Below are 115,343 nucleotides of genomic sequence, written 5' to 3'. Positions count from 1 at the left end.
ACCGGCGTGGCCGTTAACCCGGAAGATCCGCGTTATAAAGATCTGATTGGCAAATTCGTGGTGTTGCCGCTGGTGAACCGCCGCATTCCGATCGTCGGTGATGAACACGCCGACATGGAAAAAGGCACCGGCTGCGTGAAAATCACCCCGGCGCACGACTTTAACGACTACGAAGTCGGTCGTCGTCATGCCCTGCCAATGATCAACATCTTCACCTTTGATGGCGATATCCGCGAAACGGCGGAAGTGTACGACACCAAAGGCAATGAGTCCGACGTCTACTCCAACGAAATTCCGGCGGAATTCCAGAAACTGGAGCGCTTCGCCGCACGTAAAGCGGTGGTTGCGGCGATCGACGCGCTGGGCCTGCTGGAAGAAATTAAACCGCACGACCTGACCGTCCCGTACGGCGACCGTGGCGGCGTGGTCATCGAACCGATGCTGACCGACCAGTGGTACGTCCGTGCCGATGTACTGGCAAAACCGGCGGTAGAAGCCGTTGAGAACGGCGATATTCAGTTCGTGCCGAAGCAGTACGAAAACATGTATTTCTCCTGGATGCGCGATATTCAGGACTGGTGTATTTCCCGTCAGCTGTGGTGGGGTCACCGTATTCCTGCATGGTACGACAACGACGGTAACGTCTATGTGGGTCGCAACGAAGACGAAGTGCGTAAGGAAAACAACCTGAGCGCAGACGTTGCCCTGCGTCAGGACGACGACGTGCTGGATACCTGGTTCTCCTCCGCGCTGTGGACCTTCTCCACCCTCGGCTGGCCGGAAAACACCGATGCGCTGCGTCAGTTCCACCCAACCAGCGTGATGGTTTCCGGCTTCGACATCATCTTCTTCTGGATTGCCCGCATGATCATGATGACCATGCACTTCATCAAAGATGAAAATGGCAAGCCGCAGGTTCCGTTCAAAACCGTCTACATGACCGGTCTGATCCGCGACGACGAGGGCCAGAAGATGTCCAAGTCCAAGGGTAACGTAATTGACCCGCTGGATATGGTCGACGGTATTTCGTTACCGGAACTGCTGGAAAAACGTACCGGCAACATGATGCAGCCACAACTGGCTGAAAAAATTGCCAAACGTACCGAAAAACAGTTCCCGGACGGCATTGAACCGCACGGCACCGATGCCCTGCGTTTCACCCTGGCCGCGCTGGCTTCGACCGGTCGCGACATCAACTGGGACATGAAGCGCCTGGAAGGTTACCGTAACTTCTGTAACAAGCTGTGGAACGCCAGCCGTTTTGTGCTGATGAACACCGAAGAACAGGATTGCGGATTCAACGGCGGCGAGATGACCCTGTCGCTGGCGGACCGCTGGATCCTCGCGGAATTCAACCAGACCACCAAAGCGTACCGTGAAGCACTGGATAACTTCCGCTTCGATATCGCCGCGGGCATTTTGTATGAGTTTACCTGGAACCAGTTCTGTGACTGGTACCTGGAGCTGACCAAACCGGTCATGACCGGCGGAACGGAAGCTGAACTGCGTGGCACCCGCCATACGCTGGTGACCGTGCTGGAAGGTCTGCTGCGCCTGGCGCACCCGATCATCCCGTTTATCACTGAAACCATCTGGCAGCGTGTGAAAGTGATTGCCGGCATTACCGCTGACACCATCATGCTGCAGCCGTTCCCGGAATATAACGCCGCACAGGTTGATGAAGCCGCACTCGCGGACACCGAATGGCTGAAGCAGGCGATCGTTGCCGTACGTAACATCCGTGCGGAAATGAACATTGCGCCGGGCAAACCGCTTGAGCTGCTGCTGCGGGGTTGCAGCGATGACGCGATGCGTCGCGTAAACGACAACCGCAGCTTCCTGCTGAACCTGGCGCGTCTGGAAAGCATCACCGTACTGCCTGCTGATGACAAGGGTCCGGTCTCCGTGACTAAAATCATCGACGGCGCCGAACTGCTGATCCCGATGGCGGGTCTCATCAATAAAGACGATGAACTGGCGCGTCTGGCGAAAGAAGTGGCGAAAATCGAAGGCGAAATTAGCCGTATCGAAAACAAACTCGCTAACGAAGGCTTTGTGGCGCGTGCGCCGGAAGCGGTGATCGCCAAAGAGCGTGAGAAGCTGGAAGGTTATGCCGAGGCGAAAGCGAAACTGATTGAGCAGCAGGCGGTTATCGCCGCGCTGTAATCGCGGAAAGCGATAATGTATAAAGGCCGGAGCTTGCTCCGGCCTTTTTTATCACTACATAAAATTGAGCGTCGGCATCACGCCGCGTGAGAGTCGCGATACCAGACCGTTATCCACGCGCTCATCGCTGTCAGCAAGTGGTAACGTATCGAGATCGCCCACCACGTACGTATTTTTCGCCAGCCAGGTAATCAGCCACATGCGCAGCAGTGGATACGCCAGCCCACCAGTGATAGCAGAAATCACATATAACCCCCCCAGGCGATAAACCATGCCATGGAAAGTCAGCGTGGAACGAAAACGAATGTGTCCGTCGGCGAGTTGCAGGTTATTCAGAAAGTGATTACGAAACGCCACAATCAAATAACTCATTGAAATGGCAATGCCCAGATAATAGATAATCTGGCTTATCACAATCTGTCGTTGATATTCGATGAGGATTAACGCTTCAATTTCCTCTTCCGCCATCCCCGTCACATCGAGTTCGTATATCGATTTAAACAGCGCGATCGCGATAAAACCGACCACGGCGAGAAAAGGCAGCAGCGCTGCCATGGCCAGAATCGCGGATTTAATACAATGCCAGACATTTATCTGCACAGAGAATGCGTGGACACCAAAGCGGCCGCCATCCCCCACCATCCTCATCAACCGACTGTACGTCACCCCGCTGACCACTCCCACGCCGGCAAGGCCCGTCAGCCCCAGCACGATTACCGTGAAAATCACTTCTCCCGGGCTTTCTGTTGGACACACCTGTAGCAGGCAAAATATCACCACCCCCAGCGCCATAAGCAACAGCATGGGCAGACACAGAATATTCCAGAATGCCTTAAGCGCAGAGAAACGAAAACCAAAACGGATACTATTTAACGAGGTCTTCACTGCCTGATATTGCAGATTTTTCATCACCAGGACAGGTATTGCTAAGATCAGTGCTGCCAGTAAGGCCGCGCCAATGAAAAAATATTCCATGCTTATCAATGTCATGCCTGCAATATAAATCACCAGCAGCATAAACCAGCTCAGGAACACATCGCCACCTGTCACCTTCCAGCTAAACGGCTGTCCATTTAAGGTCATATTGGAATAAATATAGCGACGGCATTTCATTAATGCCCACGGCAGGTAAATTCCTAATGTCACCAGTACCAGCAACGAATTGACCAGACAAATAAGAAAATAACTTCCGCCATCGCCACGAAATTCAAAAGCGTGTGATGGTGCATCTTCTTTTATAAGATATTCCTGCATAATAAATCCCTGTCGTTAATCATCCTTAAAAATACACATTATTAGCAGGCAATAGAAATACCAGCCAATAGAGATATTACCTTATTATCTGCATAAATAACATCCACCCGCTATGTTATAAGGTGCTTGCATCACCTGGCCGGGGATGCTATTAGTTCAAATTATTAGTATTGTTTAACCGGGTAGTAAAATGAATGTTTTTGACGCGCTCACGTTACGTCGCCTGACGGCCAGGGATAACCAGGTCATCGCTGCCGTTATCCGTCAGGTTTCCGCCGAATATGGCCTTACCGCTGATAAAGGCTATACCGTTGCCGATCCAAATCTTGATGAGCTGTATCAGCTCTACTCGCAACCAGGACATGCATATTGGGTGGTGGAGCGTAATGGCGAAGTGGTGGGGGGCGGCGGAATTGCGCCGTTAACCTGTAGCGAACCCGATATTTGCGAACTGCAAAAAATGTACTTTTTGCCCGTGGCGCGAGGACAAGGCATGGCGAAAAAGCTGGCGCTGATGGCGATGGATCACGCCCGCGCGCTGGGATTTAAACATTGCTATCTGGAAACGACCGCCTTTTTACGCGAGGCGATTGGTCTGTACGAACATTTAGGGTTTGAGCATATCAGCGAACCGCTTGGCTGCACCGGGCACGTCGATTGCGAAGTGCGGATGCTCAAACCCCTGTAATACCGACTATTGCATCTCAGGCGATACCGAAAGTCGAATCACGCCAGCGGCCTGCGCGGCTGGCAATTTCAGCACTTCCGTCCACATATCCTGCACCAGATTGCAGACGACCTTTTCTTTCCCGATCCCCTTCTCCGGCTCAGCCATAAGCTGAACATCCTGCCCGTAGCGCTGCACCAGTACTGGTACGACGCTTTGCAGATCCTGCATGGCCTGCTGCTTCTCGGTGTCGGTTACCGTGTGTTTATTAGAACCGTATGCCGCTCGCATCATCGCCGCATCGCCTTCCATACGCCGTTTCAGAATATCCGGTGAGATCAGACGCGTCGGGTTAATGCCGCCTTTGACCTGCGGGAAGAGAAAGCGGAAACACTCATCGTCGCCTTTTTTCTGCACCGCCGCAGTCTGTTCGAGATTGATCTTCATATAGTCAATGACATTACTGTCCGGCGCCTGCTGTAAACGCGACATCTGAATTTGCAGCACCTGCGGTTGAATGGTATCGATTATTTGTTGTTCGGTTTTGCCTTCATTTTTCAGCTGCAGCGCCTGGGTGCGAAGATGGACCCAAAATGCCGGCTCCTGTTCCTTCAGTACCTGAAACGTCGGCATTTGCAGTAGCGCGGCATCAAACTGTTGCTCTTCCGTCTGACCGGACGCCGCTTTTTCTCGCGGGATCAGGTAGTGCACGTCAAACAGGTTCCACGCGACGATCGCCACAATCATCAGCACCGCGCCAGAAGCCTTCCCTACCCAGCCTTTTTTACGCATGAGCCCTATCACCGCGGCGATGACCGCGCCGACGTAGCCTGCGAGAAGTACATGTGTCCAGTTCATCGGTATTGGTATTCCTTGCCCTGAAAAAGAGACATTTTTCACTGCCCACGTCGGGATGTCACCTTGCGGCGGGCAGAACTACCGAAATTAAGAGGCGACGGGGACACCGCTGTGAAAGCGAAACTCGTTGTCCGGCGAGACGATCAGCGCCGCTTCCACGTCGCCAAAATAGCGGACGCGGGGAGAAATATCTTCCTGCGAAACCTGTTGCGCCAGCGCCAGATAGTCCTGATAGTGGCGCGCTTCGGATCGCAGCAGCGACAGATAGAACTTTTGCAGATCGTCATCGAGAAACGGAGCCAGCGCGGCGAAGCGTTCACAGGAGCGCGCTTCGATGTAAGCACCGCAAATCAGCTTATCAATCAGCGTCAGCGGCTCGTGCGTGCGTACCGCTTTCAGCATCCCTTTCGCGTAGCAACTGGCGGTGATCTTCACGTAAGGAATGTTGCGGGCCTGCATCGCTTCGCGCACCTGCCAGAAATGGTGCAATTCTTCCTTTATCAACAACACCATGCTGTCGATAAGCTGGCGGCCCCACGGATCGTCCGTTTCCGGCATTACGCTTTTACCAATCTGTTTATGGAGCGCAACAAAGTCCGGTTCCGGCCCTTCCCGGAAGGCAAAGGCTTCATACGGCTGTAGCCAGGCGAGCAGCGCATCCGCACCCGGTTTATCCGCTACATACTTACGCACCAATAGCATCGCCGTTTGTGCCGCCTTGAGTTCGCATATCAGATGATCGGTGAGCAGCAGAGGGAGGTTTTGCGGATCGCGCGCCTGGTCAATCCATGCCTGCGGGGTCGGACAGTGCAGAAAGTTAAGCACCGGAGAAAGTATTTGCGGGTAGTTCATGAGTAACCTGTTGGAAGAGTACGACAGCAGGCGCTGCCGTACTTTTTAACGCCTGGTAATCTTAGTGACGCACGCCGTCGTCATCTTCGTCGACGTAGTCTTCGTCGTCGCCCTCTTCACCGTCTTCACCGTTCGGATCTTCAAAGTAGGTGCCCCAGCCATCGTATTCGACGTCATATTTCTCGGCCAGGTTCATCAACTGTTCAACCTGCGCGTCGATAAGGTCAGCTTTCAGCGCACATTCACTGAGGATATCGCAGCAAATCACAGTGTCGCCTTCTTCGACTTCCAGCTCTTCTGGCTCAGTGACTTCGTAGCCGAGTTTAAACGCTTCTACCGCCGCTTTTTCCAGGGTTTCGAAATCGTCTGCGGAAAGGTGGTGTTCGATGGTGTACAGCGCGTCCGGGTCGCTACCATCATCCAGTAATTCTTCAATAATCAGGCGCGTTTCTTCACGCTGCTCTTCCAGTAGTTCCGGGTTTGCCATGGCTCGTTCCTCATAATGTCCTGCCGATACTCTTATTGTCACATACCGCCGCCATTGCCTCCACCTTTCCAGAAAAGATTTGTGAAACGGGGTTGCAAATGCATAATCATCCATATAAATTGAATTTTAATTCAATAGATGGCATTCGCCATAGGAGGGAACTATGTCAGGTTTTTATCAGAAGCATTTTTTAAAGTTACTCGATTTCACCCCTGCTGAACTCACCGCACTCGTCCAACTTGCCGCAAAACTAAAAGCTGATAAGAAAAATGGCAAAGAAGAACAAAAGCTTACTGGCAAAAACATCGCGCTCATCTTCGAAAAAGACTCGACCCGTACACGATGCTCTTTCGAAGTTGCCGCTTACGACCAGGGGGCTCGCGTCACTTATCTCGGTTCCAGCGGCAGCCAGATTGGACATAAAGAGTCAATTAAAGACACCGCTCGCGTGCTGGGCCGGATGTATGACGGCATTCAGTATCGCGGTTACGGTCAGGAAGTAGTCGAAACGCTGGCCGAATATGCCGGTGTACCGGTATGGAATGGGTTGACCAACGAGTTCCATCCTACGCAATTACTGGCTGACCTGCTGACGATGCAGGAACATCTACCAGGTAAAGCGTTTAACGAGATGACGCTGGTTTACGCGGGCGATGCGCGCAATAACATGGGTAACTCAATGCTGGAAGCCGCCGCGCTCACCGGGCTGGACCTGCGTCTGGTGGCCCCCAAAAGCTGCTGGCCGGAAGCGTCGCTGGTCGCAGAATGCAGCGCAATGGCGAAGAAAAATGGCGGTAACATTACGCTTACCGAAGATATCGCGGCGGGCGTGAAAGGGGCGGACTTTATCTACACCGATGTCTGGGTGTCGATGGGCGAACCGAAAGAGATGTGGGCGGAACGTATCGCCATGCTGCGCGACTATCAGGTCAACAACCAGATGATGGCGCTTTCCGGGAATCCGCAGGTGAAGTTTCTGCACTGTCTGCCCGCATTTCATGACGATCAGACCACGCTCGGTAAAAAAATGGCGGAGGAATTTGGTCTGCACGGCGGAATGGAAGTCACCGATGAGGTGTTTGAATCCCCGGCCAGTATTGTGTTTGACCAGGCTGAAAACCGGATGCACACCATTAAAGCAGTGATGGTGGCGACGCTGGCGCAGTAATATTGTTCGCAAAGAAAAACCCCACATAACACTGTGGGGTTCATCACCAGTCTGAGGCGAAAATCACCATTTTCGCCCAGTATTACAACCGTGAATTATGCGCCCATTGGCGGCGTAAACGCGGTAAGTTCCAGCTCCGGTCCGGTGTATTTCTCCGCCATCACCAGCGCAGTGTTGCCCGCGCAGCCATTCGCCAGACGCGAGGTCGGGATGTCTTTGGTAAGCACGTTAGCTCCACCGTTTTTACAGATCCCGGTACCTGCGTAATCCAGATCCGGCCATGCGCCTTCATGGATACATACCACACCTTGCTTGATGCCATCAGTAACCTTCGCGCCGGTTAACACCTGGCCACGCGTGTTCCAGACACGCACCAAATCGCCGTCGGCAATGCCACGTTTTTTCGCATCTTCTGGATGGATGTATAACGGCTCGCGGTTGGCCACCGCATACTGTTTGCGTAGCGACGCATAGTTAAGCTGACTGTGTAAACGGTGCGCCGGGTGCGCGGTCAGCAGCTGCAGTTCACCCTCTTTAGCGTTGCCAGCCCATTCGTCTGGTTCCAGCCAGGTCGGATGCGCAGGGCAATCTTTATAGTTGAAGCCTTCGATGGTTTTCGAGTAAATCTCGATTTTACCGCTCGGCGTACCCAGCGGGTTCATCACCGGGTCCTTGCGGAAATCGGCATAGCGCACGAAAACTTCTTCTTTCGGGTTCTTACGCATTTCGATCAGCTTGTTCGCTTCCCAGAAGGCGGTGAACTGCGGCATATTGACGCGCTGCTGACGCGCGCCTTTCTGTGCCACGTCGTAGAACTCGCGCAGCCAGTCCATTTCGCTCTTGCCTTCGGTATAAACGGCTTTACCGCCTGGTTTCAGCAGCTCAGCCATATCCGCGAACACGTCAAAATCATTGCGTGCTTCGAACTGTGGCGGGATGGCTTGTTTCATCGGCACCAGATGCTGGTTGCTGTAGTCGCCGGTCATGGTCAGATCGTTACGTTCAAACGATGTGGTGATTGGCAGAACAATATCCGCGTGCTTGGCGGCAGCCGTCCAGTAGCACTCGGAGATCACCACCAGTTCCGGTTTTTGCCAGGCTTTTACCAGGCGGTTGGTATCCTGATGATGAGTGAAGTTGCCACCGCCTGCCCACCAGATCATGCGCAGATCGGGAAAGGTTTGCTCCTTACCGTTATGTTGATATTTTCCGCCGGGGTTTTCCAGGGCTTCAACAATACGCGCAACCGGGAACGCTTCAACCGCATCGGAGGTTGCCCAGTCGTTGCCAGCAGACGAGCCGCCTGCGATTGTCGCTGAAATGGCCGACAGCACTCCGCCACTGCGAGTTGGGTTGCCGCCGTTAGAGTAATGGTAAGAGAAACCAAAACCGCCGCCCTCGGTACCAATCTGGCCGAGCATCGCCGCCAGGGTAACCAGCATCCAGTGGCGCTGTTCACCATACTGCTGACGCTGAATGCCCCAGCCTGCCATCAGCATGGTTTTATTCTTGGCAAAGATTTCCGCCAGAATTTCCATTTGCTTCGCCGGAACGCCGCAAATTTTCTCGGCCCAGGCCGGATTTTTCGGCGTGTTGTCGTTTTTACCCGTCAGATACGCTTCGAATTCGCCATAGCCAGTGGTGTATTTATCGAGGAAGGCTTTGTCATGCAGTCCTTTTTCTACCAGCGCGGACGCAATACCTAACATCAGCGCCACGTCGGTACCCATATTCGGCGCAATCCACTGTGCTTTATCACCGAAGAAATCGATAGTTTCTGAGCGTTGCGGATCGATGGCGATCACAGTTTTGCCGGACGCTTTCAGTTTATTGAAGTACTCGAGGCCTTGCTCATCCGTACTGGTCCAGGCAATTTTCAGGGTGTTCAGTGGGTTAAGACCCCACAGGACTACCACCTGACTATGTTCGAGGATCAGCGGCCATGCCGTTTGCTGTTCGTAAACTTCTACCGAGCCGACGACGTGCGGCATGATCACCTGCGCCGCGCCAGTGGAGTAGTCGCCGGTATGTCCGGTATAGCCGCCCGCCATGCTCATGTAACGCTGCAGCAGCGTCTGCGCTTTATGCAGCACACCACTGGAGCGCCAGCCATAAGATCCCGCAAAAATGGAAGATGGGCCATGCTCGGCACGGATACGGGCGTGCTGCTCGTGGATGAGCTTCAGAGCGTCTTCCCATGACACTTTGACGAATTCGTCTTTACCACGATTGCCATCCGGTTTGCCCGGCGCATTGAGGAAGCCTTTACGCACCATCGGAGATTGAATACGGCACGGGGTATGCGCCTGATCGGGTGCGGTAGTTTGCAGATCGTTGGGAATCGTTTTCGCCAGCGCACCGCGCGACGACACAATTTTGCCGTCTTTAACGTCGATGTACATCGCCCCCCAACGTCCTGCGGTCAGGATGGCATTACCCGGCGCGTCTGCTGCCCACGCTGGCATCGGGATTGCCGAGGTAATCATCATCGCGCCAGCGGAACCGCCAGCATACTTAATAAAGTTACGTCGTGTAAGGTTCATAGGTTTTCCTTTAATCGTAATTGTTAGTTATTCCTTAGAGGTAAAATCTTTGGCGTGATACTGGAACCAGCGAGTCAGGATGTCTAAATCCTCGGCGCTAATATCCGTTCTCGCGCCCATCCCTTTTGCTACGGAAGGCCAGGCATTTAAGGTGTAATGTTCGGAGGAAATCGGCGCATGACATCCGGAACAATACGTTTTGTCGAGAGTTTTGGCGTAATCCCAGATCACGTCGGGTTTACTCAGTGCGGGTTCAGCCAGAGGTGCGCGTAGAGACACATTGCGCCATGCGTTTCCGTAGGGATCCTTTTCCCAGTCGCTGGAGATTTTGAGCGCTTTTTGACCTTCGTCGGTAAGTGTGGCAAGGACCAAACGCTGACCCGCCGCGAAGTAAATCACCTGTTCAGCGCCTTGCATTTGGCTACCGATAATCTCCACTTCCCGCGCATCGCCGGAATGTCCCACCACGTTCAGTTTGGTGGCCGGATAAACTGTGCCCAGGTTACCCAGTGCGGCAGGCGCGACGGGGTACACTTCTTTCGCATCAACCGGCGTCTGGCGTGCGTTTTCCATCAGCGCATCATGCGCTTTGGTGTCAATGGTGATTTCAGGCGGGAAGTGCGCGATACCTTTATGGCAATCAATACAGGTTTGTTTTTCTTTAATACCCAGCGCATGCATTTTCTGTGCATCGGCACTCTGCTTTTGAAGATCCATGGCGTCAAACTGATGGCACGAGCGGCAGGTCGCCGAATCGTTAGCTTTCATCTGCTCCCAGACGGTCTCCGCCATCTCAAGGCGATGCGCCTCATATTTTTCCGGTGTATCAATTTTGCCGGTGACAAACTCATGCCAGATATCCTTACTGGCCCGAACTTTGGTGATCAGGTAATCCATACCCGATTGCGGAATGTGGCAATCACGGCACTCCGCACGGATACCTTTTTGGTTCATAAAGTGCGCAGATCCCTGGTACTCTTCATAGGGTGCTTGCATTGTGTGGCAGGAGAGACAAAACGAGGTGTCTGACGTTTTATGCATCATCCACATAGATGACAGCACGAGTGCTCCCCCCAGCAGAATGCCCACGAATACAAGACCCGCTATCCACTTCCATTTTTTATTCATACCTGTCAACGCAAAGCAGAAGTGTCACCATCGGTGCGAAACAGAGATGTCATGCTTTGGTTCAGAGAATGCGTTTGACCGCCTCGCTATATACTTCCGAGCGTTCTCTTTTCCCAACAGAAATCACGAAAACGACAACTTTCTCGTCTATAACCTGGTATACAAGGCGATAGCCTGAAGACCGGAGCTTAATCTTGTAACAATCAGGCATACCACGGAGCTTGTTTGCTTCAATCCGGGGTGACTCAAGTACTTCAACCAGCTTCTTTTTCAACTGTTCACGTACCGTCGAGCCCAGCTTTCGCCATTCCTTTAGTGCCCGCTCGTCAAAATCCAGAAAATACGCCATCAGAGTTCATCCAGCGTCACACGTACTGGCTTAGGATTACGAAGTCGTTCTTTCACTATCTCCACAAGTTCAGCATCTTCATCACTCAGGAGTGTCTGTTTGAACGGCAAGCGTTCATTGTCAGCGATATACTCGAGCATGAGACGAAGCGCTTCAGAAGGAGTTACGCCCATTTTTTCAAGCGCGGCGTAAGAACGCGCTTTAAGTTCATCGTCAATACGTAGGTTAATGCTACCCATGTCTTACACCCCTTGTAATTACAAATGTCATTACAAGTATCGCACTACAACATGCTTAGGGCAAGTCACGAAGTAAGTCAGAAAGTAGTCGTAAGAACGGTGATCACTGTCCGCTTTGTGCCAGAAGCGGACTTTTTAAAAATATTGCGTGCCCAACAATTGGGCGCAGGTCACATCAAGTACCCTCAGAATTATAGAGAATACCTGAAATTTTTGTAGAGCGAGGTTTGTTACCCTGCCCGACCAGCGACATGTGGTTAGTTTAGTGATCAGAAATGTCGAGCGTTTGGTCGTTCATTGACGCGGGATCTTCCAACGGTTCCACATGAGTGGTGATATGGATAAAAGGCAGTGCGGTGCGGATATCATTCTCTATACGCTCGGCCCAGTCGTGCCCATATTGAACAGTCCATCGCCCAGGAACTAGGATGTGCATTGTCATAAACGCCCGCCCGCCAGCCTGGCGTGTACGTAGTGCATGGAAATCAAGCCCCTGTTCACGATATCCTGCCAGCAGTGACTCGATTTTTTTGAGTTCTTCCGTGGGTAGCGATACGTCCATCAGACCTGCAGCTGAACGACTCATAAGCTGATAACCAGTCCAAACGATGTTGGCTGCGACCAGCAATGCAACGATCGGATCGACCCAAAACCAGCCGGTCAGATAAACCAGTCCGACACCAAAAATGACACCGACCGACGTCCAGACATCGGTCAGCAGGTGATGAGCATCTGCCTCAAGAGTGATAGAGTTGTGCTGCCTGCCAGCCCTTAACAAAATGCGAGCCGTCACAAAATTAAGGATTGATGCGACTGTTGAAACCAGTAATCCGAGACCAATCTCCTCAAGCGGCTGTGGAGTTAACATCCGCTCAACTGCGGTATAGGCGATACTGGCTGCCGCCAATAGGATCAGAAATCCTTCGAAAGCACTCGAGAAATATTCGGCTTTGCCGTGCCCATATGCATGGTTCTCATCGGCCGGAAGCGCAGCCAAGGTCAGCATCCAGAGCGCCATTAGGGCTCCTGCGAGGTTAACTACGGATTCGATGGCATCAGATAGCAGACCGACCGAACCGGTCATTTTCCACGCCACACCTTTGAGTCCGATAGTGGCAATAGCCGTGGCAATGGAAAGCCAAGCGTAGTGCGTCAGCGGACGAGGTAACCCTTTTGTTTTAGTCATTATTAACTTCCTAAAATAGGACGACTAACTCACATTTCTATCCATGATAGATAATTAAACAATCATTTCGCCATGAATATTTTTTCGTTTTTATTAAATTTAATTAAAAAGTCTCTGCAAGTGCTGTTTCATCTTCTAGTAAACTAAATTTTATTTTTAGGGTTTTCTTCAACTTGAAGTAATATTATCTCACAACAGATTAGTCACTTAGGTTAACTGAGCGGCTTTTATATTTTTCAATTAAAATATGCAAAACTCCCATTGCACCATGTGCATAAAAATAGACCTCAATGAAAGTAGTAAAGAACTTATGCCAGTGGATTACTGTTTCAGCCAGATTTGACTGCATGGTATTCAACAAGAACCATAGGCCACCTGAAAGTGCTACAATTAGCAATGCTAGAACTCCAAATCCTTGGATTGTACTGGCAATACCTCCCGAATGTGCATCGGGCAGTCGGAAACTAGTCAACGTTTTTATATCTTGCTTAATACCACTAAAGTCAAGCCCTACCCATGAAAAATAATAAGTAAAACCTCTTTGAGTAAGCATCCAACTTAACATAATAAAACCACAAATAATCAGTCCTAACCCTGAAATAATGTGCATCCAGGTTATAACTCCTTCAAGACTATGTTCACCAATTGCTTCGGTCTCTGTCAGATTAGAGTTAATAATTTGTGATAATATTAGAAATGCCACAATGATGTGAAGAATACGAAAAAAAGGAGCGTAATCATGGGGTAATAGATTCCAGAGTCGCAATTTCATTAATGAGTCCTTAGTAAATTTATCGATGATCTTAATCATACAAAAGAATTATTAGGATAACCTTAATTCTTAAAATTGCAGCAGGCATTAGTTCACCTCTGATATGGCCACTTGCGAAATGGGAATGGTAACTGTTATTACTATGTGTTTACTTGCTGTTCTTGTTACGCAGCCCCTTAAACACATTACTTTCAAATATGATTTCCTGCTGGGTTTAAATATGTGTCTTTCTATAGTGCGGCAACCTATTTTTACACCAACTCATGAATTAAATAAGAATCATAAATTAAATGAGAGGTTTAATTCTCTTGCTTAACGCGATGATATTAAATGGAAATTTTAATTTTTGTAATTTATTAAACAGTTAGAATGAGACATGGTAAATACGATCTTCCTTTAGATAATTCTGATAGCACTTTTTCTACTGGGCAGTCTGCAATGTCCGCTTCTCGCTCTTAGCGGACATTAGCATAGGCTATTTACCATAACGCCGCATTACGCGTACCGCTCAGACGGCCTGAGCGCGTTTCTGACGTGTCCCCGTTAAAAACAGTAACAAACCACCCGAAAATGCACGCCAGAAACGCTACGTAAGAATCTATCCTATGACTGGATATGCACTCAACTGAATAACGCCTGGTTTCAGTCCATTTTATCGGGATCAGCCTTCTTTCTGGGTAATTTAGGGGGCTTCACTTGCTGATTACTTTGCGTGCGGCGCGTGAGCCAAGGATGGTCAGCTTTAGGTTTTACGTAGAATTTTGAGCGTAAATCAAAACGGGCATTATCCACACGTTCATGGACACTTTTTTCATCATCCAGTGGTATAGGCTCCGGGCCATCAACATATTTTTCCCATCCCAACGCTTTCCCATCATACAGAACCTTAATTTCACCGTTAAAGCTTTCGCATACCGTGACAACCGAATGCCGAAGTCGATATCCCCGGCCTTCACTGCGAATCTGAAACGCACTGCTTTTGTACTGGAAAGTGAGATTTTTGGAGAGAACGCGCTTCGCCTGGAGGCTGAAGATATAACCCAGTTCCTCTTCAGAATGGTGTACATCAAGATGGGCGTTATCAGCAATACGAGGCGGCGTAGCAAACCGGTTGTTATAGGCTTCAATAAAGGTCGGCAACCATGCGTTTGCTGTTTCAATATCACTGATACCCTGAAGCCGCATTTCTTTGACCAGCCTGTCCTGCAGTGTCTGATTGGCACGCTCTACCCGCCCTTTTGCCTGCGGGCTGTTGGCATGGATTGGCTCGATGCCCAGTGTCTTTATCGCACGTGTGAACTGAGTCAACTCTCCTTCCCGCTCCGGGTTATTTACTCTGAATATACTGTGTCTGTCAGAATAGAGAGCCAGTGGTACGCCATGATCATTAAGGTAACCCCGGAGGGTTTCCATGTAAGCCCGGGTTGTTTCTGCAGGAGCGAATCGTAGCGCCATCAGAGCGCTGGTAGCATCATCGATAAAGACTATCAGTGTGCATTTGGGGCCCCGACCTTCAAACCAGTCATGAGGCGAGCCATCAATCTGGATGAGTTCACCGTAGGATGGGCGCCGCATCCGGCGCTGATAAATTCGGGCAAACTTACGACGACGTTCGCGCCATATGCCCTCCTCTACCATCCACTTCCTGAGAGTTTCAATGGATAAACACAAGCCGTGTATCTCGCGCAATTTTTCGCACGCAAGCGTAGGTCCAAAATCAGCGTAGCGGCCTTTGAGGAGTGAAATTACTGTTGCTCTGAATTCGGTAGAAAAGGAATTATTGGGACGCTTTCCACGTCGGCGGGAAACTAGACCAGAAGGCCCTTCATTTCTATACCGTTGCACCAGACGTTTAACCTGCCGAATAGAAATGCCAATGCGTGCCGCAGCTTGTTCCTGAGTAATATGGCGATTAAGTGACTCCTGAATAATGTGAAGTCGGTCGAGTTCCTTATGACTCATCGTAACAGTCTCTTTGATCATGAAAAATCCCCCAGAGAATTGTCTGGGGACATTTTAGAATGGTTCAAAGGAAGTGCGGACAAATTCCTGGACCTTCAGGAGTTAATTTATGCATTCATACGAGGACCGGATTCGGGCCGTCGAACTCTATTACCGGTACGGAAAGAAAGCCTCCGTTGTCGTCATGGAGCTGGGATATCCTTCCACAAAACAGCTGGGCCGTTGGGTTCGGATTTATGAAGAGAAGGGCGATTTACCCAGGGAATTAAAACCAAGAGAACGCTATTCACGTACACAGAAAATTGCTGCTGTTGAGCATTATCTTACTCACGGTGGTTGCCTGTCGTACACTCGCCGAGCCATCGGCTACCCCAGTAACGAAATTCTAAAGCGCTGGATTGAAGAGTTTTACCCAAATGCGCGTCCCCTGGTCATTCGCTCAGGCACAAGCAAATGCTTCAGCCCGCAAGAGAGGTCTCAGGCCGTCCGGGAGCTCTGTAACCGACGTGGAACCGCGCGTAAAGTTGCACAAAGCATAGGCGTCAGCGTCCCGGTCCTGTACAAATGGAAGAAAGACCTTATCAGTGACGAGGCTTATCAATCCATGCGCAAACGAAAGGCAGCCCCTCAGGATAAAAATCAGGATGCTTTACTCGGTGAAATCCAGCATCTCAGGAAGCAGGTTCATCAGCTGCAGCTCGAACGTGACATACTGACAAAGGCGAATGAACTGATAAAAAAAGATCTGGGCATCAGCTTTCTGAAACTGAAAAACAGGGAGAAAACCCTGATAGTTGATGCCCTTAAGAAAAAGTACCCCGTTGCTGAGTTGCTAAGCGTTCTGCAACTTGCCCGCAGCTGTTATTTTTACCACAAAGCCAGCAAACGTCTGTACGATAAGTATGCGGAAATACGCGTGATCATGGCCGATATCTTTGAGGAGAATTACCGCTGTTACGGCTACCGGCGCCTTCACGCGATGCTTCGCAGTAACAACAGGGTTATTTCTGAAAAGGTTGTCCGCAGACTGATGGCAGAAGAGCAGCTCGTTGTTAAGCGCACCAGGCGACGACGATATAACTCTTACTGTGGCGAAATCGGTCCGGCACCGGAAAATTTACTCGCCCGGGATTTTAGTTCCTGCAGGCCAAATGAGAAGTGGCTGACCGATATTACGGAGTTCCAGCTTCCGGCTGGAAAAGTCTATCTGTCGCCGGTTATCGACTGCTTTGATGGCCAGGTTGTAAGCTGGTCGATAGGAACACGCCCGGACGCGACGCTGGTGAATACGATGCTCGATGACGCACTCGATACGCTCAACGAACATGATAAACCGGTGATACACAGCGATCGTGGTGGCCATTACCGGTGGCCGGGCTGGCTCGAGCGTATCAACACCTCCGGACTTATAAGGTCCATGTCGCGCAAAGGATGCTCGTCGGATAATGCTGCGTGTGAAGGCTTCTTCGGGCGTATCAAAAACGAAATGTTCTATGGCAGAGACTGGGCGGGTATCACGCTGGAAAAATTTATCTGCTTCCTGGACAGGTACATACGCTGGTATAACGAGAAACGTATCAAGCTATCATTAGGTGCAATGAGTCCTGTGAAGTACCGGCAGCATCTTGGGATCACAACATAACAGTCCAGGAAAACATCCGCAGCCCCAAAGGGGACATTACAGCTTGGTGTTAACATTTTTTATTCATACCTTGCCCTGAAATTAATTCAAAAGTTAATATTTAATTTTGTGTAATGTATTTTGCTGGATGATTTTTCAACAAGAATTGATGTAACACAAAAGTGTTATTAACCAGAAAGAGTTAAACGTGCTTTTGATCGAGTTTTTGAAAGTTAACAGGAAAGGTTACAGCTAACGGTATGTTGTGACTGAAGTTATGGCGATAGCGATATGAAATTAAATATATAACGACTAACTAAAATCAAGCCACCGTTATATATTTAAATATATAAGTAAATAATGTGATCGCGGTGCACTATTAATGCCTGAAATAAACCGTTTTTACCGTTCGGTTAACATCTGAATGAAGATAAATGCAGTTTATTATTTTTACCGCATGCGCAGACGCAAGGATCGTTACGGACGAATGCAGGATAAATCATAAAAAGGACAGCCGCTCCGATTCACGGAGCGGCTGAGCAATGCCTGCCTTTCTGTTTAAGCCACCAGCAGTTTAACCACCGCTTTACGCACCGGCGCAGGCGTGCCGACGGCGCACAGCGGTTTGTGCACTTCTTGCGGATAAAAGACGACAAAGTCACCTTCATTCAGGATCAATGTTTTCTCCTGCTCCCCTTCCGCTAAAAAGGCGATGTCTTTATCAGCCAGCCAGTCGGTATCCGGTTTACCGGCAGGCAGTACGCTGAAGGTCATTCCTTCCTGCCCTTTCAGCACGATCTGAATATCCAGATAGCGCGCGTGATACTCCGCACGACGCTTCTCGAACGGTTCGGTCATATCTTCAGAAATCAGGTAGAACAGACGGCTACCGTCAATCTCATGTTTCCCCTTCTCCGTCGCCTCGGTGACGTTTGCCTTAATGTACTCAATCGCCTGGCGGAGTTCTTCAGGAAGCCAGGATTGCAGATGGTGAATATTACCAACGATCATCTCATACCCCTCATTCAAAACAGCGTTTCAATTTTAGTTGTTATACGGAAAAAAACCCGAGCGTGCCATCGCTATCATGCAAAGTTTTGCGTCAGCGCATGTTTATCGCTGAAGTTGTTGACTGTCTGTTAACGCTAAACAGCGATCTATGCATCTTTAATGCATAAAATGTAAACACACCCAATAGACAATGCTATCAAGCTATTGTTATATAATGGTTTACAAGAAAAACCATTAGTCGATCACAATTCATTTCCACTGCTTAATCAATGACAATCGCCATATTTATTGCTCAATTTACTTTATAGCGAAAATAATATAATTCACAATACGCATATCTATGCAGTAAATTATTATTAGTCTATAAAAATCATGATGTTACATTGACATCATTCTTTGCTTTAGCCAACAAACAATTAACACAAAAGAATAATCTGACGTATAAATGCGTAGTAATTCAGGTAAAGACTTTTTATTTTTGTTATTTCTCAGACCTCCGTCATATATTAATTAAGAAAAAACAAATAACCGAATGGATGTGAAATTCATCACATTCCTGACTTCTAAATAATTCAATGATGCCTCTCGAAAAATATCGGAACAGTTATGACTGCGAGCATTTTCATTATTCGCAGCCACCCCCTTTTTATTCCTTAAATAGAGTGAAAGGTATCGTAATGGAAAAACATTATGTCGGTTCTGAAATCGGCCAACTACGCAGTGTGATGTTGCATCGCCCTAATCTCAGCCTGAAACGCCTCACGCCGTCTAACTGCCAGGAGCTGCTGTTTGATGACGTACTGTCCGTCGAACGTGCAGGTGAAGAGCATGATATTTTCGCCAACACGTTACGCGAGCAGGGTATCGAAGTTCTGTTACTGACTGATTTACTGACACAAACTCTGGATATCGCGGATGCCAAAAGCTGGCTACTGGAAACGCAAATCTCGGATTACCGACTTGGCCCGACTTTCGCCACCGACATCCGCGCCTGGCTGGCCGATATGCCGCACCGGGAACTGGCCCGTCATTTAAGCGGCGGACTCACCTACGGTGAAATTCCCGCCTCAATTAAAAATATGGTGGTGGATACCCACGATATTAATGACTTTATTATGAAGCCATTGCCAAACCATTTATTTACCCGCGATACCTCCTGCTGGATATATAACGGCGTATCCATTAACCCAATGGCCAAACCGGCTCGCCAGCGTGAAACGAATAATCTGCGGGCCATCTATCGCTGGCATCCGCAATTTGCTGACGGCGATTTTATTAAATATTTCGGCGACGAGAATATCAATTACGACCATGCCACCTTAGAAGGCGGCGATGTGCTGGTCATCGGGCGCGGTGCGGTGCTAATCGGCATGTCTGAACGCACGACGCCGCAGGGAATTGAGTTCCTTGCCCAGTCGCTTTTTAACCATCGTCAGGCCGAACGGGTGATTGCCGTTGAGCTTCCCAAACACCGCTCCTGTATGCACCTCGACACCGTCATGACCCACATCGATATCGACACCTTCTCCGTCTACCCGGAAGTGGTGCGCCAGGACGTGCAGTGCTGGACCTTAACGCCAGACGGGCGCGGTGGCCTGAAACGTACCGAAGAACGCACGTTGATTAACGCCATTGAGAAAGCGCTCGACATCGATCAGGTGCGTCTGATTACCACCGGCGGCGACGCCTTTGAAGCCGAGCGTGAGCAGTGGAACGACGCCAACAACGTCCTCACGCTGCGCCCCGGCGTCGTCGTGGGCTACGAGCGCAACATCTGGACCAACGAGAAATATGACAAAGCCGGCATCACCGTGCTGCCAATCCCTGGCGATGAACTGGGGCGCGGACGCGGCGGCGCACGCTGCATGAGTTGCCCACTGGAACGCGATGGCATTTAAGGAACCCACCATGCAAAACAAACCGACTCTGGTTGTTGCCCTCGGCGGCAATGCGTTGCTCAAGCGCGGCGAACCGCTGGAAGCCAACATCCAGCGCAAGAACATCGTCCTGGCGGCGAAAACCATCGCCCAACTCACACAGCAATGGCGGGTGGTGCTGGTTCACGGCAACGGGCCGCAGGTGGGCCTGCTGGCATTGCAAAACAGCGCCTACGACCGCGTCACCCCCTACCCGCTGGACATTCTCGGGGCAGAAAGCCAGGGAATGATCGGCTACATGCTGCAACAGGCGCTGAAGAACCAACTGCCGCAGCGCGAAATCAGTGTCCTGCTCACGCAGGTGGAAGTGGACCCTGACGATCCGGCCTTTCATAACCCGACCAAGTATATCGGTCCGGTTTATGACCCTGCCCAGGCCGACGCGTTGCAGGCTGAAAAAGGTTGGGTCTTCAAAGCGGATGGCAAAGCGTTCCGCCGTGTGGTGCCTTCACCACAGCCAAAACGCATCGTAGAGAGCGACGCCATCCAGGCGCTGATCGCCCGCGATCATCTGGTCATCTGTAACGGTGGCGGCGGTGTGCCGGTCGTCGAGAAAGCAGACGGTTACCACGGCCTGGAAGCGGTGATCGACAAAGACCTTTCCGCCGCGCTGCTCGCCAGCCAGATCCACGCTGACGCGCTGCTGATCCTGACCGACGCCGACGCGGTGTACCTCGACTGGGGCAAACCGACCCAACGTCCGCTGGCACAGGTGACGCCGGAACGCTTAAGCGAAATGCAATTTGACGCCGGTTCGATGGGGCCAAAAGTCAGCGCCTGCGCCGACTTTGTCAGCCGCTGCCACGGCATTGCGGGCATCGGTTCGCTGGCCGATGGCCCGGCCATTCTCGCCGGCGATAAAGGCACCCTGATTCGGCGCGAAACCGCCGATGTTGACGCTTAAGGCTTTTTTGCCGGATGGCGGCCTCGCCTTATCCGGCCTACACCGATTCACGTCCGTAGGCCTGGTAAGCGCAGCGTCATCAGGCAGTTCATTTTGACAAGGATACATTGATGGCTATTTCACTGAAAAATAGAAACTTTTTGAAAATTCTCGACTTTACGCCAGCGGAGATCCAGTTCCTTATCGATCTGGCGATTGAACTGAAAGCGGCGAAAAAAGCCGGGCGCGAACAGCAAACGCTGATCGGGAAAAACATTGCGCTGATATTCGAAAAAACCTCCACCCGCACCCGCTGTGCCTTTGAAGTTGGGGCATTCGACCAGGGCGCGCAGGTCACTTACCTCGGCCCAAGCGGCTCGCAGATCGGTCATAAAGAGTCGATGAAAGATACCGCTCGTGTACTGGGCCGGATGTACGACGGCATCGAATACCGCGGGTTCGGTCAGCAGATCGTTGAGGAACTGGGGCAATACGCCGGAGTGCCGGTGTGGAACGGTCTGACCGACGAATTCCATCCCACGCAGATCCTCGCGGATCTGATGACCATGCTGGAGCACGCGCCGGGGAAAACGCTGCCCGAACTGAGCTTCGCCTACCTTGGCGATGCGCGCAACAACATGGGCAATTCCCTGATGGTCGGCGCCGCGAAGATGGGCATGGATATTCGCCTCGTCGCGCCAAAATCCTTCTGGCCAGATGAAGCGCTGGTTGCGCAATGCCGCAGCATCGCCAGCACCACCGGGGCACGCATCACGCTGACGGACGATGTGGAAGAAGGCGTCTATGACGTTGATTTTCTGTACACCGACGTCTGGGTCTCCATGGGTGAACCGAAAGAGGCCTGGGCTGAGCGCGTCAGCCTGATGACGCCGTACCAGATCAACCAGAAGGTCATCGACGCCACCGGCAACCCCAACGTGAAGTTCATGCACTGCCTGCCCGCCTTCCATAACGAACACACCAAAGTGGGTCGTGAAATTGAAGCCGCCTACGGCCTGAAAGGGCTAGAAGTGACGGAAGACGTTTTCGAATCCGCACACTCCATCGTGTTCGACGAAGCGGAAAACCGCATGCACACCATCAAAGCGGTGATGGTGGCGACGCTCGGCGACTCACTCACACGATAGCGACTGGACCGAATGCACCGGGTGCGGGTGCCTTCCTGACCCGCGCCCACGTTAGGAGACCCATTATGCGAAATCAGGACTTTCCCTGCCTCTTCGTTAATCTTTCGGTCATTCGTGACAACACCCGGACACTGATTGCGCTATGTCGCCAGCACGGGGTAGAGCCTGTCGGCGTCAATAAGCTGAGCTGCGAAGCGGCAAATGTCGCCAGAGCCATGATTGATGCAGGAATCAGCACGATTGCAGATTCCCGCATCCAGAATCTCAAAAAAATCGCCGATCTGCCCGTCGACAAACTGCTGCTGCGTCTGCCGCAGATAAGCCTTGCGCACGACATCGTGGCCTATGCGGATATCTCGCTGAACTCCGAAGAACATACGTTGCAGGCGCTCTCTGCGGCAGCCATAGCGCAGAACAAAACGCACCGGGTCATTCTGATGCATGACCTGGGCGATCTGCGCGAAGGCTGCGTGGATCCGCTGGAGACACGACGCCTTGCGCGTCTGGTACACAAAGAACTGCCGGGGCTGACGCTGGAAGGACTGGGCGCCAATCTTGCCTGCTACGGCGGAGTGGAACCCACCACCGAAAACCAACAGGCGCTGGTCGATCTCGCCCATCAGATCGAAGACGAGTTGGGTATTGCACTGCGCACGATTTCCGGCGCCAGCTCCGCCGCCCTGTTCCTGCTGATCAACGGTGGGCTGCCGACGGGCGTCAACCAGTTGCGGCTTGGCGCGTCGCTGATCATGGGGTTCGGCCTGAATGACGAGCCGATCCCCGACACCCGCCAGGACGCTATCAAGCTCGGCGTGGAGATCATCGAGCTGAAAGACAAGCCCTCCGTTCCGCAACACTCCACGGCGCTGGATGCCATGGGGAGAAAGCCGGTATTCGAAGATCTTGGCGTACATCACCGGGCGCTGGCCGCGCTCGGCGAACAGGACGTCTCCTTCTCCCAGCTCCGGCCATTTGATCCCGGCGTCAAAGTGCTCGGCGCCAGTTCCGATCACCTGATCCTCGACGTCACCCACGCCGCATCGGGATATCAGGTGGGCGACATCGTCTATTTCTCCCTGGGATACAGCGGCGTCTTGCAGTGCATGACCTCCGAATACGTCGGCAAACAATACAGCTACTTCTAAAAAATCACTTTCTGTCAGATTGAGGACTCTCTTCATGACTACTCTTGATACCAGCAAACCGGCTGCGGACGCTTCGACCTCCCAGTCCGAAGGTAAGCTCAAACTTCCGGCGCTAACGGCGCTTGTGGTCAGCGCGCTGATCGCCGCCGGGGTATTCTCTCTGCCGCAGAACATGGCGGCCAAAGCAGGCGCTGGCGCGATCCTGATCGGCTGGGGAATTACCTTTATCGGCATGTTAACCCTCGCCTTTGTCTTCCAGACCCTGGCGCACCGTAAAAGCGAAGTGGAAGGCGGCGTGTATGGTTATGCCCGCGCGGGTTTTGGCGAGTACATCGGTTTTAACTCCGCCTGGGGTTACTGGATCTCGGCGTGGATCGGCAACGTTTCATACTATGTGGTGATCTGTTCCGCACTCGGCTCCTTCAGCGCGCTCGGTTTCTTTGGCGACGGCACCACCCTTTCTGCGCTGATTGTGGGATCAATTCTGCTCTGGAGTCTGCATTTCCTGATCTGTCGCGGCGTACAGGGTGCCGCCCTGCTCAATCTGATCGGCACGGTCGCGAAAGTGGTTCCTCTGATCATGTTTGTTGTGCTGGTCAGCGTCGCCTTTCAGGTTCGCACCTTTAAGATTGAATTCTGGGGCAATGAACAGCTTGGCTCTGTTATGGACCAGGTGAAAAACATCATGCTGGTCACCACCTGGGTTTTCATCGGTATTGAAGGCGCCGCCATGTACTCGGGCCGGGCGATGAAAAAATCAGACGTGGGTAAAGCCACCATGATTGGATTTTTCATCTCAATCCTGCTGTTTGTCGCCGTCTCGGTGCTGTCGCTCGGCGTTCTGTCTCAGCCAGAACTCGCACAGTTGAAGAACCCTTCTACTGCAGGCGTACTGGCAGCGGCGGTCGGGCCGTGGGGCGCAGCCCTGATGAATATCGGTCTTATCGTTTCCGTCGGCGCCGCGCTGCTGGCCTGGACGTTATTGTCTGCGGAAACGGCGTATATGGCCGGTAAAGACGGCACCATGCCCAAATTCCTGGGCAAAGAAAACGCCAACAAAGCGCCGGTCAATGCGCTGCTGCTGACCAATGGGCTGACCCAACTGTTCCTGATCATCGCCCATTTCCAACAGGCGGGGTATCTTGCGCTGCTGCTGCTGGCCACCTCAATGATCCTGATCCCCTATTTTCTCAGCGGTTTGTATGCCCTGAAAGTGGCGTGGCAGAAGGACGGTTATAACCGTGATGAACAGCATTCCATCACCCGCGACATCATCATCGGCGCGCTGGCAACACTCTATGGTGCCTGGCTGGTCTATGCCGCCGGGATGGAATATCTGCTGCTGTCGATGATCCTCTACGCCCTCGGTATCGTTTTTTATGTCTGGGCGCGGAAGGAGAAAAATGGAAGACTTTTCAATCCAATAGAGATCGTTCTGGCTATTATGGTGGTGGTCGCAGGGATCTACGCGGTCTATCTGTTGGCGACCGGCGTGCTCACGCTCAGTTGATGCACGTCAACACAGGGAAGACGAAGCGGCAAAACTCCGCCTTCCCTTAGACGACTAAGTGGAATATTTTTTCATGCAGATGCCATCCGTCAGGATGCTGAAGCGCGCTCCAGTCAAATTTCAATAAGCCGATCAAACACATCCCGGTTGAAATGGAGAACATTTGCTTAGTGCGTCATCAAATAAAAATAGAAACATTGGGCAGATCTACAGGTTGTTATCTTCGGCTGATTACACTGGACTAACTGATGATGAAACTTTACCAACCCGCTTCAGAAAAAGAAGAACTACAACTCTCTGTTTGTCAGCGCCTGATTGGCGAAAAAAGCTATCTCTCACAGGAGGAGATCCGCCGCGATCTGCAAAACTACGGCTTTGAAACCATCAGCCAGTCAACGGTTTCCCGCCTGCTGAAAATTCTTGGCGTCATAAAAATTAGAAATACGAAAGGACAAAAAATTTATTCCGTCAATCCGCAATTGCGTCCAGCCCCCGATGCCGCCCGTTCCATTTCTGAAATGGTGGTGAGCGTGGAGCATAACAGCGAATTTATCCTTATCCATACGGCGGCAGGCTATGGCCGCGCCGTCGCCCGGATCCTCGATTATCATGCCCTGCCGGAAATCCTGGGTGTGGTAGCGGGTAGCAGTATTGTCTGGGTTGCGCCACGGGTGGTGCAGCGCACTGGCCTTGTCCACAAACAGATTAACTACTTACTAAAAATGAATTAATATTCATTAAAACCGTTTGCGTTGAATAAAAACGGCATTTTTTGCTTGATCCACAAACGGAGCTGAGTATAATCGCGGACAATTTGCCGGGAGGAAGTATGGTCCAGTGTGTACGACATTCTGTCTTACCGCGTCTGAAAACAGACGCTGGCCTGCCGTTTTTCTTTCCGTTGCTCACCTATTCCCAGCCCCTCAAATGAGGGGCTTTTTTTTTGCCCTGGCGTCAGGAGATAAACATGGCTAACCCGCTATATCAAAAACACATCATTTCCATAAACGACCTCAGTCGCGACGACCTCAATCTGGTGCTGGCGACGGCGGCGAAATTAAAAGCGAACCCTCAACCGGAGCTGCTCAAACACAAGGTCATCGCCAGTTGCTTCTTTGAAGCCTCGACCCGTACCCGCCTGTCGTTTGAAACCTCCATGCACCGCCTGGGCGCCAGCGTGGTCGGCTTTTCCGACAGCGCCAACACGTCGCTGGGTAAGAAAGGTGAGACGCTGGCAGATACCATCTCTGTGATCAGCACTTATGTTGACGCGATCGTGATGCGTCACCCACAGGAAGGCGCGGCGCGTCTGGCGACCGAATTCTCCGGTAAGGTGCCGGTACTGAACGCGGGTGACGGTTCAAATCAACATCCGACCCAAACGCTGCTGGATCTGTTCACCATTCAGGAAACGCAGGGGCGTCTGAACAACCTGCATGTGGCGATGGTCGGCGACCTGAAATATGGCCGTACCGTGCATTCCCTGACGCAGGCGCTGGCGAAGTTTGACGGCAACCGCTTCTACTTCATCGCCCCGGATGCGCTGGCAATGCCGCAGTACATTCTTGATATGCTGGACGAAAAAGGCATTGCCTGGAGCCTGCACGCCTCTATCGAAGAGGTGATGGCGGAGGTGGATATTCTGTATATGACCCGCGTACAGAAAGAGCGTCTGGACCCTTCAGAATACGCCAACGTGAAGGCCCAGTTTGTCCTGCGCGCCAGCGACCTGGTGGGAGCGCGGGAAAACATGAAGGTACTGCATCCGCTGCCGCGTATAGATGAAATCGCCACGGACGTGGATAAAACGCCTCACGCCTGGTATTTCCAGCAGGCAGGCAACGGGATTTTCGCGCGCCAGGCGTTACTGGCACTGGTTCTGACTAGCGATTTGGCACTGTAAGGGGAGATAACGAGATGACACACGATAATAAACTGCAGGTTGAAGCGATCAAATGCGGCACCGTAATCGACCATATTCCCGCGCAAATCGGCTTTAAATTGCTGACTCTGTTCAAGCTGACCGAAACCGACCAGCGCATCACTATCGGCCTTAATCTGCCTTCCGGTGAAATGGGACGTAAAGACCTGATTAAGATCGAGAACACCTTCCTGACCGCCGAACAGGTTAATCAACTGTCACTGTATGCGCCACAGGCTACTGTCAACCGTATCGACAACTACGACGTGGTGGGTAAATCACGTCCAAGCCTGCCGGACCACATCGACAGCGTGCTGGTCTGCCCGAACAGTAACTGCATCAGCCACGCTGAACCGGTTTCTTCCAGTTTTTCAGTGAAAAAACGCGCGGATGACATCGCACTTAAATGCAAATACTGCGAAAAAGAGTTTTCTCATTATGTGGTGCTGGCCAACTAATTGCAGTTGGTTAAAAATTCGTGGCTCCCTATAATGCCAGAGAAATTTCATTAACCGCTGTACTTCAGGAGAAATCATGAGCAAAACTATCGCGACGGAAAATGCACCCGCAGCAATCGGTCCATATGTTCAGGGCGTAGATCTGGGCAGCATGATCATCACTTCCGGTCAGATCCCGGTTGACCCGAAAACCGGCAGCGTGTCGGACGACGTCTCCGCGCAGGCGCGTCAGTCGCTGGAAAACGTGAAAGCTATCGTTGAAGCCGCTGGCCTGAAAGTAGGCGACATCGTGAAAACAACCGTATTTGTCAAAGATCTGAACGATTTCGCGACCGTCAACGCCACTTACGAAGCGTTCTTCACCGAACACAACGCTACCTTCCCGGCACGTTCCTGCGTGGAAGTCGCGCGTCTGCCAAAAGACGTGAAGATCGAGATCGAAGCGATCGCCGTTCGTCGTTAAATTCGATAAGAAGAGAACTCTGCCCTTGCGGGGTTCTCTTTATTAAAGAGATTATTTGCAATCTGCAACTGACAATGTCAACTGTCTTGTATTCTTCAATAAAGTAACCGTTTTATTGGCGAATTTTTCAACCGTCCAGTTGTAAATTTCCATTTTGTCTTTAGAACGAGATTCTATCTTTCTGGAGTAACAACGCCAACCAACAATCCAGTTAACTCGTGAGTTATAAACGCTAGCCAGGAGAACGTCGTTATCTTCACTATGGACTTTCTCTAAGGTAACAATTACTCGTCCATAAACGTTATAGCTGACCAGATGATTATATCGATTGGTAGAATCGGTGACAAAAATGCAGATAATTGAAAAGAACAACAGTAATAATAAATTTAATTTATTCTGCCATAAAAAATAACTCATTTATCATGCTCCCCATGAAAAAACATAACCAGATGAGCCAATAATAGCCTGATTCCCTTGCAGACAGACAATACTCCCCCACTTTGTTAGTGCCAAACGAATGTTATCTGCATGAGCAATTTGCGTGTAGATATATCTGTAGGGTTGAAATGGCCTATTCAGGGGGGTATTCATCTCTCTTACCATCACTTTACCGGAGGCTCTTTCCAGATACACATATATTCCATGTCGGGATATACTATCCGCATAGTAAACATCAGAATCATCATTACGGCACCATTGCACAGTCAACAGTTGATGGCTTTCATGCAGAGATGGCCAACACGCTGAAATTACAAAAATTGTATAACAAAATGCGCCAAATGTAGTGATAAGGACTATTTTTCTGAGATACACAAGGAACCGGCTCTCAGTCATGCCAATTTTCCTCGGTTTCAATGACACCAGATATATTATATTCCCTGGCCAGGCACTCCTGATGAAATCGCCCCATAAAATGATCACTTACAGGAACGGCATTACCTAATCTCACCCCAAATTTTTTGTTTCCCACATTCCAGTTGTATCTATCAAAAAACACAAACTGAAACTGCATAAAGTAATCACATAGCCTGTCGCTATTTGTTAATACACTACTATACGTATTCTCCTGAATATTTACTTTCCCTTTTCCCCAGTATTGATATCCACCTATTGCATAAAATAAATCAGAGTTATCGGTAATAAAATCATTCCTACTAACATGTGAAGAAGTAAAAAAATGTTCTCCAGGAGGTAAGGTCTGACAGAATAGCTTTGCAGCTTTTAATTCCTTAATGTAATTATTCTTTAACTGCGCGGATTTTTTCATCATATCGGATAAGTTAACATGTAAATCTTCTCCCGTATTTTTAAGGTAGTGTCTTAAATTACTTTGTGCGAAGGGATACTTATATTTCAAAAATAAATTCCCATCAATCACCTTTTCGATATAATATTTATAATAGTACAATTTATTTGAAAAATGTCCCACTCTGCACCATGACCCACTACCAATATCAGCAGTAGGCTTCGGTTCTTCACGGCCTAATATATAATTTGACATCATCATCTCTAACAAAAAGACACTTTTAAAGTGTAACATTTGCAGCGTTCTCAATTTTGTCAGATGACACCGGTAATTCTTTCTTTCGGAAAAAATTTAGTCGTTATGGACCACACAAGATAAAAAAATCCGGGCATACCAGCCCGGATTTTCGTCACTGCATCACTATCACATCACGCCAAAGAATTTCGGCAGGAACAGCGAAATCGCCGGGATATAAGTCACCAGCAAGAGAACAAGGAACAGTACCGCGTAGAACGGTAGCATCGCCTTCACCACCTGCTCGATCTTCTGTTTACTCACCGCACTGGCAACAAACAGCACAGACCCTACCGGCGGTGTGATCAGGCCAATTCCCAGGTTCACCAGCATAATCATCCCGAAATGTACCGGATCAATGCCGAGGGCGTTGGTGACCGGCAGCAGCACAGGGGTCAGGATCAGAATCAACGGCGCCATGTCCATCAGCGTACCAATCAGCAACAGCATGATGTTAATACACATCAGAATGACATACTTGTTATCCGAGATACTGGTAAACGCTTCGGTAATGCGCATCGGCAGTTGCATATAGGTCATGATGGCGCCAAACGCTGCCGCGAAACCGATCAGGATCATCACGATAGTCACGGTCTTCACAGTGCGATACATCAGTTTCGGCAGTTCAGACCACTTATAGTCGCGGTAGATAAACATGGTGACGAAAAACGCCCACAGGCAGGCGATCGCCGCCGATTCCGTCGCGGTAAAAATACCGGAAAGGATCCCGCCCATAATGATGACGACCGTCATCAGCCCCCACAGCGTATCGAGAAAGATCTTCAATGCCTGTCGGAACGGCACGCGCTCCCCTTTCGGGTAGCCGCGCTTATGCGCAAAGCCCACGCACATTACCATCAGGGTAAAACTCAGCAATAGCCCAGGCAGGATCCCGGCAATAAACAGCGCGGCAATCGACACCGTACCGCCCGTCGCCAGCGAGTAGATCACCGAGTTATGGCTGGGCGGCGTCAGGATTGCCTGCACGGAACCGCTGGCGGTGACCGCTGCGGCAAAGTCTCGCGGATAACCTTTCTTATCCATTTCAGGGATCATCACTGAACCGATCGATGCGGTATCCGCCACCGACGATCCTGAGATCGCGCCAAAAAAGGTTGATGCGACAATGTTCACCAGCGACAGACCACCGCGAATGAAGCCAACAAAGATATAAGCAAAGTTCACTAACCGACGCGCAATGCCTCCTTCCGCCATAATGGCCCCGGCCAGAATAAAGAACGGGATCGCCAACAGTGAGAATTTGTTCACGCCGTTGGTCAACTGGATCATCACCGCTTCCAGCGGGATATCGATATACCACGCCCCGACGATCGCGCTGATCCCCACCGCGTACGCCACCGGCACCCCAATCGCCAGCATGATGCCGAGCGTAAAAACGAGAATAAATGCATCCATTTGCTTTCCCCTATGAAGTCGGTTCGGTCATCAACTGGTTGAACCCAGCATGACCACAGGACGTTGATACTGAGCGCCACGGCAGATCTTCTCGATGATGAAAAGCAGCATGATCGCCGAACCGATAGGGAGCGGAAGATAGTTTTCCCCGGCAGTCAAAATTGGGAATTCTGCCACGGGTTGTTGCCACAACTCATAACAGAGCGTCGAACCGTACCAAAGAATAAAAATACTGATCGCCAGCAACATCAGATCGGCACCGATAAAACAGATCCGACGCCCCATTTCACCAAGACGATCGGTTACCATGCTGACCGCAATATGCGAACCCGCACGATAGCTGACCGCCGCACCAATAAAAGTGAACGTCACCATGCACAATATGGCGATCGGCTCGGGCCAGGACAGCGCGCTGTTCATCACGTAGCGCGCGAATATCCCCACGGGAATAACCGCCACCATCACCAATAAAGCCAGCCCGGCAATCCACATTGAAATTCGATACAGCACATCCATTACCGATGAATAACCTTCACCCATAATCATCACCTCGAACGAATAACCGATTCAGGCAGATGACCTCCGTCATCCGCCTGATGAATTACTTCACATCCTGAATTCGCTTGATCAAATCCTGGTGGTCTTTACCGTATTGATCCCGGACGGGCTGTGTGGCTTTATAAAAATAATCCGTATCGATGTCATGGAAATTCACCCCATTTGCTTTCATGGTTTCCAGTGATTTCGCATTATAGGCTTCCCAGAGTTGGCGTTGTTCTATTTGCGCTTCTTTTGCCAGTTTAATAATTAATTCCTGATCTTCTTTTTTCAGCTTGTCCCACTTGGCTTTTGAAAACAGGAACAGTTCAGGAATAATGAAATGCTTACTCCAGGTGTAATTTTTGGCGACCGGCAGATAGTTATGCGCGACAAAGGTCGGCGGGTTATTTTCTGTGCCATCAATAACCCCGGTCTGCATCCCGCTGAACACCTCACTGGTTCCCATGGCGATCGCATTCGCGCCCATCGCTTTTAAGGTATCGAGCGAGACCGGGCTGGTCTGAACACGGATTTTCATCCCTTTCAGGTCTTCCGGTTTCACCACCGGAGCCTTGGTGATCAGGTTACGCGTTCCGGCATCCATCCAGCCGAGAAACACCAGTCGGGACTGGCTGTTGGCGGTCAGCCGGTCACCAATTTCCTGACCAATTGCCCCATCCAGAACCTTATGCAGGTGATCTTCATCGCGGAAGATATAGGGCAGCGTAAAGACGTTAATCTCAGGCAATATGGCAGCAACCGGAGACATCGACACGCGAATAATATCAATCGCACCCAGTTGCGCCTGTTCAATCATCTGCTTTTCATCCCCCAGTACGCCGCCCGGGAAGGTTTTAATATCCAGACGTCCGTCGGTAGCGGCGCTGAGTTTTTCGCCCATATGCTTCACAGCAACTACGTTCGGATAATCCGCCGGATGGACATCTGCCGCACGCAGCGTTTGCGCAGACGCCGCCTGCGCTGCCAATACTAAAGCAGTCCCCACGCACAGGTTTAACAAGGTTTTGGTCAGTTTCATTTTTCCATCTCCAGAGGTTTATAATTTTCATTAATACAAACGACTTGCAGGATAGAGGGCCGCCTTAATTAAAAGGGACAGTAAGGAATGACATTGCCCAGGCAGACTCGTCGGTGTAACAAAGTATTACGATGATTATGTTCATAAAATGACGATGGATGGAATTTTTTTTAGCACGCTGTTTCATTTTTGCAATGAAGGTCTTTTTCCTGGAAAAAAGATGTCATGAAGCGGGCTTAAATTGTGATCGACCACACCTCTTTGGTTTTTCAAAAAAAATAAAACACGACGAAGGGAAAGAATATATTCTTGCGCGATAAAAAAGAGAATGGCTGCCGAAGCAGCCATTATTTTGTTTACTGCCAGCCGTAGCGGCGGCTATAGAAGCCTTTAACCCATTGCGTTAACGTCATATATCCCACCAGAATCGCCACTAACCAGGGGAAATAACTCAGCGGTAACGCCTGCAATTGCAGATAACCTGCCAGCGGTGAGAACGGTAGCGCAATTCCCACAATCATTACCACCAGCGTCATCAGCATCAGCGGCCAGGCAGCGCGACTCTGAATGAACGGCACGCGGCGCGTACGAATCATATGCACAATCAGCGTTTGCGACAGCAGCCCCACCACAAACCAGCCAGACTGGAACAGCGTTTGCGCTTCCGGCACATTGGCGTGGAATACCCACCACATCAGGCAGAATGTCAGAATGTCGAAGATGGAGCTGATCGGGCCAAAAAAGAGCATAAAACGGCCCAGATCCGCCGGATTCCAGCGCTGCGGTTTCTGGATCTGCTCATCATCAACGTTATCAAACGGGATCGCCACCTGAGATACATCGTACAACAGGTTCTGAATCAGCAAGTGCAGCGGCAACATGGGCAGGAACGGTAAAAAGGCGCTCGCCACCAGCACGCTAAAGACGTTACCAAAGTTAGAACTGGCGGTCATTTTGATATACTTCAGCATATTGGAGAACGTACGACGCCCTTCAATTACGCCTTCTTCCAGCACCATCAGGTTCTTTTCCAGCAGAATAATATCGGCCGCTTCACGGGCGATATCGACCGCGCCATCCACCGAAATACCAATATCCGCCGCACGTAGCGCTGGCGCGTCGTTAATTCCGTCGCCCATAAAGCCCACCACGTGCCCTTCACGTCTGAGGAGGCGGACGATCCGCTCTTTATGCATCGGCGTCAGGCGTGCGAACAGCGTAGTATGCTGAGCCAACGCGGCCAGCGCGTCGTCGCTCATGTCTTCGATATCATTTCCGACAATCACCTCTCCGGCATCCAGACCTACCTCATGGCATACCTTCGCGGCGACCAGTTCGCTGTCGCCGGTCAGGATCTTCACGGTAATGCCACTGGCTTTCAGCGCTTTCAGCGCCGGTGCGGTCGTTTCCTTCGGCGGATCGAGGAAGGCGATGTAACCTTCAAGGATCAGATCGGATTCATCAATACGCTGGTAATCCCCTTCCCGCGCTGGCAGGTATTTGGTCGCCACGGCGACCACGCGCAGCCCCTGACGGTTCAGCGTATCAGTCACGCGCTTCACTCGACGCAGCATGTTGTCATCCAGCGGCACAATTTCGCCGTTATGACGTACTTGCGTACAGACGCTGACGATCTCCTGCAACGCGCCTTTGCACACCAGTTGATGCACATCCGTCTCTTCTGACACCACCACCGACATCCGGCGGCGCTCAAAATCAAACGGAATCTCATCAATTTTCTGCCAGCGGGTAGACAACGTGCGCGCAGCGCCTTCATCCACACCTTCCAGCACGGCGGTATCCAGCAGATTTTTCAGTCCGGTCTGGTAATGGCTGTTCAGCCATGCCGCGTGCAGAACGCGTTCACTGGGCTTACCGGAGATATCCGTATGATTCTCCAGCACGATTTTATCCTGGGTCAGCGTGCCGGTTTTATCGGTGCACAGAACGTCCATCGCGCCGAAGTTCTGAATGGCATCCAGATGTTTGACGATCACTTTTTGCTTGGACAGTTTCACCGCGCCGCGTGCCAGCGTCGAAGTGACAATCATCGGCAGCATTTCCGGCGTCAGGCCTACGGCGACGGAGAGCGCAAACAGCGCCGCTTCCCACCAGTCACCTTTGGTATAACCGTTAATGAGCAGCACCACTGGCGCCATCACCAGCATAAAGCGAATCAACAGCATACTGACGCGACTGATCCCCTTCTGGAACGCGTTTTGCTCGCTTTCCTGTTCGCTGACGCGCCCCGCCAGTTGACCAAACCAGGTATGGGCGCCGGTGGCGATAACCATCGCCTGCGCCGTGCCGCTCACCACGTTAGTGCCCATAAAGCACAGGGTATCGCGCTCAAGCGGGTTGCTTTGGCTGGCGTCGCGGGTGTGCGCCACTTTCTCCACTGGCAGCGATTCGCCGGTTAATGACGCCTGAGCAACAAACAGGTCTCGCGCCTGAATCACCCGCAGATCGGCCGGGATCATGTCCCCCGCCGACAGCTTGATGATGTCGCCGGGCACCAGTTGATCGCCAGGCAGCTCCACCCAGCCGTTTTCCCCTTTCTCATTGATGACCCGCAGCACCGTCGCGGTGTTGCTGACCATCGCTTTCAGCGCGTCTACCGCTTTGGTGGAGCGCGCTTCCTGGACAAAGTTAAGCAGCGTGGAAATCACCACCATCAGAGCGATCACCCCGGCGGCGAACAGATCTTCCGTGGCATACGAGATCGCGCCCAGAAGAGTCAGCAACATATTGAACGGGTTGCGATAACAGGTCCACAGATGCTTCCACCACGGTGACGGTTTCTGGGTCGGCAGAAGGTTTTCACCGTGTTGTTCGCGGGCGGCGTTCACCTCTGCCACATTGAGTCCTTCCGGATGCGCATGAAACGTTTTCCATAGCGTCTTTTCATCCATCACGGCCACTTTCAGGCAGTGTTCACTCAGTGAAGAAGGTATCGGGGTGCTGGCAATCGACTGTGCATTAGGTAATGGATCGCGGTGCACCAGGCGATCGGGCAAATGGCGGCCAAGCCGGGCAAACAGCTGGCGAGTGATATTTTTAAACATAGGAAGCCCCTCCGCGCCAATAAGACAGGCGCAGAAATATCCTTCAGGCGTGGCAAAACCTTACCTGACAGGTAACATCATTTTTAAACAGGGACGTTAATGCGTCACTGTCTTACATCACCGGTAAGACAGCGAAAGGCAGGCTTACCGGAAAGCGCGTGTTCTCCAGGTCGGGAGAGGGGTGGGATCGGGATCCATAAAGCCTCCGGTAATTGAATGAGTTAGCTCACAGATAATAAGTTGTAGATCATAATATTTGTGGCATTTATGGCGTTATAATAACCCCCGGCAATTAAACAAAACATATACACAAAAACATTCGGTTCGCATCCCGGCAGAAAATGAACTACGCCAACGCAAAAGCAGCGTGAAGGATGACGTGTATAAACCAGACTTTGCCCATTGTGGTTTCTATAAGTAAAGTTACCCTCTTATCATCTTTTGTTGCGTACCACGGGAAAACAGGATGCAAAATCGGCTGACTATCAAAGACATCGCCCGCTTAAGCGGCGTGGGGAAATCCACCGTTTCCCGTGTGCTGAACAACGAAAGCGGCGTCAGTGAACGGACTCGCGAGCGTGTCGAAGCCGTGATGAATCAGCACGGATTTTCTCCTTCCCGTTCAGCCCGCGCCATGCGGGGCCAGAGCGATAAAGTCGTCGCCATCATTGTGACCCGTCTCGACTCCCTGTCGGAAAACCTTGCCGTACAGACGATGCTGCCGGTGTTTTATGAGCAGGGTTACGATCCGATCATGATGGAAAGTCAGTTTTCCCCGGAAAAAGTGGAAGAACACTTAGGTATGCTGAAACGCCGCAATATCGACGGCGTGGTGCTGTTCGGTTTTACCGGCATCACGGACACGATGATCGCCCCGTGGCAGGCATCGCTGGTGCTGCTGGCTCGTGATGCGAAAGGCTTTGCCTCCGTCTGCTACGACGACGACGGGGCGATTAAAATCCTGATGCAACGCCTGTACGATCAGGGGCATCGCCACATCAGCTTTCTCGGTGTGCCGCACAGCGACGTCACCACCGGGAAGCGCCGCCATGACGCCTATCTCGCGTTTTGCAAACAACATAAGTTACATCCCGTCGCGGCCCTGCCGGGTCTGGCGATGAAGCAAGGCTATGAGCATGCCGCGAGCGTCATTACACCAGACACTACCGCGCTGGTCTGCGCCACGGATACTCTCGCGCTCGGTGCCAGTAAATATTTGCAAGAACAGCGGGTCGATAATCTGCAACTGGCGAGCGTCGGTAATACGCCGCTGATGAAATTCCTGCATCCGGAGATCGTCACGGTCGATCCCGGTTATGCCGAAGCCGGACGCCAGGCGGCTTCCCAGTTGATCGAGCAGATCAACGGACGCAGCGAGCTGCGCCAGATCGTCATTCCTTCCACCCTTTCCTGAAGCATTGCTGATCGCTTTCTGAACGATAATTTGTGATCTTCGCTGCGTTTCGGGAACGTTCCCATTTTTAATTTTTTATCCCGGATATACTCTGTGGCCATCGCATAACCCCCCTTTTCACAGTCATCGCCACGAGGCTTCATGATGAGCAAAGTTAAACAAGCGGATATTGACCGGCTGATAGAGCTGGTAGGCGGGCGAGAGAATATCGCCACCGTGAGTCACTGTATTACGCGCCTGCGCTTTGTGCTGAATCAGCCAGCAAACGCCAGACCGAAAGAAATTGAAGCCTTACCGATGGTCAAAGGCTGCTTTACCAACGCCGGTCAGTTCCAGGTGGTGATTGGCACCGAGGTTGGCGATTATTACAAGGCGCTGCTGGCCACCTCCGGGCAGGCGCACGCCGATAAAGAGCAGGCGAAAAAAGCGGCTCGTCAGAACATGAAATGGCATGAGCAACTCATCTCCCATTTCGCTGAAATCTTCTTCCCGCTACTGCCGGCGCTGATTAGCGGAGGCTTGATCTTAGGTTTCCGCAACGTCATTGGCGACCTGCCAATGAGCAACGGCCAGACGCTGGCGCAGATGTATCCGGCGCTGAAAACGATTTATGACTTCCTGTGGCTGATTGGCGAAGCCATCTTCTTCTATCTGCCGGTGGGCATCTGCTGGTCGGCGGTGAAAAAAATGGGCGGTACGCCGATCCTTGGCATCGTGCTTGGCGTTACGCTGGTATCGCCACAGTTGATGAACGCGTATCTGCTGGGGCAACAGGTACCGGAAGTATGGAACTTCGGGCTGTTCACCATCGCGAAAGTAGGCTATCAGGCGCAGGTCATTCCGGCGCTGCTGGCTGGCCTGGCGCTGGGCGTGATTGAAACGCGCCTGAAACGCATCGTGCCGGATTATCTGTATCTCGTGGTGGTGCCGGTGTGTTCATTGATCCTCGCGGTCTTCCTCGCTCATGCGCTGATCGGTCCGTTTGGCCGCTTGATTGGCGACGGTGTGGCCTTTGCGGTTCGCCATCTGATGACCGGCAGCTTCGCGCCGATTGGTGCCGCGCTGTTTGGCTTCCTGTACGCCCCACTGGTGATTACAGGCGTGCACCAGACCACGCTCGCCATCGACATGCAGATGATCCAGAGCATGGGAGGAACGCCGGTATGGCCGCTGATTGCCCTTTCCAACATCGCGCAGGCGTCTGCGGTGGTCGGCATTATTATCGCCAGCCGTAAACAGAACGAACGCGAGATCTCCGTTCCTGCCGCGATCTCCGCCTATCTCGGGGTCACTGAACCAGCAATGTACGGTATCAACCTGAAATACCGCTTCCCGATGCTCTGCGCAATGATCGGCTCCGGTCTCGCCGGTCTGCTCTGCGGCCTGTACGGGGTGATGGCGAACGGTATTGGCGTTGGCGGCCTGCCGGGCATCCTTTCTATCCAACCGACTTACTGGCAGGTCTACGCCGTCGCGATAGCCATCGCCATTGTCATCCCGATCGTGCTGACTTCTATGGTTTACCAGCGCAAATTCCGTCAGGGCACGTTACAGATTGTCTGATTTTATTCGGGGCGCACTTGCGCCCCTCGCATAACCAGGAATTGACTATGAATACCCTTCCCCACTGGTGGCAAAACGGCGTCATCTACCAGATCTATCCCAAAAGCTTTCAGGATACGACCGGCAGCGGCACCGGCGATTTACGCGGCGTGACGCAGCGCCTCGATTACCTGCATAAACTGGGCGTAGATGCCCTCTGGCTGACCCCGTTCTATATCTCACCGCAGGTGGATAATGGCTACGATGTCGCTAACTATACCGCTATCGATCCCGCTTACGGTACGCTGGATGACTTCGATGAACTGGTCGCCCAGGCGAAAGCACGCGGCATCCGCATTATTCTCGACATGGTGTTTAACCACACCTCCACGCAGCACGCCTGGTTTCGTGAAGCGCTCGACAAAGACAGCCCGTATCGCGAGTTTTACATCTGGCGCGACGGCACGCCTGATGCGCTGCCCAATAACTGGCACTCCAAGTTTGGCGGCAACGCCTGGCAATGGCATGCCCAGAGCGAACAGTATTATCTGCACCTCTTCGCCCCGGAACAGGCGGACCTGAACTGGGAAAACCCTGCCGTCCGCGCCGAGCTGAAAAAAGTCTGCGAATTCTGGGCCGATCGCGGCGTGGATGGCCTGCGCCTGGACGTCGTCAACCTGATCTCCAAAGATCAGCGCTTCCCCAATGACCTGGACGGCGACGGTCGCCGTTTTTATACCGATGGGCCGCGAGCGCATGAATTTTTGCATGAGATGAACCGCGACGTCTTTACGCCGCGCAAGCTGATGACGGTCGGTGAAATGTCCTCCACCACGCTGGAACATTGCCAGCGCTACGCCGCGCTCGACGGTAGCGAACTGTCGATGACCTTCAATTTTCATCACCTGAAGGTCGATTATCCCAATGGAGAGAAATGGACGCTGGCGAAGCCCGATTTTGTCGCACTGAAGACCCTGTTCCGCCACTGGCAGCAAGGAATGCACAACGTCGCGTGGAATGCGCTGTTCTGGTGTAACCACGATCAGCCGCGCATTGTGTCGCGCTTTGGTGACGAAGGCGTATATCGGGTGCCGGCCGCGAAAATGCTGGCGATGGTGCTGCACGGTATGCAGGGCACACCGTACATCTATCAAGGGGAAGAGATCGGCATGACCAATCCTCACTTCACCCGGATCACCGACTACCGCGATGTGGAAAGCCATAACATGTTTGCCGGGCTGCGGGCGGAGGGTCGCGATGCCAATGAACTGCTGGCAATCCTGGCCAGTAAATCCCGTGACAACAGCCGTACGCCAATGCAGTGGAATAACCGCAAGAACGCCGGTTTCAGCCAGGGTGAACCGTGGATCTCCCTGTGCGATAACTACGCGGACATCAACGTGGAGAACGCGCTCGGCGATAATTCGTCGGTGTTTTATACCTATCAACGGCTGATTGCGCTGCGTAAATCCGAACCTGTGTTGACCTGGGGTGACTATCAGGATCTGTTACCAGACAGCCCACACGTATGGTGTTATCAGCGCGAGTGGCAAGGACAGCGGCTGCTGGTCATTGCCAATCTGAGCGGTGAATGTCAGGCCTGGTTCCCGGAATCGTACCGGGGTAACTGGCAGGTGTTGATGCACAACTATGATGAAGTTTCACCACTGCCAACGGCGATGACGCTGCGTCCTTTCGAAGCGATCTGGTGGTTGCAGAAGTCATAAACTGAACACATTTTGCCCGGCAAACTCTCGATGCCGGGCAAAAAGGTCGCCCCGCGTTAGCTTACTGTTTTTGTTGAATAAATAATCAGATTTTTCTATATCACAATTTACAATCGCTATAACGCCCGCCAACTGTACGCTCTGCTTTTTACCTTGCGCTATATCAAAAAAATCGCAAACACTTTTGATGCAAATCACTATATATAGAACTTAAAATGCAATCCGCCCCAACATGTTGTATTAATCAACTACATTTACAACAACAATGATGTCCACAGTCAAGGTGACTTTGTGGATAACATGGGACTGGATTGCGGGAAGTGATTGGATAGAGAGATGAATAACCATATCAACGCCTCCCGAGCCTCTGTGGATAACCTGTTCTTATACATTATGGAGTGATCATGACACCGCATGTGATGAAACGAGATGGCTGTAAAGTGCCGTTTAAATCAGAGCGCATCAAAGAAGCCATTCTGCGTGCAGCTAAAGCAGCGGGAGTCGATGACGCAGATTACTGCGCCACCGTCGCAGAAGTCGTTAGCAGCCAGATGGACGCGCGTAGCCAGGTCGATATTAATGAGATCCAGACGGCGGTTGAAAACCAACTGATGTCAGGCCCTTACAAGCAGCTGGCGCGCGCCTACATTGAATATCGCCATGACCGTGATATTCAGCGAGAGAAACGCGGTCGTCTGAACCAGGAAATTCGCGGCCTGGTAGAACAGACCAATTCCGCGTTGCTCAATGAAAACGCCAATAAAGACAGTAAAGTCATCCCGACCCAGCGCGACCTGCTGGCCGGTATCGTCGCCAAACACTACGCCCGTCAGCATCTGCTGCCGCGTGATGTGGTACAGGCGCACGAGCGCGGTGATATTCACTACCATGATCTCGACTATTCCCCGTTCTTCCCGATGTTCAACTGCATGCTTATCGATCTCAAAGGGATGCTGACGCAGGGCTTTAAGATGGGTAACGCAGAAATCGAGCCGCCAAAATCCATCTCTACCGCCACCGCCGTGACCGCGCAAATCATCGCGCAGGTCGCCAGCCATATTTACGGCGGCACCACCATTAACCGTATTGATGAAGTACTGGCGCCATTCGTGACTGCCAGCTTTAACAAGCACCGTAAGACGGCGGAAGAGTGGCAAATTCCGGATGCCGACGGCTACGCGCATTCCCGTACCGAGAAAGAGTGCTACGACGCCTTCCAGTCTCTGGAGTATGAGGTCAATACGCTGCATACCGCCAACGGCCAGACGCCATTTGTGACCTTTGGTTTCGGCCTGGGCACCAGTTGGGAATCGCGCCTGATTCAGCAGTCCATTTTGCGTAACCGTATCGCCGGTCTGGGCAAAAATCGCAAAACCGCCGTGTTCCCGAAACTGGTGTTTGCGATTCGTGACGGCCTGAACCACAAATTTGGCGATCCGAACTACGACATCAAACAACTGGCGCTGGAGTGTGCCAGCAAGCGCATGTATCCGGACATCCTGAACTACGATCAGGTCGTGAAAGTCACCGGTTCGTTCAAAACCCCGATGGGCTGCCGCAGCTTCCTCGGCGTGTGGGAAAACGAGAAAGGCGAACAGGTTCACGATGGGCGTAACAACCTCGGCGTGATAAGCCTTAACCTGCCGCGTATCGCGCTGGAAGCAGGTGGTGATGAGCCGACGTTCTGGAAACTGCTGGACGATCGTCTGACGCTGGCGCGTAAAGCGCTGATGACTCGTATTGCCCGTCTGGAAGGCGTTAAAGCTCGCGTCGCGCCGATCCTCTATATGGAAGGCGCCTGCGGCGTACGTCTGAAAGCCGATGATGATATCGCGGAAATCTTCAAAAACGGTCGTGCATCGATTTCACTGGGCTACATTGGTATCCACGAAACCATCAACGCCCTGTTTGGTGATACGCATGTCTACGACAGCGAAGCGCTGCGCGCGAAAGCGGTTGCCATTGTTGAGCATCTGCGTCAGGCCGTCGATAAATGGAAAGAAGAGACCGGCTACGGCTTTAGCCTGTACAGCACGCCGAGTGAAAACCTGTGTGACCGCTTCTGCCGTCTGGATACCGCCGAGTTTGGCGTCGTGCCGGGCGTCACCGATAAAGGATACTACACCAACAGTTTCCACCTTGATGTGGAGAAGAAGGTGAACCCGTACGACAAAATCGATTTTGAAGCGCCTTACCCGCCGTTGGCGAGCGGTGGCTTCATTTGCTATGGCGAATACCCGAACATCCAGCACAACCTGAAAGCGCTGGAAGATGTCTGGGACTACAGCTATCAGCATGTGCCGTATTACGGCACCAATACGCCAATCGATGAATGCTACGAGTGCGGCTTTACCGGTGAATTCGAATGCACCAGCAAAGGCTTCACCTGTCCGAAATGCGGTAATCACGACGCGGCACGCGTGTCGGTAACCCGCCGCGTCTGCGGTTATTTAGGCAGCCCGGACGCACGTCCGTTTAACGCCGGTAAACAAGAAGAAGTGAAGCGTCGCGTTAAACATTTAGGGAATGGGCAGATCGGTTAATTTCCGTTTGCAAAGGCCGTAGGCCTGATAAGACGCCATCGCGTCGCCATCAGGCATCACAATGTTGCCGGATGGCGGTGCAAGCACCTTATCCGGCCTACTACCGCTAACTACAGTTCCAATGTCGTGGTTTTCCTCTAAGCAGTTGGTGTTGTAGCAAGGCGGCAAACGAACGAATCCCGGGGAGCTTACATCAGTAAGTGACCCGGGTGAGTGAGAGCGGCCAACACAGCTACAGCGCCAAATGCAACGAGGAAAAATGAATTATCACCAGTATTATCCCGTCGATATCGTTAACGGCCCCGGTACCCGCTGCACCCTGTTTGTTTCAGGGTGCGTGCACGAATGCCCTGGCTGCTACAACAAAAGCACCTGGCGGCTGAATTCCGGTCAGCCATTCACAAAAGCAATGGAAGACCAGATCATTAGCGATCTAAACGATACGCGGATCCACCGCCAGGGGATCTCCCTTTCCGGCGGCGATCCGCTTCATCCGCAGAACGTACCGGATATCCTGAAGCTGGTGCAGCGCATTCGTGCTGAATGTGCAGGTAAAGATATCTGGGTGTGGACCGGCTATAAGCTGGATGAACTCAACGCCGCGCAAATGCAGGTTGTGGACCTCATTAACGTGCTGGTGGACGGCAAATTTGTGCAGGATCTGAAAGACCCGGCGCTGATCTGGCGCGGCAGCAGCAACCAGGTTGTCCATCATTTACGGTAAACACTATGGCGGACAGCATCTGCTTTCCGTCTTTCCTGCCCCTCCCATCAAAAACGACTCACACACTCCATTGCCACCGCTTTAAACTCGGCGAAGTTTTGGCTGCCGCACAGTCGCGTCATAGCGCGTTCACGCAGGAAAGTGACAAAGATATCGTAGATGGCCATTGCCTCTTCGTACTCGCTTTTACTGATAGCGAGTAAAAAGATCACATGTGCGGTTTCGTCCCCCCAGGCGATACCCTGCGGGGCGAGCACCGTGTAGACCACCGTTTTTTTCGCCAGCAGTCCGAGGGCGTGCGGCAGCGCAATGCTGTCACCGAGCATCGTGCTGACAATCGCCTCACGTTCCACCACCGAATCGAGGAATTCCGCGTCGACAAACCCTTCACGCTGCAACTGATCGCACAAGGTTTTAAACAGCGTCTGCTGGTCCATCTCGCCTTCGATAATACGAAAATGCGCGGCATCGAAGTATTTGTTCAGCATCCACGGACGGGTTCTGTCTACCAGCACTAACTTACCGATCTGCTCCAGTTGATAGTCGGTAGGAAACGGGGCGATCTGCACGACCGGCTTGTCTTTCTCACCGATCCGCGCCGTGGCGATCACAAAGTCCTCCGCGATACTCTCGCGCTGTTCGTAATCACGCAGCGTCAGCGTGTTTACAATCTCGATCTGCGGATATTTGCGCGCCAGTACCGCTTCAATCATCCGCACCATCGCATTTCCCGTGTCGCAGACCAGCAGAACTTTTGGCTGCCGCTGGTAACCGATGTTGTAACTACGTTCAAGCCCAACGCCGATGTGTAACACCAGAAAGCCGATCTCGTTTTCGCTGATGGCGTAAGGGGTGTATTTACCCCAACTGGAGACTGCCGCCAGGGTCATATCCCATGCCATGGGATAGTGTTGCTTGATGTTCTCCAACAGCGGGTTCGGGATCATGATCTGATAGCGCACCCGGGTGATCATCGTTTTGATGTGAGTGAGTAAATCCGCATGAAGCTGGTTATCATTCAACAGGTTATAGTTGTACTGGCTGTTGATAAACCGCAGGATGTAATTGACCAGCGCTTCCTCGTCGTCGGCATTGATCGCACTGGGCGCAATCTCCTGCACCTGCCGCGCCGCGATATGTACCTTCAGCCAGTTCTCTTCCGACACCGACAGCGGATGATTTGCCAGATACTGCACGACAGCGGCAATCTCACGCGCCGCCAGGCACACGTTCTCTTCCACCTCTTCGTTGGTGAATTCCGACAACGGATACCCTTCGCTGATACGGCGTACCGCGACCGCGCAGTACAGACGTAAAAACAGCTCGCCTTCGTCAGTAAGGCGAATATGGAAGCGATTGAAAATCTCCTCAAGCAGCGGTTGAAGCTGCGATGGCACCCCGGCATACAGCGCCTCTTCGGTCACCAGCGGATTAGCGGGATCCTGCTGCGCCAGCGTCCAGAGAAGGTCGGTCAGGCAGGCGCGGATCGCCATCTCGCTGCCGAACAGTTTCATGCCATGGCGCGGACGCGTTTCCAGCGTCAAATGATAGCGTTGCAGCCATTCACGCACTTCTGCCATGTCGTTTTGTAGCGTCGCCCGACTGACAAACCATTCATCAGCTAAATCTTCGAGTTTGAGAGAAAAGGCGGATGTCAGAAAACGTACCATCAGGTAATGTACGCGTTCCTGACTGGTGCGCGGAATTCGCAGCGCGCTGGGCTGCTGCGATTGCAGGGACTGATAGCTTGCCGGGTCATCGATCCTGAGCTGATAACCGTTGCCCCGGCTGAGGATAAACTGCGCGCCGTGCTGAGTCAGCAGGGCGTTGAGCGCTGTAATATCAGCACGAACAGTTCGTGTGGAAACCGACAACCGCTGCGCCAGCTCATCCTGCGGCAGCGTCTCGTTTTGCAACATCGTAAACAGTTGCGCCAAACGTTGGTTGGGGAATCGCACATCACTCTCCTCGTTTTTAACCTACACACGCCCTGGTCAGCGCCAGCAACTGGCGCACATCGTCCGGACGGGTGTTTCCGCTTACCTTATCAATAATAGAACTATAAATGTGAGGAATGATTTTACTGACGCCCGCGTCGAGGGCAATTTGCAGAATCTCAGCGTAGTTTTCCAGATCGATCCCGCCGGTTGGCTCCAGCCAGAAATCATGACGCGCACAGGCTTCAGCCACCGCGTTAAACTCGTCACGGCATTTCAGACCGCCCATCGGGAAGTATTTGATCGAGCTACCGCCCATATCTTTCAGCAGCGCGATAGCCGTTTCGACCGGGACAATGCCGTCCGCCGCTTTGCTACTCAGCGGCCCGGTGGAAATTTTGACCAGACCAGGCGTACCAGTCGGCGATACCAGACCATTGACCACCGTCTCACTCTGCCCGAGCAGGGCGCGGCTGGTTGCCACTCCGGTGAACACCTGGTTGACGTGTTGCGGCTGAACCTGGCGAGAGATTTCACTGACCATCGCCGACTGGTTCGGATCGCCCGCCCCCAGCCCTACGGAGAGCGCATTGTGGATAAGTGCCGCGTAGTCACGCATATCCGCCACCGCGCTTTCGACATCCGGGTAATTTTTGGAGAGTACACCGACCAGCACATGACCTTCCGCCGCGTCGTAAATGTCACGCGCGTTCTCTTTCGAGCCGGCCAGTACATTCAGGCAGACGCGATCGCGATAAAAGTTCGGGGTCAATTTCATGCTTGTTTCTCCTGATTAATCACGTCGCCAATCCGGCGCGCCACAATGTCCAACTGTGCACGATCAACACTGCGCACATCTGCTTCAATAATTCCTTCGTTGGCTTTGTAACCACGGAAGTAAATCGCGTATTCACCCTGCTTGAGCGCATCCACCAGTTCGCCTGTCGCGATGCCGGTAACAGCTTCATCAAACTTAATTTCTGCGCGGGCGATATCCCGTCCCGCGCTGTCCCACACCACGCGAGCGGTCACACCGTTGAGCACATTCAGCGCATCAATAAACGGCGTCATTTTTTCCACCATCTCCGCGCCGCTCTCTTTCTGCGCATTCAAATAGAGTTCAATGGCACAGGTCAGGCCGAGAATCCCCTCTTTGCCGACCTTCATCGCCCGACCAATACCCGCCGTCTGGCGTTTCACCCACTCGACGTACTGGGTTTTGCCGATGACCAGTCCGCTGGTAGGGCCTTCGATCGCCTTCGCGCCGCTGTAGATCACCAGATCGGCCCCCGAACGGTAGTAGCACTGCAGATCTTCTTCCGCCGCCGCATCAACAATCAGCGGCAGATTGTGTTTACGCGCCACGACGACGGCCTGCTCAACGCTGAGCATGCTTTTTTGTACACAGTGGTGGGATTTGATGTAAAGAATCGCCGCCGTGCGCGGGGTGATTGCCGCCGCCAGCTGTGCGGCAGAGCATTCATTGGCATATCCGGCTTCCACCAGCTTGCCACCGCCCAGCGCCACCATCGTGCCAACCGGCGCACCAAAGTTAACGTTGTGCCCTTTCGGCAGCACGATTTCGTTATTCTCAATCGGTGTGATGTGCAGGTTCTCCAGCAGCCAGTCGCTGTCCTGGACCAACACGGCGGCCACCGACTGAGCAATGCCCGCAGACGCACAGGAAACCACCGTCGCCCCTTCCACATCCAGCAGCTTCGCAATGTATTCCCCGGTTTTATTCACCAGATCTTTCATCTCAAAGTACTGGTTCATACCGGCCATCGCCGCTTCCACCACTTCCGGGCGCGGCGTGGACACGCCCAGCGCCGTCATTCGTCCGGAGGTATTAATTACCTGCTTTAAATGGTATTTCTCAAAAATCGAAGGCATGTTCCGCGCTCCCTTGTTCGGTCATATAGCCCTTGCCCGCACGTATTGCGGCAAGCGGCACCAGCAGTTTTTCAGCCTGTAAGCTGTCATTTTCGGCATCGATCAGCACGGTTGGCTGACGCTTCAGCGTAAAGAGGGTTAAGTCAGCGTCCAGACCTGGCTGGAGGCGACCTTTGGATTTCAGACGCAAGCCGTCGGCGGCATTCGCCGTCACACAGTTGATGACCTGCGGCAGCGACATCCCGATGGCGAGGAATTTCGACATCACATTCGCCAGCGAATGCACCGGGCCGTTAATACGGTTGCGGCAATAGATATCAGAACTGATGGTGTGCGGCAGAATGCCTAAGCTGATGGCACGTTTCGCCACCGCAAAACTCAGGCTGGCCGTGCCGTGCCCGACGTCCAGACGCACGCCGCGCTGAATCGCCCGGGTGACCGAGGCGCGCAGTTCACCCTCCGGCGTCAGAATGCGATTGGGTTTTCCGTTGTAGCAGTGGGTGATGATATCGCCCGCCGTCAGGCGCTCCGCGATCTCATCCAGATCCGGCGGGTTATTGCCAATGTGGACCATCAGGGGCAAATCACCGTTCGCTTGCTGCATCGCTTTGGCGCGTTCCAGCGGCGTGATGCCATTTTCACCCACCACGCTGCTGCTCATACGCGCTTTCAGGCCGACGATGAAATCAGGGTAGCGTTTCACCGCCTGCTGTACCGCGTCGGCATCGATGTTGGCCATATTCGCCAGTTCGTTTTGTGCAATCAGCCCGACGCGGGAGATATTCAGAAGTGCATAGACTTCCGTCGCGGCGTCGCGCGTGAGGGCATAGAAATCATCAATATCATCGGCACCGGTACTGCCCGCATCCACAACGGTCGTCACGCCGGTGGCAATGCCTACGCTGTCCGGTTCGTCGTGATAAATCGGGGAATTTGGATAACAGTGAACGTGGGAATCAATCCATCCGGCGCTGACGTAGTACTCGCCGTTGAGCTCAACGGTTTTCACCGCCGGGTCGTTTATCTCGCCTAACGCGGCGATTTTGCCGTCCTTCAGGGCGATATCACAGACCGTATCGTCAACCAGACGCGCACGGCGAAGGAGTAAATCAAACATGTCTCTCTCCTTTTGCCGGATAGCGGCGTAATCACCCTATCCGGCCAACAAAGACGCGCTTATCCGTAGGCCTGATAAGCGCTTTGCCATCAGGTAATTAGCTAATCGCAATCGGGAAGATTGAACCTAAAATCATGGCACCAAGGATAGCGCCCCCGGTGATCGGTTTCTGCCAGATGTAAAACAGCAGTGCGCCGACCAAAGAACCCACACCGATAGGGATCGACGCCGTCATCGCGCTGAGGATGATCAATGGGCCGAGGAAACGCCCCGAGGCGTTACCGGCACCCATCATCACGTCCGCCCCGTAGGTCGAGTCACTCTGATTGATGGTGAACTTACGCGCCAGGATAATGACGTAACCAATCGCCAGGCCAATCGCCAGCCCCGTAGCGAGAGAAGCGATAAAGTTCTCAACCGGGAACACAATGCCTGCGCCCAACAACAGCGCCGGAACCCCCAGACCAACGCCGGTCTGAATCGCACCGCCGATATCCAGAATCCCCACCAGGGAGCCTTCGATAATGCGGGCGAACAGGAAGCTGGCACCAAACGCGGCCACTGCGCCGTACGATCCGGTATCAATCCCCGCTTTCAGCATGGCCACGAACGCCACTTCGTTAAACGCGCCAATCCCGTACAGGTAGTACATGTGCGTCCCGGCAAACACACCGGAGGAGAGCAGGCCAACGAAGATCGGGAACGACCAGTCGGCAAACCAAAAACCTTTATTCTGTTCCATTGTGGCCTCCGTTATTTGCCGCTAAGCGAGTTGTGGATCAGTTCGAGCCAGTTCGGCACGGTCATGTGGAAGGATTCGATCATCTTCATGTCGAAGCCACGGAAGAAGCCGCTCAGGACGAACAGCAGAACGATGGCCGCCATCATCACTTTGGTCACATGGTTCCAGCCGCTCTCTTCAACGCCTTTACCAATCAGGATGCCGAGGACCAGACCCGGTACGGCGTTACCCATGATCAACTGTGCCGCGCCGCCGAAAACGGTTGCCCAGAAGCCTGATTTCTTACCGGCATCGATCGCCGCCAGCCAGAAGATCACCGGCATCACGGTGTTGACCAGCAGGTTTGCCGCAGGGACCAGCACCTTAACGGCGGTCACCTGCAACGCTTCCGGTACGGAAGAAGCCGTGAGGTTCAGGAAGGTCACGACGATCATGCCGATGACGCCGCAGGCAATCGCCATTTTTTTCGGGTCATGCAGCGTTTCACCGACGTTACGGTTTTTGATCATCAGCGCTGCCGCGCCCCAGTTAGGAATGATGCGGTGATCCACGTCCTGTGTGAACGAGCCCGCCGCAACGGATGAGGCCCAGGCGTTGAAGAAAAAGCCCAGACCAAACGAGAAGTGAGAAGCCGGATCCCCTTCGCAGGAATTCAGTTCCCCCAGAGTTCGAAACGCACCCATCCCCTGTGTGGTAGGCGCATGAAACATGCGTGCAGCCCCGGCCCCCACACCCACGCCGACGAGGGCACCGATGATGAGCGATTTTATTAAAATTATCAGGAACATAATTATGCCTTCTTAACAAGAATCAGCGTTGCGAGACAAAATCCACCTTGTCCAGATTGATGGCTGTCACGTTGACGGTCACATCCAGCTCCACGCTGTAAGTGCGTCGTTCCCGGCGCAGAAAGAAGAACAAAAACGCTTCTTTGCGCACCGCTTCACGCGCTTGAACAACCTGCACATCCTGTGGCTCAATACGCAGTAAAATGTGCGGCGATGCCTTCATGACCGCGGCCTGAACGTGGTTCAGGGCATCGGCAAAGGCGCGCGCTTTGGCTTCGCCTTTACCGGTGACTCTCACCGTTGTGGTGAATTGTTCTTTCATACTTACGCGCCGTATTTTTTCTGCCACGCCTGGACCAGGCGCTCGCCAAGCTCTTCTTTATCCATAAAGCCGAACCCCAGCACGTTGCAGCCTTCGTTAATCGCCGTTACGCCTTCATCCACAGAGCGCATCCCGTATTTGGCTTTGTAACCGTATTTGTTCTGTGCAGTGATGGCGCCCGCGCCGCCGCTGCCGCAAAAAGAGATGCCGAACGTGGCGTTTTCCGCTTTCATCACGTCCCCCAGTTTCATATCCGCAGCAACGCCCGGTACTACCACCGCACGACCACCGGCTTTCTCGACGCCTGCCGCCACTTTCTGGCCTTTACCCAGACGATCGCCAATCACGACTGTAATCTGTTCCATGTTGTTGCTCCTTAAAGGTTGTCTTTCGCGACTTCAAAGTGGACGGACAGCAGCCAGGCTTCTTCCTCGGGAAGGTTGCCAAACGCTGCGACCACGTCGCGGGCAAGCGCCATTGAGTCGGCTGAAATTTCATCAAACAAACTGGCTTCCACTTCCGGCAAAGGCTCGCCGGTCACCGACCGGTGCGCCATGGCGCGAACGTGAGACGTCAGCATTTGTTCCTGTACGGCGTTGGGAATGATGTGATGTTCACGCAGCAAGGCATACACTTGCGCCAGCATGCGATCGGCCAGTTCACCAATCTGCGCCACCTGTTCCCCCATGTCGTTCATTACTGCTCCGTTATTCACTCGTCTTACCCCGTTAATGGCTCTGAGTTAAAACTAGCGGTGGGGGTAAAAAGTTTGTAGCGAGTTGTTTTCCACTTCGAAGTGGAAAGGCGAGTGGCAATAGTGATCTGTTCCACAGAAAAGGGGGTTTTGACGATTTATCGCTGGGAAAGTGTGATTTTATTCACAGATATCAACGGCGTTTCGTTGCGACGCCAGCAGAGAAGAAAGTCTGAAACTGTGAGCAAAGAGCGATTTTCAACCATAGTATCCAAAAGACTTATGACGAATCTCTGCGAGGCGCTACGCATAGGCTAAACCCCACGCTGGCGCGGAATTTGTGATTACAAGAAAATACGGTGATGGCTATGCGTCCCCATCATAAAGAGGAAACACCTAAATTAGCCTATAAGCTAAATTAGCCTATAAGCTAATTTAGCTTTTATGCTAATATTTTATCAGGGAGAGATGCCGTGTTTACCGTCATGCTGCATGTCGATGTTGCCAGCGAGCTGGCAAGTTTACCGCCCACCGTCAGGGCAAAAATGATTCGCTTGATTGATAAGTTAAAAATTAATGCGACTGCATTACGGGAACCCGACAGCAAACCTCTCGGTGCTGGTCTGTTTGAGATTCGCACAATGGGAACCGAGCCAGGCCGTGGTCTGTATGTCTATCAGAAAGGCAAAACCATCTATCTGTTACGCGTGTTCATTAAGAAAACGCAGAAAACGCCCAAACAAGAAATGATGCTAGCCTTCGAAAGGCTGGAGGAGATGCTCAATGAGCAAGAAAACTAAAAGCGTCGCCTGGGACGACGTCAGAGCAGACCTGATGTCCGATCCTGAAGTACAAGCCGCAATGGAAGTGGAAGAGCGGAAGGCACGTCTACAAGCTATGCTCGCACAATGGCGTAAACACGCGGGATTAACTCGCGCGCAAGTTGCTGAAAGAATGGGGGTTACGCCACCGACAGTCTCCAGGATGGAAGCGAATATTATCAAGGCCAGTCTGGAAACGATTGTCCGTTACGCCAGAGCCTGCGGAATTAAACATCCGCAAATCATCCTGTAACGGTCACCTGATGTCCCTCTGGAGACATCAGGTGAGCAAGACAATTAACGATACTTCTTGTGATACGCGTTGCGGGTGGTTTTGAATTGTTCCGCCGCGGCCTGCGCTTCTTTGACCTTCCCTTCGTTTGCCAGCTTCAGCGCACCGTCGATCTGGCCGACCAGAATGTCGAAACCATGACGGAAATCTTTCATTTCCGGGCTATCTGAGGCCTTGCTTTCCAGTTTTGGCGGCGTCGCTTTTTGCGCGTCCAGCGCAGCGGCGCGCATTTTGGTTAACGCATCGGTCACTTGCGTCGCGTTATCCGCTTTTTCGATTACCTTCAGGTTATCGTTAAGCGTTTCCATATTATCTTCCAGATCAGCGGCGAACACGGAAGAGCCCAAAACTAACGTTGAAGCTGCGATGATTGCTAACAGATGTTTACGCATTGCTCACTTCCTTTTTTTTATTGTTATGGCGCGGCAGGTCGCGCCATGGATGTTTACTGCCCGGCGATTTTCATCTCCGGCAACAGTACTGAACCACACTGTATATTGCTACGTGTTTCAATATCGTTACCAATCGTCACAATATTGCGCCACATCTCTTTTAAATTTCCGGCGATGGTAATTTCGCTCACAGGGTATTGAATTTCCCCGTTTTCAACCCAGAAACCGGCTGCGCCGCGGGAATAATCCCCGGTAATGCCGCTCACGCCCTGGCCCATCAGTTCAGTGACCACCAGACCGGTGCCCATCTCTTTAAGCATCTGCTCAAAGTTCAGTCCTTGTCCGGCAATACGCCAGTTATGAATGCCGCCCGCATGACCGGTGCTTTTCAGCCCCAGCTTACGTGCGGAGTAGTTGGTCAGCAGCCATTGAGTCAGAACGCCGTCTTTCACAATGTCACGACGTTCCGTGCGCACGCCTTCGCTGTCAAACGGTGAGGAGGCCAGTCCTTTCAGCAGGTGCGGATGCTCCTCAATGGTCAGCCATTCAGGCAGAATTTGTTTGCCCAGCGAATCCAGCAAGAACGTGGATTTGCGGTACACCGAACCGCCCGCAATTGCGCCAACCAGATGTCCAATCAGCCCGGTCGCCACTTCGTTAGCAAAAATCACCGGCGCTTTCATGGTCGAGAGTTTACGCGGAGACAGGCGGGATAACGTGCGGCGAGCACAGTCTGCGCCTACCCATTCCGGCGTTTGTAGATCGCCCATCGCGCGACCAATGGTGTATGCATAATCGCGCTCCATATCGCCGTTTTCTTCGGCAATTACGCAACTGGACAGCGAATGGCGGGTGGAGCAATAGCCCTGCAACATACCGTGGCTGTTGCCAAACACTTTAATGCCATAGTGGCTGTTAAAGCTGCCGCCTTCCGTATTGGTGATGCGTTTGTCGGCCTGCAAAGAGGCCTGTTCAGCACGCGCTGCCAGTTCGATGGCTTCGTCCGGGGAAATGTCAGCCGGGTGGAACAGGTCCAGATCCGGCGCGTCAAAAGCCAGCAGTTCTTTGTCGGCCACACCGGCGCACGGATCCGGTGAAGTGTAGCGCGCGATATCCAGCGCCGCCTGGACGGTACGGGCAATCGCCTGTGGGCTTAAATCGGTCGATGAGGCGCTGCCTTTACGGTTCTGATGGTAGACGGTAATCCCCAGCGCACCATCGCTATTGAATTCGACATTCTCCACTTCACCATAACGGGTGCTGACACTGATGCCGGTCGTTTTGCTTACGGCGACTTCCGCCCCGTCCGATTTGCCTGAGGCTAACTCCAGCGCTGTCGAAACTGCTTCTTCCAGAATCTTACGCTGCGCTTCAACTTGTGAGATTACTTTCATCGCAAATGCCATAATGTAGAGAGAGTTTCTTTGAAGTCTAACAGAGAACCGTTTTTCAGTGCGCATCTTAACTGGTAACATTAGCCTCTTTTTTTAAGGAGCCTGACATGACAAAGCAGCCCGAAGACTGGCTCGACGACGTTCCCGGTGATGACATCGAAGACGAAGACGATGAAATTATCTGGGTCAGCAAAAGTGAAATTAAACGCGACGCCGAGGAGCTAAAACGCCTGGGCGCGGAACTGGTGGATCTGGGGAAAAACGCGCTGGACAAAATCCCGCTTGATGCGGACCTGCGTGCCGCCATTGAGCTGGCCCAGCGTATCAAGATGGAAGGTCGCCGCCGTCAGTTGCAGTTGATTGGTAAATTGCTGCGCCAACGCGAGGTGGATCCTATCCGTCAGGCGCTGGATAAGTTGAAAAACCGCCACAACCAGCAGGTGGTGTTGTTTCACAAGCTTGAGCATCTGCGCGATCGTCTGATCGATGAAGGCGATGACGCGGTAGAAGAGGTGCTGAATCTGTGGCCGCACGCCGATCGTCAGCAGTTACGCTCGCTGATCCGCAATGCGAAGAAAGAGAAAGAAGGGAATAAGCCGCCGAAGTCCGCACGTCAGATCTTCCAGTATCTGCGCGAACTGGCGGAAAACGAAGAGTAATCCCGTACGCTAAATAGGCCCGGTAAGCGTCAGCGCCACCGGGCATTTTTATTACTCTTCAGCTTCCGCTTCGGCTTTCTTCGCCAGACCATCCAGCAGTTTCTGGTGAATTCCACCAAATCCGCCGTTACTCATCACCAGAATGTGATCGCCCGGCTGCGCCGTTTTCACGATCATCTCTGCCAGCGTATCCACATCCCCGCTCCAGTGAGCAGGCTGAATGCAGGCGTCCGCCACTTCCGCGACTTGCCACGGAATATGCGGCGGCTGCAGGAGATACACTTCATCCGCGCGGCCCAATGACGGCGCCAGGTCGTCTTTGCACAGCCCCATCTTCATGGTGTTGGAACGCGGTTCCAGCACGGCGATAATGCGCGCCGTGCCGCCTACTTTTCCGCGCAGCGCCGCAAGCGTTGCCAGAATCGCCGTTGGGTGATGAGCAAAATCGTCGTACACCGTGACGCCGTTTGCTTCACCGCGCAGTTCCAGGCGGCGACGGGCATTAATAAATGATCCCAGCGCCTGAGCCGCATCCGCCGGTTGGACGCCAACATGACGGGCTGCGGCGATTGCCATCAGACCGTTGTGCATGTTGTGCTCACCGACCAGCGACCACTTCACGTCGCCGACCTTTTCACCGTCCAGCCACACTTCCCATTCAGAAGCATCGACGTTCAGCTTTTTCGCCTGCCAGTGGCCCTGCTCGCCCACCAGCTCCTGTTCGCTCCAGCAGCCCATCGCCATCGTCTGCTTCAGGTTAATGTCGTGCTCAGGATAGATGATCCGCCCCTGCCCCGGCACAATGCGGACCAGATGGTGGAACTGCTTCTGGATCGCTTTCAGATCGTCAAAGATATCCGCATGATCAAACTCAAGGTTATTGAGGATCAGCGTACGCGGGCAGTAATGTACGAATTTGGATCGTTTATCAAAGAAGGCGCAGTCGTACTCATCCGCTTCAATCACGAAAAAGTTGCTTTCGCCCAGACGCGCAGAAACGTCAAAGTTCCCCGGCACGCCGCCAATCACAAAACCGGGTTTGTAACCGCAAGCGTCCAGAATCCAGGTCGCCATGCCGGCGGTCGTGGTTTTACCGTGCGTTCCCGCAACGGCCAGCACCCAACGATCGCGCAACACAAAATCATGCAGCCACTGCGGGCCGGACATGAACGGAATGTTTTTCTCCAGCACCGCCTCAACGCACGGATTCCCACGGGTCATGGCATTGCCGATGATCACCAAATCCGGCTGCGGGTCGAGTTGACTGGGGTCATAACCCTGAATCAAATCAATGCCCTGATTCTCAAGCAAGGTACTCATCGGCGGATACACATTGGCGTCCGAACCCGTTACTTCATGACCGAGCGAGCGCGCCAGCATCGCCAGACCGCCCATGAACGTGCCACAAATTCCCAAAATATGAATGCGCATACGTCACTATCCTAATTTAACCCAGGGGGCATTTTACGCATATGTCAGCCAAGTGAGAAACGCATTTCAGGATAATCCGTAGTTTGCTGGCGCGATTCACCTGAGCGCAGCCACTGAAATATTTGTTAAGATTGTTACGGTCGCTTTACTCCATATTAATTGCAGGGAAAGTGTTATGAAAACGTTAGGTGAATTTATTGTCGAGAAGCAGCACGAGTTCTCTCATGCTACAGGTGAGCTCACTGCGTTGTTGTCGGCAATAAAGCTGGGCGCCAAGATCATCCACCGCGATATCAACAAGGCCGGTCTGGTCGATATCCTGGGTGCCAGCGGTGCTGAGAACGTACAGGGTGAGGTTCAGCAGAAACTCGACCTGTTCGCGAACGAAAAACTGAAAGCTGCACTCAAGGCGCGTGATATTGTCGCGGGTATTGCCTCTGAAGAAGAAGATGAAATCGTCGTTTTCGAAGGCTGTGAACACGCGAAATACGTGGTACTGATGGACCCGCTGGATGGATCGTCCAACATCGATGTTAACGTCTCTGTCGGGACCATTTTCTCTATCTACCGCCGCGTGACGCCTGTCGGCACGCCGGTCACGGAAGAAGATTTCCTGCAACCAGGCAACAAGCAGGTTGCTGCGGGTTACGTGGTTTACGGCTCTTCCACCATGCTGGTTTACACCACCGGCTGCGGCGTCCACGCCTTTACCTACGATCCGTCGCTGGGTGTGTTCTGCCTGTGTCAGGAGCGGATGCGCTTCCCGGAGAAAGGCAACACCTACTCCATTAACGAAGGCAACTACATCAAATTCCCGAACGGCGTGAAGAAGTACATCAAGTTCTGTCAGGAAGAGGATAAATCCACGCAGCGCCCGTATACCTCGCGCTACATCGGCTCACTGGTTGCTGACTTCCATCGTAACCTGCTGAAAGGCGGGATCTACCTTTACCCAAGCACCGCCAGCCACCCGGACGGTAAACTGCGTCTGCTGTACGAGTGCAACCCAATGGCATTCCTTGCGGAGCAAGCGGGCGGCAAGGCGAGCGACGGGAAAGAGCGTATTCTGGATATCACGCCGGAAAGCCTGCACCAGCGTCGTTCGTTCTTCGTCGGCAACAACCATATGGTTGAAGATGTAGAACGCTTTATCCGGGAATTCCCGGACGCCTAAAACCCTTGCCGGATGGAGCTGACGCTTATCCAGCCTACACGCTAAACGCCTCTCCCCGGAGAGGCGTTTTTCTGTCAGGCGGTCTGCAATTTAAACGACGCCATCGCTTCAATCAACGCGTGCGACTGCTCTTCCAGCGATCGGGTTGCCGCAGAAGACTGTTGTACCAGCGCCGCATTCTGCTGCGCCGTTTCATCCATCTGACTCACCGCGATATTCACCTGTTCGATACCGCGACTCTGCTCCTGCGACGCACTGGCGATTTCCCGCATCAGTTTGGTCATCCGCATGACTTCGCTGGCAATCTCATCCATCGTTTCGCCTGCCTGCATCGCCAGATCGCTGCCCTCTCCCACCTGTGACTGCGAGTCGCCAATCAGCGTACGAATCTCTTTTGCGGCCTCCGCGCTACGGCTGGCCAGATTGCGCACTTCGCCCGCCACCACGGCAAAACCGCGTCCCTGCTCTCCCGCGCGCGCCGCTTCAACCGAGGCGTTCAGCGCCAGAATATTGGTCTGGAACGCAATCCCGTCGATCACGCCAAGAATATCGGCGATACGATTAGCACTCCCGGAAATGTCGCGCATTTTTTCAATGACATAACAGACCATTTCACTGCCGCGATCGGCGGTATCAGAAACCGATTTCGCCAGTTGATGCGCCTGATCGGCGTTTTCCGCATTCTGTTTCACCGTTGCGGTAAGCTCCTCCATGCTCGCGGCAGTTTGTTCCAGCGAGGTCGCCGTCGATTCGGTGCGTGTCGCCAGATGAATATTGCCCGCCGTCAGTTCACGACTGCCGGTGTCTATCTGCGAACTGGCATCGCGAACGCGTCTGACAGATTCACTCAGCGCCATGCGCATCCCTTCAAGCGCGGCCTGCAGGCGATTAAACTCGGCGCTGGCATAACGGCTTTCTGCCGCCGACAAATCTCCCGTTGCCAGGCGTTCCAGTTGTTCAACCACATTATCGAGCGGTTTCAGCAGCTTATTACGCAATAACAGCCAGACCACTGCCAACAGGGCGATGGCCGTCAGCGTCGTCGCGGTCATCACTCCGTAATAAATCCATGAGGTAATGATTCGCGTGGAGGCGTAAATCCCCATGCCGCCTGTTAGCAGCAATAACAGGGTAATAAGCGACAATAAAACCAACAGGGTATTTCGTAGGGAGAGGGATTTTGGCATCGTTATTTTCCGGTTGTAAGATATACAGAAACTATCGACAACAACCGGAAAAAGTTTAGGTGTTTAAGTAAAATCTGTGTCTCACTTCGGCGTCGCTGCCGGGCCGACTCGTGTTACCGGCGAGCTCTGTCGATTTTCCCAAAGCACCGTCAGACCGCGCTGCAACGCAATGAAAATAAATAACAAAACGCCAATGGCAATTTTCGTCCACCATGAACTGAGCGTGCCGTCGAAGTTAATGTAGGTCTGGATCAGCCCCTGAATCGCCACGCCAAACAGCGTTCCAAGAACCGTACCGACCCCACCGCTCAGCAACGTACCACCGATCACCACCGAAGCGATCGCATCCAGCTCTACACCCACTCCCGCCAGCGCGTAGCCAGCCTGGGTGTAAACAGAAAAGACAATCCCGGCCAGCGTCGCCAGCCCGGTTGACAGCATATAAATGCGGATCGTGGTGCTACGGGTGGAAATCCCCATCAGGTTCGCCGATGTCGCATTCCCGCCAATGGCATACACCTGATTGCCAAACCGGGTGCGATGCGCGAGGAAAATCCCAATGACCACCACCGCCAGCATCAGCAGGCCCATCGCGCTCAGACGCCCACCGCCGGGGATTTTCCACGCCAGGCTGGAAAGCGTGTCATAGATGGGATGATTAATCGGGATCGACTCTTCCGATACCAGGTAACTGACCCCGCGCAGGAAAAACATACCGGCAAGCGTGATGATAAACGCCGGGATCTTCAGCGCATCAATCAGCAACCCCATGAACGCGCCAAACGCGCAGCCCATCGCCAACACCAGCGGAAACGCCAGTAACGGCGAGATCCCCCAGTAGCCGATAGCCTTCGCCAGGAATACGCCGGTGAAGGCGATCACCGATCCCACGGAGAGATCGATCCCGCCGGAGAGGATCACAAAGGTCATCCCCACGGCGATGATCCCCAGGAAGGCATTATCGGTCAGAATGTTGCAGATCACGCGCGTGGAGGCAAAGCCGGGAAACTGCGTCAGACAATAGAGATAGCCCAGCACGAAAACCCCGAGGGTGATCATTAACGGTAAATTACGTTTTATCACGACCACGCACTCCTTTTAGCAAACTGATAAAGCGCTGTGACTGCACAATCAGTACGCACAGCACCACGATGGCTTTGACCACCTGGTTCATCTCCGGCGGAAACCCGGACAGCAGGATCCCGGTGTTCATCCCCTGAATGATCAGCGCGCCCACCACTGACAGCAGCAGATTAAAGCGCCCGCCCATCAGGGAACCGCCGCCGATCACCACCGCCAGAATGGCGTCCAGCTCCAGCCACAATCCGGCGTTGTTGGCATCGGCACCGCGAATATCCGCCGTGACGATAATCCCGGCAATTGCTGCGCACAGCCCGCTCAACACATAGGTGAGCATAACGATGACTCGTGTGTTGACGCCGGCATTTTTCGCTGCCCGGATGTTAATCCCCACCGCTTCAATAAACATCCCGAGCGCCGTTCGCCGGGTCAACAGCCAGAACAGCAGCAGCGTGATCAGCGCGATAATCACCGGCGTGGGAAACAGCAGCAGCGAGCCGCTGCCGAACCAGGAGAGCGTGGGCGAGTTGAAGGTGACAATCTGTCCAGAGGTGATCAGTTGCGCCACGCCGCGACCCGCCACCATCAGGATTAGCGTGGCGACAAACGGCTGAATTTTGAGGATCGCCACCAGGACGCCGTTCCACAGGCCAGCCAGCACGCCGGTCCCCAACGCGGCAAGCAGGACCACTGGCAAGCTGTGACCGGCGACGGTCATCGCCGCGGTCGTGGCGCCGGCAATCGCCATCACCGCGCCAACGGAAAGGTCAATGCCGCCGGTGGCAATAACCAGCGTCATCCCTATCGCCAACAGCGCGACGGGAGCGGCGCGATTCAGGATATCGATCGGGCTGCCGAACAGACGACCGTCCTGCAAGATAATCTGGTAAAAGTGGGGGGCGACGAGGCTGTCCACCAACAGCACCAGCAGCAGCGCAATCAGCTGCGGCATACCGGTCGGCCAGCGAAAGCGTCGCTTTGGCGGCGTGGTTTGCGGAAGAGATTGGGGCATCACAAGAGTCTCCTTACGCCGCGATGGCGTTCATGATCGCCGGAACGGACAGTTCAGCCAGCGGGATCTCCGCCACCTGTTTGCGGTCACGCATGATGATCACCCGATCCGCATAGCCTACCAGTTCCTCCAGCTCCGAGGAGATCACCAGCAGCGCCAGACCATCGGCGCACAGCGTTTCGATCAGGCGGATGATCTCGGCATGCGCGCCTACGTCGATCCCTCGCGTCGGTTCATCGAGGATCAGAAACTGTGGTTTAGTCAGCAGCCAGCGCGATAGCAGCACTTTTTGCTGGTTGCCGCCGGAGAGAAACTCGATCGGCTGTTCTGCGCTGGGGGTGCGAATGCCAAGCTGACGGATAAACCGCTCGGCAATGTCATTTTGTTCTTTGCGCGCAATCGGCCGCAACCAGCCGCGCTGGGCCTGCAATGCCAGGATGATGTTTTCGCGCACCGAGGCGGCGGCAATAATACCGTCCGTTTTGCGATCCTCCGGACAAAAACCGATCCCCAGGCATGATGCCTGATGAGGGGATCGCAGCGTCTGCGGTTTTCCTCTGATCAGCGCGCTGCCACTGTCCGCCGGTTTGATACCGAAAATCACCTCGGCCGTTTCGGTGCGCCCGGATCCAAGCAGTCCCGCCAGACCGACGATCTCACCAGGTCGTACTTCGAGATCGAACGGGGAGATCGTCCCTTTCTTACCGAAACCTTTGAACGCGGCCACCGGTTTATCACTCAACAAGGTACGCCCCGCACGCTGTAACGCATGAGTGTCCAGCTCGCGTCCCAGCATCATTTTGACCAGTTCAATCTGCGGCAGCTCGCGGGTTTCCCGGCAGCCGACAAAACTGCCGTTACGCAGGACGGTGATCCGATCGCTGACCTGATAAACCTGATCAAGAAAATGGGTGACGAAGATCAGACTCACGCCGCGATCGCGCAGATGCCGCATTAAGCCGAACAGCATCTCAACCTCTTGCGTATCGAGACTGGCGGTAGGTTCATCAAGGATCAGAACTTTGGCGGAAAGATCGATCGCCCGGCAGATCGCGACGATCTGTTGCATCGCCACCGAATAGCGGTTCAGCGGTTCGCGCACGTCGAGGGAAAAACCGTAAGACGCCATTAGCGCCGTAGCGCGCTTTTCCATCTCTTTGCGCCGTAGCAGGCCAAATCGACGCGGTTCACGACCAATAAACAGGTTATCCGCCACCGACATATTCGGCAGCAGGTTCACTTCCTGATACACCGTGCCAATGCCCAGCTGTTGGGCATGTGCGGTATTTCTGGGGGAGATGGCACTGCCTTCCAGCCAGATACTACCGCGATCGGCATGATAGACGCCGGTCAGTGCTTTGATGAGCGTGGATTTTCCAGCCCCGTTCTCGCCGAGCAGCGCCATAATTTCGCCGCGACGCAGGCTGAAATCGACGTTATCCAGCGCTTTGACGCCAGGAAAGAATTTACTTAATCCCTCTGTACGGAGGATCTCCTGGTGTTGTTCCGCGATCATAATAGCCCTCCGCGACAAGAGTGTGGCTCTGGAGGCCCGTAGGCCGGATAAGGCGGTTACGTTGCCATCCGGCAGAACCTTTGCCTGATGGCGCTTCGCTTATCAGGCCTACGGTGTTAGGTATGCCCCCAGAAAGGGTCTGAACTTAGTAGCCCATGTTTTTCTTCTTCTCTAACTCTTCTTTCGCGGTATCCGGCAGATACAGCGTCGACTTGGTGATCGTGACCTTCTCAGGCATCGTGCCATCTTTCTTGAACTTCTCGAGCGCGTCGAAGGCCGGGCCTGCCATGTTCGGCGTCAGTTCAACGCTGGCATTCGCTTCACCGTCGATCATCGCTTTGTAGATGTCCGGTACGCCGTCAATAGAACCGGTCAGAATATCTTTGCCCGGTTTCAGCCCCGCTTCTTTGATCGCCTGGATAGCCCCGATCACCATGTCATCGTTATGGGCATAAACCATGCAGATGTTCTTGCCGTTGTTCTCGGCTTTGATAAAGCTCTCCATCACCTCTTTACCTTTACTACGGGTAAAGTCGCCGGACTGAGAGCGAATAATTTTGATGTTTGGTGCTTTGGCGATGGCTTCAGCAAACCCTTTCTTACGGTCAATCGCCACGCTGGCCCCGACGGTACCCTGCAGCTCAACCACATTACACGGCTTGCCGTTCACCTCTTTGATCAGCCAGTCGCCGATCAGTTGACCTTCCAGCACGTTGTTAGCAGTGACGGTGGTCATATAGAGAGATTTGTCTTTGACATCGATGGAACGATCGAGCAAGAAGACCGGGATCTCAGCATCTTTCGCTTCCTTCAACACCGGCTCCCACCCTGTTGCCACTACCGGCGCAATAAAGATGGCATCGACGCCCTGAGCGACAAAGGAACGCACGGCTTTAATCTGGTTTTCCTGCTTTTGCTGACCGTCAGCGATTTTCAGCGTGATGCCGCGCTTCTCGGCCTCGCTTTTCGCCACGTTGGTCTCTGCGGCGCGCCAGCCGGACTCAGAGCCGACCTGCGAAAATCCTACGGTTAATGGGGCGGCCATGGCCATAGACGACATGGCTGCCGAAACTGCTGTGACGATAAGTAAGCGCTTCCACATAACTGTGTCCTCGTAGGGTAGGTTATTGTTGGTTAAGAAACAGTCGCGAAAAAACTATAGACAATCGAGCATGTAACGGATTGCGTTACATCACACTTCAAAAAAGTAAATAGAACGTTAATCACAAGTTTGTAATCGCTTTCATTTACCTATGAAAAAAGCGGCTGAAGATATGGATTTTTCTGTCATGCGAGTGGTCTGAAAAGACCAGCGGGAGACGAGTGAAAACGAAATCAGGCGGAGACATTCGGCGCGAGATAGCTATAATACTCGCCACTTGTTTACGACACAGTTAAAGGAAACAGACATGAGCTTACTCAACGTCCCTGCGGGTAAAGACCTGCCGGAAGATATCTACGTTGTTATCGAGATCCCGGCTAACGCCGATCCGATCAAATACGAAGTCGACAAAGAGAGCGGCGCACTGTTCGTTGACCGCTTCATGTCCACCGCGATGTTCTATCCGTGCAACTACGGTTACATTAACCACACCCTGTCCCTGGACGGTGACCCGGTTGACGTACTGGTCCCGACCCCGTATCCGCTGCAGCCAGGCTCCGTTATCCGTTGCCGTCCGGTTGGCGTACTGAAAATGACCGACGAATCCGGTGAAGATGCGAAACTGGTTGCTGTACCGCACACCAAGCTGAGCAAAGAGTACGATCACATCAACGATGTGAATGACCTGCCGGAACTGCTGAAAGCGCAGATCACGCACTTCTTCGAGCACTATAAAGATCTCGAAAAAGGCAAATGGGTGAAAGTCGACGGTTGGGACAACGCTGAAGCGGCGAAAGCTGAAATCGTTGCCTCCTTCGAGCGTGCGGCGAAGAAGTAATTCGTCCTGTCGAGCGAAGCCCCGCATGTCGGGGCTTTTTTGTGTCCGTAAACGCGAGTCACCGACACAAAAAACTACGCCACCCGAAGGTGGCGTGGTAAAAGTGCTGGCAAACAAGGAAATGCCTGATGACGCTACGCTTATCAGGCCTACCCTGCGCGCTACTCAGTACTGGTCTCGGTCTAACCAGTTACCGCTTTCGATCAGTGTTAATCCCTCCACCGGGCGCTGGTACACGTACATCCATGCACTGCCATACGGCGTCTGGATCAACTGGCGTGCGTATTCACCGCCGCGGGTGCGCAGCGCATCCAGTTCGGCCAGAGTGGCGTTATCAATACGATAAACCTCACCGTGTACCGTTCCGTTCCCCGGAACTGCGCCTGGATAGTGGCCCAGGCTATACAACTGGTAGTTATCGATACTGTAATCGCCCAGCAACTGGGCGTTGGTCATCCAGTGGCTGTTGCCTTGTTTGGTTCGTAAACTGCCGTAGACAAATATTCGCATTGCTAAAACTCAAACTGATAGAGCAAATCCAGTGCCTGATCTACGCCAGACACGGCTTCCAGATATAGCTTAGGCATCAGGCGATAACGTAACGTGAGTGTCGCCAGTGAGTCAAATATACCCACACCATATTTCACCTGCAGACCTGGCAGTACGTATCCGCTGACGACCACCTGGGAGGAGTCGCCCACCCCCTGAGTATCCAGTGCCAGATTGCTTACGCCAAATGTCTCCCCGATTTTACCCACAACCTGACCACTTTGTGCAACCCCCAGGCCAATAAGCATGGAGGTCATCGCCGCGCTGTCGCTCTGATCGCTGCTCAGACCCTGGCCGCGCAACAGATAAGAGAGCGCTTCCTGCTGCGACATTGCCGGATCAGAGAAGATCTCAGCCTTCGGTTCATCTGCCGTTCCGGTGACGCGAACACCCGCGATCACGTCATCTTCGGTGGCTTCCGGGTTACGAATAGCTTCGATATTCAGCAACGGTTGGTCCGGCGGTCCAGAGAACAACAGTTCGCCTTTCCGCACAATCAGATCCTGACCGTAGGCGTGGAAACGGCCTTCCGGAATGTTGATCTGTCCGTTCAGCCCCAGCCCTTGCTTATCCTGCACCACGTTCAGATCGCCTGTCAGACGGGCTTTCAGACCAAACGCATTCATCCGCACGTTGTTACCCACATGCACAATCAGATTGCTGTTGATCGGGATCCCGGCGCTCTGCGGCTTCTCAGGTTGCAGGTCGTTATTGAGCATCACTTCATCGCTGGAGACGCCCACCGCGCTCTCTGGCAAGTCATGAACCACAATACGCGCCCACGGCACGTCCACCCGGCCATCGAGAGTGAACAGACTCGGCGTCGCTTCAAACACGACATCCGGAGAAACATCCAGTCGCACCATCGGCGGTACGGTGATACGTACCCTGCTGCCTTTCGCCGCCACACGCGCACGCCAGTTGTCGATCTGACTCCAGTCCGCGTCGCCGCTTAAGTTGATCTGCCCCTGCTGGGTTCGTATCACCCCGGCAAGCGTCGAGCGGGTACCGTTGAAATTCATCGCCAGTTGGCTCGGCTGCATATCAAACGGCATAAAGTTGCCGTCGATATCCAGCCCGCTTAGTTGTAGTTGCCCAAACATTTGCGGGCTCTGTACATCGCCGCCCAGACGCAGATTAGCGCTCAGCATCCCCGCCGCCTTTTCGCCGCGCGCGAAGATCGGGTTGACCATCGCCAGATTCACGTTGCGAATGTTGACGTTGCCGCCCAGGTTACGACGCCCCTGCGGATCGGTCACCTGCACCTGTCCGTCAAGCTGACCATTATTGGTCAGGCGGATCAGCCAGCCCAGTTCTGCACGATTGTTGCGCAGATCGGCTGTCACGTTTAGGGTATCGAACGCCAGCGGCAGCGGCGCATCGTTCACCGTCTGCGTTACCTTCACGTTACGCCCGGAGAGCGTAACATTACCCTGCGGCAGCCCTTCTTTGGTGGTGTCCCACGAAACGTCCGCTTTGCCAGTAAATACACCACTGGCCTGCGTCGCCTCCGGCATAAACGGTTTCAGCATCGCCAGATCAAAGCGGTTAAGATTCACTACCGCCCGCCCTTTGGCACCCGCATCGATGGTTTGCGGCACGCACAGTTCAGCATTCGGGTTGGCCCAGCAGTGCGGCCCGATACTGATTTTCTGCTCTTTGTTACGATAGTCCAGCGCGATGGCGCGAGTCAGGGTCAATGGCCCGACCGGCGTCTGGAAGCGGGTATTGCTCAGCGAGCCTTTCCAGCGCTCTTCTTTACGATCAAAACTCCCCGCCAGATCGAGCTGGCCGGAGACCGGCTCGCCCTGAACACGTAATTGCAACTCGTGCTGCTTCTCGCTGCCTTTGGCGTTCAGGGTCACAAGGTTGATGTTCACGTCGGGCTGCGAAATACGTTCAACCCGTACATTGAGGTTACCGGCAATCTGATCCGTCGATTTGATATCGCCTTCCACACGCACCTGCGCCACGGACAGTTCCTGCCAGCGCAGCCCGCGGGCGGTGATATCCGCCAGCAGTTGCGGAGCGTCGACGGTACCGCGCACCTTGACCAACCCTTTTGCCGTACCACCGAGTCCCGGCAGCGCGTTGTCCAGTCCCGGCGCGTCGATAGTCGCATCCAGATTGAGATCTTTTACGCCCAGCTCGCCTTTCACATCGGCGCTGTTTGGTCCCAGTTCCAGATGCAGGCCCGGAATGGTCCACTGCAAATAGCTGTTGCCTTTCAGCGATCCGTTGACGTTAACCTTGTTCTGCTTAACGTTCCCGGTCAGTTTCAGCTCCGGCACGTCCATCTGCCAGGTGCCGCCATACAGGCTGCCCCGGGTTTTGATCAGGCCATTGAGCTTCGACGGCCAGTCCGGAATCTCTTTCGCGGTGTTGATGCCGTCCAGCGTCAACTCGCCTCGCCAGCTGATCGCCTGTTGCCAGTCCACCAGCGCTTTCAGCTCGGTTTTCCCTTCCAGCGCCGCCACGCTGAGTTTATCGAGATTAATTTGCTGTTCGTTGCCTTTCGCATCAAAGGTAATGGTCGCCGACGGGATATCCTGCCCTTTCACCGCCGTACGCATCGACAGCGTGTAGTCCGTCATCTTGCCGGTGAGCTTGAGCTTGATATCGTCGGCCTGGAACTGTTTGTCGCCGGTAAAGGGCCAGTAAATCTGCTTACTGACCACCTCCAGATTCAGCGGTAGCCCGGCTTCCGCCAGACGCGTCTGGGCACGCAGACCCATGTCCACCGGCCCGGAAAGGTTAACACCCACTTCCAGTTGTTCACGCAGCGCCCCACCCACCTTCAGCTTCACCTTCTCGCCTTTCAGCGGATCGACGTTCAGCGTGCTGTTCAGGCTGATGTCTACCGGCCAGTTATTGGTCAACTGGGCCGTACCGCTGGCATTCACCGTACCCTGACTGGAGTCGATATCGAGCGCATCGAGCTTCATGTTGCCGTCGATGCTGCTTACTTTCAGCAGCAGGTTATACACCGTCAGGTCAGTATCACCGGTGATACGCAGTTGTTCGCCTTTAAACGCTTCAATATTGAGATTGAGCGGCAGATGAACGTCCGTCATCTCCGGCAGAACCGGCTGCGAAAACAGATCTTTCAGCGTTTCACCAAGCGGTTTTTCATCCGGCTGCGGGTTCTGGATCTTCGGCTCGACCACTTCTTCCTGAGCCACCTCCGCCACTTTCGGCAGTGCGATCAGCAATCCCTGTAACGACGTGGGTTTCAGGGTCAGATCCTTCTCTTGCCAGTGCAAGCCGGAGGTAAAATCCATCACCGACACGATGGTGTCATCGATTTTAATATTGACGTTATTGAGCGCCACGCGAGAAAGCGTGATCGGATACGGCGTGGAGAGATTCAGCGGCCCGCTATCCTCTTCTTCCTCTACCTGCTCAGAAGGCGGCATTTTTTTACTGTCGATCGCCACATTAATGTCTTTGAGCGACAGATCGTTCACGCACAGGCTGCTGTTCCACAGGCAATTCAACCCGACCGCCAGATGCACTTCCCCGGCGTTAACCGCCACACCAGGCTGGTCAAAGCGGATATTTTTCAGCGACAAATCACGCCAGCCGCCGGTGACCTGACCAATTTCCAGCCCCGGTACCCAGCGATTTGCCGCATTGAAGATCAGATGCAGGCCGGTTGTTGTTCCAACCAGAAACGCCACCGTTCCCAGCAACAGCAGGATAAAAATCAGGATGCCGAGGCTTATCTTCTTCCATAAACTCATAATTCAGGCCCCAGACCGATGTAAAACTGTAAACCGTGCTCCTCTTTGTCGCCGACCGGCACGGCAAAATCGAGCTTAATTGGCCCAACCGGAGACTGCCAGCGTACCCCCACCCCGGCGCCGGTTTTGAAATCGCTTTTGCGGATATCACTGACCGCTTCACCGCTATCGACAAACATCGCCCCCCACCATTTACCGGTCACGTTGTACTGGTATTCCAGCGATCCGGTCACCAGCTTCGAGGCCCCTTTCAGATCGCCGTTGCTGTACTTCGGAGAAATGGATTTGTATTTATAGCCGCGAATACTGCGGTCCCCCCCGGCGAAGAAACGCAGGTCCGGTGGCACTTTGTCGAAATCACCGGTTTCGATCCAGCCAAGATTGCCGCGCATCACGAAGCGATGACGATCGTACAGGGAACGGATCCAGACGTTTTGCGCCTGAAAGACCGAGAAATCGACATCAGAGCCCCAGGCGGTGTTGGAATAATCAATAGAGTAACGCTGGGAATCGCCCCAGGTGGGCATCAGTCCGCCGCGCGAACGGGTTCGGCTGATCATCACGCCGGGATAGAGCAGCATGGTAGTGTTCGTCACCTGCCCCTGCGTAAAGTGGTCGAGACTCCAGCGCAGGTTAATGGCGCGCTGCCAGCCGCTGGAAAGGTCCCAGTAGCGGGAAACCGCAAGCGTGGTGGAGTCCTGTTCGGTATCGTTGAGATCGGTACGCTTAAAGCCGCCCTGTACCAGATAGTACTGCTCCAGCGGGTTCTTCAGCAGCGGCATTTTGTAGCTGAAATCCAGTTGCTGTTCAGGCGATGAGATACTGGCGCTGGTCGTCAGGCTGTGACCGTAGGAGTTCATCCACGGTTTTTTCCACGTGGTCTTCACGCGCGGCCCCACGTCAGTGGAATACCCCACCCCGGTCTCAATGGTGTTTTCCGTTCGCGGTGAAACCACACCCTTCAGCGGCAGTACTTTGGTTTTTCGCGCTTTGTCGAATTCGGGCGCCACAACCACGGAATTAAACCAGCCAGTCGCCGAGAGTCGACGGTTCAGCTCGCCGAGATCTTTTGACTCGTATGCATCCCCTTCTTTAAAGGGCACCAGATTTTGCAGATACTCCTCGCGGATCTGCGAACCTTCAAAGGAGACGTGACCAAAGCGATAACGTTCACCACTGTCGTAATCGATATCCCAGAACGCCTGATGGCGATCAAGCGCAATACCCAACTGGCTCTTATTAAATTCGCTGTCGAAATACCCTTTACGTAGCGCCACGCTGGTGAGGGATTTTTTAAAGCTGTCATAATCCCCATGATCGAGCACCGTACCGATTGCCGGACGCGTTTTCAGCAGATCCAGGTAATCTCTGTCGGTACGCGCGCCGCCGCGTAAAATGACTTCTGTTCCGCCAATGCGCACCGGTTCACCGGGTGTCACTTTGGCTACCAGTACCTGACGCCCTTTCGCCGGAGGCGGACGCAGATCGAAATCGATGGTCGGTTCATAATAACCGAGCGCCTTCAGCCCTTCGCGGATAGCGTCATCCACACGCGCGCGAAAACGCCGATCCGGCGTGACTTCATCACTCTGGATAGTTGAGAGTTGTGCCCGGACGTTTTTCTCCAGTTCTCCTGATAGCCCTTCGACCTGTAGACGGACGTTCGCGGCAAAAGCAGAACTACTCAAACACAGCAGGCTCACCCAACATAACTGACGGATATGTGGCACTTTTTCTCCTGAAATCCCTTATTTCCACCCCTGGAAAAAAATCATAACGCCGCTCCACGGCTTAACAAAAACCCAACAATTGGGGTTGAAAAACAGACGACACCCCAAATATTTCTTATGTTTACTGTAGACGTATTCGTAACGGTTATTGTGTGCAAATACGCGTCTTGTTACAACCTTAACCCCAATTACTGATTTTCGGGAGAACGGCACCATGAGTTTATTTGATAAAAAGCATCTGATTTCACCGTCAGATGCCCTCCCTGGGCGCAATACCCCGATGCCCGTGGCGACGCTGCATGCCGTCAACGAACACTCGATGACAAATGTCCCCGAAGGGATGGAAATCGCCATTTTCGCCATGGGCTGTTTCTGGGGCGTAGAGCGGTTGTTCTGGCAACTGCCTGGCGTTTACAGCACCGCGGCAGGATACACCGGTGGCTATACGCCCAACCCCACCTACCGGGAAGTCTGCTCCGGTGAAACGGGCCACGCCGAAGCGGTGCGCGTGGTGTACGACCCGGCGGTCATCAGTTATGAGCAATTGCTGCAGGTGTTCTGGGAAAACCACGATCCGGCACAGGGCATGCAGCAGGGCAATGACCACGGCACTCAGTATCGTTCGGCTATCTATCCGCTGACGCCGGAACAGGACAGCGCCGCGCGCGCAAGCCTGGAGCGTTTCCAGGCCGCCATGCGCGCAGCGGGCGACGACCGTCCTATCACCACCGAAATCAGCAACGCGACGCCGTTCTATTACGCTGAGGAAGACCATCAGCAGTATCTGCACAAAAACCCGTACGGCTACTGCGGTATCGGCGGGATTGGCGTCTGTTTACCGCCTGGAACAAAATAGAGATTATCAGGGTCCTGAGGGACCCTTTCTTTTTCATCAGTCCCGTAAGCGATAATTAATGGCATTCTCTCCATGAGCCATCGCCAGCCGCGTTTCAGATAAACAAATAGACAAAACTAATAGTTAATAACTATTTTCAATACTCTACATACCATTTGAACCAACAGATTGTTCACTTCCCCTACAAAGCAATAACTAAAAAATAACTATATGTTTATTAGCTATTGCAATTAATCATTCGTTGCCATCATGCCTCGTGCACCAGGCCCGATTACCCCTTGAACGTCTGTATGATGGGCCCATCCAACATCGTAGATAACAAATATAAAATTTTAACACCTCGCTGCAAAATTGTAATAATCAAGTAAACCAACCATATAGCAATAATAATTTCATCCAAAATTAGATTATAATCTCCTTGAATGGTTTACATAGAATGTCATAATTTAATTTTCAAACAGAAACACTTAATTACAAAACTTCAAGTGAGCATGGGATTTTTCCATATTGCCACCCATAGATACACCATATGGAAATAACATACGATCACGATATCACTTATATATTATTCTATGGAGCCAGGCTATGAATAGAAAATTAAAATTAATATCAGCAATGGTATTATCATCAGTTGCCATCGGTAATGCGCATGCTGCGTTGACGGATGATCAGGGAACTGTACATTTCCAGGGGAAAATTATTAATCCGCCCTGTGAAGTATCAACAGATTCAAAGACGGTAAACGTGACTTTCACGCCTATGGTCGCAACTACCTTTGCCGCTATCGGCTCTGAAAATCCGCAAACCCAGGACGTAGTGATTAATCTGAAATCCTGTCCAGCCGATACCACCATCAACCTGACGTTCTCTGGTGCGACTGCCACGACCAGCGATCAGCTGAAAGCAATGACAGGTTCGGATGCCACGGGTGTCGGTATTGTCATGTATGGAACTGGCAGTGCAGCTAGTACAAAAGTTGTTTTTGACAACAAGCCGGATGCGGCCTTTGCACAAACTACGCCAGCCGGTGAAGCCAGTGACCTGGCGTTTAATTATAAGGCTAAAGTTGTTGCAACTGTCACGCCAGCGGATATCAAAGGTGGTGATTTCACGGCAGATACAACCTATACCATTTCCTATCCTTAATGATAAAAGCGTAGAGAAGGCATATTGAATGATATGCCTTTCTGGCTTGCCTTATGATTTGTGAATGATGAAAAAATTAATACGTAATTCCTTTTTGTTAACATCTATATTAACGTGCGCGCCAGCGATTTCAGGTGTGCAGGTTGGCGCAACCCGTATTGTGTACCCATCCAATAGTGATGAGGTTCAGTTGACTGTTCAAAGTAAAAACACATCAACGAATCATCTGGTTCAGGCATGGGTAAGTAATATAGACGATCAAGGTGATGCGCCTTTTATTGCTACCCCCCCTCTTATGAAGCTTGGAGCAGGCCAGGAAACTATTTTCCATTTTATTTATGCCAAAAAAGGAGCTGAACTTCCTAAAGACAGGGAGTCCGTATTCTGGGCTAATATTAAATTTATCGCCAGCACGCCTGAAAACATGCGCGATCAGAGTAAATTGCAGATTGCATCCAGAACACGCATTAAGCTTTTTTATCGCCCGACATCTCTTAAGGATAACGAGGCTTTTAGCGCCTACGAAAAAATTAATTTTTCAAGGCAGGGTAATGCACTGAATATAACCAACCCAACCCCTTTTTATGTGACATTTAACTCTATTACTGTTGATGGCAAACCTGTCACTGCCCCAAAAGATACCTTAACAGCCATGACAATGATGGTGGCACCGTATGGGCATATTTCACTGCCAGCAGCATTAAAAGCGAATTCAGTGATCAAATGGAACGCTATTAGCGATTACGGCAGCGCCACACCGAGTAAAGAATCTGTATTAAAATAAGGTTGAATAGAATGGCCAGAGGCGATATAAGCAGTCAAAATCGTTCGGAAAGGTTTGCTTATTCTGCATTAGCCTTAGCGGTAATGCTCTTGAGCACTTATGCCGTTGCGGAAGACCAGTTTAATCTGAACGCCTTAAGCCATGATACGCCACTCGCCGACAGCAATATCCTGCAAAAGTATATTGCCGATAACGAAATGCTGGAAGGCAGTTTTTTATCAACTATTTATTTTAATTCTAATTATGTAGAGAAAAAAGAAATCAACTACAAACTCTCTACAGATAGAAACCGACTTGTTCCTGCTCTCACCAAAGCAGATTTACGTCGTTACGGTGTCAACGTTGATGTGCTCTCAGGCTTTCAAAAAGTGAAGGACGAAGACACCATTGGGAATATTGGGCAATATATAGACGGTGCCAGTTATACCTATAGCGAGAAAACGCAGCGTCTGGATATCCGCGTACCACAGATAGCCTTAAATCAGGAAGCGAAAGACGCGGTCTCACCCGAATTATGGGATGATGGCTTACCTGCCCTCCTGTTAGGCTACTATTATAGTGGATCACAGTTGTACGCCCGAAATAGTAGCGACGGAAATACAAACAGTAATTTTTTAAGTTTAAACTCGGGTGCTAATCTTGGCGGATGGCGGCTGCGCAATGTATCGAACTATTCCGGCGAAAAGTGGGACGAGCTTTCAACAACGTTGACGCATGATATTAAAACGTTGCGCAGCCAATTTTTAGCCGGGGACAGCAGCACACCTTCGGACATTTTTGATAGCATTCAGTTTCGCGGCGTCAGAGTCTATTCTGATTCCACTATGCATCCTTATAGCGAGCAAGGATTTGCGCCGCTGATTCGTGGTATCGCGCACAGTGATGCTAAAGTCACCATCAAACAAAATGGCTATAAAATTTACGAAACCTACGTCGCTCCTGGCACGTTTGAAATTCGGGATATTAATCAGGTTTCATCCGGGAGTGACTTCGACGTTATCGTGACCGAAGTTGACGGCAGCGAACATACTTTTACCCAATCGTCTTCCTCCTTACCGGTCATGCTGCGTAGTGGCAGTTATAGTTATAGCGTGGCCTACGGCAAATATCAGAGCAATGATGTTTCCGACGCGCCTGATTTCGGCCAGGCTCAGCTTATTTATGGTATGCCATGGGGAATGACTGTCTATGGTGGGCTGATTGGTGCCGATATATATCAGTCTGCTGCTCTGGGTATTGGTATGGATTTGCACGCTGTGGGCTCAATTTCTTTTGATGCCACTCAGGCCAAAAGCCAGCTTAATGATGATCAAAATGAAACCGGTATGTCATACCGTCTTCAGTATGCGAAAAACATAGATGCGACTAACACTAACCTGACTATCGCCAGTTATCGCTATTCTTCTGCAAATTTTTACACTTTTGCGGAAACACTTAACCATCGAGACTCAGCGGATATAGCCGATGATATGTACTCCTACAGAGATCTCTATAACCGCCGGAGCCGTGCACAAATCAACATCAGTCAAGCATTGGGAGAATGGGGTAGCTTATATCTGTCGGCTTATCAGCAGGATTACTGGAAACTGAATAAGTCTGAGCGTAATTTCACGTTAGGCTATAACGTGATGCTCAATAATGTTTCGTACTCATTTAACGCGTCACAAACGCAGATGCCCACCAGCCAAACGGATACGCAATATTTATTAACCATTGGTATTCCATTGGATAAATGGTTGCCGCAAACCTGGGCGACTTATGCACTTAACTCTTCACAGCAAGGCAATGCGGGACACCAGCTTGGTATTAATGGCATTGCGCTGAAAGACAATAACTTAACTTACAATATACAACAGTCATACTCAGAGCAGAACAACGCAACAAGCGGCAGCATGAATGCCGCTTATCGCGGCTCATCCGGTACACTGAGCGGTGGTTACAGTTATGATAATAATAGTCAGCGCGTGAATTACAGTGCACAGGGCGGCATAATCGCTCATCCTTTTGGTGTAACCTTAGCGCAAACCTTACCGGAAACCATGACATTAGTTCGCGCACCCGGTGCCGCAAATATTAACGTCAGCGGCGCATCAGGTATTTATACGGATAAACGTGGTTATGCCGTAGTTCCTTACAGTAATCCCTATCGGCAAAACACTATATCGCTGAATACCAGTGGCAGTAGAAATAGTGATATTAGCGATCCGGTAAAAACTGTCGTACCGACTCGTGGTGCAGTGGCTCTCGCGGATTATAAAGTGCGCAGCGGAGCACGTGTGCTTTTTACATTGCTGCACGGTAATAGTACTGTTCCCTTTGGCGCTCTGGTCTCAACCCCGCAAGAGGAAGAGAACCCAACCAGCCTCGTCGACGATCACGGTCAGGTTTATATCACCGGTGTCTCCAAAGGGATGAAACTGGTGGCCCTATGGGGAAATGGCAGTGATCATACTTGTGAGACGCACGTCCCCTCATTATCCGAAAGTGCTGACAGCGAAGCGACCGTAATGCGCCTCTCGCTGGAATGCCATTAATATTGCCAGGTGACAAGATGCGAAATAAAGAATGAGTCCGTGCTGCCGTGATAACGTCTCTTTCTCCTCATGGAGATACCACAACACCGGTACGCGTCCGATATTAATGTTACCTGTCTGAAAATGATCCGTACCAGCATAAAATTTAATAGTACGACGATAAATGGAAAAAACACTATGCTTCAGTTAGATAATGTTGATATACCCTCCTCTGCTCAAGGGGGCGGTATTCAAATTCCATCCAATATCCAACCTGTTTATTTCATTGGACAATATGATTTATTAACTCACATAACAACACAAGTGACCTTGTCCTGTCAGACCTGTTTAATAGGCTTAACCGCGCTATTAAGACCGTAGATGTCAACGCAACGGCGACATTCGATATGATTTAGCGTTACTACTTTACGGATTAATTATGATTTCACGTTTTATACTGACCTGGATACTGCGTATTTTCTTTAGTGTCTGTGCAATATCTTTATCCTGCTCAGCATGGGCAGATTGTACCCTGAGGAACGGTACAAGTACCGTTTTACAGCAAATCAATATACCTGCATTAAGGTTAAATTATACTAACCCGGCAGATACTATTCTTTGGGAAAGCCCCGTTATCACTGCCTCCACTATGGCGGATATCTATTGTTATACTGATCAAGTGGTTGAATCAGGCTATCAATCAGCAAAGACACCGGTAAGTGACATTTCTACTTCCTATGTTTATGAAACGAACAATCCTGGCATTGGTATAAAAATCCTGGCCGGTCAGGATATGTCCAATTTAATCCCCATGGCCTGGCCGCATGGGACTGAGCAAGCTAAGGCGAGTTACGCTTACAAGCAACAAAATTACTTTAAAGTTCAATTAATTGCTACCGGGTCACGAATTACTACCGGTGTCCTGAATTTAACTAATTACAGCGTTGAACGTGTGTTTGGCTCTGCCCGTCAGTATTTAATGTCCTTTAATCCAACCTCGGTGTTCGTGCAATCTGTTGGCTGTGATATTGAAACCAAAGATATTACCGTCCCATTAACAGGATCACAGGGGATTGCTATCACATCACTTCCTCGTTCCGGCAACACCACCTCTCCCGTAAGCTTTGATATTGTTCTTAATTGCGAACAGGGCACGAATGTGAACATAAAATTTGACGGCACCACCACCGACGGTCAAAAAAAGACGTTGGCGTTGGATAATCCTAATCAGAGTTCCTCCGCTCGCGGTGTTGGCGTACAAGTGATGTATAACTACCAGCCCGTCACCTTCGGAAAAGAGGTTTATTTACTGAGCAATGCAGATTCAACGACGATTACCTTGCCTTTTCAGGCGTGGCTGATTCGTCTGAGCGATGCCATCGAGGCCGGAGACGTCAACGCAACGGCGACATTTGATATGATTTATCGCTGATGGTTTTCTCACTTGCCAACAGAAAGAGATCGACGTTTACCCACCGCTAGCGGCCTGCCCCGCCCTTACGCTATACTAGCCCCTGAACTTACCGGCTCACCTCCACGGGCCGGTTTTCATTAAGTTTTACCACATGGATTTATCAACTTCCCTTCCGAGGATCTGGCGTGACGCCGGATAAGATATGTTAAACAGTATTTTCATTATTCTTTGCCTGATCGCTGTGAGTGCGTTCTTCTCGATATCCGAGATCTCACTTGCTGCCTCACGTAAAATTAAGCTCAAACTGCTGGCCGATGAAGGCAATCTCAATGCGCAACGCGTGTTGAAAATGCAGGAAAACCCGGGGATGTTCTTCACGGTGGTGCAAATCGGTCTGAACGCGGTCGCCATTCTTGGCGGTATCGTCGGTGACGCCGCATTTTCCCCCGCTTTTAACTCGTTATTCTCTCGCTATATGTCGCCGGAACTCTCTGAGCAGTTGAGCTTTATTCTCTCCTTCTCGCTGGTCACCGGTATGTTTATCCTCTTCGCGGACTTAACCCCGAAACGCATCGGTATGATTGCGCCAGAAGCTGTGGCTTTGCGTATCATCAACCCGATGCGCTTCTGTCTGTTCGTTTTCACGCCGCTGGTGTGGTTCTTCAACGGGTTGGCGAACGTGATCTTTCGCATCTTCAAATTGCCGATGGTGCGCAAGGATGACATCACGTCTGATGATATTTATGCGGTGGTGGAAGCTGGGGCGCTCGCAGGCGTATTGCGTAAACAGGAACATGAGTTGATTGAGAACGTGTTCGAGCTGGAATCGCGCACCGTGCCGTCATCGATGACGTCGCGTGAAAACGTGATCTGGTTCGATCTGCATGAAGACGAGCAGAGCCTGAAAAACAAAGTGGCGGAACATCCGCACTCCAAGTTCCTTGTCTGTAACGAAGATATTGACCACATCATTGGTTACGTTGACTCGAAAGATTTACTGAATCGTGTTCTGGCGAATCAGAGTATGGCGCTGAACAGCGGCGTGCAGATCCGCAACACCCTGATTGTTCCGGATACGCTAACTCTTTCTGAAGCGCTGGAAAGCTTCAAAACCGCCGGTGAAGACTTTGCGGTGATCATGAACGAATACGCGCTGGTCGTGGGGATCATCACGTTGAATGATGTGATGACCACGCTAATGGGCGATCTGGTCGGCCAGGGTCTGGAAGAGCAGATTGTGGCGCGCGACGAGAACTCCTGGCTGATTGACGGCGGTACGCCGATCGATGACGTGATGCGCGTGCTGGATATCGACGAGTTCCCGCAATCAGGTAACTACGAAACGATTGGCGGCTTTATGATGTTCATGCTGCGTAAAATCCCGAAACGGACCGATTCCGTGAAGTTCTCGGGCTACAAATTCGAAGTGGTGGATATCGATAACTACCGTATCGATCAGTTGCTGGTGACCCGCCTGGACAGTAAACCAAGCGTACTGGTGCCGAAACTGCCGGACGTTCAGGGAGACGTTAAAGCGTAGTATTCGCTTATTCTGCCTGCTCCAGAAACATCAACGGCTCCCAATGGGAGCCGTTTTTTAAACTACTGCATAGCACTTTGGTTAAGCCATCTCAGTTTGCAGACGCAGAACCTGACGGTTAACTTCGGACATCACAGACAGATGCTGTTTATCCTTCACTTTTGGGATAAGAATCTTGCCCTTATCAAACTCAAAAGCGCCAACGTCCTTGATATATAACCGTCCACGGAACAGGATCTTCACGTACTTCGCCACTTGCAGTGGGTTGTACCGTTGGAAAATTTTCATTGTTATCTCCTGCTTAAGTCACGCCCTTGTGGTCCCACAATCGGTCCAACCGTTCTAAGGCGCAAAATTTAATGCCATTTGACTATAGACTATCTGTACGATGTTTCCAGCGCGTATAAGTTTATTTACCTTTTCATTACAGTTAATCAGAATCATCTCTGAATCAGGGTGCGGTCCTCAGTATAAGCCTTCGTTTTTCGCAGGATTTGTGCGCCCGTCCGCAAACTGGCATCACTCTTGCGGGAAAAAGCATCATTCGCACATATGATTAAAAATCAGACCTAAGTGGTCGGATCACCTGCAAACAATAAGAAGGAAACACCATGACCTTACGTAAGATTCTCGCGCTGGCGTGCCTGTTAGCGCCAATGATGGCCTCCGCGCATAGCTTCGAAACGGGCCAGCGCGTCCCGCCGGTAGGGATTGCGGATCGCGGCGAATTGATTCTTGAAAATGATAAGTTCAGCTATAAAAGCTGGAACAGCGCACAGTTGCCCGGGAAGGTGCGAATCCTTCAGCACATCGCCGGACGCACCTCTGCGAAAGAAAAAAATGCGACGCTGATTGAAGCGATCAAAGCAGCAAAACTGCCCCATGACGTTTACCAGACCACGACGATCGTCAACACTGACGACGCGATTCCTGGCTCCGGTATGTTTGTGCGCAGCAGCCTCGAGAGCAATAAGAAGCTCTACCCGTGGTCGCAGTTTATTGTCGACAGCAACGGCGTGGCCCGTAAAGCCTGGCAACTGGATGAAGAGAGCTCTGCTATCGCGGTGCTTGATAAAGACGGTCGCGTACAGTGGGCAAAAGACGGCGCGCTAACCCAGGAAGAGGTGCAGCAGGTGATTACCCTGCTGCATAAGTTACTCAATAAATAGAGACCCGAAAGCCGGGGTTGAGGAACGACTCACGCGGGGTGTAGTCCAGCGGTTTACCCTGCCAGTCGTGAACGTGCGCCCCGGCTGCCGCCGCGACAGCATGGCCCGCAGCGGTGTCCCAGACGTTGGTCGGTCCAAAGCGCGGGTACAGTTGCGCCTGTCCCTCCGCGACCAGGCAGAACTTCAGCGACGAACCAATCGACGTCGTCTGGTGCTCGCCCAGCTGTTGTAAATATTCTTTCAGTTCGTTGTCTGCGTGGGAGCGGCTAATCACCACCAGCGGCGGACGCGCGTCACGGACCTGAATTTGCTTGCGCACATTGCACTCTTCTTTCCAGGCTTTGCCGTCCGCCGCGCTGTACATCACTTTCATCACCGGCGCGTAGACCACGCCCAGTACCGGTTTGCCCTTCTCGATAAGCGCAATATTTACGGTAAACTCGCCGTTGCGTTTGATGAACTCTTTGGTGCCATCCAGCGGATCGACTAACCAGTAGCGCTGCCAGTGCCGACGCACGTCCCAGGCTGGCGGGTCCTCTTCGGAGAGCACTGGAATATCTGGCGTCAATTGCGTCAACCCTTCAAGAATCACCGCGTGCGCCGCGATATCGGCCGCTGTCACCGGGGAGTCGTCCGGCTTGCTGGTAATCTCCATCGGTTTGACTCCATCATAAACCTGCATAATGGCATCGCCCGCGTTCCGTGCAAGCTGGCATACGTGTTCTAACATTCTCCACCTCATTTGTGGCAGTGGTCTTAACTCATTGTTTTACTTATACCCGATCAAAAGCGAATCCGCCAACTGTGATAGTGTCTGCGGTTTTGCTTGCTAAACTGATGCATGCTTCACAGTTCTGTAAGCAAGAAGATATAAATACATTTTTTACTGTGTTTCAGATCTTAAAAGGATGCCCTCTGATGATTAAGTTTAGTGCAACGCTTCTGGCCACGCTGATCGCGGCCAGCGTGAATGCCGCGACCGTTGATCTACGGATAATGGAAACCACTGATTTGCATAGCAACATGATGGATTTCGATTATTACAAAGATACCGCAACCGAAAAATTCGGACTGGTACGCACCGCAAGCCTGATTAACGCCGCGCGCGATGAAGCCAAAAACAGCGTGCTGGTCGACAATGGCGATCTGATTCAGGGCAGTCCGCTGGGCGATTATATGGCGGCAAAGGGACTGAAAAAAGGCGAGATCCATCCGGTCTACAAAGCGCTGAATACACTGGATTACGCGGTTGGTAACCTCGGTAACCATGAGTTCAACTACGGGCTGGAATATCTGCAAAAAGCGCTGGCAGGCGCGTCATTCCCATACGTTAACGCCAATATCATCGACGTTAAGACCAAAAAGCCGTTGTTTACCCCTTATCTTATTAAAGAGACGGATGTCGTCGATCAGGAAGGCCATAAGCAGACGCTGAAAATCGGCTATATCGGGTTTGTCCCTCCGCAGATCATGACCTGGGATAAAGCGAACCTGAGCGGCAAAGTGACGGTTAACGACATTACCGAAACTGCACGTCGCTATGTCCCAGAAATGCGTGAAAAAGGGGCCGATGTGGTGGTGGTGATCGCGCATTCAGGACTCTCTGCTGACCCGTACCAGAGCATGGCCGAGAACTCGGTTTATTATCTCAGTGAAGTGCCCGGCGTGGATGCCATTATGTTTGGTCATGCCCACGCGGTCTTCCCCGGTAAAGACTTTGCCAACATCAAAGGCGCGGATATCGCAAAAGGGACGCTGAACGGCGTGCCGGCGGTGATGCCAGGCATGTGGGGCGATCATCTGGGCGTGGTGGATCTGGTGCTCAATAACGACAGCGGCAAATGGCAGGTAACGCAGGCCAAAGCCGAAGCGCGCCCCATTTACGACACCGCTGCGAAGAAATCACTCGCTGCCGAAGACAGCAAACTGGCGGAGATTCTGAAAGCCGACCACGACGCGACGCGCGAATTTGTCAGCCAGCCGATCGGCAAATCCGCAGATAACATGTACAGCTATCTGGCGCTGGTGCAGGACGATCCGACCGTTCAGGTGGTCAATAACGCACAGAAAGCCTATGTCGAACATTTCATTCAGGGCGATCCGGATCTGGCGAAACTGCCGGTGCTTTCCGCCGCCGCTCCGTTTAAAGTTGGCGGACGCAAGAACGATCCGGCCAGTTTTGTCGAAGTCGAAAAAGGCCCGTTGACCTTCCGCAATGCCGCTGACCTTTACCTGTACCCGAATACCCTGGTGGTCGTTAAAGCCAGTGGTAAAGAGGTGAAAGAGTGGCTGGAGTGCTCAGCCGGACAGTTTAATCAGATTGATATCACCAGCAGCAAACCGCAGTCGCTCATCAACTGGGATGGGTTTCGTACCTATAACTTCGATGTGATCGACGGCGTGGAATACCAGATTGATGTCTCACAGCCCGCACGCTATGACGGTGAATGCCAGACGGTAAATCCGTCCGCAGAAAGGATTAAAAATCTGACCTTCAACGGCAAGCCGATTGACCCAAATGCCACTTTCCTGGTCGCTACCAATAACTATCGCGCCTATGGCGGTAAGTTTGCCGGAACCGGCGACAACCATATTGCCTTTGCGTCACCGGATGAGAATCGCTCGGTGCTGGCGGCATGGATTGGCGCGGAATCTCAACGCGCCGGGGAAATTCATCCGGCCGCTGATAACAACTGGCGTCTGGCGCCGATTCACAGCGAGAAGAAACTGGATATCCGCTTCGAAACCTCGCCGGGAGACAAAGCCGCCGCGTTTATCAAAGAGGAAGGCCAGTACCCGATGCAAAAAGTGGCGACCGATGAGATCGGCTTCGCAATTTATCAGATGGATTTAAGCAAGTAACGTTAATGCCGGGTGGCACCCGCCATCCGGCAAGGTTTTACGCCGCCCGTTCTTCCCGTTGTGCTAACACCTGTGGCAGATTCAGCTCAATCCAGTCAGCCAGCGCGGCGACTTTATCACTGACCTGCTCGCCCAGCGGGGTCAAACTGTATTCTACGTGCGGTGGCACCACCGGATACGAAACCCGGGTGATAAACCCATCCTGCTCCAGCGCCTGCAACGACTGCGCCAGCATCTTCTCGCTCACGCCGCCCATTTTACGCCGCAAATCGCTGAAGCGATGTGTGCCGTCACGTAGCGCCACCAGGATCAAGACGCCCCAGCGACTGGTCACATGCTTTAACACCTCACGCGACGGACACTGCTCGGCAAACAAATTGCCGTCACGCAGTTGTTGAGAAAGTGTCTGTGCACTCATCTTTATACTTACCTTTTTGTACGTACTTACTAAAAGTAAGTTTAGGTGCTAGCTTTATAAAACACAAGCGACACATTAAGGAGTCACCCCATGATTGCTATTACCGGCGCGACGGGCCAACTGGGCCAACACGTAATTGAGAACCTGCTGAAAACCATTCCTGCCAGTCAGATTGTGGCGATAGTGCGTAACCCGGCGAAGGCCACGGCGTTAAGCCAACAGGGAATCACCGTACGCCAGGCGGATTACAGTGACGAAGCGGCATTCACCCAGGCGCTGCAGGGTGTCGACAAGCTGCTGTTGATCTCCTCCAGCGAAGTCGGCCAGCGTGCCGTTCAGCACCGTAACGTGATTAATGCGGCAAAGGCGGCGAAAGTGAAATTTATCGCCTACACCAGCCTGTTGCATGCCGACCGCTCTCCCCTCGCTTTGCACGTTGAACACGTCGATACCGAGAAGATGCTGGCTGACTCCGGTATTGCCTACGCGCTGTTGCGTAACGGCTGGTATACCGAAAACTATCTCGCCAGCGCCCCTGCTGCGCTGGAGCATGGCGTATTTATCGGCGCGGCGGGCGAGGGCAGAATTGCCAGTGCAACGCGTGCGGATTACGCCACTGCCGCCGCACAGGTCATCAGCACCGAAGGCCATGCCGGGAAGGTGTATGAACTGGCGGGTGATGAATCCTGGACACTAAGCCAGCTGGCCGCAGAACTGAGTAAACAGAGTGGCAAACCTGTCGTTTATCAGAACATGAGCGAAGCCGATTTCGCCGCCGCGCTGAAAAGTGTCGGTTTGCCAGCAGGACTGGCGGAGATGCTGGCCGATTCAGACATCGGGGCATCCAAAGGCGGTCTGTTCGATGACAGCCACACGCTGAGCAAGCTGATTGGTCGCCCGACCACGTCGCTGGCCGAAAGCGTCAACGGTATTCTGTAAGTGTTAAAAATCGGTTAATTATGGTGGCATCCCCGCGCATCCTCTCTGATAATGACAGGACGATGCGTGGGGAGAGACAACGTGCAAGGTGTACCCGAGCAGTTTAGCGATGAAAAAGACAGCGCCCGCTTTCGCCATCTGGCGCAGGTGCCTGGCGTTGAGTTGTATCACGCCCATATTTCACGCTACGCCTTTGAGCCACACACCCACGAAGCGTTCGGCATTGGCGCGATAGAAGCCGGTGCCGAGCGCTTTCGCTATCGTGGCACGCAGTACGTTGCCCCAGCCCACTCGGTCGTGACGATGAATCCGGATGAGCTGCATACCGGCGAGGCCGAAACCGCCGACGGTTGGCGTTACCGGATGATCTATCTGGAGCCCGACCTGCTGGAAGAGGTGACCGGCATTCGTCACTGGTGGTTTCACGACGTCACGCGTCACGATCCGCGCCGCTCCCGTCAGATTTGTTCGCTGATCCACGGACTGTGGCACACTGACGATCCTTTAGCGCAAAAAGGATTGTTGCTGGATCTGATCGACACCTTCCAGCCGCTGGCTCGTCATGCCCCGGCGCCACGGGAAGGCGCGCATCGCTTTGAGCGCGTGCGCGACTATTTACATGACAACTACATGCGGCCGGTCACCCTCGATGAACTGGCACGCGTTGCCTCGCTAAGCCCCTGGCACTTTCAACGTCAGTTCAAAGCCCATTTCCACGTGACGCCACACCAGATGCTGATGGCGATCCGTCTGTGGCGGGCAAAAGGTTTTCTGACTCTCGGTATGCCCGCTGCGGACGTTGCCGCCGCGACCGGCCTGACCGATCAATCCCATCTCACCCGCGCCTTTACCCATCGCTACGGCATCACTCCCGTGCGCTATCAAAAGCAGGTTTATTCGCGCTAATGCGCAAGCTCATACAATACGCGCCCCGGTTCCCTGCCTACACTTTTCGTCATGTTTAACGATGTGGATGTCAAGCATGATTAGCGGTGTGTTGTACGCCCTGCTGGCAGGGTTGATGTGGGGACTGATTTTTGTCGGACCGTTGATCGTGCCGGAATATCCGGCGGTGCTGCAGTCGATGGGGCGTTATCTGGCATTAGGCTTGATTGCCCTGCCGCTGGCATGGCTCGGACGTGTGCGCCTGCGGCAGCTTTCGGCGAAAGACTGGCTGACCGCGCTGGCGCTGACCATGATGGGCAACCTGATTTATTACGTCTGCCTTGCCAGCGCCATTCAGCGCACCGGCGCACCGGTCTCAACGATGATCATCGGCACGCTGCCGGTCGTCATTCCGGTATTTGCCAACCTGCTGTACAGCCAGCGCGATGGCAGGCTCTCCTCGCTACGGCTGGCCCCAGCACTGCTGCTGATAGGCATCGGATTGCTGTGCGTGAACATTGCGGAACTCAACCAGGGCTTGCCTGATTTTAGCGGCTGGCGCTACGGTTCTGGCATCGCGTTGGCGCTGGTATCAGTGGTGTGCTGGGCCTGGTATGCGCTGCGTAATGCCCGCTGGCTGCGGGAGAACCCGGAAAAACACCCGATGATGTGGGCGACGGCGCAGGCGCTGGTAACCCTGCCCGTTTCGCTGCTGGGCTACCTCGTCGCCTGCTTCTGGCTGCATGGGAAAATGCCCGACTTCGCCCTGCCGTTCGGCCCGCGCCCTGCGGTGTTTGTAGGCCTAATGGTGGCGATTGCGGTGCTGTGCTCATGGGTAGGCGCGCTGTGCTGGAACATTGCCAGCCAGCGATTACCGACGGTGATCCTCGGCCCATTGATCGTGTTCGAAACGCTGGCGGGTTTGCTCTACACCTTCATCTTGCGCCAGACCCTTCCCCCTGTGCTGACGCTCAGCGGTATCGCTTTGCTGGTTATCGGCGTGGTGGTGGCAGTCAGAGCAAAACCGGAAAAACCACGCGTCATTCCGCTTTCAGAGCCAGGCCGTTAATCCGTCCCCCCCCCTCGAAAGGGTTATAGCGCTCGATTAAAGGTGCATTTAAAATGCACCTTATATTATTGAGAATGAGGTAATGGCTATGGCTTATCGCGATCAACCTTTAGGTGAACTGGCGCTCTCTATCCCTCGCGCGTCGGCCCTGTTTCGTAAGTACGATATGGATTACTGCTGCGGCGGTAAGCAGACGCTGGCGCGTGCTGCCGCCCGTAAAGAGCTGGACGTTGATGCTATCGAAGCGCAACTGGCACAACTGGCAGAACAACCGATCGATAAAGACTGGCGTACCGCGCCGCTGGTCGAAATTATCGACCACATCATCGTGCGTTATCACGACAGACACCGCGAGCAACTGCCGGAACTGATCCTGCAAGCCACCAAAGTTGAACGCGTTCATGCTGATAAGCCCAACGTACCAAAAGGTCTGGCGAAGTATCTGACCATGCTGCATCAGGAGCTTTCAAGCCACATGATGAAAGAGGAGCAGATACTGTTCCCGATGATCAAACAGGGCATGGGTAGCCAGGCGATGGGGCCGATCAGCGTCATGGAAAGTGAGCATGATGAAGCGGGGGAACTGCTGGAAGTGATTAAACATACCACCCAGAACGTGACGATCCCGCCAGAAGCGTGCACCACCTGGAAAGCGATGTACAACGGCATCAATGAGATGATTGATGATCTGATGGAACACATCAGTCTGGAAAATAATGTGTTGTTCCCGCGCGCCCTCGCAGGCGAATAAAAAAGGCGCCCGAGAGCGCCCTGATTCATGTAATTGCAGAGCCGCGTCGCGGCTCTTTTTTTAACGAACGCCTGCCATCCGCTTCTTACCAATCAGCCACCAGCCCAGACCCAGCGCAATGAACCACAGCGGCGTGACGAGCAGCGCCTGACGGGTATCATCTTCTAGCGTCAGCAGTACCAGCACGAAGACGAAGAACGCCATGCACACCCAGCACATCAGCTTGCCAAGCGGCATTTTGTAGATTGACTTCTCATGCAGATGTGGACGCTGTTTGCGATACACCAGGTATGAGCACAGGATGATAGTCCAGACGAACATAAACAAGATCGCCGACACTGTCGTGATCATGGTGAACGCGCCAATCACGCTTGGGTTGACATACAGCATCACGACTCCGCCCAGCAGGCAGATACAGGAGAAGGTCAGCCCTTTCGCCGGAACCGCGCGTTTAGACAGCTTAGCGAATGCTTTCGGCGCCACGCCTTCCTGCGCCAGACCAAACAGCATACGGCTGGTAGAGAACACGCCACTGTTTGCAGAGGAAGCAGCGGACGTCAGGACCACGAAGTTAATCACGCTCGCAGCGGCAGGCAGACCCACCAGCACGAACAACTCAACGAACGGACTCTTATCCGGCACCACTGAACTCCACGGCGTTACGGACATGATGACGATCAGCGCAAAGACGTAAAACATGATGATACGAATCGGAATCGAGTTAATGGCGCGCGGCAGCGATTTCTCCGGATCTTTCGTTTCCGCCGCCGTCGTCCCGACCAGTTCGATCCCGACAAAGGCGAACACGGCTATCTGGAAACCGGCAAAGAAGCCGCTAATGCCTTTCGGGAACCAGCCGCCATCATTCCACAGGTGAGCAAACGACGCTTCCACACCGGTTGGCGACTGGAAGTGCATGGCAATCATCACCAGGCCGACGATAATCAGCGACACGATAGCGACGATTTTGATCATCGCGAACCAGAACTCCATCTCACCGAACATTTTCACGGTGGCAAGGTTAAGGCTCAGCAGCAGGATCACTACCGCCAGCGAGGCGACCCAGTCGGAAAGACCGGGGAACCAGAACTGCGCGTAGGCCGTAATAGCGACGACATCCGCCATCCCGGTCACCACCCAACAGAACCAGTAGGTCCAGCCGGTGAAATAACCTGCCCACGGTCCCAGCAGATCCGAAGCAAAGTCGCTAAAAGATTTGTATTCCAGATTCGAGAGCAGCAATTCTCCCATTGCGCGCATCACGAAAAAAAGCATAAAACCAATGATCATATAAACAAAAATGATCGACGGCCCGGCGAGACTGATCGTTTTACCCGACCCCATAAACAGGCCCGTACCAATGGCACCGCCGATGGCGATAAGCTGAATATGTCGGTTTGTAAGATTGCGCCGTAGCGACTGTTCAGTCGGAGCCTGTTCGTCGGCGGCGACTTTTACCTGATCTACCATATTTTATTCTTCCTGTACCTGTCTGTGTTGTGCGGGCTCTGCGGCCTTTAATGCGTCTGTTGTGCATCTATGATACGACGATCCTGTTTTCAGGACTTATCGATATTAGGTAAGAATCGGCGGGATGAATACTAAGATTTAGATATTATGTTAATTATATGTTTAAAGTGAGTGTCATATCACTCTGGTAACGCGAATTAGCTCACAAAAATACACGCAACTGATGCATTTGCAAGATAAAACTCCGATACCCGGCAATCGAGCAGCGTTATTGCGCATTTTTCGTCCCCCTCCGGCGTGGAGGGGGAACAGAAGTGACTAGTTACAGAATTTCCAGCAGTTCGACGTCAAACACCAGGGTGCTGAATGGCGGGATCGACGCACCGGCGCCACGTTCGCCGTAAGCCAGTTCCTGAGGAATGGTCAGTTCCCATTTAGAGCCAACCGGCATCAGGGTCAGCGCTTCAATCCAGCCAGGAATCACGCCGTTTACCGGGAATTCAGCCGGTTCGCCGCGCGCAACAGAGCTGTCAAAGACGGTACCGTCGATCAGTTTACCGGTGTAGTGCACACGAACGCGGTCAGTACGAGCCGGGATAGCGCCTTCGCCCTGAGTCAGGACGCGGAATTGCAGACCAGATTCCGTGCTGTTCACACCGTCTTTCTCACGGTTTTCTTCCAGATATTTCACGCCATCTGCGGCCATCGCCTGGAAGCGTTCGCGACGTACGGCATCCGCACGTTCATGGATCTCGCGCAGCGCGCGGTGTACCACATCAACCGGCACGGCTGGCTGCTTGCCTTCCAGCGCGTCAGCAATACCGGCAACCAGCGCTTCAGGCAACAGCCCTTCCAGTCCGGATTCGCTCAGTTGCTGTCCTACCTGCAAACCAATGCCGTAGCTTGCTTGCGCTTCGATAGTGTCAAAAGTCGGGGTTGCCATCGTATTTCCTTTCATCGGATATAAAAAAGTAGCGGGCAGCATAACAGCCAGGCTTCTCCCGGTAAAATGTTGTCTCGGGGTGGATGACAAATCACGACGAAAAAGAAACAATAGGGATATCCCCCTGTATATGTGCCAAAAACGGGGAATATCACGAACATCATAGCGTTAGCTGTCTATACTCTATGATTGAGGAACGAGACGCGGAGCAGGAGGAAAGCCATGCCCGGGCGCTTTGAATTAAAACCAACCCTGGCGAAAATCTGGCATGCACCGGACAATTTTCGCATTATGGATCCGCTTCCGTCTATGCATCGCCGCGGCATTATCATTGCAGCGATTGTGCTGGTCGTCGGTTTCCTTCTCCCCTCAAGCGACACGAACGATACGCCAGCGGTAACCCGTAACGCGCAACTGGATCTCCAGTCGCAGTCTCAACCCCCGACGGAAGCGCAGCTTCAGGCCCAGCTTGTGGCCCCGCAAAACGATCCAGGCCAGGTCGCTCCCGTTGCGCCGGAACCCATTCAGGAAGGGCAACCGGAAGAGCAACCTCAGTCACAGCAACCGCAAACCCAGCCTTTCCAGCAGGATAGCGGCATTGAGCAGCAATGGCGCTCCTATCGCGTAGAGCCCGGTAAAACCATGGCACAACTGTTCCGCGACCACGGACTGCCACCTACAGATGTTTATGCGATGGCGCAGGTTGAAGGTGCGGGGAAACCGCTAAGCACTCTCCAGAGCGGGCAGATGGTGCAAATTCGCCAGAACGCGAATGGCGTGGTGACCGGACTGACTATCGACACCGGCAACAATCAGCAGGTACTGTTTACTCGTCAACCTGACGGCAGCTTTATCCGCGTACGTTAATTCATCGTGCCGGGGTCTGCCAGGTCTGATAAGCGTAGCGTCATCAGGCACATCAGCGCCGTGCCGGATGGCGGCTTGCCCTTATCCGGCCTACCACGGCATTGGCGGCGTTACCGCTTCACCTTATTAACCCACCAGATCCCCGAGCACACCAGAACCAGCGCAATCGCGTATTTCCACTCCAGGATATTCTCACCGAGAAAAATCGCGGACAGCACCGCGCCGGAGACCGGGATCAGGAAGTTAAACGGTGCAATCATCCCCACACGGTTATACTTAAGCAAAATACTCCACAGCGCGAACGCCACTGAAGAGAGCAACGTCAGGTAACCGAGAATCGCCACCGATGCGAGACCGTGAACCGCCAGTGTGCCGCCAAAGACATAACCACCGATCACCAACACCAGCCCGCCAATCCCTAACTGATACCCCGTCATCACGGTTGGATCGACCGTCTGAGAGAGTCGCTTACCGTAAAGCGTCGCGGCGGAGAGAATAAATGCCGCCAGCACAATCGAGCCATCGCCCGCCAGGGTAAAATTAAAATCCAGCAGCCCGCTGTTGAAGTTCACCACCATCACGCCGGTAAAACCGAGAATGCATCCCAGCGTTTTGTTGTAACTCAGTTTGTCGTTCTGATAGATGAAGTGCGCCAACAGCACGCTGAAGAAGGTGCCCGTGGCATTCATGATCGATCCCTTCACGCCGGTAGTGAACGCCAGACCGATGTAAAAGAAGATGTATTGCAGCGAGGTCTGCGTCACTCCCAGCAGCGTCAATTGCCCGAACTGCCGGGAACTCAGGCGGCCAATCGGCTTACGCTGCGCTATCGCCAGCAAGAGTAACAGCAGACCTGCGAACAGGAAGCGGTAACCAGCGAAAACAATTTTGGACGGAATATCGTCAGCGGCGATCTGGAAGATCTCATAACCGCTCTTTATGGCCGGATAGGCGCTGCCCCAGAGCAGACAACAAAACGCCGCGCTCAGCCAGACAACATTTTTACGCGCAAACAAAGGTTGCGGGTGCGGAGTATCCATTCATCACCAGATTGAAATTATGTTTTATTTTTAATGATTATCCCGAAAAGGACAAAGAATAGCCAGAGCGAAAAATGAGGGGAGCAGAAAAGCAAAACGCCGACACAAGGTCGGCGTTTCTTACGACGTTATCAGAATAAAAACTTATTCTGCAACAACGTTAATGGTCAGCTTAGCGAATACTTCGCTGTGAACCTGGAAGTCCACTTCGTGCTCACCAGTGGTACGCAGAACGCCGTTCGGCAGACGAACTTCGCTCTTAGCCACTTCAACGCCAGCTGCAGTTACAGCATCAGCGATGTCGCGGGTACCGATGGAACCGAACAGTTTACCTTCGTCGCCTGCTTTAGACGTGATGGTAACGGTTTCCAGTGCGTTGATTTTCTCTGCGCGTGCATTTGCAGCAGCCAGAACGTCAGCCAGTTTAGCTTCCAGTTCAGCGCGACGTGCTTCGAAGTATTCAACGTTTTTCTTGGTAGCAGGAACAGCTTTACCCTGTGGTACCAGGAAGTTACGAGCATAGCCCGCTTTAACGTTAACCTGATCACCCAGGCTACCCAGGTTTGCTACTTTATCAAGCAGAATAACTTGCATTACCTTATCCTCTCAAAGTCGTATTAATGGACCGTGACCGATTACTGATGACGATCAGTGTACGGCAGCAGAGACAGGTAGCGAGCGCGTTTGATAGCGCGAGCCAGCTGACGCTGGTATTTTGCACGGGTACCGGTGATACGGCTTGGGACAATCTTACCGCTTTCGGTGATGTAGTTTTTCAGCGTAGCGATATCTTTATAGTCGATCTCTTGAACGCCTTCCGCGGTGAAACGGCAGAACTTGCGACGACGGAAATAACGTGCCATATGGCTAGTCTCCAGAATCTATCAATTCAATCTGCTCGGCATGCAGAACCATTTTGCTCAGGCCGTTCTTTGCCTTGTGGCAAGAGATGAACCCCTGAACGGTCACTGCGCTACCGACCGTTATACTGTGAGTAATGGCCTGGTTTTCGTGTCCGCTAACAATCACGGGCATTTGGCACCACGCCTGCCGGTGAAATCCGGCTTCCTCCTGCACAGAACGATGCTCAAGCACGAACTGGCAGTGCGGAATTCCTGATGGACTGACCTTTCGAAGGGGGGTCCTGCACACGGTGCCGGACAACACCAGACGGTTGGTCATCAGAAATTACTCTTCAGAATCCCCAGCTTCAGCATCATCTGCGGTTTCGTTTGCGAAATCATCGCGACGCTCACGGCGCTCGTCTTTCGCTTTAACCATCGGAGATGCTTCGGTAACAGCGTGCTTAGTACGCATTACCATGCTGCGGATAACGGCGTCGTTGAAGCGGAAAGTTGTTTCCAGCTCATCGATCACTTCCTGCGGTGCTTCAACGTTCAGCAGAACGTAGTGAGCTTTGTGCAGTTTGTTGATCGGGTAAGCCAGCTGACGGCGGCCCCAGTCTTCCAGACGGTGGATCTTGCCTTCTGCACCAGTGATGGCAGCAGAGTAACGCTCGATCATACCCGGAACCTGTTCGCTCTGGTCAGGATGGACCATAAAAACGATTTCGTAATGACGCATCGAATTGCTCCTTACGGATTATTCAGCCTCCTGTCTGGGTCAGCCGCGGCCCATGGAGGCAAGGAACGTGTTAAAGGTCGGCTGAAAAATTGACGCGTCATAATACTGGTGTCAGGCCGCAAACTCAAGGTGATTCCAGGAATATTTGTCAGGACGCCCTTAATACATATCCAATAGCATTTTGCCGCTGATGCAGATAGAAACAATCACGATCATCGGCCTGATCACTTTCTTGCCACGTGTGAGGACTACTGTCGCCCCCAGGCGTGCGCCAAGCGCCTGCCCGGCGAACATCACCAGTCCCAGCGACCAGATCATTTTGCCGCCGAAAATGAAGAACAGAATAGAGGCGATGTTGGACGCAAGATTAATGAAATTAGAGTGAATTTGCGCTTTATCGATGCTGTATCCCCACAGCAGGATGTAGCACAGGGTATAAAAGGAACCGGCCCCGGCGCCGAGGAATCCATCATAGAAACCAACGCACCCTCCCCCTATCAGGGAAAAGAGAAACAGTGACACCTGCTGCTTCTTTTTTGGTTCAGTGAGATTGGGGGCAAAAATAAAGTACAGCGCTACCGCGATGATGAGTACCGGCAACAGTTTTTTCAGCAGTTCCGGTTCAATGAACTGGATAAGTGTCGTCCCCAGCGCCGATCCCACAAACGCCGATAAAAAGACATACTTATGCTGCTGGACGTTAATATGTCCGCGACGCAGAAAGAAGATCCCCGACGTCAATGAACTGCCCAGCGCCTGAATCTTATTGGTCGCCAGCGCATTGGCTGGCGGCAATCCTGAGAGCAATAGCGCTCCAATCGATAAAAACCCACCGCCGCCTGAAACTACATTAATAAAACCCGCTATCAGCGCCACCATAAACATAATGGCGAAGTAGCTGAAATTCATGAATGAAATATCCATATCTTTTTGCCTTATTATCATAAAGTTAGCTTTATGTTTCGGCTCACTATAAGCGGCGATGGCCGACAGTGATATTGACGATTCGGTAAGTGTTCTTGTCAGAAAAACAGGTATTTTTCGCCACAGCAAAACGGGCTAGCCGATTGTTTACATTCAGAAAGAACGGATCGCGGTAATTTTTTGAACAACTGCATCAGAAATGGTCGCTATCGACCGACAAAGTAGCGATTAAAATTAAATCAGACGTTATCGACTAACAGGAGAAATCGCTAATCAGAGTCAGCTGTCGAGGAGGTAGGTATGCGAATCCGTTTTGTCACCCTTCTGGCGGGACTGTTGCTCAGTGCAAATACATTCGCCGCCATTGAAATAGACCACCAGCAAGCCCGAAACATGGATGATGTGCAGAGCTTAGGCGTCATTTACATCAATCATAACTTCGCCACTGAAAGTGATGCAGAAAGGGCCCTGAATGAAGAGACCGACGCGCAAGACGCAACGTACTACCACGCGATCCTGATGCGGGAACCCGGTAGTAACGGCAACATCCACGCCAGCGCGGATATTTATCGCTAGCACCAGGAAAGTCAAACGAAAAGAAAGCCATAGCTTGACTTGCCCCCTGTTCAGGGGGCTTTTTTTTGCATGATGACGTATGGCTAGCTAGCGCCTGCGTCAGAGATGCTGACGGAAAAACGACACCGTTGCGGCCAGGGCTTCGGGCGTAATGCGATGGCGTACGCCTGCTTGCCACTGACAGGTCAGATTGTGGTCCAGGCCGGCCTGAATCATTGCCTGCTGTAAACGGAAACTTTCCGCCGCTGGCACCACATCATCGTCCTGGCCATGCCATAACAGCAGCGGTCTGTCGGCCAGTCGGGCGAGCTGCTGCGACACATCCCACTTCGCCAACGGCGCAATGATATGCGTGAATTCCTCCTGACGGGCTGGCGTGTCCAGGGCACAAGGGGGAAACAGCGTTCGCGCCAGACGGGTGAAATAACCCGAGCCCATCAGGCTGGCGACACATTTGACCTCCGGATGCTGAGTCATGATCCCCAGCGCAGTCATTGCCCCCATCGATGCGCCGCCAACCGCAAGACGTTCCTCCAGCAGCCAGTTTTCTGCACGCAGTGCCGCACGTAACGCCGTAAACTCCTGCATGCTCTGCTGCAAAATCTGCCAGAAGTGGCCCATTCTCGCCTGTTCGTCACCATTGAAACGCGCCCCATGCCCGGCGGCGTCTGGCATAATGACCCGAAATCCGGCCTGCGCCAGCGCCACGGCAAAATAGCTGTAGACCAGGCTGGAAGAGGTAAACCCGTGGTAGAAAACAATACACGGCAAAGGTGTACTGCGTTGCCCCGAAGGAAAGGCGTGAAGCAGATGATGTTCCGCCAGTTGACATGTTTCAATTTCAATCATTTGCACCTCTTTTGGCGCGGGTATGCTATAGGTCACATTATTAAACAAGGTGACGTATTCAACAACGATTCATAATGTTGAGAACTGGATTACGCTTTCACGACATTTTCATTCGAAAATCGCGCGGAAGGTAACATTTTGGGAACATTCCCCCAAAGGGAAATTAATAAGGCACTACACTATGGCTATCAGGAAACGAGATAGAGTGATGCGTCGGTTTACCTCTTTGATGTTGGTGATGCTGTTAAGTGGATGTAGCATTCTTCAGGGAACGCCACAGCCAGCACCGCCCGTCGCCGATCATCCGCAGGAAATTCGTCGCGACCAGACACAAGGGTTGCAGCGAATGGGAACCGTGACCTCTCTGGTCAGAGGCTCTCCGGATGATGCAGTTGATGAAGTCAGAGCGAAAGCCGCCGCAGCGAAAGCCGATTATTACGTTATTGTCATGGTTGATGAAACTATCGTGACGGGTCAGTGGTACTCACAGGCCGTCTTATATCGTAAATAATCATTGATGGAATTTAAGCCAATTTCACGTAGCTTTACGCCTCTATACGTTTACCTGTGCACAATAAACCGACAGCAGGAGGCTGGACGTTTATTTCGGCGATGGAATGCCCTGCGCATTGCGGGGAAACGTAAAATGGAGCTGACGATGAAACAATCTCTTGCCTTATCCTCACTGCTGTTAACTGCCGGACTGGTGAGTACGACGGCGCAGTCTGCTGAATTCGCGAGTGCGGATTGCGTGACTGGCCTCAATGAAATTGGCCTGATCTCTGTCAGTAATATTTCCGGAAACCCACAGGATGTGGAGCGTATTGTCGCGTTAAAAGCCGATGAACAAGGCGCATCGTGGTATCGCATTATTCAGATGTATGAAGAGCAGCAGCCTGATAACTGGCGCGTACAAGCCATACTCTACGCATAACAGATTGCCGGATGGCGTAAACGCATCCGGCAACGTATCAGCGCAATCCCCCCGTCGCCCGCAGCAGCAACGCGTCCTGTACCCGTTCTGATAACCGCATTCCGCCGCGCGTATCCAGCATCATCTGACACCAGGCCTGGGCAACAGGCGGTGATGCGTGCCGTAACATTTCTATTCCGCATCCCAACAGGAAAATCTGCTGGGTGATCTCACGACCCAGTTCTTCGGAAGGTTTGCGCAGTCGCGGCAAAAGCTGGCGTACCGCGCGATCAAAATGCCTGTCCTGCCCCCTGACCTCAGAGAATGCCTCACTCAGCATCTCATCGACCCCGGTTTGCTTGTTGATAACCCGCAAGACGTCGAGACACATGACGTTACCGGATCCCTCCCAGATACTATTGACCGGCATTTCCCGGTACAGTCGCGGCAGTTCGCTCTCTTCGCAATACCCTACGCCGCCAAGCACTTCCATTGCCTCCGCCACGAACGGAATGCCGCCTTTACAAACGGCAAATTTTGCCGCTGGCGTGAACAGACGCGCCCAGAGTCGCTCTTTGGCATCGCTACGCCGATCCCAGGCATGGGCCAGACGAAACAATAATGCGGTTTGTCCTTCCAGCTGGAGCGCCATACGACTAAGCACCTGACGCATCATCGGTTGCTCAATCAGCGGCTTGCCGGACACCTGACGCTGGTGCGCGTGGTAAATCGCCACCGAGAAGGCGCGGCGCATCAGTCCGTGACTGCCGAGCGCACAGTCAAAACGCGTCAGACCGCCCATCTTCAGGATATGACGAATGCCTTCTCCTTCATCACCAAGAAGCCAGCCGATGGCATCCTGAAACTCGACTTCCGCGCTGGCATTGGAACGATTCCCCAGCTTGTCTTTCAGCCGTTCAAGGCGGATCGCATTGCGCTGGCCGTCAGGTAAAAAGCGCGGGACGAAGAAACAGGAGAGGCCACCTTTTGCCTGTGCCAGCACCAGATGGGCATCACTTTGCGGCACAGAGAAAAACCATTTATGTCCCACCAGCCGGTACGACCCATCCGCCAGACGCTCGGCGCGGGTGGTGTTGCTCAACACATCAGAACCGCCCTGTTTTTCCGTCATCCCCATGCCGATCAGCAGGCCACGTTTTTGGCCCCCCGGCGCAAGATGCGAATCATAGCGATCGCTGTGTAGCGGCGTTTGCCAGTCGGCAAATACGGCGGGCAACATTTGCTGCAATAGCGGTGTCGCGGCAAAAGTCATGGTGATGGGGCATAACGTGCCGGCCTCCACCTGCGCATGCAGGACAAAGCGGGCAGCCCGGGCGACAAACGATCCGTCTCGCGCTGCCTCTACCCAGGGCAGATTGTGGATACGGTTGGCACACAGTCCCTGCATCAACAGATGCCACGCGGGATGGAAGCGAACGTCGTCCAGACGCTGCCCCTGGGGATCGTAACGTAGTAATTCTGGCGGCCAGGTATTTGCCAGCCGTCCCAGCTCCAGCGATTCCGCAGTGCCAAGTTGTTGACCGATACTGGCGAGAAGTTCGCTGTCCCAGCCTGCCCCCTCACGCGCTACGGCCTCGCAGAGCGCGCCATCAGACAGGAACAGATTGCTGTTATTCAGGGGTAACGGCTGATTAAAAACGGTGTGTGTTTGCCAGTGCATTGTGTTTCCCTCCTTCAATGGCATCTCAATAAGTATGGTCAGTCTGAGGGGAGAATGCCTGGAAAGGAGGGCACAAAAAAGCCATCCTGCTGGATGGCTTCAGAAATCGTCTATTAGCTGCGCTGCCGCACAGCCTCGAACAGACAGATGCCTGTCGCGACAGAAACGTTGAGCGAAGAGACGCTTCCGGCCATTGGAATGCTGATCAGCTCATCGCAATGTTCACGCGTCAGGCGACGCATCCCCTCACCTTCCGCCCCCATCACCAGCGCCATACGGCCGGTCATTTTGCTCTGATAGAGAGTATGGTCAGCTTCACCCGCCGTGCCGACAATCCAGATATTCTCTTCCTGCAACATACGCATGGTACGCGCCAGGTTAGTCACCCGAATCAACGGGACGCTTTCCGCTGCACCGCAGGCGACTTTCTTCGCCGTGGCATTCAACTGCGCAGAACGATCTTTCGGCACGATCACCGCATTAACGCCAGCGGCATCGGCGCTACGCAGACAGGCACCGAGGTTATGCGGATCGGTCACGCCATCAAGGATCAGCAGGAACGGTTGATCCAGCGAAGCAATCAGATCCGGTAGATCGTTTTCCTGATACTGACGACCCGGCTTCACGCGAGCGATAATGCCCTGATGGACGGCTCCTTCGCTTTTCTCATCCAGAAACTGACGGTTTGCCAGTTGGATGACCACGCCCTGTGCTTCCAGAGCATGGATCAGCGGCAGCAGGCGTTTATCTTCACGGCCTTTGAGAATAAAGACATCCTGAAAACGTTCAGGAGCACGCTCCAGCAGGGCCTGCACCGCATGGATGCCGTAAATCATTTCACTCATGAAATCACTCGTTAATAGTTAATCATGCCGGGTGACGCAATGCTTCCACGGCTTACACTGTCCGGCTTACTGTGCCGTTTTCTTTTTAGCGGCACGCTTTGCTTTTGTCGCCGCCGCTATTTTTTGCGTTTTCTCAGAAGGCTTTTTCGCTTTTCTGGCCTCTTTCTTCGCCGCCTTTGGTTTTTGTTTCTTCTCGCCACGGAAAGCGCTGTCAGGCTCGAAATTGGCTTTCTTACCAACCTGACGACGGCGGCCGGTTTTTTTACCCGCATCGCCTTTCTTCGCTCTTTCACGCGCCGTTTTACCTTCGTTACGCGGCGCACGCTCGCTGGAAATCAGGCTGAAATCAATCTTGCGCTCATCCATATTCACGGCTTCGACTTTCACTTCCACGCGATCGCCAAGACGATAAGTCTGGCCGCTGGATTCGCCGGTCAGGCGCTGTCCCACCTGGTCAAAACGATAGTAGTCGTTATCCAGCGAGGAGACGTGGACCAGGCCATCGATGAACAGTTCGTCCAGACGCACAAAGAAGCCAAAGCCGGTGACGCTGGCAATCACGCCTTTAAAGACGTTGCCGACCTGATCCAGCATGAAGTCGCACTTCAGCCAGTCAGCGACGTCACGGGTTGCTTCATCCGCACGGCGCTCAGCCATCGAACAGTGCTGACCCAGTTGCAGCATCTCTTCCATCGAATAATGGTAGCCACCCGTTTCGGTGGTGTTACCTTTATGGCCCTGCTCTTTCGCCAACAGATACTTAATGGCGCGGTGCAGGGAGAGATCCGGGTAACGACGGATCGGCGAGGTAAAGTGCGCATACGACTGCAGCGCCAGACCAAAGTGACCGCGGTTTTCCGGATCGTAAATCGCCTGCTTCATCGAACGCAGCAGCATCGTTTGCAGCATTTCGGCGTCAGGGCGATCGGCAACCGATTCCAGCAGTTCCGCGTAATCGCGCGGCTCCGGCTTATTACCGCCAGGCAGTTCCAGCCCCAGCTCCGCCAGAACAGAACGGAAGGAAGTGATCGCCTCAGTCGTCGGTTTGTCGTGTATACGGAACAGCGCAGGCTCCTGAGCTTTCTCAACGAAACGCGCCGCCGAGATATTCGCCAGAATCATGCACTCTTCGATCAGCTTGTGCGCATCGTTACGCTGGGTCTGCTCAATTCGCTCAATACGGCGTTCCGCGTTGAAAATGAACTTCGCTTCTTCACTCTCAAACGAGATGCCGCCGCGCTCTTCACGAGCTTTATCCAACACTTTGTAGAGGTTGTGTAACTCTTCGATATGCTTAACCAGCGGCGCATACTGCTCGCGCAACTCCTGATCGCCCTGCAACATGTGCCAGACCTTGGTGTAGGTCAGACGCGCATGTGAGCTCATCACCGCTTCGTAGAATTTATATCCCGTCAGACGGCCTTTGGTAGAGATGGTCATTTCGCAGACCATGCACAGGCGGTCAACCTGCGGGTTCAGTGAGCACAGGCCGTTGGAGAGCACTTCCGGTAGCATCGGTACCACCTGCGACGGGAAGTACACGGACGTCCCGCGATTACGCGCTTCCTGATCCAGCGGCGTCGGCGGACGCACGTAATAGCTCACGTCAGCAATCGCCACCCACAAACGCCAGCCGCCACCGCGTTTCTTCTCGCAATAGACCGCATCGTCAAAGTCGCGGGCATCTTCGCCGTCGATGGTGACCAGCGGCAAATCGCGTAAATCCACACGCCCGACTTTTGCCTCTTCAGGCACCTCTTCTTTCAGACCGGCAACTTGTTTCTCAACGGCGGCTGGCCAGATATACGGGATTTCATGGGTTCGCAGCGCCATATCGACGGCCATACCGGTTCCCATGTTGTCGCCCAGCACTTCGACGATTTTCCCTACCGCTTTGGTGCGGCGGGTCGGGCGCTTGATGAGTTCAACCACCACCACAAAGCCCATGCGCGCGCCCATGATATCTTCAGGCGGGATCAGAATATCGAAGCTCAGACGGCTGTCGTCAGGAACCACAAAACCCACGCCCGCTTCAGTAAAGTAACGACCGACAATCTGGCTGGTTTTTGGCACCAGAACGCGCACAATACGCGCTTCACGGCGGCCTTTACGATCCGCGCCAAGCGGTTGCGCCAATACCTGATCGCCATGAATGCAGGTTTTCATCTGCTCGCTGGAGAGATACAAATCGTCTTTACGCCCTTCGACGCGCAGAAAGCCATAGCCATCACGGTGGCCAATAACGGTACCTTTCAGCAGATCGAGGCGTTCCGGCAGCGCATAACACTGCCGACGGGTGAAGACCAGTTGTCCGTCACGCTCCATCGCGCGCAGGCGGCGACGCAGGGCTTCCTGCTGCTCTTCGCCTTTTATGTTCAGTTCCACAGCCAGCTCATCGCGGCTGGCCGGTTTTTCGCGTTTAGTTAAATGTTCGAGGATAAATTCCCGGCTTGGGATAGGATTTTCGTACTTTTCAGCTTCGCGTTCCTGGAAAGGATCTTGTGACATTGAGGTTCCTCCATTGTCAGCTCCGGTGGAATTCCGTCGTCTTTCACGCCGTCTCTTTGTTGGCTGCCTTTGCTCTCCCCAGTCGCTTACTTTTGTAAGCTCCTGGGGATTTATGAGAGACATCCCTGTCTCTCACCGAAGGCCAGCCTGCGGCTGTTCAAATTCGTTCCTGACGAATTTGTCACTCAGTTGCCGCCGCGATACGACGCGAAATGCTTTGGACTTCACTATTCCACCAGCAATAATTTATAAAGCGGTTGATTCTCTTCAACCAAATCGGCCAGCGTGTAGTTATCCAGCTCCGTTAGAAAACTTTGCACGGCCTTAGAAAGCGCCTGTTTGAGTCGACAGGCAGGGGTGATATGGCAAAACTCGCTGCTACAATTCACCAGCGACAGCGGTTCGAGTTCGCGCACGACATCGCCAATTCGAATAGTATTCGCGGCTTTGCCTAAACGGATCCCGCCATTTTTTCCCCGAATAGCAGTTACAAAGCCCGCCCGACTAAGTTGATTGATTATTTTGACCATATGATTACGGGAAACGCCGTAGACGTCTGTCACTTCCGAAATACTGGTCATGCGACCTTCCGGGAGTGATGCCATATAGATTAGCGCTCGTAGTCCGTAATCGGTGAAACTCGTTAACTGCACATCAACCTCAGGGAAAAGGGGGAATCGGGATACATCTTATTTATATTGATGATAAACCAGCCACTAGCCAGGCCGCTAATTTATTTCAGTTCGGAAGGAAAAAAGCGAGGATTTAACGCACGATTAAGCCGGATGACGACGCCTGGCATCTTGTCCGGCCAACTACACTTTGTAGGCCTGATAAGCGCAGCGCCATCAGGCACTGCGCCACGAACCAAAATTATGCGTCGAACGGGTCACGCAGAATCATGGTCTCAGTACGATCCGGGCCAGTCGAAATAATATCAATCGGCACACCGGTCAGTTCTTCGATACGCTTAATGTAGTTCAGCGCTGCCTGTGGCAAACCGCTACGCTCTTTCACGCCGAAGGTGGACTCAGACCAGCCCGGCATGGTTTCGTAAATCGGCTCGATACCTTCCCAATCGTCAGCCGCCAGCGGTGTTGTGGTCACTTCACGGCCATCCGGCATACGATAAGCGACACAGATTTTCACCTCTTTCAAACCGTCCAGTACGTCCAGTTTGGTCAGGCAGAAGCCCGACAGGGAGTTGATCTGTACTGCACGACGCACAGCAACGGAGTCCAGCCAGCCAGTACGACGACGACGCCCCGTGGTAGCACCGTATTCGTTACCCTGTTTGCACAGGAACTCACCGATGTCATCAAACAGCTCAGTCGGGAACGGACCCGCACCCACACGCGTGGAGTAAGCTTTGATGATACCCAGCACGTAATCCACATAACGCGGACCCAGGCCAGAACCTGTTGCCACGCCACCCGCAGTGGTGTTAGAGGACGTTACGTACGGATAGGTACCGTGGTCAATGTCCAGCAGCGTACCCTGCGCGCCTTCGAACATGACGAAATCGCCACGCTTGCGCGCCTGGTCCAGCAGATCGGACACATCAACAACCATAGAGGTCAGGATGTCGGCAATCGCCATCACATCATCCAGCACTTTCTGGTAGTCAACCGCGTCAACTTTGTAGAAGTTAACCAGCTGGAAGTTGTGATATTCCATCACTTCTTTCAGTTTTTCAGCGAAGGTGGCTTTGTCGAACAGATCGCCAACGCGCAGACCGCGACGGGCGACTTTGTCTTCGTAAGCCGGCCCGATACCACGACCGGTAGTCCCGATCGCTTTCGCGCCACGTGCTTTCTCACGCGCGTTATCCAGCGCAACGTGGTAGTCCAGAATCAGCGGGCATGCTTCAGACAACAGCAGACGCTCGCGAACAGGAACACCACGATCTTCCAGTCCTTTCATCTCTTTCATCAGCGCAGCCGGAGACAGCACAACACCGTTACCGATGATGCTGATGACGTTCTCGCGGAGAATACCTGATGGAATAAGATGGAGGACGGTTTTTTCACCGTTGATTACGAGAGTATGGCCTGCGTTGTGACCGCCCTGGTAGCGTACAACATATTTAGCCCGTTCAGTCAGAAGATCGACGATCTTTCCTTTACCTTCGTCACCCCATTGGGTGCCCAGTACGACGACGTTGTTACCCATTTTTCAAAATCACCGTTTGCTTAAAAATGGATTCTACCATCGCTTTTTCAGATATACAGCACTTTTTGCATGCAAAAATTAGCTAAATTCGCACGTTTTTTGATCAGCCAATCGTTTTCCTCAACATGTAGTAGACCACAATGCCTGCAACCACAAGTCCACCACCAAAACGACGTAAAGTATTTTCAGGCAACTGCGTCATGGCAGAAATCATCTTCTTCCATGCTCGCGGGTAAAGCATCGGACCTAAACCTTCAAGCACTAAAACCAGCGCAAGCGCGAGCCAGATTGTTGAGTTCATCGGACGTCCTTTATAAAAAGAAAACCACCGGCATCCTCAGGGATGCGGTGGTTTTATGCGTCTAACCTAAAACCGTTGCGACGATATTATCGCGTTGCGGTATTCGGTGTCTTCATGTAGCGGAAGAAATCGCTGTCCGGGCTCATGACCATGACATCCTGATTGCCTTCGAAGCTCTTCTCGTAAGCACGCAGGCTACGAATAAAGGCGTAGAAGTCAGGATCCTGGCTGAACGCATCGGCAAACAGCTTCGCCGCTTCTGCATCCCCTTCACCGCGCATGATACGCCCCTGACGCTCAGCTTCCGCCAGCGTTTTGGTCACTTCATAGTCGGCTGTCGCGCGCAGTTTTTCCGCTTCTTCCTGACCTTGTGAACGGTGACGACGCGCTACCGCTTCACGCTCAGCGCGCATACGGTTATAGATCGCTTCAGACACTTCGGTCGGCAGGTTGATCTGCTTGATCCGCACGTCGACCACTTCGATACCCAATGCGGCCATACTGTTCGGGTTGATCACCGGCACATTGCCGTTGGTTTCAGCCTGAACACGTTCAGCGGCTTCGGCAATCGCGTTATCCGCTGCCGGGGTCGCCACTTCGTCTTCGGTTCCGGCAGAGCCAGAGTTCAGGGCGTCACGCACTTCCAGGGTCAGACGACCACGGGAGTCGGTCACGATGTCTTTCACATCCAGACGACCAATCTCAGAACGCAAACGGTCAGAGAACTTACGTTTCAACAGAACTTCAGCCTGAGAAATATCGCCGCCGCCTGTCGCCAGGAAGTAACGGCTGAAATCGCTGATGCGCCATTTGATGTAAGAGTCGACAATCAGGTCTTTCTTCTCTTTGGTGACAAAGCGATCGGCCTGGTTATCCATCGTCTGGATACGCGCGTCGAGCATTTTCACCGACTGAATAAACGGTACCTTAAAGTGCAGACCCGGCTCATAAATCAATGGTTTTTTGTCGGCATCACGCACGACGCTGCTGAACTGGAACTTAATTCCGCGCTCGCCTTCTTTCACCACGAAAATTGAGGTGTACAGCACTACCAGCACGATGATGATAATCGCAATAACTGACTTACGCATCGTTATTCCCCCTGACGCTGGTAGTCGTTACGCTGCGCGTTAGCGCGGCGTTGGTCCATAATATCGCCCTGACTGGTGGACGAGGTGTTGCTTGCTCCGCTGCTGCTGGAAGATGACGTGGAGGGCAGACGCAGCAGGTTCGAACCGCTATCGCTCTTTGCCGCCGGCGCGCTCGCGCCTTTCAGCATCTGATCCAATGGCAGAACCATCAGATTGCCACCTTTGTCGTTAACCAACACTTTACGGGTATGGCTCAACACTTTTTCCATCGTCTCGATATACAGACGCTCGCGGGTAATCTCTGGCGCCGCTTTATATTCCGGAAGGATTTTCGCAAAGCGCGCCACTTCACCCTGCGCTTCCAGGATGGTTTGCGTTCTGTAAGCACGCGCCTCTTCGAGGATACGCTGTGCCTGACCGTTCGCACGCGGCTGAACTTCGTTGGTATACGCTTCCGCTTCACGGATGTACTGCTGTTCGTTCTCACGGGCAGCAATGGCATCGTCAAACGCCGCTTTCACCTCTTCCGGCGGACGTGCAGCCTGGAAGTTGACGTCCAGCAGGGTAATACCCATGTTATACGGACGAATGGTCTCTTCCAGTTCACGCTGGGTATCGCTACGAATAACGGTACGCCCTTCGGTCAGGATACGGTCCATGGTGTATTTACCGATCACGCCGCGCAGGGCGCTGTCGGTCGCCTGACGCAGACTGTCATCCGCGCTGGTTACGCTAAACAGATATTTTTGCGGATCGGTGATGCGGTACTGCACGTTCATCTCAACACGCACCACGTTCTCATCTGACGTCAGCATCACACCGGAAGCGGCCAGTTCGCGGACGGCTTCCACGTTCACCGGCGTCACCTCGTCGATAAACGTCGGCTTCCAGTTCAGGCCCGGTTCAACCAGATGGCTGAACTTACCAAAGCGTGTCACCACGCCGCGCTCTGCTTCTTTGATGGTGTAGAAACCGCTCGCCGCCCAGATAATGACGATAGCTGCCGCCGCGATGGAGACGACACGTCCGCCCAGATGCGGGCGCGGGCCTTGTGATGAGCTTCCGCCGCCAGAGCCAGTACCTTTACCGCCTCCCAGTCCACCGAGTTTTTTACTCAGCTTGCGAAAGATGTCATCGAGATCAGGTGGCCCCTGCTCGCGACCACCTTTGTTTCCATTTCCCTCAGAGTTGCCGCCTGGTTTGCTGCTTCCCCACGGGTCGCGGTCTTGTCCGTTATTACCGGGCTGATTCCACGCCATGTTTGTGCTCCATATTTGTTATGCGATGCTATACCTGTGTTTTTTGCGCGGCAGATGCGTTGGCTACATCCCTCAGCTCCCGTCACATAGTTGACTATGCTCCAGAGAATTTCAGGACTTGCCGCCTTCCTGCCGCTCAACCTCCACAAGGTACAGAGGCGAAAAAATCTTCAGGCCATATCCGTCAGATCAGACAACATAGTCTTCCAAAGCCGGTTCTTGTTTACAGAGGCGACGCCAGTCAACGATCGGCAGGCGAACTTGCAGACTTACGCTACCGTCATCCTCCATCCACTCTTTTTCTATTGCCTGAAGCTGATAAAAACGGCTTCTCAGACGCCCTTCCTGCGGCGGCAAACGCAACGTATGCTGCGCCACCTCGCCGGAAAGTCGCTCCGTCAAAGCCTGAAAAAGCTGTGGTATCCCAACCCCTGTCTGCGCGGAAAGCCAGACACGGATCGGTTTGTTCTCTTCATCCCGGTCGATACGCGGTTCAAAGTCATCCAGCATATCGATCTTGTTCATCACCATCAGGGACGGGATCTCGTGAGCATCGATCTCTTCGAGAACCGTATCCACTGCGTCGATGTTTTCCTGCACGCGCACATCCGCTGCATCAACCACATGCAGCAACAGTGTCGCCTGACGCGTTTCCTGGAGGGTCGCTTTAAACGCCGCAACCAGATCGTGCGGAAGATGACGGATAAACCCAACGGTATCCGCCAGCACGGTCTCCCCGACATCCGCCACGTCAATGCGACGCAGCGTCGGATCCAGGGTCGCAAACAGTTGATCTGCCGCATAGACCCTGGCTTCGGTTATCTGATTGAAAAGGGTGGATTTTCCGGCGTTGGTATATCCCACCAGCGAGACGGTCGGGACATCCGCCTTAATGCGCGACTGTCGCCCCTGCTCACGTTGCTTTTCAACTTTTTCCAGGCGCGACTGGATCTGCAATATACGGTTTCGCAATAAACGGCGGTCGGTTTCGAGCTGGGTTTCACCCGGACCGCGCAAACCAATCCCGCCTTTCTGTCTTTCAAGGTGGGTCCAGCCACGGACAAGACGCGTAGCCAGATGGCGCAACTGCGCCAGTTCAACCTGCAATTTCCCCTCATGGGTACGTGCACGCTGCGCAAAAATATCTAAGATAAGGCCAGTGCGGTCGATAACACGACACTCACACAGGCGCTCCAGGTTACGTTCCTGGGCCGGACTCAATGCATGATCGAATAATACGACGGCAGCGCCTGTCGCTTTTACGGCTTCCGCAATTTCAACGGCTTTACCTTCACCAACAAAGTACTTCGGGTGCGGTGCTTTACGGCTACCGGTAATCACCTGCATTGCTTCGACACCGGCGGAAGAGACCAGAGATTCAAACTCCTGGAGGTCTTCCATATCTTTGTCTTGCGAAAAATAGATGTGTACCAGTACCGCCTGCTCACCGGCGTCATAACGGTCAAACAAGCGTCAACCCCTCGATATAGATCAGCGGGGAACGCAGAAATTCTGGCTCCCCGTGTGTAAAACAGCCAAAAACCTTATTCGGTCTCTTCGCTGTCCTGTTGCGTCGCAGAACCCTGCGCGCCGCTACCGTGATGATAGTTACTGCTGGTACCGCCACCGGCATTGTTACTATGATGAGAAACCGGGCGAGACGGGACAACAGTAGAAATCGCGTGCTTATAAACCATCTGACTGACCGTGTTTTTCAACAGGATCACAAACTGATCAAAAGACTCGATTTGACCTTGCAGCTTAATACCATTCACCAAATAAATAGAAACTGGAACACGTTCCCGACGCAGTGCGTTCAGGAACGGATCTTGTAAAGATTGCCCCTTAGCCATTCTCTCTTTTCCTTATATGCTTATTTGTACTTTGAATCTTTCGATTCTGAAAATTGCGCACGATACGCCTTAATTGTACACATTCAGTTCGCGATAGCACCAACAACCTGTAATACTTCGTTCCGCGCCTGCTCAGGTTTCTCACTGTCAAGCCAGTGCACTCCTTCCCAACCGCGTAACCAGGTTACCTGGCGCTTTGCCAACTGCCTCGTGGCGCAAACACCTCTATAAACCATTTCATCGTATGATATTTCGCCTTCAAGGTATGACCACATCTGGCGGTATCCCACACAACGAATGGAAGGCAAGTCCGTATGCAAATCTCCACGGGCAAAAAGCGCCCGAACTTCTGCTTCAAATCCTGAAGCCAACATCTGATGAAAACGCTGCTCGATGCGTTGATGCAACAGCTCACGGCTCGCTGGGGCGATGGCAAACTGATGCACCTGGTACGGTAAAGCATCACCTGACGTTTGCGTCAGTTCCGTTAAAGTTTTACCCGAAATGAAAAAAACTTCCAGTGCCCGGGAAAGTCTTTGCGGATCATTTGGATGAATACGCGCAGCCGCAACCGGATCGATTGTCTGAAGCTGTTGGTGCAACGCATCCCACCCTTGCTCTGCCGCCTGTTGCTCAATTCTGGCCCTGACCTGCGGGTCTGCCGACGGTAACGGCGAAAGACCTTCCAGCAATGCCTTGAAATACAACATCGTACCGCCCACTAACAGCGGAATACGCCCCGCCGCAGTGATCTCGCTCATCTCCGCCAACGCATCGCGGCGGAAATCCGCAGCAGAATACGCCTGCGACGGATCGCGAATATCCAGCAATCGGTGCGGAGCCACCTTTAACTCTTCAGCGTCCGGCTTCGCCGTCCCGATATCCATCCCTTTGTAAATAAGGGCGGAATCGACGCTTATCAACTCTACTGGCAAAACTTTACGCAATTCAATCGCTAGCGCCGTTTTACCCGAGGCCGTAGGCCCCATCAAAAAAATTGCCTTTGGCAGGCTCGCCTTACTGATATCACTCATGTTTCAGGGCATTCATCGCCGTATGTAAATCAACAGGTTGTAACAGACCACCCGGCGGCGCCTTCACGAGCTGCGGGCAAAGCCGCTCCACATCAGCCAGCAGGGTAATGGCCTGAGCCATTGTCCACTGCGTATGCTCACTCATCAAATTACGCGCAATCCACTGCGCCAGATTACCAGGTTCACGCGCTGACTGTTGCGTCAGGTAGCCTATCAGTTCAGGAATCAAGATTTGTAAATTTTGTTGGCGTAAGGGTAAAGGCACCGCCCGAATGGTCACATGCTGGGCATCTGCCTGAAATTCAATCCCCAATTCCACCAGTGCGCCCTGCGCATTTTCCAGCGCGGCCTTTTCCTCTGCAGACACTTTTAGCCGCAGCGGGATCAGCAACGGCTGAGCGCAAACCTGCCCCTCTCCCGGCGAAAGCTGCGCCTGACGCAGCCAGCGTTCTGCCACGGGCAGCGCCAGCAGGTGAATACTCCCATCGCGCTCCAGCAGCGCGCAGTCGTTGCCCACAATCGTGAGCACACGGCCAAAGCTCTGACTGTGTCCCGACAGTGCTGACACAGCTGGCTCCGGCGCAGGCGATGATTTTGTCGCATGTGTCGGCGTTTGCAGGAGCTGGCGATACACCTCGCCCTGCTGTTTCTGGTAGCCCGGCTGGGCATGCGGCCAGCTTGCCGCCGTTGGGCGCGGCGCGCTGCTGCCCGCTGTCGGTGTGGAGGCGTAGCGCGGTGCCGTAGGTTCGCGGGCCTGCGCCGGCTCAGCAAAATGGTTACGCCCTGCAGCCACACGGTTTTCCGGAACGTGCCGGGGCGCGGGTTCGCCTTCTGCTTCCAGCGGCAATGGCGATTCAAGCTGCTGTTGCAGCACGCTCAGCACGCCCTGGTAGATAAAGTCATGGACCAGACGCGACTGATGAAAACGCACTTCATGCTTGGCCGGGTGCACGTTGACATCCACCTGATGCGGGTCAATCTCAAGGTACAGCACAAATGCGGGCTGTTGATCGGCGCCCAGCTTATCTTCACAGGCCTGACGAATGGCGTGGTTGATCAACCTGTCGCGCATCATGCGTCCGTTGACGTAGCAGTACTGAATTTCCGCCAGCGCCGTCGTGGTGTGATTGGGATCGGCGACCCAGCCGCGTAAGGTCAGATCGCCATGCTGCCACTCAATCGCCAGCGCATGCTCAAGAAACGGCGTACCACAAATGGCGCCCAGACGACGCTCTTGCGGCCCCTCTTTCGCCACCGCACGGTACTGACGTACCATTTTGCCGTTGTGCGACAAATTGATCGTCACATCAAAACGCGCCAGCGCAATGCGCCGGATGATCTCGTCAATATGATTGAATTCGGTTTTCTCGGTGCGCATAAACTTGCGCCGGGCGGGGGTGTTGTAGAACAGATCGAGGACTTCCAGCGTGGTGCCTACCGGATGCGCGGCCGGTTTGACTGTTACCTCCATGTCGCGCCCTTCGGCGTAGGCTTGCCAGGCTTCCTGTTGCTCTGCGGTGCGTGACGTGAGAGTCAGGCGAGATACCGAGCTGATACTCGCCAGCGCTTCGCCGCGAAAACCCAGGCTAATGATCGCTTCCAGATCGTCAAGAGAGGCAATTTTACTGGTGGCGTGCCGCGCCAGCGCCAGCGCCAGTTCGTCTTTCCTGATCCCGCAACCATTGTCACGGATACGGATCAGCTTCGCGCCGCCGCGCTCGATATCAATATCGATGCGCGTTGCCCCGGCATCAAGGCTGTTTTCCACCAGCTCTTTGACCACCGATGCAGGTCGCTCAACCACCTCACCTGCGGCAATCTGGTTCGCCAGTTGTGGCGGTAACACCTGAATCGGCATGCAAATTCCTTAGTTGATCAACGACTCACCCGGCGTAGCGGCGCTCGCGGTTTGCGCCGCACTTCCCTGCGGAGCCGACTGCATCGGATGCGCCTGGAAGTAGTTACGCAGCCCTTTGTAAATCGCATCGGCCAGTTGTTGCTGATACGCATCGCTCGCCAACAGACGTTCTTCACTGTGATTACTGATAAACCCGGTTTCCACCAGCACCGAGGGAATATCTGGCGAGCGCAGAACGCCCAGGCTGGCATGTTCAGGCCGCCGTTTATGCAGTGACCCAATCCGTTCGAGCTGGCCTAACATGTTGGTTGCCACATCATACCCTACGCGTTGGGAATGGCCGAACTGCAAATCCAGCACCGCCAGACTTAGGTACGGATCGGCCTGGCTGTTTGCCAGCACATCCCCCGCGCCGCCCAACAGCTCCGACTGTTTTTCATGTTCTTCAAGCCAGTTCGCCATTTCACTGTTGGCGCGCCGGTTCGACAACACCCACACGGAGGCTCCGGTGGCGCTGCGGTTGGGCGCGGCATCGGCGTGAATCGACACCAGGAAGTTGGCGTTTTGCTTACGCGCCACGTCAGAGCGCCCCATCACAGAGATAAAATAATCCCCGTCACGGGTTAACACGCCTTTAAACATCGGATCATCATTAAGCAGCGTGCGCAGTTTACGGGCCACCGCGATAGTGACATTTTTCTCTCGCGTACCGCCGGGGCCGATCGCGCCGGGATCCTGCCCACCGTGCCCGGCATCAATGGCGATCACCACTTTGTCACCATTGCTGGATGTCGCTCTGGCCGCCGGGCGCGTCGCCGTATTGCTGCTGATCACGGCGGTGGTGCGATCGTTGCTGGTTTTAAACGGATTTCGCGCAGGTTCAGTCGGACGCGGCGCCACCACCGGCGTTTCGACGCGTTTAGCAACGACTGGAGCGGGGGGAGGTGGCGGAGGCGTATCGGCGTTAATGGTAAAGACTACCGTGTAGTTTCCGCCACTCTGCCGTTTTACCGCCTCGGTTTTCCCGTTTTCGGTTAAATCCACCATCAGTCGTAGTGACTGTGGATCTTTCGCCGTGCCGGAACGAATGGTCTTCACCAGGTTATTACCGCTAAACATCAGCGGAAGCCCCTGAATGACCCCCGTTTGCTTAATATCCAGCGCAACGGTACGTTTGCCTTCATGGGAAAAGGCATAATCGGGATCGCCAATAAAACTGAGCGTAATACGCGCCTGTCGATCGCCGTTGGAGACCTGGATATCGGAGAGGCTGGCGGCTCCGGCCTGCGCGCACAGCAGAAACAGCATGGCCACCAACCCATTTCTGATACGATAAATCATCCCGCCACCTTTAAGGTTAACCGGCTAAACGCGCCAGCAACGAATCACCTGATGAGGAGACAGCACGGATGCGCGCCTCACGACCTTGCGCCTGGTAATCTATGTGTATTTCGACATCCGGGTCCGGGAGTACACCTTTACCCTGTTGCGGCCATTCCACCAGGCAAATGGCATCGTTGGCAAAATAATCGCGGATCCCCATAAATTCGAGCTCCTCGGGATCGGCAAGACGATACAGATCGAAGTGATAGACCATCAGGTTATCGAGAGAATAGGGTTCGACCAGCGTATAGGTTGGACTTTTTACATTACCGGAATGGCCTAACGCCTGCAGGAATCCCCGACTAAAGGTGGTTTTACCCGCGCCTAAATCACCGTAGAGATAGATCACGGTCGCGCCGTTGCAGGCCTTGGCTACCCGTTGTCCCAGGTCTAATGTTGCCTGTTCGTCAGGTAGCGGAATTACTCGATTCATCATGATAAACGTCAATCACATCAGGGTTAACAATACGCTGTAGCGTGGAAAAAAGATCGGTTGCCAACATGCCGCGCATACCGGCACGCGCCGCCAGAACATCGGCCGCCGCACCGTGAGCCACGCAGCCAGCACAGGCTGCATCATACGGGGTAAACTTCTGTCCGAGCAATGCGCCAATAATACCGGAAAGCACATCGCCCATGCCGCCGCTGGCCATGCCTGCGTTGCCGACATCAGCAATTCCCAACGCCTCCGGTTGTGCGGCAACCACCGTTCCCGCCCCTTTCAACACCGCAACGCCTCCGTAACGTTTTACCAGACGCTGTGCAGAATGTAAGCGATCACTTTCAATTTCTGCGACAGAACACCCCAGTAACCGCGCGGCTTCTCCCGGATGCGGTGTGATGACGCGATTGTGACGTTTATCGGGATTGATTGCCAGCAGGTTCAACGCATCGGCGTCCCAGACCATCGGTTTACGGAAATTCTCGACTTTTTGCAGCGCTTTCTTCCCCCACTCCGCCTGCCCGAGCCCAGGGCCAATGATGATGACATCCGCCCATGCGAGGCTTTCATCAAGGGACTGCGGCGTCAGTTCATGCACCATCAGTTCGGGACGAGCGGTCAGCAGTGGGGCGATATTTTCGCTGCGCGTCAGCACGCGTACCAGCCCCGCTCCGGCGCGCAGCGCCGCTTCACCGGCCAGTCGAATCGCTCCCGCCGTGCCGTGATCGCCGCCGATCACCACCAGTCGACCGTGATCGCCTTTATGCGACGTTGCACGACGCGGAGAGAGCCAGTGCGCAAGTTGTGAGGCGTCAAAGCGATGAATCGGCGCGTCCTGCCCTGTCAGCCAGTCGTCCAATCCCAGCGAATTAAAATGAAGGCGCCCGGTCACATCCCGGGCTTTCCCCGTCAGCAGACCGGGTTTCAGGACGATAAAGGTGACCGTGCGTTCGGCCCGGATGACCGCACCGGGCGTCGCGCCCGTTTGTGCCAGCAACCCGGAAGGAATGTCTATTGAGACAACAGGCGCAGGGTGGGCGTTTGCCCGTTCGATTAATTCAGACAACGGCTCGCGCGGCGCCTGGGTTAACCCGATCCCCAGAAGCGCATCAATAATCAGGTCGATATTTTCCGGCCAGGCAATCGCCGGGGAATGGATCACGCCTCCTGCATTCAGCCAGGCTTCCCGCGCTTGTGCGGCCTCCTCGGGCAGCGGCTTATCGCTTTCCAGCGCTACCAGGGTGACCAGAATCCCTGCTGCTTTCGCCAGCCTCGCCACCACATAGCCATCGCCACCATTGTTACCGTGACCGCAGAGCGCCAACCAGCGCCGGGCATAAGGCCGGGACTCGCGCGCCACGTCAAACACCGCCTCGCCCGCTCGCAACATCAGTTCGAACAACGTGAGCCCCAGCGTGTCAGCAGCTTCTCGCTCCAGCCGTTTGATGTCATCGGCGGGCCAGATGGAGTGTGGTATACTGATGGGGTTTTTCTTCATTGTATGGTCCGTCATGTCAGAGCCCCTCAATCTCAATCAGTTAGCGCAAAATATTAAGCAGTGGGGGCTGGAACTGGGCTTTCAGCAGGTCGGTATTACCGATACTGACCTGAGCGAGTCCGAACCCAAACTGCAGGCGTGGCTGGACAAACAATACCACGGCGAAATGGACTGGATGGCGCGCCACGGCATGATGCGCGCGCGTCCTCATGAGCTACTGCCTGGCACACTTCGCGTCATCAGCGTGCGCATGAACTATCTTCCCGCCCACGCCGCGTTTGCCCGGACGCTGAAAAATCCCTCGCAGGGTTACATCAGTCGCTATGCCCTGGGCCGCGACTACCATAAGCTTTTACGCAACCGCCTCAAAAAGCTGGGTGAGAGGATTCAGCAGCACTGTGTCTCGCTGAATTTTAGACCTTTTGTCGACTCTGCGCCCATACTTGAGCGCCCGCTGGCAGAAAAAGCCGGTCTGGGTTGGACAGGTAAGCACTCACTAATCCTCAACCGTGAGGCCGGGTCGTTTTTCTTTCTTGGTGAGTTACTGATTGATTTGCCCCTGCCGGTTGATGCTCCCGTGGAGGAAGGATGCGGAAAGTGCGTCGCCTGCATCACCACCTGTCCGACCGGGGCGATTATCGCCCCCTACACGGTGGATGCGCGTCGTTGCATCTCCTACCTCACCATCGAACTGGAAGGCGTAATCCCTGAAGCACTGCGACCATTGATGGGCAACCGGATCTACGGTTGTGATGACTGCCAGTTGATTTGCCCATGGAATCGCTACTCGCAGCTGACTGACGAAGACGATTTCAGTCCCCGTAAGCCGCTTCATGCGCCCGAGTTGATTGAGCTGTTCGCCAGAAATGAAGCCTGGTTTTTAAAAGTCACAGAAGGGTCAGCCATTCGTCGTATTGGTCATCTGCGCTGGCTGCGTAATATTGCGGTAGCACTCGGTAATGCGCCCTGGAGTGACGCCGCCCTTTCCGCACTGGAAAGCCGCCGGGGTGAGCACCCACTTCTTGATGAACACATAGAGTGGGCCGTCGCGCAGCAGATCGCGAAGCGAAACGCCGACGTGATCGAGGTGCAATCACCAAAGCAAAGGCGACTGGTTAATGCTATCGAAAAGGGACTTCCACGGGACGCCTGAATCGTCCACAGGCTGTGCATAAAAATAAAAACACATTGCTATTCAAGAACGAAAAAATCGTCAAGTGATCGCATTAACAATTTGTAATCTTAATTTAAACTTTGATTTCAGATAGTTATAAAGAAACTATTCACTTAGCGAAGTATTTGAATATTCCGTAGAAAAATCCGAAGCTGTGGATAACTCTGTTCACAAGAGTATGACAGATACAAAACGAAACGACCCCAACGCATAAACGCACTGTGGTTGATTTTCTGGAGATAAGAATTTGGAGCGGGAAACGAGACTCGAACTCGCGACCCCGACCTTGGCAAGGTCGTGCTCTACCAACTGAGCTATTCCCGCTTAATCTTCGTCTTTCAAACTGCTGTCGCAATTCGAAATCCTGCGATTGGGTGGTCTGTGCTAAGAAGCACTTTCAAATTTTGGAGCGGGAAACGAGACTCGAACTCGCGACCCCGACCTTGGCAAGGTCGTGCTCTACCAACTGAGCTATTCCCGCTTAATCTTCGTCTTTCAAACTGCTGTCGCACTTCGAAATTCTGCGATTGGGTGGTCTGTGCTAAGAAGCACTTTCAAATTTTGGAGCGGGAAACGAGACTCGAACTCGCGACCCCGACCTTGGCAAGGTCGTGCTCTACCAACTGAGCTATTCCCGCTTAATCTTCGTCTTTCATGTTGCTGCTGTGTTGGCTGCCTTGCTGCAACATGAAATGCTTTGATTAAAATTTGTTGCTGCCGTAACGCATAATTCTCTGTCGTTACGGGAGGCGCATTATACGAGAAATCCTTTCTCCTGCAACCCCTTCAAACGCAATTTTTTGTGAATTTCGTTTGAGTGACGATTTTATCAGCAAAGCGAGTAATTTAGCGGCAATCTTCGGTATACGCAAGCTTCCCGGATGTAAACTGTAGGCCGGGTAAGGTAAAGCCGCCACCCGGCATAGCCACCTTTTAAAGCTTAATAAAATTCTCACGATAGTAAGCCAGTTCCGCCACCGACTCGCGGATATCATCCATCGCCTTGTGCGTTCCTTCCTTGCTCAAACCGTCCAGAATTTC

107 protein-coding genes, 3 tRNA genes and 2 pseudogenes (2 of these 112 running past the window's edge) are annotated in these 115,343 nt (G+C 53.0%); 43 read left to right on the top strand and 69 right to left on the bottom strand.

The window, feature by feature from the left end:
• Window positions 1-2,166 carry the 3' portion of a valine--tRNA ligase gene (locus C2U53_RS13180; protein WP_042999254.1) on the top strand. The gene continues 690 nt to the left of window position 1, outside the view, so 2,166 of the gene's 2,856 nt are visible here — the last part of the coding sequence; the start codon falls outside the window, past its left edge; it ends in the stop codon at window positions 2,164-2,166.
• Window positions 2,167-2,220: 54 nt separating this feature from the next.
• Here the strand turns inward: C2U53_RS13180 and C2U53_RS13175 are convergent, their stop codons facing one another.
• Window positions 2,221-3,420, bottom strand: coding sequence for a YjgN family protein (locus C2U53_RS13175; protein ID WP_042999253.1), 1,200 nt, complete (start codon window positions 3,418-3,420; stop codon window positions 2,221-2,223).
• Between the two features lie 190 nt (window positions 3,421-3,610).
• On the opposite strand from C2U53_RS13175, the gene C2U53_RS13170 reads away from it, so the two are divergent.
• Window positions 3,611-4,108 (top strand): GNAT family N-acetyltransferase, encoded by a 498-nt coding sequence (locus C2U53_RS13170; RefSeq protein ID WP_044253259.1) that lies wholly within the window; start codon window positions 3,611-3,613, stop codon window positions 4,106-4,108.
• A 6-nt stretch (window positions 4,109-4,114) separates the two neighbouring features.
• On the opposite strand, the gene C2U53_RS13165 is transcribed toward C2U53_RS13170, so the two are convergent.
• From C2U53_RS13165 to rraB, 3 genes are all read right to left on the bottom strand, one after another.
• Window positions 4,115-4,945, bottom strand: a complete 831-nt coding sequence (locus tag C2U53_RS13165; protein ID WP_042999251.1) for a hypothetical protein — start codon at window positions 4,943-4,945, stop codon at window positions 4,115-4,117.
• Window positions 4,946-5,032: 87 nt separating this feature from the next.
• Window positions 5,033-5,797: a tRNA isopentenyl-2-thiomethyl-A-37 hydroxylase MiaE gene (miaE, locus tag C2U53_RS13160; RefSeq protein WP_104445981.1), complete on the bottom strand. Its 765-nt coding sequence runs from the start codon at window positions 5,795-5,797 to the stop codon at window positions 5,033-5,035.
• A 61-nt stretch (window positions 5,798-5,858) separates the two neighbouring features.
• Entirely contained in the window at window positions 5,859-6,284 is a 426-nt protein-coding gene (rraB, locus tag C2U53_RS13155) for a ribonuclease E inhibitor RraB (protein WP_042999249.1), read from the bottom strand.
• Between the two features lie 98 nt (window positions 6,285-6,382).
• Between rraB and C2U53_RS30740 the strand changes: the two genes are divergently transcribed.
• Together C2U53_RS30740 and argF (C2U53_RS13150) are read left to right on the top strand one after the other, a co-directional pair.
• On the top strand, window positions 6,383-6,478 hold the full coding sequence (locus tag C2U53_RS30740) for a hypothetical protein (protein WP_371192323.1): 96 nt from the start codon (window positions 6,383-6,385) through the stop codon (window positions 6,476-6,478).
• Window positions 6,448-7,452, top strand: coding sequence for an ornithine carbamoyltransferase (gene argF / locus C2U53_RS13150; protein ID WP_042999248.1), 1,005 nt, complete (start codon window positions 6,448-6,450; stop codon window positions 7,450-7,452). Before C2U53_RS30740 ends, argF (C2U53_RS13150) begins: the two co-directional genes overlap by 31 nt.
• A 95-nt stretch (window positions 7,453-7,547) precedes the next feature.
• Here argF (C2U53_RS13150) and C2U53_RS13145 read toward each other — a convergent pair whose 3' ends face one another.
• The 4 genes from C2U53_RS13145 to relB all read right to left on the bottom strand — a co-directional run bounded on the left by C2U53_RS13145 (window position 7,548) and on the right by relB (window position 11,711).
• The gene (locus C2U53_RS13145) at window positions 7,548-9,995 is read right to left on the bottom strand and encodes a molybdopterin guanine dinucleotide-containing S/N-oxide reductase (protein ID WP_046401402.1); all 2,448 of its coding nucleotides are present in this window, start codon (window positions 9,993-9,995) and stop codon (window positions 7,548-7,550) included.
• 27 nt (window positions 9,996-10,022) lie between these two features.
• The gene (locus C2U53_RS13140; protein WP_042999247.1) at window positions 10,023-11,123 is read right to left on the bottom strand and encodes a NapC/NirT family cytochrome c; all 1,101 of its coding nucleotides are present in this window, start codon (window positions 11,121-11,123) and stop codon (window positions 10,023-10,025) included.
• A gap of 61 nt (window positions 11,124-11,184) precedes the next feature.
• Complete coding sequence (gene relE / locus C2U53_RS13135; RefSeq protein ID WP_000323025.1) at window positions 11,185-11,472, bottom strand: type II toxin-antitoxin system mRNA interferase RelE; 288 nt, start codon at window positions 11,470-11,472, stop codon at window positions 11,185-11,187.
• Window positions 11,472-11,711, bottom strand: a complete 240-nt coding sequence (gene relB / locus C2U53_RS13130) for a type II toxin-antitoxin system antitoxin RelB (protein WP_000534858.1) — start codon at window positions 11,709-11,711, stop codon at window positions 11,472-11,474. The genes relE and relB overlap by 1 nt, the downstream gene beginning before the upstream one ends.
• Before the next feature lie 24 nt (window positions 11,712-11,735).
• On the opposite strand from relB, the pseudogene C2U53_RS30305 reads away from it, so the two are divergent.
• Window positions 11,736-11,852, top strand: a pseudogene (locus tag C2U53_RS30305) (hypothetical protein); the annotation flags it as partial.
• Between the two features lie 121 nt (window positions 11,853-11,973).
• On the opposite strand, the gene C2U53_RS13120 reads toward C2U53_RS30305, so the two are convergent.
• The 3 genes from C2U53_RS13120 to C2U53_RS13110 all read right to left on the bottom strand — a co-directional run bounded on the left by C2U53_RS13120 (window position 11,974) and on the right by C2U53_RS13110 (window position 15,652).
• Window positions 11,974-12,897 carry a cation diffusion facilitator family transporter gene (locus C2U53_RS13120; RefSeq protein WP_000167917.1) on the bottom strand — a complete coding sequence of 308 codons (924 nt, stop codon included), beginning with the start codon at window positions 12,895-12,897 and terminating at the stop codon, window positions 11,974-11,976.
• 199 nt (window positions 12,898-13,096) lie between these two features.
• Complete coding sequence (locus C2U53_RS13115; RefSeq protein ID WP_001515348.1) at window positions 13,097-13,669, bottom strand: cytochrome b/b6 domain-containing protein; 573 nt, start codon at window positions 13,667-13,669, stop codon at window positions 13,097-13,099.
• 642 nt (window positions 13,670-14,311) lie between these two features.
• Window positions 14,312-15,652 carry an ISNCY family transposase gene (locus tag C2U53_RS13110; protein WP_000589001.1) on the bottom strand — a complete coding sequence of 447 codons (1,341 nt, stop codon included), beginning with the start codon at window positions 15,650-15,652 and terminating at the stop codon, window positions 14,312-14,314.
• Window positions 15,653-15,740: 88 nt separating this feature from the next.
• Between C2U53_RS13110 and C2U53_RS13105 the strand changes: the two genes are divergently transcribed.
• The gene (locus C2U53_RS13105; RefSeq protein ID WP_009310015.1) at window positions 15,741-17,273 is read left to right on the top strand and encodes an IS3-like element ISKpn38 family transposase; all 1,533 of its coding nucleotides are present in this window, start codon (window positions 15,741-15,743) and stop codon (window positions 17,271-17,273) included.
• 537 nt (window positions 17,274-17,810) lie between these two features.
• Here the strand turns inward: C2U53_RS13105 and C2U53_RS13100 are convergent.
• On the bottom strand, window positions 17,811-18,263 hold the full coding sequence (locus tag C2U53_RS13100) for a YhcH/YjgK/YiaL family protein (protein WP_042999246.1): 453 nt from the start codon (window positions 18,261-18,263) through the stop codon (window positions 17,811-17,813).
• 677 nt (window positions 18,264-18,940) lie between these two features.
• Here C2U53_RS13100 and arcA point away from each other — a divergent pair.
• The 10 genes and pseudogenes from arcA (at window position 18,941) to ridA (ending at window position 27,728) form a co-directional block, all read left to right on the top strand.
• A complete protein-coding gene (gene arcA / locus C2U53_RS13095) occupies window positions 18,941-20,161 on the top strand; it encodes an arginine deiminase (RefSeq protein ID WP_042999245.1) in 1,221 nt (406 codons plus the stop codon).
• A 10-nt stretch (window positions 20,162-20,171) separates the two neighbouring features.
• Window positions 20,172-21,104 carry a carbamate kinase gene (gene arcC / locus C2U53_RS13090; protein WP_042999244.1) on the top strand — a complete coding sequence of 311 codons (933 nt, stop codon included), beginning with the start codon at window positions 20,172-20,174 and terminating at the stop codon, window positions 21,102-21,104.
• Between the two features lie 110 nt (window positions 21,105-21,214).
• Window positions 21,215-22,231, top strand: a complete 1,017-nt coding sequence (gene argF / locus C2U53_RS13085) for an ornithine carbamoyltransferase (protein WP_042999243.1) — start codon at window positions 21,215-21,217, stop codon at window positions 22,229-22,231.
• 65 nt (window positions 22,232-22,296) lie between these two features.
• Complete coding sequence (locus C2U53_RS13080; protein WP_042999242.1) at window positions 22,297-23,376, top strand: alanine/ornithine racemase family PLP-dependent enzyme; 1,080 nt, start codon at window positions 22,297-22,299, stop codon at window positions 23,374-23,376.
• 34 nt (window positions 23,377-23,410) lie between these two features.
• On the top strand, window positions 23,411-24,886 hold the full coding sequence (arcD, locus tag C2U53_RS13075) for an arginine-ornithine antiporter (RefSeq protein ID WP_042999241.1): 1,476 nt from the start codon (window positions 23,411-23,413) through the stop codon (window positions 24,884-24,886).
• 251 nt (window positions 24,887-25,137) lie between these two features.
• Complete coding sequence (locus C2U53_RS13070; protein ID WP_043001817.1) at window positions 25,138-25,617, top strand: arginine repressor; 480 nt, start codon at window positions 25,138-25,140, stop codon at window positions 25,615-25,617.
• Between the two features lie 98 nt (window positions 25,618-25,715).
• Window positions 25,716-25,851 (top strand): annotated as a pseudogene (pyrL, locus tag C2U53_RS30735) (pyr operon leader peptide).
• Window positions 25,852-25,853: 2 nt separating this feature from the next.
• Window positions 25,854-26,789, top strand: coding sequence for an aspartate carbamoyltransferase (gene pyrB / locus C2U53_RS13060; RefSeq protein ID WP_042999240.1), 936 nt, complete (start codon window positions 25,854-25,856; stop codon window positions 26,787-26,789).
• 14 nt (window positions 26,790-26,803) lie between these two features.
• On the top strand, window positions 26,804-27,265 hold the full coding sequence (pyrI, locus tag C2U53_RS13055) for an aspartate carbamoyltransferase regulatory subunit (RefSeq protein ID WP_042999239.1): 462 nt from the start codon (window positions 26,804-26,806) through the stop codon (window positions 27,263-27,265).
• Between the two features lie 76 nt (window positions 27,266-27,341).
• Entirely contained in the window at window positions 27,342-27,728 is a 387-nt protein-coding gene (ridA, locus tag C2U53_RS13050) for a 2-iminobutanoate/2-iminopropanoate deaminase (RefSeq protein ID WP_042999238.1), read from the top strand.
• An 826-nt stretch (window positions 27,729-28,554) separates the two neighbouring features.
• Here the strand turns inward: ridA and C2U53_RS13040 are convergent.
• From C2U53_RS13040 to mgtA, 6 genes are all read right to left on the bottom strand, one after another.
• Window positions 28,555-29,268, bottom strand: coding sequence for a hypothetical protein (locus C2U53_RS13040; RefSeq protein WP_104445980.1), 714 nt, complete (start codon window positions 29,266-29,268; stop codon window positions 28,555-28,557).
• A 129-nt stretch (window positions 29,269-29,397) separates the two neighbouring features.
• Window positions 29,398-30,684, bottom strand: coding sequence for a TRAP transporter large permease (locus C2U53_RS13035; RefSeq protein WP_042999236.1), 1,287 nt, complete (start codon window positions 30,682-30,684; stop codon window positions 29,398-29,400).
• Between the two features lie 30 nt (window positions 30,685-30,714).
• Window positions 30,715-31,224: a TRAP transporter small permease gene (locus C2U53_RS13030; RefSeq protein WP_042999235.1), complete on the bottom strand. Its 510-nt coding sequence runs from the start codon at window positions 31,222-31,224 to the stop codon at window positions 30,715-30,717.
• A gap of 61 nt (window positions 31,225-31,285) precedes the next feature.
• Window positions 31,286-32,263, bottom strand: a complete 978-nt coding sequence (locus tag C2U53_RS13025; protein ID WP_042999234.1) for a TRAP transporter substrate-binding protein — start codon at window positions 32,261-32,263, stop codon at window positions 31,286-31,288.
• Between the two features lie 183 nt (window positions 32,264-32,446).
• Window positions 32,447-32,611 carry a hypothetical protein gene (locus C2U53_RS29925; RefSeq protein WP_155985524.1) on the bottom strand — a complete coding sequence of 55 codons (165 nt, stop codon included), beginning with the start codon at window positions 32,609-32,611 and terminating at the stop codon, window positions 32,447-32,449.
• An 8-nt stretch (window positions 32,612-32,619) separates the two neighbouring features.
• Entirely contained in the window at window positions 32,620-35,328 is a 2,709-nt protein-coding gene (mgtA, locus tag C2U53_RS13020; RefSeq protein ID WP_104445979.1) for a magnesium-translocating P-type ATPase, read from the bottom strand.
• A gap of 466 nt (window positions 35,329-35,794) precedes the next feature.
• Between mgtA and treR the strand changes: the two genes are divergently transcribed.
• From treR to nrdG, 5 genes are all read left to right on the top strand, one after another.
• Complete coding sequence (gene treR, locus C2U53_RS13015; RefSeq protein ID WP_042999232.1) at window positions 35,795-36,742, top strand: trehalose operon repressor TreR; 948 nt, start codon at window positions 35,795-35,797, stop codon at window positions 36,740-36,742.
• A gap of 144 nt (window positions 36,743-36,886) precedes the next feature.
• Window positions 36,887-38,305, top strand: a complete 1,419-nt coding sequence (gene treB, locus C2U53_RS13010; protein WP_042999231.1) for a PTS trehalose transporter subunit IIBC — start codon at window positions 36,887-36,889, stop codon at window positions 38,303-38,305.
• 47 nt (window positions 38,306-38,352) lie between these two features.
• A complete protein-coding gene (treC, locus tag C2U53_RS13005; protein ID WP_042999230.1) occupies window positions 38,353-40,011 on the top strand; it encodes an alpha,alpha-phosphotrehalase in 1,659 nt (552 codons plus the stop codon).
• Between the two features lie 404 nt (window positions 40,012-40,415).
• On the top strand, window positions 40,416-42,554 hold the full coding sequence (gene nrdD, locus C2U53_RS12995; protein WP_042999228.1) for an anaerobic ribonucleoside-triphosphate reductase: 2,139 nt from the start codon (window positions 40,416-40,418) through the stop codon (window positions 42,552-42,554).
• Window positions 42,555-42,813: 259 nt separating this feature from the next.
• On the top strand, window positions 42,814-43,278 hold the full coding sequence (nrdG, locus tag C2U53_RS12990; RefSeq protein ID WP_042999227.1) for an anaerobic ribonucleoside-triphosphate reductase-activating protein: 465 nt from the start codon (window positions 42,814-42,816) through the stop codon (window positions 43,276-43,278).
• A 47-nt stretch (window positions 43,279-43,325) separates the two neighbouring features.
• Here nrdG and C2U53_RS12985 read toward each other — a convergent pair whose 3' ends face one another.
• The 9 genes from C2U53_RS12985 to C2U53_RS12945 form a co-directional block, all read right to left on the bottom strand.
• Window positions 43,326-45,236 (bottom strand): transcription antiterminator, encoded by a 1,911-nt coding sequence (locus C2U53_RS12985; protein ID WP_042999226.1) that lies wholly within the window; start codon window positions 45,234-45,236, stop codon window positions 43,326-43,328.
• Window positions 45,237-45,252: 16 nt separating this feature from the next.
• A complete protein-coding gene (locus C2U53_RS12980; RefSeq protein ID WP_042999225.1) occupies window positions 45,253-45,993 on the bottom strand; it encodes a KDGP aldolase family protein in 741 nt (246 codons plus the stop codon).
• Window positions 45,990-47,108, bottom strand: a complete 1,119-nt coding sequence (locus C2U53_RS12975) for a DgaE family pyridoxal phosphate-dependent ammonia lyase (RefSeq protein WP_104445978.1) — start codon at window positions 47,106-47,108, stop codon at window positions 45,990-45,992. The genes C2U53_RS12980 and C2U53_RS12975 overlap by 4 nt, the downstream gene beginning before the upstream one ends.
• Window positions 47,092-48,225 (bottom strand): amidohydrolase/deacetylase family metallohydrolase, encoded by a 1,134-nt coding sequence (locus C2U53_RS12970; protein WP_044253217.1) that lies wholly within the window; start codon window positions 48,223-48,225, stop codon window positions 47,092-47,094. The genes C2U53_RS12975 and C2U53_RS12970 overlap by 17 nt, the downstream gene beginning before the upstream one ends.
• A 97-nt stretch (window positions 48,226-48,322) precedes the next feature.
• On the bottom strand, window positions 48,323-48,967 hold the full coding sequence (locus C2U53_RS12965; RefSeq protein WP_042999222.1) for a DUF4310 family protein: 645 nt from the start codon (window positions 48,965-48,967) through the stop codon (window positions 48,323-48,325).
• Between the two features lie 11 nt (window positions 48,968-48,978).
• Window positions 48,979-49,755, bottom strand: a complete 777-nt coding sequence (locus tag C2U53_RS12960; RefSeq protein WP_042999221.1) for a DUF4311 domain-containing protein — start codon at window positions 49,753-49,755, stop codon at window positions 48,979-48,981.
• Between the two features lie 22 nt (window positions 49,756-49,777).
• On the bottom strand, window positions 49,778-50,077 hold the full coding sequence (locus tag C2U53_RS12955) for a DUF4312 family protein (RefSeq protein ID WP_042321633.1): 300 nt from the start codon (window positions 50,075-50,077) through the stop codon (window positions 49,778-49,780).
• 2 nt (window positions 50,078-50,079) lie between these two features.
• Window positions 50,080-50,442 carry an SFCGS family glycine-rich protein gene (locus C2U53_RS12950; protein ID WP_012134368.1) on the bottom strand — a complete coding sequence of 121 codons (363 nt, stop codon included), beginning with the start codon at window positions 50,440-50,442 and terminating at the stop codon, window positions 50,080-50,082.
• 11 nt (window positions 50,443-50,453) lie between these two features.
• Window positions 50,454-50,792, bottom strand: coding sequence for a glycine dehydrogenase (locus tag C2U53_RS12945; protein WP_061075410.1), 339 nt, complete (start codon window positions 50,790-50,792; stop codon window positions 50,454-50,456).
• Window positions 50,793-51,244: 452 nt separating this feature from the next.
• On the opposite strand from C2U53_RS12945, the gene C2U53_RS12940 reads away from it, so the two are divergent.
• Together C2U53_RS12940 and C2U53_RS12935 are read left to right on the top strand one after the other, a co-directional pair.
• Window positions 51,245-51,571, top strand: coding sequence for a type II toxin-antitoxin system RelE/ParE family toxin (locus C2U53_RS12940; protein ID WP_042999220.1), 327 nt, complete (start codon window positions 51,245-51,247; stop codon window positions 51,569-51,571).
• Window positions 51,555-51,845: a helix-turn-helix transcriptional regulator gene (locus tag C2U53_RS12935; RefSeq protein WP_181825149.1), complete on the top strand. Its 291-nt coding sequence runs from the start codon at window positions 51,555-51,557 to the stop codon at window positions 51,843-51,845. The genes C2U53_RS12940 and C2U53_RS12935 overlap by 17 nt, the downstream gene beginning before the upstream one ends.
• Window positions 51,846-51,889: 44 nt before the next feature.
• Here C2U53_RS12935 and cybC read toward each other — a convergent pair whose 3' ends face one another.
• Both cybC and pmbA read right to left on the bottom strand, forming a co-directional pair.
• Complete coding sequence (gene cybC, locus C2U53_RS12930) at window positions 51,890-52,276, bottom strand: cytochrome b562 (protein ID WP_042999219.1); 387 nt, start codon at window positions 52,274-52,276, stop codon at window positions 51,890-51,892.
• 53 nt (window positions 52,277-52,329) lie between these two features.
• Window positions 52,330-53,682, bottom strand: a complete 1,353-nt coding sequence (gene pmbA, locus C2U53_RS12925) for a metalloprotease PmbA (RefSeq protein WP_044264679.1) — start codon at window positions 53,680-53,682, stop codon at window positions 52,330-52,332.
• A gap of 95 nt (window positions 53,683-53,777) precedes the next feature.
• On the opposite strand from pmbA, the gene yjgA reads away from it, so the two are divergent.
• Window positions 53,778-54,329, top strand: a complete 552-nt coding sequence (gene yjgA / locus C2U53_RS12920) for a ribosome biogenesis factor YjgA (protein WP_042999217.1) — start codon at window positions 53,778-53,780, stop codon at window positions 54,327-54,329.
• A gap of 51 nt (window positions 54,330-54,380) precedes the next feature.
• Here yjgA and mpl read toward each other — a convergent pair whose 3' ends face one another.
• The gene (gene mpl, locus C2U53_RS12915) at window positions 54,381-55,760 is read right to left on the bottom strand and encodes a UDP-N-acetylmuramate:L-alanyl-gamma-D-glutamyl-meso-diaminopimelate ligase (protein WP_042999216.1); all 1,380 of its coding nucleotides are present in this window, start codon (window positions 55,758-55,760) and stop codon (window positions 54,381-54,383) included.
• A 175-nt stretch (window positions 55,761-55,935) separates the two neighbouring features.
• Between mpl and fbp the strand changes: the two genes are divergently transcribed.
• Window positions 55,936-56,934 (top strand): class 1 fructose-bisphosphatase, encoded by a 999-nt coding sequence (fbp, locus tag C2U53_RS12910; protein ID WP_042999215.1) that lies wholly within the window; start codon window positions 55,936-55,938, stop codon window positions 56,932-56,934.
• 74 nt (window positions 56,935-57,008) lie between these two features.
• Here the strand turns inward: fbp and C2U53_RS12905 are convergent, their stop codons facing one another.
• The 5 genes from C2U53_RS12905 to ytfQ all read right to left on the bottom strand — a co-directional run bounded on the left by C2U53_RS12905 (window position 57,009) and on the right by ytfQ (window position 62,831).
• Window positions 57,009-58,121, bottom strand: coding sequence for a methyl-accepting chemotaxis protein (locus C2U53_RS12905; protein ID WP_072185422.1), 1,113 nt, complete (start codon window positions 58,119-58,121; stop codon window positions 57,009-57,011).
• Window positions 58,122-58,202: 81 nt separating this feature from the next.
• A complete protein-coding gene (gene yjfF / locus C2U53_RS12900) occupies window positions 58,203-59,204 on the bottom strand; it encodes a galactofuranose ABC transporter, permease protein YjfF (RefSeq protein WP_042999214.1) in 1,002 nt (333 codons plus the stop codon).
• Window positions 59,191-60,213, bottom strand: coding sequence for a galactofuranose ABC transporter, ATP-binding protein YtfT (ytfT, locus tag C2U53_RS12895; protein WP_042999213.1), 1,023 nt, complete (start codon window positions 60,211-60,213; stop codon window positions 59,191-59,193). Before ytfT ends, yjfF begins: the two co-directional genes overlap by 14 nt.
• Before the next feature lie 13 nt (window positions 60,214-60,226).
• Window positions 60,227-61,729, bottom strand: a complete 1,503-nt coding sequence (ytfR, locus tag C2U53_RS12890; RefSeq protein WP_042999212.1) for a galactofuranose ABC transporter, ATP-binding protein YtfR — start codon at window positions 61,727-61,729, stop codon at window positions 60,227-60,229.
• 145 nt (window positions 61,730-61,874) lie between these two features.
• Window positions 61,875-62,831 (bottom strand): galactofuranose ABC transporter substrate-binding protein YtfQ, encoded by a 957-nt coding sequence (gene ytfQ / locus C2U53_RS12885; RefSeq protein ID WP_042999211.1) that lies wholly within the window; start codon window positions 62,829-62,831, stop codon window positions 61,875-61,877.
• Between the two features lie 307 nt (window positions 62,832-63,138).
• Between ytfQ and ppa the strand changes: the two genes are divergently transcribed.
• Complete coding sequence (ppa, locus tag C2U53_RS12880) at window positions 63,139-63,669, top strand: inorganic diphosphatase (protein ID WP_042999210.1); 531 nt, start codon at window positions 63,139-63,141, stop codon at window positions 63,667-63,669.
• 165 nt (window positions 63,670-63,834) lie between these two features.
• Here the strand turns inward: ppa and C2U53_RS12875 are convergent, their stop codons facing one another.
• Genes C2U53_RS12875 through tamA form a run of 3 tightly spaced genes read right to left on the bottom strand, consistent with a single transcriptional unit; the run spans window position 63,835 to window position 69,691 of the window.
• Complete coding sequence (locus C2U53_RS12875; protein WP_042999209.1) at window positions 63,835-64,179, bottom strand: gamma-glutamylcyclotransferase; 345 nt, start codon at window positions 64,177-64,179, stop codon at window positions 63,835-63,837.
• Window positions 64,180-64,181: 2 nt separating this feature from the next.
• Entirely contained in the window at window positions 64,182-67,961 is a 3,780-nt protein-coding gene (gene tamB / locus C2U53_RS12870) for an autotransporter assembly complex protein TamB (protein ID WP_104445977.1), read from the bottom strand.
• Window positions 67,958-69,691, bottom strand: a complete 1,734-nt coding sequence (tamA, locus tag C2U53_RS12865; protein ID WP_104445976.1) for an autotransporter assembly complex protein TamA — start codon at window positions 69,689-69,691, stop codon at window positions 67,958-67,960. The genes tamB and tamA overlap by 4 nt, the downstream gene beginning before the upstream one ends.
• A 214-nt stretch (window positions 69,692-69,905) precedes the next feature.
• Between tamA and msrA the strand changes: the two genes are divergently transcribed.
• The 6 genes from msrA (at window position 69,906) to C2U53_RS12835 (ending at window position 77,944) form a co-directional block, all read left to right on the top strand.
• On the top strand, window positions 69,906-70,547 hold the full coding sequence (gene msrA / locus C2U53_RS12860) for a peptide-methionine (S)-S-oxide reductase MsrA (protein WP_042999206.1): 642 nt from the start codon (window positions 69,906-69,908) through the stop codon (window positions 70,545-70,547).
• A gap of 585 nt (window positions 70,548-71,132) precedes the next feature.
• On the top strand, window positions 71,133-71,693 hold the full coding sequence (locus C2U53_RS12855) for a fimbrial protein (protein WP_042999205.1): 561 nt from the start codon (window positions 71,133-71,135) through the stop codon (window positions 71,691-71,693).
• A 64-nt stretch (window positions 71,694-71,757) separates the two neighbouring features.
• On the top strand, window positions 71,758-72,477 hold the full coding sequence (locus tag C2U53_RS12850; protein ID WP_051642297.1) for a molecular chaperone: 720 nt from the start codon (window positions 71,758-71,760) through the stop codon (window positions 72,475-72,477).
• A gap of 11 nt (window positions 72,478-72,488) precedes the next feature.
• A complete protein-coding gene (locus C2U53_RS12845; RefSeq protein ID WP_044257205.1) occupies window positions 72,489-75,011 on the top strand; it encodes a fimbria/pilus outer membrane usher protein in 2,523 nt (840 codons plus the stop codon).
• Between the two features lie 418 nt (window positions 75,012-75,429).
• Window positions 75,430-76,422 (top strand): fimbrial protein, encoded by a 993-nt coding sequence (locus tag C2U53_RS12840; RefSeq protein ID WP_082366205.1) that lies wholly within the window; start codon window positions 75,430-75,432, stop codon window positions 76,420-76,422.
• A gap of 184 nt (window positions 76,423-76,606) precedes the next feature.
• Window positions 76,607-77,944, top strand: a complete 1,338-nt coding sequence (locus C2U53_RS12835) for a hemolysin family protein (RefSeq protein ID WP_042999204.1) — start codon at window positions 76,607-76,609, stop codon at window positions 77,942-77,944.
• Window positions 77,945-78,025: 81 nt separating this feature from the next.
• Here the strand turns inward: C2U53_RS12835 and C2U53_RS12830 are convergent, their stop codons facing one another.
• Complete coding sequence (locus C2U53_RS12830) at window positions 78,026-78,232, bottom strand: DUF1107 domain-containing protein (RefSeq protein WP_004857160.1); 207 nt, start codon at window positions 78,230-78,232, stop codon at window positions 78,026-78,028.
• A 323-nt stretch (window positions 78,233-78,555) separates the two neighbouring features.
• Between C2U53_RS12830 and C2U53_RS12820 the strand changes: the two genes are divergently transcribed.
• Window positions 78,556-79,113 (top strand): YtfJ family protein, encoded by a 558-nt coding sequence (locus C2U53_RS12820; protein ID WP_042999203.1) that lies wholly within the window; start codon window positions 78,556-78,558, stop codon window positions 79,111-79,113.
• Here the strand turns inward: C2U53_RS12820 and cysQ are convergent.
• Window positions 79,103-79,843 (bottom strand): 3'(2'),5'-bisphosphate nucleotidase CysQ, encoded by a 741-nt coding sequence (gene cysQ / locus C2U53_RS12815; protein ID WP_042999202.1) that lies wholly within the window; start codon window positions 79,841-79,843, stop codon window positions 79,103-79,105. The genes C2U53_RS12820 and cysQ overlap by 11 nt on opposite strands.
• A gap of 188 nt (window positions 79,844-80,031) precedes the next feature.
• On the opposite strand from cysQ, the gene cpdB reads away from it, so the two are divergent.
• Window positions 80,032-81,975, top strand: a complete 1,944-nt coding sequence (cpdB, locus tag C2U53_RS12810; RefSeq protein WP_104445975.1) for a 2',3'-cyclic-nucleotide 2'-phosphodiesterase — start codon at window positions 80,032-80,034, stop codon at window positions 81,973-81,975.
• Between the two features lie 37 nt (window positions 81,976-82,012).
• On the opposite strand, the gene C2U53_RS12805 is transcribed toward cpdB, so the two are convergent.
• Complete coding sequence (locus C2U53_RS12805; RefSeq protein WP_104445974.1) at window positions 82,013-82,393, bottom strand: helix-turn-helix domain-containing protein; 381 nt, start codon at window positions 82,391-82,393, stop codon at window positions 82,013-82,015.
• A gap of 90 nt (window positions 82,394-82,483) precedes the next feature.
• Here C2U53_RS12805 and C2U53_RS12800 point away from each other — a divergent pair, with 90 nt between their 5' ends.
• The 4 genes from C2U53_RS12800 (at window position 82,484) to ytfE (ending at window position 86,037) form a co-directional block, all read left to right on the top strand.
• Window positions 82,484-83,332, top strand: coding sequence for an SDR family oxidoreductase (locus C2U53_RS12800; protein WP_104445973.1), 849 nt, complete (start codon window positions 82,484-82,486; stop codon window positions 83,330-83,332).
• A gap of 81 nt (window positions 83,333-83,413) precedes the next feature.
• Entirely contained in the window at window positions 83,414-84,238 is an 825-nt protein-coding gene (locus C2U53_RS12795) for an AraC family transcriptional regulator (RefSeq protein ID WP_044257211.1), read from the top strand.
• Between the two features lie 76 nt (window positions 84,239-84,314).
• Window positions 84,315-85,286, top strand: a complete 972-nt coding sequence (locus C2U53_RS12790; RefSeq protein WP_104445972.1) for a DMT family transporter — start codon at window positions 84,315-84,317, stop codon at window positions 85,284-85,286.
• An 88-nt stretch (window positions 85,287-85,374) separates the two neighbouring features.
• Window positions 85,375-86,037 carry an iron-sulfur cluster repair protein YtfE gene (gene ytfE / locus C2U53_RS12785; protein WP_042999197.1) on the top strand — a complete coding sequence of 221 codons (663 nt, stop codon included), beginning with the start codon at window positions 85,375-85,377 and terminating at the stop codon, window positions 86,035-86,037.
• Window positions 86,038-86,097: 60 nt separating this feature from the next.
• On the opposite strand, the gene cycA is transcribed toward ytfE, so the two are convergent.
• Both cycA and fklB read right to left on the bottom strand, forming a co-directional pair.
• Entirely contained in the window at window positions 86,098-87,507 is a 1,410-nt protein-coding gene (gene cycA, locus C2U53_RS12780; protein WP_042999196.1) for a D-serine/D-alanine/glycine transporter, read from the bottom strand.
• Window positions 87,508-87,829: 322 nt separating this feature from the next.
• Window positions 87,830-88,450 (bottom strand): FKBP-type peptidyl-prolyl cis-trans isomerase, encoded by a 621-nt coding sequence (fklB, locus tag C2U53_RS12775; protein ID WP_042999195.1) that lies wholly within the window; start codon window positions 88,448-88,450, stop codon window positions 87,830-87,832.
• Window positions 88,451-88,672: 222 nt separating this feature from the next.
• On the opposite strand from fklB, the gene C2U53_RS12765 reads away from it, so the two are divergent.
• On the top strand, window positions 88,673-89,317 hold the full coding sequence (locus C2U53_RS12765) for an OapA family protein (RefSeq protein WP_042999194.1): 645 nt from the start codon (window positions 88,673-88,675) through the stop codon (window positions 89,315-89,317).
• A 110-nt stretch (window positions 89,318-89,427) separates the two neighbouring features.
• On the opposite strand, the gene C2U53_RS12760 is transcribed toward C2U53_RS12765, so the two are convergent.
• From C2U53_RS12760 to C2U53_RS12735, 6 genes are all read right to left on the bottom strand, one after another.
• The gene (locus C2U53_RS12760) at window positions 89,428-90,357 is read right to left on the bottom strand and encodes a DMT family transporter (protein ID WP_042999193.1); all 930 of its coding nucleotides are present in this window, start codon (window positions 90,355-90,357) and stop codon (window positions 89,428-89,430) included.
• A 144-nt stretch (window positions 90,358-90,501) separates the two neighbouring features.
• Window positions 90,502-90,951, bottom strand: a complete 450-nt coding sequence (gene rplI / locus C2U53_RS12755) for a 50S ribosomal protein L9 (protein WP_042999192.1) — start codon at window positions 90,949-90,951, stop codon at window positions 90,502-90,504.
• Between the two features lie 41 nt (window positions 90,952-90,992).
• On the bottom strand, window positions 90,993-91,220 hold the full coding sequence (gene rpsR / locus C2U53_RS12750; RefSeq protein WP_000135199.1) for a 30S ribosomal protein S18: 228 nt from the start codon (window positions 91,218-91,220) through the stop codon (window positions 90,993-90,995).
• A gap of 4 nt (window positions 91,221-91,224) precedes the next feature.
• Window positions 91,225-91,539 (bottom strand): primosomal replication protein N, encoded by a 315-nt coding sequence (gene priB, locus C2U53_RS12745; RefSeq protein WP_042321531.1) that lies wholly within the window; start codon window positions 91,537-91,539, stop codon window positions 91,225-91,227.
• A 6-nt stretch (window positions 91,540-91,545) separates the two neighbouring features.
• Window positions 91,546-91,941 carry a 30S ribosomal protein S6 gene (gene rpsF / locus C2U53_RS12740; protein ID WP_042321529.1) on the bottom strand — a complete coding sequence of 132 codons (396 nt, stop codon included), beginning with the start codon at window positions 91,939-91,941 and terminating at the stop codon, window positions 91,546-91,548.
• Window positions 91,942-92,100: 159 nt separating this feature from the next.
• A complete protein-coding gene (locus tag C2U53_RS12735; protein ID WP_042999191.1) occupies window positions 92,101-92,865 on the bottom strand; it encodes a TSUP family transporter in 765 nt (254 codons plus the stop codon).
• Between the two features lie 300 nt (window positions 92,866-93,165).
• On the opposite strand from C2U53_RS12735, the gene yjfY reads away from it, so the two are divergent.
• Window positions 93,166-93,441, top strand: a complete 276-nt coding sequence (gene yjfY / locus C2U53_RS12730) for a DUF1471 family protein YjfY (RefSeq protein WP_042999190.1) — start codon at window positions 93,166-93,168, stop codon at window positions 93,439-93,441.
• Window positions 93,442-93,540: 99 nt separating this feature from the next.
• Here yjfY and yjfP read toward each other — a convergent pair whose 3' ends face one another.
• Entirely contained in the window at window positions 93,541-94,290 is a 750-nt protein-coding gene (gene yjfP / locus C2U53_RS12725) for an esterase (RefSeq protein ID WP_044265677.1), read from the bottom strand.
• A gap of 181 nt (window positions 94,291-94,471) precedes the next feature.
• Between yjfP and bsmA the strand changes: the two genes are divergently transcribed.
• Both bsmA and yjfN read left to right on the top strand, forming a co-directional pair.
• Window positions 94,472-94,801, top strand: coding sequence for a biofilm peroxide resistance protein BsmA (gene bsmA, locus C2U53_RS12720; protein WP_042999188.1), 330 nt, complete (start codon window positions 94,472-94,474; stop codon window positions 94,799-94,801).
• 147 nt (window positions 94,802-94,948) lie between these two features.
• Window positions 94,949-95,224, top strand: a complete 276-nt coding sequence (gene yjfN, locus C2U53_RS12715) for a DUF1471 family protease activator YjfN (RefSeq protein WP_072140690.1) — start codon at window positions 94,949-94,951, stop codon at window positions 95,222-95,224.
• 37 nt (window positions 95,225-95,261) lie between these two features.
• Here the strand turns inward: yjfN and C2U53_RS12710 are convergent, their stop codons facing one another.
• The 15 genes from C2U53_RS12710 to nnr all read right to left on the bottom strand — a co-directional run bounded on the left by C2U53_RS12710 (window position 95,262) and on the right by nnr (window position 113,143).
• On the bottom strand, window positions 95,262-96,884 hold the full coding sequence (locus C2U53_RS12710; protein WP_042999187.1) for an isovaleryl-CoA dehydrogenase: 1,623 nt from the start codon (window positions 96,882-96,884) through the stop codon (window positions 95,262-95,264).
• Window positions 96,885-96,997: 113 nt separating this feature from the next.
• Window positions 96,998-97,729 (bottom strand): 23S rRNA (guanosine(2251)-2'-O)-methyltransferase RlmB, encoded by a 732-nt coding sequence (rlmB, locus tag C2U53_RS12705; RefSeq protein ID WP_042321448.1) that lies wholly within the window; start codon window positions 97,727-97,729, stop codon window positions 96,998-97,000.
• 66 nt (window positions 97,730-97,795) lie between these two features.
• Entirely contained in the window at window positions 97,796-100,237 is a 2,442-nt protein-coding gene (rnr, locus tag C2U53_RS12700; protein ID WP_042999186.1) for a ribonuclease R, read from the bottom strand.
• Window positions 100,238-100,464: 227 nt separating this feature from the next.
• Window positions 100,465-100,890: a nitric oxide-sensing transcriptional repressor NsrR gene (gene nsrR, locus C2U53_RS12695; protein WP_042321442.1), complete on the bottom strand. Its 426-nt coding sequence runs from the start codon at window positions 100,888-100,890 to the stop codon at window positions 100,465-100,467.
• A 220-nt stretch (window positions 100,891-101,110) separates the two neighbouring features.
• Window positions 101,111-102,409, bottom strand: coding sequence for an adenylosuccinate synthase (gene purA, locus C2U53_RS12690; protein ID WP_042321439.1), 1,299 nt, complete (start codon window positions 102,407-102,409; stop codon window positions 101,111-101,113).
• Window positions 102,410-102,512: 103 nt separating this feature from the next.
• On the bottom strand, window positions 102,513-102,710 hold the full coding sequence (locus tag C2U53_RS12685; protein ID WP_042321436.1) for a DUF2065 domain-containing protein: 198 nt from the start codon (window positions 102,708-102,710) through the stop codon (window positions 102,513-102,515).
• Window positions 102,711-102,796: 86 nt separating this feature from the next.
• Window positions 102,797-103,801 carry a protease modulator HflC gene (gene hflC / locus C2U53_RS12680; protein WP_042321433.1) on the bottom strand — a complete coding sequence of 335 codons (1,005 nt, stop codon included), beginning with the start codon at window positions 103,799-103,801 and terminating at the stop codon, window positions 102,797-102,799.
• Between the two features lie 2 nt (window positions 103,802-103,803).
• Window positions 103,804-105,060 carry an FtsH protease activity modulator HflK gene (hflK, locus tag C2U53_RS12675; RefSeq protein WP_042999185.1) on the bottom strand — a complete coding sequence of 419 codons (1,257 nt, stop codon included), beginning with the start codon at window positions 105,058-105,060 and terminating at the stop codon, window positions 103,804-103,806.
• Between the two features lie 189 nt (window positions 105,061-105,249).
• Window positions 105,250-106,530 (bottom strand): ribosome rescue GTPase HflX, encoded by a 1,281-nt coding sequence (gene hflX / locus C2U53_RS12670; RefSeq protein WP_042321426.1) that lies wholly within the window; start codon window positions 106,528-106,530, stop codon window positions 105,250-105,252.
• A 74-nt stretch (window positions 106,531-106,604) separates the two neighbouring features.
• A complete protein-coding gene (gene hfq / locus C2U53_RS12665) occupies window positions 106,605-106,913 on the bottom strand; it encodes an RNA chaperone Hfq (protein WP_042999184.1) in 309 nt (102 codons plus the stop codon).
• Window positions 106,914-106,996: 83 nt separating this feature from the next.
• Entirely contained in the window at window positions 106,997-107,947 is a 951-nt protein-coding gene (miaA, locus tag C2U53_RS12660) for a tRNA (adenosine(37)-N6)-dimethylallyltransferase MiaA (RefSeq protein WP_042999183.1), read from the bottom strand.
• Window positions 107,940-109,805, bottom strand: a complete 1,866-nt coding sequence (gene mutL, locus C2U53_RS12655; protein WP_042999182.1) for a DNA mismatch repair endonuclease MutL — start codon at window positions 109,803-109,805, stop codon at window positions 107,940-107,942. The genes miaA and mutL overlap by 8 nt, the downstream gene beginning before the upstream one ends.
• Window positions 109,806-109,814: 9 nt before the next feature.
• Entirely contained in the window at window positions 109,815-111,146 is a 1,332-nt protein-coding gene (amiB, locus tag C2U53_RS12650; protein ID WP_104445971.1) for an N-acetylmuramoyl-L-alanine amidase AmiB, read from the bottom strand.
• A gap of 16 nt (window positions 111,147-111,162) precedes the next feature.
• Window positions 111,163-111,624, bottom strand: coding sequence for a tRNA (adenosine(37)-N6)-threonylcarbamoyltransferase complex ATPase subunit type 1 TsaE (tsaE, locus tag C2U53_RS12645; RefSeq protein WP_042999180.1), 462 nt, complete (start codon window positions 111,622-111,624; stop codon window positions 111,163-111,165).
• Window positions 111,596-113,143: a bifunctional ADP-dependent NAD(P)H-hydrate dehydratase/NAD(P)H-hydrate epimerase gene (gene nnr / locus C2U53_RS12640; protein WP_104445970.1), complete on the bottom strand. Its 1,548-nt coding sequence runs from the start codon at window positions 113,141-113,143 to the stop codon at window positions 111,596-111,598. Before nnr ends, tsaE begins: the two co-directional genes overlap by 29 nt.
• Between nnr and queG the strand changes: the two genes are divergently transcribed.
• The gene (queG, locus tag C2U53_RS12635) at window positions 113,142-114,281 is read left to right on the top strand and encodes a tRNA epoxyqueuosine(34) reductase QueG (RefSeq protein WP_042999178.1); all 1,140 of its coding nucleotides are present in this window, start codon (window positions 113,142-113,144) and stop codon (window positions 114,279-114,281) included. The genes nnr and queG overlap by 2 nt on opposite strands.
• Before the next feature lie 269 nt (window positions 114,282-114,550).
• Here queG and C2U53_RS12630 read toward each other — a convergent pair.
• The 4 genes from C2U53_RS12630 to orn form a co-directional block, all read right to left on the bottom strand.
• Window positions 114,551-114,626 (bottom strand) — tRNA-Gly (locus tag C2U53_RS12630).
• An 81-nt stretch (window positions 114,627-114,707) separates the two neighbouring features.
• Window positions 114,708-114,783: transfer RNA gene (locus C2U53_RS12625), tRNA-Gly, on the bottom strand.
• An 81-nt stretch (window positions 114,784-114,864) separates the two neighbouring features.
• Window positions 114,865-114,940: transfer RNA gene (locus tag C2U53_RS12620), tRNA-Gly, on the bottom strand.
• Between the two features lie 295 nt (window positions 114,941-115,235).
• Window positions 115,236-115,343, bottom strand: partial view of an oligoribonuclease gene (orn, locus tag C2U53_RS12615; protein ID WP_042999177.1) — the 3' end only. 438 nt of this gene lie beyond the right edge of the window; the window shows 108 of its 546 coding nt (coding positions 439-546); its start codon lies beyond the right edge, outside the window; it ends in the stop codon at window positions 115,236-115,238.

The sequence above is a fragment of the Citrobacter sp. CFNIH10 genome (assembly GCF_002934585.1).
GTDB lineage: Bacteria > Pseudomonadota > Gammaproteobacteria > Enterobacterales > Enterobacteriaceae > Citrobacter_A > Citrobacter_A amalonaticus.
Note: the sequence above shows the minus strand (reverse complement) of the source record. Positions and strands in the feature narration are given on the sequence as shown.

What these genes read in the sequence shown, in the direction of transcription:
- C2U53_RS13175 (WP_042999253.1), bottom strand. Translation starts at nt 3,420, where the DNA reads ATGCAGGAATATCTTATAAAAGAAGATGCACCATCACACGCTTTTGAA.
- C2U53_RS13170 (WP_044253259.1), top strand. Translation starts at nt 3,611, where the DNA reads ATGAATGTTTTTGACGCGCTCACGTTACGTCGCCTGACGGCCAGGGAT.
- C2U53_RS13165 (WP_042999251.1), bottom strand. Translation starts at nt 4,945, where the DNA reads ATGAACTGGACACATGTACTTCTCGCAGGCTACGTCGGCGCGGTCATC.
- miaE (WP_104445981.1), bottom strand. Translation starts at nt 5,797, where the DNA reads ATGAACTACCCGCAAATACTTTCTCCGGTGCTTAACTTTCTGCACTGT.
- rraB (WP_042999249.1), bottom strand. Translation starts at nt 6,284, where the DNA reads ATGGCAAACCCGGAACTACTGGAAGAGCAGCGTGAAGAAACGCGCCTG.
- C2U53_RS30740 (WP_371192323.1), top strand. Translation starts at nt 6,383, where the DNA reads ATGCATAATCATCCATATAAATTGAATTTTAATTCAATAGATGGCATT.
- argF (WP_042999248.1), top strand. Translation starts at nt 6,448, where the DNA reads ATGTCAGGTTTTTATCAGAAGCATTTTTTAAAGTTACTCGATTTCACC.
- C2U53_RS13145 (WP_046401402.1), bottom strand. Translation starts at nt 9,995, where the DNA reads ATGAACCTTACACGACGTAACTTTATTAAGTATGCTGGCGGTTCCGCT.
- C2U53_RS13140 (WP_042999247.1), bottom strand. Translation starts at nt 11,123, where the DNA reads ATGAATAAAAAATGGAAGTGGATAGCGGGTCTTGTATTCGTGGGCATT.
- relE (WP_000323025.1), bottom strand. Translation starts at nt 11,472, where the DNA reads ATGGCGTATTTTCTGGATTTTGACGAGCGGGCACTAAAGGAATGGCGA.
- relB (WP_000534858.1), bottom strand. Translation starts at nt 11,711, where the DNA reads ATGGGTAGCATTAACCTACGTATTGACGATGAACTTAAAGCGCGTTCT.
- C2U53_RS13120 (WP_000167917.1), bottom strand. Translation starts at nt 12,897, where the DNA reads ATGACTAAAACAAAAGGGTTACCTCGTCCGCTGACGCACTACGCTTGG.
- C2U53_RS13115 (WP_001515348.1), bottom strand. Translation starts at nt 13,669, where the DNA reads ATGAAATTGCGACTCTGGAATCTATTACCCCATGATTACGCTCCTTTT.
- C2U53_RS13110 (WP_000589001.1), bottom strand. Translation starts at nt 15,652, where the DNA reads ATGATCAAAGAGACTGTTACGATGAGTCATAAGGAACTCGACCGACTT.
- C2U53_RS13105 (WP_009310015.1), top strand. Translation starts at nt 15,741, where the DNA reads ATGCATTCATACGAGGACCGGATTCGGGCCGTCGAACTCTATTACCGG.
- C2U53_RS13100 (WP_042999246.1), bottom strand. Translation starts at nt 18,263, where the DNA reads ATGATCGTTGGTAATATTCACCATCTGCAATCCTGGCTTCCTGAAGAA.
- arcA (WP_042999245.1), top strand. Translation starts at nt 18,941, where the DNA reads ATGGAAAAACATTATGTCGGTTCTGAAATCGGCCAACTACGCAGTGTG.
- arcC (WP_042999244.1), top strand. Translation starts at nt 20,172, where the DNA reads ATGCAAAACAAACCGACTCTGGTTGTTGCCCTCGGCGGCAATGCGTTG.
- argF (WP_042999243.1), top strand. Translation starts at nt 21,215, where the DNA reads ATGGCTATTTCACTGAAAAATAGAAACTTTTTGAAAATTCTCGACTTT.
- C2U53_RS13080 (WP_042999242.1), top strand. Translation starts at nt 22,297, where the DNA reads ATGCGAAATCAGGACTTTCCCTGCCTCTTCGTTAATCTTTCGGTCATT.
- arcD (WP_042999241.1), top strand. Translation starts at nt 23,411, where the DNA reads ATGACTACTCTTGATACCAGCAAACCGGCTGCGGACGCTTCGACCTCC.
- C2U53_RS13070 (WP_043001817.1), top strand. Translation starts at nt 25,138, where the DNA reads ATGAAACTTTACCAACCCGCTTCAGAAAAAGAAGAACTACAACTCTCT.
- pyrB (WP_042999240.1), top strand. Translation starts at nt 25,854, where the DNA reads ATGGCTAACCCGCTATATCAAAAACACATCATTTCCATAAACGACCTC.
- pyrI (WP_042999239.1), top strand. Translation starts at nt 26,804, where the DNA reads ATGACACACGATAATAAACTGCAGGTTGAAGCGATCAAATGCGGCACC.
- ridA (WP_042999238.1), top strand. Translation starts at nt 27,342, where the DNA reads ATGAGCAAAACTATCGCGACGGAAAATGCACCCGCAGCAATCGGTCCA.
- C2U53_RS13040 (WP_104445980.1), bottom strand. Translation starts at nt 29,268, where the DNA reads ATGTTACACTTTAAAAGTGTCTTTTTGTTAGAGATGATGATGTCAAAT.
- C2U53_RS13035 (WP_042999236.1), bottom strand. Translation starts at nt 30,684, where the DNA reads ATGGATGCATTTATTCTCGTTTTTACGCTCGGCATCATGCTGGCGATT.
- C2U53_RS13030 (WP_042999235.1), bottom strand. Translation starts at nt 31,224, where the DNA reads ATGGGTGAAGGTTATTCATCGGTAATGGATGTGCTGTATCGAATTTCA.
- C2U53_RS13025 (WP_042999234.1), bottom strand. Translation starts at nt 32,263, where the DNA reads ATGAAACTGACCAAAACCTTGTTAAACCTGTGCGTGGGGACTGCTTTA.
- C2U53_RS29925 (WP_155985524.1), bottom strand. Translation starts at nt 32,611, where the DNA reads ATGGCTGCTTCGGCAGCCATTCTCTTTTTTATCGCGCAAGAATATATT.
- mgtA (WP_104445979.1), bottom strand. Translation starts at nt 35,328, where the DNA reads ATGTTTAAAAATATCACTCGCCAGCTGTTTGCCCGGCTTGGCCGCCAT.
- treR (WP_042999232.1), top strand. Translation starts at nt 35,795, where the DNA reads ATGCAAAATCGGCTGACTATCAAAGACATCGCCCGCTTAAGCGGCGTG.
- treB (WP_042999231.1), top strand. Translation starts at nt 36,887, where the DNA reads ATGAGCAAAGTTAAACAAGCGGATATTGACCGGCTGATAGAGCTGGTA.
- treC (WP_042999230.1), top strand. Translation starts at nt 38,353, where the DNA reads ATGAATACCCTTCCCCACTGGTGGCAAAACGGCGTCATCTACCAGATC.
- nrdD (WP_042999228.1), top strand. Translation starts at nt 40,416, where the DNA reads ATGACACCGCATGTGATGAAACGAGATGGCTGTAAAGTGCCGTTTAAA.
- nrdG (WP_042999227.1), top strand. Translation starts at nt 42,814, where the DNA reads ATGAATTATCACCAGTATTATCCCGTCGATATCGTTAACGGCCCCGGT.
- C2U53_RS12980 (WP_042999225.1), bottom strand. Translation starts at nt 45,993, where the DNA reads ATGAAATTGACCCCGAACTTTTATCGCGATCGCGTCTGCCTGAATGTA.
- C2U53_RS12975 (WP_104445978.1), bottom strand. Translation starts at nt 47,108, where the DNA reads ATGCCTTCGATTTTTGAGAAATACCATTTAAAGCAGGTAATTAATACC.
- C2U53_RS12970 (WP_044253217.1), bottom strand. Translation starts at nt 48,225, where the DNA reads ATGTTTGATTTACTCCTTCGCCGTGCGCGTCTGGTTGACGATACGGTC.
- C2U53_RS12965 (WP_042999222.1), bottom strand. Translation starts at nt 48,967, where the DNA reads ATGGAACAGAATAAAGGTTTTTGGTTTGCCGACTGGTCGTTCCCGATC.
- C2U53_RS12960 (WP_042999221.1), bottom strand. Translation starts at nt 49,755, where the DNA reads ATGTTCCTGATAATTTTAATAAAATCGCTCATCATCGGTGCCCTCGTC.
- C2U53_RS12955 (WP_042321633.1), bottom strand. Translation starts at nt 50,077, where the DNA reads ATGAAAGAACAATTCACCACAACGGTGAGAGTCACCGGTAAAGGCGAA.
- C2U53_RS12950 (WP_012134368.1), bottom strand. Translation starts at nt 50,442, where the DNA reads ATGGAACAGATTACAGTCGTGATTGGCGATCGTCTGGGTAAAGGCCAG.
- C2U53_RS12935 (WP_181825149.1), top strand. Translation starts at nt 51,555, where the DNA reads ATGAGCAAGAAAACTAAAAGCGTCGCCTGGGACGACGTCAGAGCAGAC.
- cybC (WP_042999219.1), bottom strand. Translation starts at nt 52,276, where the DNA reads ATGCGTAAACATCTGTTAGCAATCATCGCAGCTTCAACGTTAGTTTTG.
- pmbA (WP_044264679.1), bottom strand. Translation starts at nt 53,682, where the DNA reads ATGGCATTTGCGATGAAAGTAATCTCACAAGTTGAAGCGCAGCGTAAG.
- yjgA (WP_042999217.1), top strand. Translation starts at nt 53,778, where the DNA reads ATGACAAAGCAGCCCGAAGACTGGCTCGACGACGTTCCCGGTGATGAC.
- mpl (WP_042999216.1), bottom strand. Translation starts at nt 55,760, where the DNA reads ATGCGCATTCATATTTTGGGAATTTGTGGCACGTTCATGGGCGGTCTG.
- fbp (WP_042999215.1), top strand. Translation starts at nt 55,936, where the DNA reads ATGAAAACGTTAGGTGAATTTATTGTCGAGAAGCAGCACGAGTTCTCT.
- C2U53_RS12905 (WP_072185422.1), bottom strand. Translation starts at nt 58,121, where the DNA reads ATGCCAAAATCCCTCTCCCTACGAAATACCCTGTTGGTTTTATTGTCG.
- ytfT (WP_042999213.1), bottom strand. Translation starts at nt 60,213, where the DNA reads ATGCCCCAATCTCTTCCGCAAACCACGCCGCCAAAGCGACGCTTTCGC.
- ytfR (WP_042999212.1), bottom strand. Translation starts at nt 61,729, where the DNA reads ATGATCGCGGAACAACACCAGGAGATCCTCCGTACAGAGGGATTAAGT.
- ytfQ (WP_042999211.1), bottom strand. Translation starts at nt 62,831, where the DNA reads ATGTGGAAGCGCTTACTTATCGTCACAGCAGTTTCGGCAGCCATGTCG.
- ppa (WP_042999210.1), top strand. Translation starts at nt 63,139, where the DNA reads ATGAGCTTACTCAACGTCCCTGCGGGTAAAGACCTGCCGGAAGATATC.
- C2U53_RS12875 (WP_042999209.1), bottom strand. Translation starts at nt 64,179, where the DNA reads ATGCGAATATTTGTCTACGGCAGTTTACGAACCAAACAAGGCAACAGC.
- tamB (WP_104445977.1), bottom strand. Translation starts at nt 67,961, where the DNA reads ATGAGTTTATGGAAGAAGATAAGCCTCGGCATCCTGATTTTTATCCTG.
- msrA (WP_042999206.1), top strand. Translation starts at nt 69,906, where the DNA reads ATGAGTTTATTTGATAAAAAGCATCTGATTTCACCGTCAGATGCCCTC.
- C2U53_RS12855 (WP_042999205.1), top strand. Translation starts at nt 71,133, where the DNA reads ATGAATAGAAAATTAAAATTAATATCAGCAATGGTATTATCATCAGTT.
- C2U53_RS12850 (WP_051642297.1), top strand. Translation starts at nt 71,758, where the DNA reads ATGATGAAAAAATTAATACGTAATTCCTTTTTGTTAACATCTATATTA.
- C2U53_RS12845 (WP_044257205.1), top strand. Translation starts at nt 72,489, where the DNA reads ATGGCCAGAGGCGATATAAGCAGTCAAAATCGTTCGGAAAGGTTTGCT.
- C2U53_RS12840 (WP_082366205.1), top strand. Translation starts at nt 75,430, where the DNA reads ATGATTTCACGTTTTATACTGACCTGGATACTGCGTATTTTCTTTAGT.
- C2U53_RS12835 (WP_042999204.1), top strand. Translation starts at nt 76,607, where the DNA reads ATGTTAAACAGTATTTTCATTATTCTTTGCCTGATCGCTGTGAGTGCG.
- C2U53_RS12830 (WP_004857160.1), bottom strand. Translation starts at nt 78,232, where the DNA reads ATGAAAATTTTCCAACGGTACAACCCACTGCAAGTGGCGAAGTACGTG.
- C2U53_RS12820 (WP_042999203.1), top strand. Translation starts at nt 78,556, where the DNA reads ATGACCTTACGTAAGATTCTCGCGCTGGCGTGCCTGTTAGCGCCAATG.
- cysQ (WP_042999202.1), bottom strand. Translation starts at nt 79,843, where the DNA reads ATGTTAGAACACGTATGCCAGCTTGCACGGAACGCGGGCGATGCCATT.
- cpdB (WP_104445975.1), top strand. Translation starts at nt 80,032, where the DNA reads ATGATTAAGTTTAGTGCAACGCTTCTGGCCACGCTGATCGCGGCCAGC.
- C2U53_RS12805 (WP_104445974.1), bottom strand. Translation starts at nt 82,393, where the DNA reads ATGAGTGCACAGACACTTTCTCAACAACTGCGTGACGGCAATTTGTTT.
- C2U53_RS12800 (WP_104445973.1), top strand. Translation starts at nt 82,484, where the DNA reads ATGATTGCTATTACCGGCGCGACGGGCCAACTGGGCCAACACGTAATT.
- C2U53_RS12790 (WP_104445972.1), top strand. Translation starts at nt 84,315, where the DNA reads ATGATTAGCGGTGTGTTGTACGCCCTGCTGGCAGGGTTGATGTGGGGA.
- ytfE (WP_042999197.1), top strand. Translation starts at nt 85,375, where the DNA reads ATGGCTTATCGCGATCAACCTTTAGGTGAACTGGCGCTCTCTATCCCT.
- cycA (WP_042999196.1), bottom strand. Translation starts at nt 87,507, where the DNA reads ATGGTAGATCAGGTAAAAGTCGCCGCCGACGAACAGGCTCCGACTGAA.
- fklB (WP_042999195.1), bottom strand. Translation starts at nt 88,450, where the DNA reads ATGGCAACCCCGACTTTTGACACTATCGAAGCGCAAGCAAGCTACGGC.
- C2U53_RS12765 (WP_042999194.1), top strand. Translation starts at nt 88,673, where the DNA reads ATGCCCGGGCGCTTTGAATTAAAACCAACCCTGGCGAAAATCTGGCAT.
- C2U53_RS12760 (WP_042999193.1), bottom strand. Translation starts at nt 90,357, where the DNA reads ATGGATACTCCGCACCCGCAACCTTTGTTTGCGCGTAAAAATGTTGTC.
- rplI (WP_042999192.1), bottom strand. Translation starts at nt 90,951, where the DNA reads ATGCAAGTTATTCTGCTTGATAAAGTAGCAAACCTGGGTAGCCTGGGT.
- rpsR (WP_000135199.1), bottom strand. Translation starts at nt 91,220, where the DNA reads ATGGCACGTTATTTCCGTCGTCGCAAGTTCTGCCGTTTCACCGCGGAA.
- priB (WP_042321531.1), bottom strand. Translation starts at nt 91,539, where the DNA reads ATGACCAACCGTCTGGTGTTGTCCGGCACCGTGTGCAGGACCCCCCTT.
- rpsF (WP_042321529.1), bottom strand. Translation starts at nt 91,941, where the DNA reads ATGCGTCATTACGAAATCGTTTTTATGGTCCATCCTGACCAGAGCGAA.
- C2U53_RS12735 (WP_042999191.1), bottom strand. Translation starts at nt 92,865, where the DNA reads ATGGATATTTCATTCATGAATTTCAGCTACTTCGCCATTATGTTTATG.
- yjfY (WP_042999190.1), top strand. Translation starts at nt 93,166, where the DNA reads ATGCGAATCCGTTTTGTCACCCTTCTGGCGGGACTGTTGCTCAGTGCA.
- yjfP (WP_044265677.1), bottom strand. Translation starts at nt 94,290, where the DNA reads ATGATTGAAATTGAAACATGTCAACTGGCGGAACATCATCTGCTTCAC.
- bsmA (WP_042999188.1), top strand. Translation starts at nt 94,472, where the DNA reads ATGGCTATCAGGAAACGAGATAGAGTGATGCGTCGGTTTACCTCTTTG.
- yjfN (WP_072140690.1), top strand. Translation starts at nt 94,949, where the DNA reads ATGAAACAATCTCTTGCCTTATCCTCACTGCTGTTAACTGCCGGACTG.
- C2U53_RS12710 (WP_042999187.1), bottom strand. Translation starts at nt 96,884, where the DNA reads ATGCACTGGCAAACACACACCGTTTTTAATCAGCCGTTACCCCTGAAT.
- rlmB (WP_042321448.1), bottom strand. Translation starts at nt 97,729, where the DNA reads ATGAGTGAAATGATTTACGGCATCCATGCGGTGCAGGCCCTGCTGGAG.
- rnr (WP_042999186.1), bottom strand. Translation starts at nt 100,237, where the DNA reads ATGTCACAAGATCCTTTCCAGGAACGCGAAGCTGAAAAGTACGAAAAT.
- purA (WP_042321439.1), bottom strand. Translation starts at nt 102,409, where the DNA reads ATGGGTAACAACGTCGTCGTACTGGGCACCCAATGGGGTGACGAAGGT.
- C2U53_RS12685 (WP_042321436.1), bottom strand. Translation starts at nt 102,710, where the DNA reads ATGAACTCAACAATCTGGCTCGCGCTTGCGCTGGTTTTAGTGCTTGAA.
- hflC (WP_042321433.1), bottom strand. Translation starts at nt 103,801, where the DNA reads ATGCGTAAGTCAGTTATTGCGATTATCATCATCGTGCTGGTAGTGCTG.
- hflK (WP_042999185.1), bottom strand. Translation starts at nt 105,060, where the DNA reads ATGGCGTGGAATCAGCCCGGTAATAACGGACAAGACCGCGACCCGTGG.
- hfq (WP_042999184.1), bottom strand. Translation starts at nt 106,913, where the DNA reads ATGGCTAAGGGGCAATCTTTACAAGATCCGTTCCTGAACGCACTGCGT.
- miaA (WP_042999183.1), bottom strand. Translation starts at nt 107,947, where the DNA reads ATGAGTGATATCAGTAAGGCGAGCCTGCCAAAGGCAATTTTTTTGATG.
- mutL (WP_042999182.1), bottom strand. Translation starts at nt 109,805, where the DNA reads ATGCCGATTCAGGTGTTACCGCCACAACTGGCGAACCAGATTGCCGCA.
- amiB (WP_104445971.1), bottom strand. Translation starts at nt 111,146, where the DNA reads ATGATTTATCGTATCAGAAATGGGTTGGTGGCCATGCTGTTTCTGCTG.
- tsaE (WP_042999180.1), bottom strand. Translation starts at nt 111,624, where the DNA reads ATGATGAATCGAGTAATTCCGCTACCTGACGAACAGGCAACATTAGAC.
- queG (WP_042999178.1), top strand. Translation starts at nt 113,142, where the DNA reads ATGTCAGAGCCCCTCAATCTCAATCAGTTAGCGCAAAATATTAAGCAG.
- nnr (WP_104445970.1), bottom strand. Translation starts at nt 113,143, where the DNA reads ATGACGGACCATACAATGAAGAAAAACCCCATCAGTATACCACACTCC.